Here is a 114195-nt window from a genome sequence, read left to right on the forward strand (position 1 = left end):
CCACGCTGCGCCCTGGCCCCCCGCCCCCCCCGCGCGCCCCGCCCCCCCCCCCGGGCCCGCCCCTCCTTCCCTCCGGCCCAGGCGGGCTGGTCAGCCGGTCTGGCCGCGCACCCGCAACCAGACCACGCCGTCGGCGACGTTGGTGATCACCGCACGATCGCCGGTGTGGAGGTCGAGCATCTCCACCGCGTGCGGCGGGGGACCCTGGTAGTGCACCAGCACCGCCCCCTCGGTGAACGCCGCGACGAGCACCCGGAACCTGCCTCCGGTCGGGCCGGTCTCGTGGCCGTCGACCGCCCGGGTGGGCCGGACGTCTGTGCGATCCACGGGCAGCCGGAGCCGGGCCCGGACCGAGCCGTCGGTCAGATCGACGCGGACCAGGTCTCCCGGTAGTGCGAGCCTGTCCCGCCACCGCATCACCTGGAACAACACGGTGGTGCCGTCGGCGGTGAGCGCCGAGACATCCGACAGCTCCATGTCCGGCCCGAGCAGGTCGGATGTGTCGATCCGGACGGTATGGGTGGCGCCAGTGGCATCGATGATCCGCAAGTCGTACGGGTCGTCGTCCGCCCGCGCACTGGTGGGCCCGAACACCGCTGCGCCGTCCCTGGTGACTCCCGCCAGCCGTCGCTGCTCATCGGCTGGCAGCGTCACCGGCACCTCCCTCGCGTCCGCCGGCGACAGGAGCGCGGTGACGTCCTCGCCGCTGGCGTCGGCGAGGGCCGCCCAGCGGCTGTCCGCCGACCAGCCGACCACCCGCCGGGCTCCCGTCGGCACCGTCCGGACGTCCGTGAGGTCACGCAGGACGTACCGGCCCTCGGCGTCGGGGTAGGACAGCCAGCGCCCGTCCGGCGACAGAGTCGGCACCCGGGGTGCCGCCGGCGGCATCGTCTCCGGCCCGGGAAGCTCGTACTCCCGGCTGTCCTCGGTGACGAGCCGGGGGGCGCAGGGCAGGTTGCACCGCGCGTACAGGACCGAGCCGGCGCCAACGGCCCGGTCGGCGGGCAGCGGCGTGGCCTTCCCGTCGGCCTTGCCCACGGTGGCCGGCAGCCACGGCAGGGAAGCGGCCAGCGCGGGGCGATCGGCGGCGACGATCGGCACGTCGCCACCGGACGGCGCTGTCGTCGCGACGACCCCGACCACGGCCAGCACCCCCGCCAGGGCCGCCACCGGCGCAACCCGCACCATCCGCCGCCGTCGGCGGGCCGCGCGCAACACCTGCCCGCCGACGTCGTAGCACGGCACCTCGGCGGCCGTCGTGTGGAGCAGCTCCTGCAGATCGTTCACGCCACAGCCTCCAGTTCGGCGAGTTCGGGCGCGATGGCCCGCAGGCGGGCCAACGCGTGGTGGGTCTGACTCTTGACGGTGCCGACCGAGCAGCCGAGCAGGTCAGCGGTCTCCTGCACCGAACGGTCCTCGTAGAAGCGCAGCACCAGCAGCGCCCGCTGGCGGTCGGTCAGCCGGCCCAACGCCTCCCACAGCACCACTCGGCCGACGGCGTGGGCGGCGTCATCCGGCCGGGTCCGCTCCGGCACACCCCCGACCGGGTCGATCCTCAGCCGGCGCCACCGACGCCACCGACTGGTGGCCTCGTTGACCATCACCCGACGGACGTAGGCCACCGGATCGTCGTAGCCGGAGACCCGGCGCCAGCGCACCGCGGTCTTTGTCAACGCGGACTGCACCAAGTCCTGGGCGTCAGCGTGGTTGCCGGCCAGCAGATAGGCCAGCCGCGACAGCGTCGCCGTGTTGCTCGCGACGAACTCCGACAAGCCTTCGAAGGCATCCATCAGCGCCTCCTTTCGGACCTACACACGATCCACGACCCCATCCGGTTGGTGGGGCGCGCCCGCTTTCTGCCGGACCTGGCCCGCCGGACCGGGGCCGCTGGCCGTAGGCTCTGGTTCCGTGACCGGTCTCCTCGGCCCGGCGGAGATCCGGGAACTCGCCGCGCGTCTCGGCGTGACGCCGACCAAGAAGCTCGGCCAGAACTTCGTGCACGACCCGAACACGGTCCGCCGGATCGTCACCGCCGCCGGCCTCACCCCGGACGACGTGGCGCTGGAGGTCGGCCCCGGGCTCGGCTCGCTCACCCTGGCCCTGCTGCCGGTCGCCGCGCACGTGCACGCCGTGGAACTCGACCCGAAGCTGGCCGCCGCGCTGCCGGAGACCGCCGCCCGGTTCGCCGGCCCGAACGCCGACCGGCTCACCGTGCACCCGGCCGACGCGCTGCGGGTCACCGCCGCCGACCTGGCCAACCCCGCCCCCACCGCGCTGGTGGCGAACCTTCCCTACAACGTGGCCGTGCCGGTGGTGCTGCACCTCCTCGCCGAGCTACCCACCCTGCGCCACGGCCTGGTGATGGTGCAGAAGGAGGTCGCCGACCGGCTCGTCGCCGGTCCCGGCTCGAAGGTGTACGGCATCCCCTCGGTCAAGCTCGCCTGGTACGCCCGGGCCCGGGCCGCCGGTAAGGTGCCGCCGAACGTGTTCTGGCCGGTGCCGAACGTCGACTCGGGGCTGGTCGCGTTCACCCGCTGCGAGCCGCCCCGCGCCGACGTGCCGCGGCAGGCCGTCTTCGCGGTGATCGACGCGGCGTTCGCGCAGCGCCGCAAGACCCTCCGTGCGGCCCTGGCCGGCTGGGCCGGCGGTGCCGATCGGGCTGCGGCGGCGCTCACCGCCGCCGGCGTCGATCCGGGCGCTCGCGGTGAGTCGCTGACCGTTGAGCAGTTCGCCGCCGTCGCCGCGTCGGCCCCGACCGCGCCCGCCGCCGCCCGATAGGCTGGGCGCCGTGCCCGCCGAGGAGGTGTACGAGTGACCGCGCAGCCGATCGACCCCGCCGCGTACGGCATGTGGACTCCCGACCCGGTCCGCCAGCGCCTGGCCAACTACACCATCGAGGACGTGCTGGCCCTGCCCGACGACGCGCCCCGCGTCGAGCTGCGCGACGGAGTCCTGGTTGTGATTCCTTCCCCCACCTACGGTCACCAGACGATCAGCAACCTGCTGTGGATGTGGTTCCGGCGCAACGCGCCGCTCGACCTGTCGACGGTGACCGCGGTCGGCGTGGTGATCAGTCACCGCAACACGCTCGAACCCGACGTTCTGTTGCTCAGGCGCCCCGTGGTGGCCGAGAGCCACTACTTCGACGCGGCGCAGGTGGTGCTTGCCGTGGAGGTGGTGTCCCCCGGTACTCGGCGGCGGGACCGGCTGGAGAAGCCGGCGGACTACGCCGACGCCGGCATCCCGCACTACTGGCGCATCGAGCAGAATCCGCTGCACGTGTACGCGTACGACCTGGTCGACGGCCGCTACGAGCTGGCCGCCGACGCCGCCGAGGAGCTGATCGTGGAAAAGCCGTTCGACATCCGGCTGCGGGTCCGGGACATCGCCCCGTGACCGAGGCCTGGCGACCGGAGGACGAGGACGAGCAGCGGCGCGGGGCCAGCGGACCGGTCAAGGTCCGGGTGCCCGCCAAGGTCAACCTGCACCTCGGGGTGGGGCCGCTGCGCCGCGACGGCTACCACGAGCTCAACACCATCTACCACGCGATCTCCATCTACGACGAGCTGACCGCCCGCCGCGGCGACACCCTCACCCTCACCATGGAGGGTGAGGGCACCGGCGCGCTGGCCCTCGACGACACCAACCTGGTGATCCGGGCCGCCCGCGCCCTCGCCGGGTACGCCGGAGTCCTGCCCCACGCCCGCCTGCACCTGCGCAAGCAGATCCCCCTGGCGGGCGGGCTGGCCGGCGGCAGCGCCGACGCCGCCGCCGCGCTGGTCGCCTGCGACGCGCTCTGGGGCGCCGGCCTGTCCCGCGACGAACTGGCCGGCATCGCCGCCGGCCTCGGCTCCGACGTGCCGTTCCTGATCCACGGCGGCACCGCACTGGGCACCGGCCGAGGCGAGGCGGTCAGCCCGGTGCTGGCCCGCCCCAACTCCTGGCACTGGGTGGTGGCGATGGCCGACGGTGGCCTCTCCACCCCAGCCGCCTACCGGGAGCTGGACCGGCTGCGCGATGCCGGCACGGCCGGCGTGCCGCTCGGCAGCACCGACGGGCTACTCGCCGCGCTGCGCCAGCGCGACCCGAGGGTGCTCGCCGCCGCCCTCGGCAACGACCTGCAGGACGCCGCGCTGGCCATGCGCCCGTCACTGGCCGACACCCTCAAGGCGGGAGAGGCGGCCGGCGCGCTTGCCGGCCTCGTCTCCGGCTCCGGCCCGACCTGCGTCTTCCTCGCCACCGACGAGGCGGACGCCGGGCGGATCGCCGCCGAGCTGGCGGCCGCCGGGGTGTGCCGGGAGGCCCGCGTCGCCCACGGCCCGGTCCCCGGAGCCCGCATCGTCTGAGCGGGTCGTGCCGCCGCCGGCACCCCCGTGGAACAACCGGACAACGCGTGCCGTTGAGCCTCACCGGGGCCGACGTCCGTCGGGCGGACCCGCGTACCCTGAGCGCCAGGCGTCCCCAGGTGCCCACCGGCACCCCGGGACGCCCTAATCATGAGAGGTGGGGGAGTGGCCAACATCGTCAACCTGGACCGGGTGTCCAAGGGGTACGGCGCCGCCGGGCCGCTGCTCACCGACGTCTCGCTCGGCCTCGACGACGCCGACCGGGTCGGCGTCGTCGGCCTCAACGGCGCCGGCAAGTCCACCCTGCTGCGGCTGCTCACCCGCATCGAGGAACCCGACGACGGCCGCGTCACCCACCGCCGCGACCTGCGCGTGTCCTGGCTGCCGCAGACCCTGAGTCTCGCCCCCGACGCCACCGTCCGCGACGTCGTCCTCGGCACCGCCTGGCTCGGCGAGAGCATGGGCGCCGAGCACGAGTGGGCCGGCGACGCCGGCGTCCGCGCCATCCTCGACGGCCTCGGCATGCCCCACCTCGGCCTCGACGCGCCCGTCGGCCCGATGTCCGGCGGCGAGCGCCGCCGCGTCGCCCTCGCCGCGCTGCTGGTCCGCGACGCCGACCTGCTCATCCTCGACGAGCCCACCAACCACCTCGATGTCGGCGGCGTCGACTGGCTGGCCCGGCACCTGGTCACCCGCAAGGGCGCGCTCGTCGTGGTCACCCACGACCGGTGGTTCCTCGACGCGGTCTGCACCACCACCTGGGAGGTCGCCGACCAGACCGTCCGGGCGTACGAGGGCGGCTACGCCGCCTGGACCCTCGCCCGCGTCGAGCGGGAGCGGATCGCCGCCGCCACCGAGGCCCGCCGGCAGAACCTGCTCCGCAAGGAGATCGCCTGGCTGCGCCGGGGCCCGCCCGCGCGTACCTCCAAGCCGAAGTTCCGCATCGACGCGGCCAACGCGCTCATCGCCGACGTTCCGCCGCCGCGCGACACCATGTCGCTGCAACGGCTCGCCACCGCCCGGCTCGGCAAGCAGGTGTACGACCTGGACCAGGTCACCCTGCACGCCGGCCCGAAGGAGATCCTGCACGACGTCACCTGGCAGGTCGGGCCCGGCGACCGGGTCGCCATCCTCGGCCGCAACGGCGCCGGCAAGACCACCCTGCTGCGGATGCTCGCCGGGATCACCCGCCCCGACGGCGGGCAGCTGGCCACCGGGCAGACCGTGCGACCGGCATTCCTCTCCCAGGAACTCGCCGAACTTCCCGGTCACCTGCGCGTCCTGGAGGCCGTCGAGGAGGTGGCCCGGCGGGTCCAGTTCGGCGACCGGGAGATCAGCGCCGCTCAGCTCGCCGAGATCTTCGGCTTCGACGACCGGCGGCTCTGGACCCCGGTCAGCGACCTCTCCGGCGGCGAACGCCGCCGGCTGCAGCTGCTCCGGCTGCTCGCCGGCGAGCCCAACGTGCTCCTCTTCGACGAGCCCACCAACGACCTGGACACCGACACCCTCGCCGCGCTCGAGGACCTGCTCGACTCGTGGCCCGGCACCATCGTCGTGGCCAGCCACGACCGGTACCTGATCGAACGGGTCACCGACGTGGCGTACGGGATGTTCGGCGACGGGCGGCTGGTGCACCTGCCCGGCGGGGTCGACGAGTACCTGGCCCGCGCCGCCGCCGGCCACGGCCCGGCGCCCGCCGACCTCACCCCGGCCGCGACCGGGCCGGCCCGCGAGGGAATGTCCGCCGCCGAGGTACGCACCGCGAAGAAGGAACTCGGCAAGTTGGAACGGCAGGTCGCCAAGCTAGAACAGAAGGAGGCGGACCTGCTCGACCGGCTCGCCGCGCACGCCACCGACTACGCCAGAGTTGCCGAGTTGGACGCTCAGCTGAAGGAGGTGCGGGCCGAGCGGGAACGCACCGAAGAGGCCTGGCTGGCCCTCGCCGAGGAACTGCCGGCCGGCTGACGCCGACCCCCCGGGTGGGGGGTGTGCGGCGTCACAACCCGTCGTACGGGACAATCGCTGGCGACCCCTTTTCCGTTCGGTCTTGGAGACGCAGAGATGGCCCACACCCCCGTCAACCACCCCGCGCGGCCGGTCTACCGGGCGATCGGCGGGCTCGTTGGTCTGTACTTCGTCGTCTTCGGCGTGATCGGCATGATCACGACCGCCGGCAACGGGGCATTCGCCCAGGACCAGGCCCTCAAGGTCCTCGGCCAGGGCGCCAACCTCGGATTCTCGTTGCTCGCGATCGTGCTCGGGGCCGCGATCCTCGCCGGCGTCGCGATCGGCCGCAACCTCGACGTCGCCATCAACCAGTGGCTCTCGTACGCGCTGATGCTCCTCGGCCTGGCCCAGCTGGCCTTCCTGCACACCGACGCCAACATCTTCAACTTCTCGATCATGACCGTGATCGTGGTGCTGACCCTCGCCATGGTGCTCCTGATGGCCGGGATGTACAGCAAGGTCGGCACCGAGGAGGAGAAGGAAGCCTGGCAGAAGGCCCGGCTCGTGCTCTGACCTCCGTTCCACCCCGAAGGCCCGGCTCCTGCCGGGCCTTCGGCGTTTCCGAAGACGGACACCGCCGCCGCGGGTGACAATCTCCACCAAATGCTCACATCGGCTGGAGGGTCCCATGGCGCATATCCCGGTGAACCACCCCGCACGGCCGTTCTACCGGGTCCTCGCCGGCCTCATCGGGGTCTACATCCTGGCGTTCGGTGTCTACGGGGTCGTCCTCACCTGGAACAAGGGCCTCTTCGGCCGGGGCAGTGACTGGTCACTCGGCCTCCGGACCAACCTGGCCTTCAGCATCGTCTCCGTCATCTTCGGCGCGTTCCTGCTGATCGGAGCGTCCCGCCGCAGCAACCTCGGCCACTACATGAACCTGACCGCCGGGGCAGTCTTCCTGTTCACCGGCCTGCTCATGATGGCCCTGCTCCAGACGGCGAACTTCCTCAACTTCTCGATGTCCACCGTCATCGTGTCGCTGCTGTTCGGGCTGGTCCTGCTCGGCACCGGCCTGTACGACAAGGTCGGCCCTCCCGAGCACGCCGCAGCGGAACGCGAACGCAGCCGCCATCCGGTCGCCGAGCGCCATCGGTGACTGCCGGCCGCTCAGCCCGACCCCGCTGGCCTCAGCCCGGCTTACGCGACGTGATCAGGCCCGGCCTCGCCTCCAGGTGCGACAGGCCGTTCCAGGCCAGGTTCACCAGGTGCGCCGCCACCGTCTCCTTTCGCGGCCGGCGCACCTCCAGCCACCAGCGCCCGGTCAACGCCACCATGCCCACCAGCGCCTGCGAGTACAACTCGGCCAGCTTCGGGTCGTAACCGCGGCTGGAGAACTCCGCGCCCAGGATGTGCTCCACCTGGTGCGCCACGTCGTTCATCACGCTGCTGAAGTTGCCCGCCGCCGACATCAGCGGCGACTCCCGAACCAGCACCCGGAACCCGCTGGTCTCCTCCTCGATGTACGTCAGCAGCGTCAACGCGGCCTGCTCCAGCAGCTCCCGTGGGTGGCCTGCGGTCAGGGCGGTGGTGATCCGGTCCAGCAGCGACCGGACCTCCCGGTCCACCACCACCGCGTACAGCCCCTCCTTGCCGCCGAAGTGCTCGTACACCACCGGCTTGGAAACCTTGGCCCGGGCGGCCACCTCCTCGATCGAGGTGGCGTCGAACCCGCGCTCGGCGAAGGTCTGCCGGGCGACCGAGATCAGCTGCTCGCGGCGCTGCGCTGCGGACATCCGTACCCGGGAAGAGGGCTTCGCCGCCGGGCCGACCCGCTCGACGGCCCGGCGGCGCTGATGCTCGGTCACCCGGCCATCCTGCCAGCCCGCGCCGTTCTCGGCCGACAGGTCACCGCCGGCCGGTCACCGCTTTGGCTCGGTCGCGCCGGTCCGCTCCGATGCCGTCAGCTTCGCGGTGAGGCGCTCCGGTTTCGGCCACCGGACCGCCCACGCCGCGCCGGTCTTCTCCAGCAGCCAGATCACCCGCGCCGACGGGTCGAGCTGGCCGCGCAGCACCCCGTGCCGTGCGCTGGTCGGCTCGGCGTGGTGCAGGTTGTGCCAGCTCTCCCCGAACGACAGCAGCGCCAGCGGCCAGAAGTTCGCGGCCCGATCCCCCTGGCGCATCGCGAACGGGCGCTCCCCGTAGACGTGGCAGACCGAGTTGATCGCCCAGGTGACGTGGTGCAGCAGCGCCACCCGGACCAGGCCGCCCCAGAAGAACGCGGTCAGCGCGCCCTGCCACGACCAGGTGAACAGGCCGCCCATCACCGCCGGCCCGGCCATCGAGATCGCCACCAGCGGCGGGAAGAGCCGGTCAACCCGGCGGGTGGCCGGATCGGCGAGCAGGTCCGGGGCGAACCGCTCGCGGTTGGACAGTTCCCGGTTGAACAGCCAGCCGATGTGCGCGTGGAACAGCCCACGGGTGAGCCCGCGAACGCTCTCCCCGAACCGCCACGGCGAGTGCGGGTCACCCTCCAGGTCGGAGAAGGCGTGGTGCCGGCGGTGGTCGGCCACCCACTGGATGACCTCTCCCTGCACCGCGAACGAACCCGCCACGGCGAGCGCGGTCCGCAGCCACGGCTTCGCCTTGAACGAGCCGTGGGTGAAGTACCGGTGGTAGCCGACCGTGACGCCGAAGCCGGAGAGCAGGTACCAGAAGGTGGCCACGATGAGGTCGCGCCAGCCCAGCCAGCCGCCCCAGGCCACCGGGACGGCGGCGAGCAGGGCGACGAACGGGATGACCACGAAGGCCCACAGGGCGATCAGGATGCCCCGGGACTGGTGGCCCTCGGTCAGCGGCTTGGGCCCGGTGTCCGGGCCGGTCAGGGCGGTCGACATGGCACCTCCCGGAAAAATGGGTTACGCCTACGTCACCGTAACCAGCGACCGGCCGGGCCGTATCGGACAGTTGCCATCGCGAATGGCCGAGAGGGCTTTGTCGTACGCGTGCCATCAGTGGTTCCCTGTGGGTGGTGGGATCCGTGGCTGGACCGTTACCGAGTTCCTGAGCTCGTCGGAATCGTTGTCCGGATCAAGAGTTCAAGGGAGCCACTAACGGTGGCAGGCGTGGTGAGCATGGCGAGATGATGATCCAACTGTTCGATCACCGGCATGCCAGCCTGCCGTGCCGCCTGCGCATCCTGCTGGTAGCCCTCGCTCAGCAGCAGGTACCCAGCCCGGCCTTGCCAGTCGTCAAGCGACGTCGGCTCGGTGAAGTAGGTGAAAGGCAGCCGTGGGAGTTCCTGGATGAACTCAGCCCGTAGCTGCGGGTCGGGCAGGACCTCAGCGAGGCCCTCGGGCGGGAACCACTCGTGCCAGGGCGGGAGTTCACCGTTGCTGACGAGGCTGCGAAGGTGGTCGACCAGCGGTTGCGGCGCGTTCGCTATCCAGCTTTCCCCTGGATAGGGCAGGAGGGAGTCCACGTAGAGCAACGCGGACACCTGGTGGGAGACGGTCCGGGCTATGCGAGGCAGCAGGGGACCGGCGCCGCTGTGCCCGACGAGGACGACGGAAGCGTCAGCGTCGAGGCAGGTCAAGCTGGCGGCAACCGTTTCCGCGACAGCTTGGTGGTGGGAACGTGCGCCGGTGACCGCAATGGTCAGGTCTGGTGCCACGACGTCGAACCCGGCCCCTGCCAGATGCGCCGCGACGCTACGCCAGGTAACTGGTCCGACGAGCGGACTGTGCAGGAAGACGAGAGCGACCTGGGTCACCGGTCGATCGTGCCACCTCATTACCCGCGATCGGGCGTACGCGCTGCTGCGTGGCGTTCCGCCGCCCGAGTGGAGCCGCCGCCCGAACGCCAAGGATGCGCTGCGGGCCGAGGCGGTGCGGCTGCGCGCCGACGGGCGATCGGTCAACGAGATCGCGGAGCAGCTCGGTGTGGCGAAGTCGACCTCGTACCAGTGGGTGAAGCACCTGCCGCTGAATCCGGACGACGCGGCGGCGGAGCGCCGGCGGGCTCACTCGAAGCTCATGACCGACGCGCGGTGGTCGGCGCATCGGGAGGCGCGGGACACGGCGCAGGCGGCCGAGCAGGCGCGCGGAGCGGCGGTCGTCGGTGCGCTGGATCAGCGCGACCGGCTGCTCCTTGGTGCGGTGCTCTACTGGTGCGAGGGGGCGAAGTCCAAGCCGTGGCGACCGCAGGACCGGCTGGTATTCGTCAACACCGACCCCGGGTTGCTCGCGTTGTATCTGGATTTCCTTGCCGAGTGTGGGATCGGGCGGGACGTGCCGGGCTACCGAGTGCTGATCCACGAGTCGGCCGATGCCGACGCGGCGGTCCGCTGGTGGGCGGAGCGGCTGAGGCTTCCGATTGAGCGGTTCGGGCGCTCGAGCCTCAAGCGGCACAACCCGACGACGGTCCGCCGGAACACCGGCGACGACTATCACGGCTGTCTGGTGATCACCGTGCCGCGTAGCCGCGCGCTCTATTGGCGGATCGAGGGTATGATCGCCGAGCTGTTCCGAACCGCGGACGACAAACGGGCCTGAATCGATAGGTCGCAGGTCGTGCTGCGGCGATGGGGTGTGGGGTAACGGCAACCCGCAGACCTTTGGAGTCTTGAGCTCCTGGTTCGAATCCAGGCACCCCAGCTCAGCCGTGCCTAGTGCACATGACGGCGGCATTTGTGCCGCCAGATGCGAATTGCCGCGAGCCGCGTGGTTAGCATGGCCGCGAGAGTGTCGTCGTCCCGACGGGAGCCACGTCGTGCCCCAGAACCGCCTCCGCACCGTCGTCGTGCTTGCCGCCGGTGAGGGCAAGCGGATGAAATCGTCCCTGCCCAAGGTGCTGCATCCGCTGCTCGGTCGTACCCTCCTCGGGCATGTGCTGGCCGCGGCGGCGCCGCTGGCCGCGGACCGCACGGTGGTCGTGGTCGGCCACGGCGCCGACCAGGTCCGGGCGCACCTGAGCGAGATCGCCTCGGAGGCCGCCCCGGTGCTCCAGGAACGGCAGCTCGGCACCGGGCACGCGGTCCGGATCGCGCTGGACGCGGTGCCGGACGTCCTCGGCACGGTGGTGGTGCTCAACGGAGATGTGCCGCTGCTGCGGCCGGAGACCGTGGCGGCGCTGGTCGAGGCGCACGAGGGCGCGGGCGCCGCGGCGACCGTCCTCGCCGCCCAGGTGCCCGACCCGACCGGCCTGGGCCGAATCGTGCGCGATGCCGAGGGCCGGCTGGAGCAGATCGTCGAGGAGCGCGACGCCACCCCGGAGCAGCGCGCGCTGCGGGAGATCAACGCGGGCATCTACGCGTTCGATGTGGCGCGGTTGCGGGACGCGTTGGGCAAGCTCTCCACCGACAACGACCAGGGCGAGGAGTATCTGACCGACGTCTTCGGCCTGCTGCGGGACGCCGGTGAGCCGGTGGCGGTGCACTGCGCTCCCGACCACGTGGAGACGCTGGGCTGCAACGACCGGGTCGAGCTGGCCGGGCTGCGTCGGCTGCTGCGGGACCGGGTGAACGAGGGCTGGATGCGGACCGGGGTGAGCATTCTCGACCCGCACACGACCTGGATCGACGTGACGGTGACCGTCGAGCGGGACGCGGTGATCGACCAGAACACCCAGCTCCAGGGCGCGACGGTGGTCGGCGAGGGTGCGTTGGTCGGCCCGGACACCACGTTGATCGACACCACGATCGGTGCGGGTGCCCGCGTGCTCCGCAGCCACGCCGTGGGCGCCCAGGTTGGTGCGCAGGCCAGTGTCGGTCCGTTCGCCTACCTGCGGCCGGCCGCTCGGCTTGCCGAGAAGGCCAAGGTGGGCACGTTCGTCGAGGTGAAGAACTCCGAGGTGGGGGCGGGTGCCAAGGTGCCGCACCTGTCGTACGTGGGTGACGCGACGATCGGGGCGAAGGCGAACATCGGCGCGGCGACGATCTTCGTGAACTACGACGGCGTGAACAAGCACCACACCACGGTTGGGGAGGGCGCCTTCATCGGCTGCGATACGAGCCTGATCGCGCCGGTCGAGGTGGGTGCCGGGGCGTACGTGGCGGCGGGCAGCGCGATCAGTCAGGACGTGCCGCCGGGGGCGCTGGGGGTGACCCGGGCGCCGCAGCGCAGCATCGACGGCTGGGTGGCCCGCAAGCGGCCCGGCACGGTCTCGGCCGAGGCTTCGGAGCGCGCCCAGCGGGCCGGTGAGGATGCGTCGGGTGGGGCCGGAGCCGCAAGGGAAGGTGACTGACTCCACGAGGGTGTCGAGTCGGTGAGCCGGCCGGTGAACCCGGGGGATACTGCAACCGAACAGCCCCCGGCCGACGCCGCCGGGAACCGCCGACAAACGGGAGCAGACGGGCCCATGGGCAGCATCGTCGCCGAAAACCGCAAGAGCCTGATGCTTTTTTCCGGACGTGCCTTTCCGGAGTTGGCCGAGGAGATCGGTGAGGTGCTCGGCGTGGCGCCGACGCCGGCCGACGCGTACGAGTTCGCCAACGGCGAGATCTTCGTCCGGTACAAGGACTCGGTGCGCGGTTCGGACGCCTTCGTGGTGCAGTCCGTGACGCACGGGGTCAACACCTGGGTCATGGAGACCCTGATCATGGTGGACGCGCTGAAGCGCGGCTCGGCGAAGCGGATCACCGTGGTCCTCCCGTTCTACCCGTACGCGCGGCAGGACAAGAAGCACCGGGGCCGGGAGCCGATCTCGGCGCGGCTGGTGGCCGATCTGCTGAAGACCGCGGGGGCGAACCGGATCCTGACGGTGGATCTGCACACCGCGCAGATCCAGGGCTTCTTCGACGGCCCGGTGGATCACCTCTTCGCGATGGACGTGCTGGCCGAGTACGTGGAGCACAAGTACGCGGGCCGGCCGATGACGGTGGTGGCGCCGGATTCGGGCCGGGTGCGGGTGGCGGAGCGCTGGACGGACCGGCTGGGCGGCTGCCCGCTCGCCTTCATCCACAAGACGCGGGACCCGTTGAAGCCGAACCAGGTGGTGGCGAACCGGGTGGTCGGTGAGGTCGAGGGTCGGGTCTGCCTGATCGTCGACGACATGATCGACACTGGTGGCACGATCGCCAAGGCCGCCGACATCCTGAAGAGTTCCGGTGCGGCGGAGATCGTGGTGGCGTCCACCCACGCGTTGCTGTCGGACCCGGCGACCGAGCGGCTGAAGAACAGCCCGATCAGCGAGGTCGTGGTGACCAACACGCTGCCGCTGCCGCCGGAGAAGCAGCTTGACAAGCTCACCGTCCTGTCGATCGCGCCGCTGCTGGCCCGGGCGATCCGGGAGGTCTTCGACGACGGTTCGGTGACGACGCTGTTCGGTGGTTTGAGCTGAGGTGCCGCTTTCCCACCGGCTGTCCTGGAAGGGCAGCCGGTGGTCGGCGGGTCGGCCCGGACGGTGATATGGGGACTGCCGGCGGGCCCGGAAATCGTTCGGGTAGACTAGTGCGGTTGCCACGGCGAGGGTGCCCTGCGGGCCGCTGAAGAAGCGCCGCACGGAGGTGCCGTCATCGACGCGGTGCTCCGGGCAGTCGATCATGACGCATGAGCCCCCAGCGAGCCCCTCGCCCAGCACCGCCAGACGACAAGCCGCCAGCAGCGAAGCATCAGGAGTTTCCCCGTGTCCGAGGTAAAGATCAGCGCCGAGCCCCGTACCGAGTTCGGCAAGGGTGGTGCCCGTCGTACCCGCCGGGCCGGCAAGGTGCCCGCCGTGCTGTACGGCCACGGCGAGAAGCCCAAGCACATCGCGCTTCCGGCGCGTGAGTTCGCCGCCGCGATCCGTAAGGGCGGGGCGAACCAGCTCTTCGCGATCGAGGTCAGTGACGGCACCCAGGTGCTGGCGCTGCCGAAGGCGATCCAGCGTGACCCGATCCGGGACACCTTCGAGCACGTCGACCTGCTGCTGGTCCGCCGTGGCGAGAAGGTCACCGTCGAGGTTCCGGTGGAGCTGACCGGTGAGGCCGCGAAGGACACCCTGATCGTGCACGACCACGACACCCTTTCGGTGACCGCCGACGCCACCAAGGTGCCGGACCACCTGGAGGCCTCGATCGAGGGCGCCGAGCCGGGCGTCCAGGTCACCGCCGCTGACGTCGAGCTGCCGGCCGGTGTCGAGCTGGTCGCCGACCCGGAGCTGCCGGTCGCCACGGTGACCGCCGCGCCGACCGCCGAGCAGCTCGAGGCCACCCTCCCCGAGGTCGAGGTGGCCACCGAGGAGGCCGAGGCCGAGGTCGGCGAGGAGACCGCCGAGGCCCCCGAGGGCGCGCCGTCCGCCGAGGGCGAGGAGGCTGCGGCCGAGGAGAAGACCGAGGCCTGATCGGCTTGCTGGCTGTGCGACAGGCGTCCCCGGTTCCCGGGGGCGCCTGTCGGCGTGTCGGGGAGGTCGCCGGGTGGCGGTGCGCGTGACGGAAGGGGCGTGGCGTGACGGACGAGGCGGGGCCGTGGCTGGTGGTCGGCTTGGGCAACCCCGGCCGGGAGTACGCGGGTAATCGGCACAACGTCGGCTTCATGGTGGCCGACCTGCTGGCCGGCCGGTTGGGGGCCAGATTCGGGCGGCACCGGCGCGTGGTGGCGGAGGGCGCCGAGGGGCGGCTCGGGTTCGGCGGTCCGAAGTTGGTGCTGGTGAAGCCGCTGACGTACATGAACCTCTCTGGCGGCCCGGTGGCCGGGCTGGCGCAGTTTCACAAGATCCCGCCGGGGCGGGTGATCGCCGTGCACGACGAGTTGGACATCCCGTACGGGCAGGTGCGGGTGAAGTGCGGCGGTGGCGAGGGCGGCCACAACGGCCTGCGCTCGATGTCGAAGTCGCTGGGCACGAAGGACTACGTGCGGGTGCGGTTTGGCATCGGCCGGCCGCCGGGCCGGCAGGATCCGGCGGATTTCGTGTTGTCGGACTTCTCCTCGGTGGAGCGTAAGGAGTTGGAGTTCCTGGTCGACCGGGCGGCGGACGTGGTGGAGTCGGTGGTCACCCGTGGGGTGGAGCCGACGCAGAACCTTTACCACGGCGGGTGAGTTCCGGGCGGGGTGTGCCTGGTGTGGCTGGCCCGGGCCGGTAGTCTGCGCCTTTCTGGCGTGGCGGTGCCGGCGACGGCGGGCGAGGGGAGCGGAGACCCATGGGCAGTCCTCCGATGATCGACGGCGCGTTCGCGCGGTGGCTGGCGGCCCGGGCCGGGCAGGCGCTGATGAGCCTGCGCACGGAGTTGGGCTTCGGGGATCCCGGCGCGTTGCGGTCGGCCGGGGACAAGGTCTCGCACGACCTGATTCGCACCGAGCTGGCGAGGTGGCGGCCCGCGGACGCGGTGCTGTCGGAGGAGGACGAGGGCTCCCGGCTGGCCTGGACGGCCGAGGTGAGCCCCGAGCCGGTGTCCCGGCTGACCGCCGACCGGGTGTGGATCATCGACCCGCTGGACGGCACCCGGGAGTACGCCGAGGAGGGCCGGTCGGACTGGGCGGTGCACGTGGCGCTCTGGGCGCGGAACGCGCCGACGCCGCACGGCTTGGTCGCGGGCGCGGTGGGGCTGCCGGCGCAGCATCGGGTGCTGGGCACGGACTATCCGCCGGCCTACCCGCCGCTGGTTGTGGAGGCGGCGGGCGCGGGTGGTGGGCGGGCCATCCGGTTGGCGGCCAGTCGTAGCCGTCCGCCGGTCTTCCTGACCGATCTGGCGGAGGACGTGGGCGCTCATCTGGTGCCGATGGGCTCGGCGGGCGCGAAGATTGCCGCTGTGGTCACCGGCGAGGTCGACGCGTACATTCACGCTGGCGGTCAGTACGAGTGGGATTCGGCTGCTCCGGTCGCGGTGGCGACGGCTACCGGGTTGCACGCTTCCCGGATTGATGGTTCTGCGCTGAAATATAACGATGCCGACCCTCGCCTGCCGGACCTGCTGGTCTGCCGGAAGGATCTCGCCGATCGGTTGCTTGCGGCGCTGCAGCGCCATTGCGGGTAACCTGAGGTTCTTCTTGACGAGTCCGACCGGAAAGGTCTGGAATCCCTGATGTGCGGATCCGAGCGAATCGAGTTCGTGTCATGACGTCTCCCGCCGCGTACCAGGTCTCCCACCTCGACGCGCTGGAGGCGGAGAGCATCTTCGTGATGCGCGAGGTGGTCGCCGAGATGGAGCGCCCGGTGCTGCTCTTCTCTGGCGGCAAGGACTCGATCGTGATGCTCCGGTTGGCCCAGAAGGCGTTCGCCCCGGCCAACATCCCGTTCCCGGTGATGCACGTGGACACCGGGCACAACTTCCCCGAGGTCCTGGAATATCGGGATCGGCGCGTCGCCGAGCTGGGCCTGCAGCTCATCGTGGCCAGCGTGCCGGAGGCCCTGACCAAGGGCCTCGTCCGCGAGTCGGCGGACGGGATGCGCAATCGGATCCAGACGCCGGTGCTGCTCGACGCGGTGGAGAAGCACCGCTTCGACGCGCTCTTCGGTGGCGCGCGCCGGGACGAGGAGAAGGCCCGGGCCAAGGAGCGGGTGTTCAGCTTCCGGGACGAGTTCGGGCAGTGGGACCCGAAGAACCAGCGCCCGGAGCTGTGGGCGCTCTACAACGGCCGGCACCACCCCGGCGAGTCGATCCGGGTCTTCCCGCTCTCCAACTGGACCGAGCTGGACGTCTGGCACTACATCGCCCGGGAGCGGATCCCGTTGCCGTCGATCTACTACGCGCACGAGCGCGAGGTGATCGAGCGCGACGGCATGCTGTACGCGGTAAACGAGTTCTTCCGGGCGCGCGCCGGTGAGCAGCCGTTCAAGGCCCAGGTGCGGTACCGGACCGTGGGCGACGCCTCCTGCACCGCGGCGGTCCGCTCCGAGGCCGACACGGTGGAGAAGGTGATCGAGGAGGTGGCCGCCACTCGGATCACCGAGCGGGGCGCGACCCGCGGCGACGACCGGGTCAGCGAGGCCGCCATGGAGGACCGCAAGCGGGAGGGCTACTTCTGATGAGCGTCGACACCACGGCCCCGGCCGCTGATTCCCTGCTGCCCGAGGGGCGGCAGATGGACCTGCTGCGGTTCGCCACCGCCGGCAGCGTCGACGACGGCAAGTCGACCCTGATCGGCCGACTGCTGTATGACACGAAGTCGCTCTTCACCGATCAGCTCGCCGCGGTGGAGGCGGTCAGCGCGGCCCGGGGCGACGAATACACCAACCTGGCGCTGCTCACCGACGGCCTGCGCGCCGAGCGGGAGCAGGGCATCACCATCGACGTGGCGTACCGGTACTTCGCCACGCCGCGGCGGAAGTTCATCATCGCCGACACCCCCGGGCACCTCCAATACACCCGGAACATGGTCACCGGCGCGTCGACCGCCGATCTGGCGCTGATCCTGGTGGACGCGCGCAAGGGGCTGGTGGAGCAATCCCGGCGGCACGCGTTCCTCTGCTCGCTGCTGCGGGTGCCGCACCTGGTTCTCTGTGTCAACAAGATGGACCTGGTCGACTGGTCGCAGGAGGTGTTCGAGCGGATCGCCGACGAGTTCACCGCGTTCGCCGCGAAGCTCGACGTGCCGGACCTGACCGTGGTGCCGATCTCCGCGCTTCAGGGCGACAACATTGTCGCCCGCTCGGAGCGCATGCCCTGGTACGACGGCCCGTCGCTGCTGCACCACTTGGAGCGGGTGCACATTGCCTCCGACCGCAACCTGGTCGACGTGCGCTTCCCGGTGCAGTATGTGATCCGGCCGCAGTCCACCACCGTCACCGACTACCGCGGCTACGCCGGCCAGGTGGCCTCGGGCGTGCTTAAGCCGGGTGACGAGGTGATGGTGCTGCCGTCGGGCTTCACCAGCCGGATCGCGTCGGTGGAAACGGCCGACGGCCCGGTGAGCGAGGCGTTCCCGCCGATGTCGGTGACGGTCCGGCTGACCGACGAGATCGACATCTCGCGCGGTGATCTGATCTGCCGGCCGAACAACGCCCCGGCGGTCGCGCAGGACATCGAGGCGATGGTCTGTTGGCTGGACGAGACCCGCCCGTTGCAGCTCGGCGGCAAGTACGCCATCAAGCACACCACCCGTTCGGCGCGGGCGATCGTGCGCGGCCTGCACTACCGGCTGGACATCAATTCGCTGCACCGCGACGAGACGGCCGGCGAGCTGCGGCTCAACGAGATCGGTCGGGTCCGGCTGCGTACGACGGTCCCGCTGCTCGCCGACGAATATCGGCGCAACCGCACCACCGGCGGCTTCATCATCATCGACGAGGCGACCAACCGCACCGTCGGCGCCGGGATGATCGTCGAGGCCGGCTGACCGCTGCCTCGCTGGCGCCCGCGCCATTCCCATTCCCATGCCCAGATTCCTCGCCGTTTCGAGTAATTCGTCGACCGGCAGCGACATCTGTATAAGAGACGGTCCACGGGGGACCGTCTCAGGAACGGGAAGGCGCATGCAAGCCAGCAGAAGCACGAGTGCGGTACTGGCCGGGGGAATCGTCGTCGGTTGCTGACGGGCGCGCCCGGTCCTGCGGTTGCCAGGCCGGCGGCCGCGCCGCAGGCGGTCAAGCCGGCGGCCGTCACCGGCGAAGCCCGGACGGTGTCGCTGATCACCGGTGACCGGGTGACGGTGTTCGGCGACGGCCGCTTCGGCATCGCGCCGCGTAAGGGCGTTACGTTCCACAGTTACCGGGCCGGGAAGCATCAGTATGTGATCCCGTCGGATGCGGTGCCGTTGCTGCGGGCGGACCGGCTCGATCAGCGGCTGTTCGACGTGACCGAGTTGCTGGCGGTGCAGGCCGTGCGTCCGTCGTCGATGCCGCTGGTCGTCTCCGGCGCCACCGCCGCGCCGGGTCTGACCGTGGCGCGGCGGCTGCCCGCGGTGCGGGGCTTCGCCGCCGAGACGCCCACTCAGTCGCTGGCCGCCCGCTGGCCGGCGACTCGCAGCAAGCTGAGCGCGGGCAAGATCTGGCTCGACGCGGTACGTGAGCCGGCGCTGGACCAGAGCGTGCCGCTGATCGGCGCGCCCACGGCCTGGTCGGCCGGTTTCGACGGCACGGGCGTGCGGGTCGCAGTGCTCGATACGGGCGTCGATGCCACGCACCCCGACCTGGTTGGGAAGGTTTCGGCGCGGCGGAACTTCACCGAGGGTGAGGAGGACGACCGTGACCTGGTCGGCCACGGCACCCACGTCGCGTCGACCATCGCGGGCAGCGGCGCCGGTTCCGGCGGGAAGTACAAGGGTGTCGCGCCGGGCGCGTCGCTGCTCGACGGGAAGGTCTGCGTCCAGCGCGGCTGTGCGGAGTCGTGGATCCTGGCGGGTATGCAGTGGGCCGCCGAGTCCGGGGCGAACGTGGTCAACCTGAGCCTCGGCGGGCCGAACGGCCCCGAGGTCGACCCGCTCGAGGAGGCGGTCAACAGCCTGACCGCGCAGCACGGCACGTTGTTCGTCATCGCGGCGGGCAACGACGGGGACGACGAGAGCGTGAGTTCCCCGGCGACGGCGGAGGCGGCGCTGGCGGTTGCGGCGTTCACGAAGTCCGATGAGCTTGCCGACTTTTCCAGCCGAGGCCCCAGCGCTGACGGCTGGGCGGTGAAGCCGGAGATCGCCGCGCCGGGCGTCGATATCGTGGCGGCGCGTAGCAAGGACGGGTTCCTGGGTGCGCCAGGTCAGCTGTACATGCCGTTGAATGGCACGTCGATGGCGACTCCGCATGTGGCGGGCGCGGCGGCGTTGCTGCGTCAGGCGCACCCGGGGTGGGCTGCGGGGCAGTTGAAGGCGTCGCTGATGGCCTCGGCGAAGCCGGCCAGCGGGGTCGGGGTGTTCGCGCAGGGTGCGGGTCGGGTGGACGTGGCCCGGGCGATCAGCCAGCAGGTCACGACGACGCCGACGTCGGTGACGTTCGGGTTGCAGGAGTGGCCGCACGACAACGACGAGGTGCGCAGCAGCACTGTCACCTACCACAACGGTGGCAGCGCTCCGGTGACCCTGAGCCTCGGGCTGACCACGGACGCGCCGGCTGGGATTTTCTCGCTCAACGCTGACACGGTGACCGTGCCGGCGGGCGGGCAGGCCTCGGTGACGCTGACCGCCGACACCCGCCAGGGCGGTGACGTGACCGGCGGCCTCGGCGGCCAGGTCACCGCGACCGCGGCGGGCGTCTCGGTGCAGATCCCCTTCGGCGTGGTACGCGAGGAGCTCAAGTACCCGGTGAAGGTCACCGCGACCGAACGCGGCGGCGCCCCGGCCGACAACGCGATGACGGTGCTGCTGCGCAAGGACCTGAGCTGGAGTGACGTGGTCTTCGGAGCGAGCAACGATCTGCGCCTGTCTCCAGGTGAGTACTTCGCGTTCAGCTGGGTCGACGAGGAGGACGGGGGCCGCCTCAGCACCTCGCAGCTGATGTATCCGCAACTGACCGTCAGCGGGCCGACGACGGTGTCGATGGACGCCCGCGGCGCGAAGGGCTTCGACGTCACCGTGCCGGACACGAACGCGGTGACGATGCTGGCGGCGTTCAACGCGACCTACACCGTGGGCGCGGATTCCAGCCTCTACATTGGAGTCAGCAAGGACGACTTCGCCTCGATCTTCAGCAAGCTGATCGGGCCCAAGCCGGCGAAGGGCCTGAGCTCGCAGGTCAGCGGCACACTGGTCACGGCGGATGAGCAGGGCGGCCGGTCCGGCACCCCGCACGTCTACAACGTGGGCTGGCACAGCGAGAACGACCTGCTCAGCGGGCTGGTCAAACACCTGAAGCCGAAGGACTTCGCCACGGTGCGGTCCTCGCACGCGGTGGCGGTGCCGGGCAGCGCCGGCGTGAAGCTGTTCGCCTTCGCACCACCGGGCGGCGACAGCGGCTGGGCCTTCGCCTGGGAGACTCCGCTTCCGTCCACCCACACCGAGTTCTACGCGAGTGACGCGCCATGGCAGAACCTGTTGGCCGTGGAGGGGCCGGCCGAGGGCGACGAGTGGCCGGAGACCTTGTCCGTCCACGCCGCCCTGGCCACCTACCGTGCCGGGCGCACCTACCAGGAGCAGTGGAACAGGGGTGTGTTCGGGCCGAGCGTGGCGCCGTTGTTCTCCGACGACGTGCCGGCGCTGCGTGAGGGCGACCTCATGGAGATCTCGCCCGCGCTGCTCGGCGACAGTCAGGGCCGGGCCGGATTCGGGCAGATCACCTCCGGGCACGGGGCGCTCTACCGCAACGGCAAGCTCATCGCCGAGTCCGATCAGGGTCCGGGCGTGTCCGCCGGGAACGTGGCCCCGGGCGCGGCGACGTTCCGCTTCGACGGCAGCCTGGAACGCGACGCACGCCTGACCACCAAGCTGTCGGTGAGCTGGACGTTCCGCTCGGCGCACACCGACAAGCCCCAGGCGCTGCCGCTGACCGCGGTCAGCTTCGCACCGCCGCTCGACGACCACAACGTCGGCAAGGCCGGCAGGGTGGCCGTCTACCCGGTGACGATCACCCAGACCGAGGGCTCGGCGAAGGTGACCAAGCTGACCGTGCGGGTGTCCTACGACGATGGGAAAACCTGGAAGAACGTGCCGGTGCTGCACCACGGCGGGTCGTGGCAGGTGCAGGTGACCCACCCGAAGGCGGCCGGTTTCGTGTCGCTCAAGGCCTCGGGCACGGACGCGAAGGGCAACACCTTCGACCAGACCGTCATCCGGGCGTACGAGCTGCGCTGATCATGGGATGAGGGGCCCCGGCGACCGTGCCGGGGCCCCGGCTCCACGGAGCACGGCCCGCACCCGCGTCGGCCGTCCGGGTAGGGCCGGTCAGTCGACGCGGGTGACGCCGCCGGCCGGGACGACGGTGACGGCACCGGGGGCGGCGAAGCCGCGCTCGGCGTACGCGCCGGCCACGGCGGCCGCCACGGCGTCGGCGGCGGACGCCTCGACCAGGGCGAGCACGCAGCCGCCGAAGCCACCGCCGGTCATCCGGGCACCGTACGCCCCAGCGGCGATAGCCGCCTCGACCGCGATGTCGACCTCCGGCACGGTGATCTCGAAGTCGTCCCGCATCGAGGCGTGCGAGGCGGTCAGCAGCGGGCCGACGTCGCGTATCCGGCCGGCGCGCAGCAGCGCGACCGTGTCGAGCACCCGCTGGTTCTCGGTGACCACGTGCCGGACCCGGCGGCGGGTCTCGTCGTCGGGCAGTTCCGCCAGTGCCGCGTCGAGATCGGCGACGGCCACGTCGCGCAGGGCGGGCACCCCGAGGGTGCGCGCGGCCCGTTCGCAGGACCGGCGGCGGGCGGCGTACTCCCCATCGGCGTGCCGGTGCGGGGCGCGGCTGTCGATCACCAGCAGGGCCAGCCCGGCGGAGTCCAGGTCGAACGGGATCTGCTCGATCTTCTCACTGCGGCAGTCGAGGAAGAGGGCGTGCCCCGACCGGCCCCGGATCACCGCGGACTGGTCCATGATCCCGGTGGGCGCGCCGACGTAGTCGTTCTCGGCGCGCTGGGCGAGCCGGGGCCACCGCGGGGCGGGCAGGTCCAGCCCGCCCACGTCGACCAGGGCGGCGAGCACCGCCGATTCGAGGGCCGCCGAGGAGGATAGCCCGGCGCCGACCGGCACGTCGGAGGCGACGGCCAGCCGCGCGCCGGGAACGGCGTGCCCGGCGGCGCGCAGCGACCAGACGACCCCGGCCACGTACGCGGCCCAGCCGGTGACCCGGCCGGGCTCGTCGACGTCGGCTGGGCCGAACTCGACCGGGTCGGCGTCCAGCTCCGACCAGACCGTCCAGCGGGCGTCGGTCCGGGGCGTCGCGGCGACCACGGTACGCAGCGGCAGCGCGAAGGGGAGCACGAAACCGTCGTTGTAGTCGGTGTGCTCGCCGATCAGGTTGACCCGGCCGGGAGCCGCCCAGCGGCCTGCCGGCTCACCGCCGTACCGCTGCCGGTAGCCGGCGGTGGCGCGGGCTGCGACGTCGCCCGACGGTGCGGCGGTCACCGCCGCCCCAGCACGTGCTCCCGGTAGAAGGCCCAGGCATCGCCGACCATGTCGTGCAGGGTCGGCTTCTCCGGCACCCAGCCCAGTTCCTCGCGGGCCAGCGCGGACGAGGCGACCAGCTCGGCCGGGTCGCCCTCGCGGCGGGGGGCCACCTCGATCGGCACGGGATGGCCGGTGACCTCGCGGACCACCTCGATCACCTGGCGGTTGGTGAAACCGTTGCCGTTGCCCAGGTTGTAGATCCGGTGCCGGCCGGGCGCGGCGGCGTCGAGCGCCAGCAGGTGCGCGCGGGCCAGGTCCGCGACGTGGATGTAGTCGCGGATGCAGGTGCCGTCGACGGTGGGGTAGTCGTCGCCGAAGAGTTGCAGCTTCTCGCGCCGCCCGCCGGCCACGTCGAGGGCGAGCGGGATGAGGTGGGTCTCCGGGTCGTGCCGTTCGCCGAGGGCCCGCCCGTCGTGCAGGTACGCCCCGGCGACGTTGAAGTAGCGCAGCGAGACGGCGGCCAGGTCGTGCGCGATCGCCTCGGAGGTGAGCGCCATGTCGACGGCCAGCTTGGTCGCCCCGTACGTGTTGGTGGGGGCCTTGACGGCGGTCTCCGGGATGGGCAGTTCCGTGGGGTTGCCGTAGACGGCGGCGGTGGAGGAGAAGACCAGCCGGGGCACCCGGGCGGCGCGTACCGCGTCGATCAGGGCGAGCGAGCCGACGGTGTTGTTCTGCCAGTAGAGCTCCGGCCGGAGCATCGACTCGCCGGCGGCGATGAGCGCGGCGAAGTGCAGCACGCCGTCGAAGCCGGCGTCGGGGGTGAGCACCCGGGCGGCCTCGTGCACCGGCAGGTCGATGTGGGTCGCCTCGGGTGCGAGGGCCTCCCGGTGGCCGGTGCGCAGGTCGTCCAGGACGGTCACGTCGTGGCCGTGGTCCAGCAGCATCCGAGCCACCACGCTGCCGACGTATCCGGCGCCGCCGGTGACGAGCAGTTTCACCTAGATCCTCCTGCCTGGCCGCGCCCCGGCGACCGTCCACGATCACCCTACGGCCGTCGCGTCCGCTGTCTACCATGCTCTCTATGCGGGAGGCAGGCGGCCGCGGGCTCCGGCGACGATCGCCGGGGCGGCCGCGACGCGAACCGGGTCCGGTCGCCCGGACCGTCGCCCGGCTCCTGGTCCGCACCGCCGACGGCGCCACCCGCCTGGTCACCGATCTGCTCGGGGCCAGCCCGACGGCCGGCCGGGAGCGGATCAGCGAAGCCGATCTGCGCGACCTGGTCGCCGCGAACACGGTGCTCGACCCCGACGAGCGGCGGATCATCGACGAGGTGCTGGTGGCCGGGGCGCGCATGGTACGCGAGGTGATGGTGCCGCGTACCGAGGTGGTGTTCCTCTCCGTCGGGCTCACCGTCGCCGAGGCGGAGCGGCTGGTTCGGGCCGAGCCGCACACCCGTTATCCGGTGGTCGACGGCACCCACGACGACGTGGTCGGCTTCGTGCACCTGCGGGACGTGCTGCTGCGGCCCGAGCACGGCAGCGGCGCCGGCATCGGCATCGGCATCGGTGAGCTGACCCGCGAGGTGAAGCGACTGCCCGGCAGCAAGCGGGTGTTGGCCGCGCTCACCGAGATGCGCCGGGAGGGGCACCACCTGGCCGTGGTGGTGGACGAGTACGGCGGCACGGCCGGCATCGTCACCTGCGAGGACCTGATCGAGGAGTTGGTCGGCGAGATCCACGACGAGGACGACGGGCCGTCCGAACCGGCGGTCGCCGGTCTGCCCGCCGTCGTCGACGGCCGGCTCAACCTGGCCGACTTCGTCGAACGCACCGGGGTGCCGCTGCCCGCCGGGCCGTACGAGACGGTTGGCGGCTTCGTGATGGCCGCCCTGGGCCGGCTCCCGGTCGCCGGGGACGAGGTGCCCGTGGTTCCCGCCCTGGATGGCCCAGGCGGACCCGACCCGGACGACCCGCCGGGCGGTTGGCTGTTGCGGGTGCTCGGGCTGGAGGGGCGGCGGGTGTCCCGGCTGGCGGTCTCCGCCGCGCGCCTGCCGGAGCAGCGACGCGAGGTCACGGCCCGGGTGACGCCCGCCCAGAGCCGATCCGCCGGCCCGTCATGACGCGTCCCGGGTGGTGCTGACAGAATTGCCGGCATGTCCGACGTACCCGCCCGCCCCCGCGTCTTCTCCGGCATCCAGCCGACGGCCGACTCGTTCCACCTTGGCAACTATCTGGGCGCGGTACGGCACTGGGTGGCCCTGCAGGAGAGCCACGACGCCTTCTACTGCGTGGTCGATCTGCACGCGATCACCGCCGGCCATGACCCGAAGGTGCTCAAGCAGCGTTCCCGGGTCGCCGCCGCGCAGCTCCTGGCCGTCGGCATCGACCCGGACCGCAGCACCCTCTTCGTCCAGTCCCAGGTTGCCGAGCACTCTCAGCTGGCCTGGGTGCTCGGCTGCATCACCGGTTTCGGCGAGGCCAGCCGGATGACCCAGTTCAAGGACAAGGCGCAGAAGCAGGGCAGCGAGCGGGCCAGCGTCGGCCTTTTCACCTACCCGGTCCTCATGGCCGCCGACATCCTGCTCTATCAGGCCAACGCGGTGCCGGTCGGCGAGGACCAGCGCCAGCACCTGGAGCTTTCCCGCGACCTGGCCCAGCGGTTCAACACGCTGTTCGGGCCGACCTTCACGGTGCCCGCGCCGCACATCGTGAAGGACACCGCGAAGATCACCGACCTGCAGGACCCGACCGCCAAGATGTCGAAGTCGTCCTCCTCGCCGGCCGGCATCATCGACCTGCTGGACGACCCGGCCCGCTCGGCCAAGAAGATCCGCTCCGCGGTCACCGACACCGGCCGCGAGATCGTCTTCGACGCGGTGGGTAAGCCCGGCATCGCCAACCTGCTGAGCATCTACTCCGCGCTCTCCGGCCGTGGCATCGACGACCTGGTCGCCGCCTACGACGGCAGGGGCTACGGCGATCTGAAGAAGGATCTCGGCGAGGTGGTTCGGGAGGCGCTCACCCCGATCCAGGAGCGCACCCGCACCTACCTGGACGATCTGGCCCAGCTTGACAAGCTGCTCGCGCAGGGCGCGGAGAAGGCTCGGGTGGTCGCCGCGGAGACAATGCGCACCACGTACGACCGGATCGGCTTCTTCCCTCCGCTGCAGTCCCAGTAACGGCCCGGGCACGTCGAAAAGGTACGGAGGGTGGCGGGGAGCGTGGACAGCAGGGACGGGGTGCCGGGCACCGGCGACACCATCGAGATCGGGATCGCGGTGGACATCCCCGAGCCGTGGGGCGGGATGCTCACCCGCCGCCGGGTCGAGGCCGGCGATCCGCAGGTCGTTCCGGCGCACGTCACCCTGCTCGGGCCCACCGAGATTCCGGCGCGGGCGCTGCCCACCGTCGAGGAGCACCTGGCTCGGGTGGCCGCCGCGCATCTGCCGTTCACCCTGCACCTGCGGGGCACCGGCACGTTCCGTCCGGTCACCCAGGTCGTCTTCGTGGCCGTGGCGGCCGGGATCAGCGAGTGTGAGCTGCTCGCCGCCGCGATCAACTCGGCCCCCGAGCTGCACCGGGAGGCCCGCTTCCCGTACCACCCGCATGTCACGGTGGCCCAGGACGTCCCGCCCGAGGCGCTCGACAAGGCGTACGACGACCTGGCCGGCTTCTCGGCGCTGTTCGAGGTGGACGCGTTCACGCTCTTCTCGCACAGCGGTGCGACCCGGTGGCAGCCGCGCCGCGACTTTCGGCTGGGCGGTTGAGCCACGTGCTCGGCCGGGTCGGGGCCGCGTTCGGTCGCCGGATCGACGCGGCGCGCGATCGGCTGCCGGCCTTCGACCACCTGTTCCGGGCCGGGACGCTCTACGCCGACGTGCTCGCCGGCCGGCTCGCCGCGGCGATCGCCTACTACGGCTTCTTCGCGGTCTTCGCGCTCGCCCTGGTCGGGTACGCGGTTTTCGGCGCGATCCTGAAGGACAGCGACGAGGTCAGCCGGGCGGCGGCCAACTTCCTCGGCAAGAACCTGCCCTTCCTCGATCCGCAGCAGATCGCGCAGAGCAGCAAGACCGTCGGGGTGGTCGGCCTGGTCATCCTGGTCTTCACCGGGATCGGCTGGGTGGAGGCGATCCGCTCTTCGCAGCGGCTGATGTACGGCCTCAACCAGCAGCCCGGCAATCTGGTGGTGCGCCGCCTGGTCGACCTCGGGGTGCTGGTCGCGGTCTTCGTGCTGCTCGGCATCTCGGTCGCCGCCGTCGACGCGCTGGAGTCGGGGCTGCGCTTCCTGCTGCGTAGCACCGGGTCGATCGGCCTGACCACGCTCAGCGCCGTGCTCAGCGTGCTGGTCAACATGGTGCTGGCCGGGGCGCTGCTGGTGGCGGTGCCCCGGCTGCGGATGAGCCGCCGCCGGCTGCGCCCGGTGGTGCTCGTGGTCGCGGTCGGCATCACCCTGCTCAACACGGTCGGGCGCTACTACGTGATGCGCACCGAGCGCAACCCGGCGTACACGGTGGTCACCACCGCGGTGGGGCTGCTGCTCTATCTCTACCTGCTCAACCAGCTGGTGCTGTTCGGGGCGGCGCTGGCCGCGACCAGCCGGTACGGCCGGGTGGTGGACCTGGCCGAGGGCCGCCCGGCCCGGGAGGTGGACGTGGAGGCCGACGAGGTGACCGAACCAGGCACCCCCGGAGGGGCGGGATGACCACGCGGATCCGGATCGACCAGGGCTCGGCGGTGCCCCCGTACGAGCAGGTGCGGGGGCAGCTCGCCAGCATGATCGGGGACGGCCGGCTGCCGGTCGGCACCCGGCTGCCCGCGGTTCGGCAGCTCGCCGCCGAGCTGGGGCTGGCGGTCAACACCGTGGCCCGGGCGTACCGGGAGCTGGAGGGGGCCGGCCTGGTGGAGACCCGGGGCCGGCACGGCACCGTGGTGGCGCCGGGCCGCGACGACGCGACCGACCGCCTGCACCGCGCCGCGACCGAGTACGCCGTGCAGGCCCGGCGGCTTGGCGTCCCCTCGGACCGCGCCCTCGCCCTGGTCCGTGCCGCCCTCGACACCGCCAGACAGGACTGAGCGAAGGCGGGGCAAGCGGCCCCGGCTGAACGAGTAGCGGCCCCTCAGCTCGGATCGGTGTCAGTTGCGGCGAATGCCGCCCGCATTCCCGGCGGGAGCGACCATGATTGGCGCGTGGGGGCGCTCGTGACACTGGACCTGCCGGACGACTCGCCGATGCTCGGCCTGCCGTGGATCATCACCTTCGGGCCGCTCGGCGACGAGGACGAGTGGGAACCGGTGGTCTGCGGTCCGTACGAGCGGCCGCACGCGCTCGCCCTGGCCGAGGCGGTGGTCGCCGAGGCTCAGTTGATGGCGGTGGTCGAGCCGCTGCTGCCGGCGTTGACGCCGGAGGAGATTCGGGGCGAGATCGCCGCGGCGCAGCTCGCCGCCGAGGACGAGGCGACCCAGGTCGACCAGGCGGACCTCTACGGCGACTTCGAGGACACCATCGACGAGGAGCTGGAGCTGGCCGCCGAGCGGGAGCCGGTGCCGACGCCCGTGCCGAGCGGGGACGAGGTACGGGCCGGCTTCGCCCGGATCGCCGAGCTGCTCACCGGCAAGGAGGGCTGAGCGGCCGTCCCAGCTTGGACACCGGCGCCTCGGGGAGCAGACTCCCCGAGGCGCCGGCGCCACCTCACCCCCCACCACAAGGGGTCGGTTGCCCAGCCGCCCGTCGGCGCGGAGCACAACGGACGACCAGGTCAATGGCGGGTTACCCGGCTCAGCGCCGTTCGAACCACGCAGCTGCGTCCACCGGGAGGACGTGCCCGTCGCCCTGCTCGGTGAGGTCGGTGCTGGCGACGATCGGCAGGCCGTAGCCGGTGATCGTGACCGCGGCGCCGCTGAGGTTGACCACACAGGTGAACTCGACGCCCCCGCCGGTGCGGCGGAACGCGAGCACTCCGGGCTCGGCCTCCAGCCAGGCGATGCCGTCGAGGCCGGCCAGCGCCGGGTGCTCGCGCCGGGTCCGCAGGGCGGTCCGGTAGAGCTCCAGGGTCGAGCCGGGCACGCCGGTCTGGGCGGCCACCGAGAGGGTGTGCCAGGTGGCCGGGGCCGGCAGCCAGCTCAGCTCGCTGCCGGCTGGCCCGAAGCCGTACGGGGCCAGCTCGCCGTTCCACGGGATCGGCACCCGGCAGCCGTCCCGGCTCTCGCCGGTGCGCAGGAACGCCGGGTCCTGGCGCAGCTCGTCGGGCAGGTCCAGCACCTCCGGCAGGCCCAGCTCCTCGCCCTGGTAGATGTACGCGCAGCCGGGCAGCGAGAGCATCAGCAGGGCGGCGGCCCGGGCGCGGCGCAGGCCGACCTCACCGTCGCCGTACCGGGTGACATGCCGCTGTCGGTCGTGGTTGGAGAGCACCCAGGTGGTCGGGGCGCCGACGATTGTCGATTCGGCGAGCGCAGTGTCGATCACCTTGCGGAACGAGTCGGCCGACCAGGTGGCGTCGAGGAAGTCGAAGCTGAACGCCTGGTGCAGCTCGTCCGGGCCGACGTAGCGGGCGAGCCGCTGCGGGGTCTCCGCCCACGCCTCGGCCACCGCCATCCGCCCGCCGGGGTAGCTGTCCAGGATCGGCCGCCAGGCCCGGTAGATGTCGTGCACCTCGTCCTGGTCGAAGTACGGCAGCCGGCCCTTGCCCAGCAGCTCGGACTGGCGCTGGCCGGTGGTCATCGAGTTGAAGCCGACGTCCGGCAGCCCCTCGGCCTTGATCATTCCGTGCGCCACGTCGATTCGGAAGCCGTCCACGCCCCGGTCGAGCCAGAACCGCAGGATGTCCTCGAACTCCGCGCGTACCTCCGGGTGGCGCCAGTTCAGGTCGGGCTGGGCCGGGTCGAACAGGTGCAGGTACCACTGGCCGTCGGCGACCCGGGTCCAGGCGGGGCCGCCGAAGATGCTCTCCCAGTCGTTCGGCGGCAGCTCGCCGGTCTCGCCCTTGCCGTCGGCGAACAGGTACCGCTCGCGTTCGCGGGAGCCGGGACCGGCGGCGAGCGCCGCCTCGAACCAGGGGTGCCGGCTGGAGGTGTGGTTGGGCACCAGGTCGACGATGATGCGCAGGCCCAGGGCGTGCGCATCGGTGATCATGGCGTCGAAGTCGGCGAGGTCGCCGAAGAGCGGGTCGACGTTGCGGTAGTCGGCCACGTCATAGCCGGCGTCGATCTGGGGCGAGGTGTAGAAGGGGGTCAGCCAGAGGGCGTCCACGCCGAGGTCGCGCAGGTGGGGCAGGCGCTCCCGGATGCCCTGGAGGTCACCGATGCCGTCGCCGTTGGCGTCGGCGAAGCTGCGGACGTACACCTGGTAGACGACCGCGGATCGCCACCAGTCGTTGTCGGAGATCAGCGGCGTGGGATGGGTGGCGGCGGTCATGGTTGACGGACCCCGTTCTCTGGCGCGGTACGACGGCAAGCCCCTCGTCGGCGTGGCTGACGGGTAAGGGGCATCTGAGTAGGATGCCGCCGGAGTGCTGCAAGAGTCAAGCAAATCTTGCGCAAGAACTGCTGTGACTTAGGCCGGGACGACGAGCGAGGAGGGGGCCGGGCGTTGCGGCTTGGCGCCGGCGCCGGCCTGGCGGACCACCGCGGTGGAGCCGCGAACCACCAACTCCGGCCGGAACAGATACTCGGAGTGCGGGGAGGGATGGCCGTTGATCTCGTCGACCAGAGCCCGTACCGCGGCCACCGCCATGGCGGCGACCGGCTGGCGCACGGTGGTCAGCGGCGGGTCGGTGAAGGCCATCAGCGAGGAGTCGTCGTACCCGACCACGGAGATGTCGCCGGGGACCGACAGGTCGCGCTGGCGGGCGGCCCGGATCGCGCCGAGCGCCATCAGGTCGGAGCCGCAGACCAGGCCGGTCACCCCGCGCTCGATCAGCCGGCCGGCGGCCGCCTCGCCCCCCTCGACACCGAAGAGGGAGAGCTCGGTCAGCTCGGCCAGCTCGTGGTCGGACACGTCGGTGAGGCGCTGCATCGTCGAGGTGTAGCCACCGACCCTGCGCTGCACCGGCACGAACCGGTCCGGGCCGGTGATCAGGCCGATCCGGCGGTGGCCCAGGGCGACCAGGTGGGCCACGGCGAGGTCGGCGGCCTCCCGGTCGTCGCAGGAGACGAAGGGCGCCGGGATGTTCGGCGTGTAGCCGTTGATCATGACGATCGGCAGCGGCCGGGCGATGAGCGCCCGGTACCGGTCGTGGTTGGCGGTGGTGTCGGCGTGCAGACCGGAGACGAAGACGATGCCGGAGACCTGCCGGTCCAGCAGCAGCTCGACGTACTCGTCCTCGCGGACCCCGCCCGGGGTCTGGGTGCACAGCACGGGGGTGAAGCCGCTCTGCGCCAGCGAGGACTCGATCACCTGGGCGAAGGCCGGGAAGATCGGGTTCTCCAGCTCCGGCACCACCAGCCCGACCAGCCCGGCACTGCGCTTGCGCAGCCGGGCGGGGCGCTCGTAGCCGAGCACGTCGAGGGCGGTCAGGACGGCCTGCCGGGTCTCGGGAGCCACTCCGGGGCGGTCGTTGAGCACCCGCGACACCGTGGCCTCGCTGACTTCGGCCTGTTGGGCGATGTCGGACAGACGAGCGCGCATGGCGGCACTTTAGCTTACGGGCAAGTTCTTGCGTACACTGTTGCAAGCCCTTCCATTCTCTGAAACGTCTTGCTAACGTCCCCGCAACATGCGAGAGCGGCGGCGCGGCCCACCAGCGCCGGTCAGCAAGAACTTACAGAGGTTTCCACTGGCGGGTCGTCCTTCCCCCGGCGGGCCGCCATGACGACAGGAGTACCGATGCGCATCCGTACCACGGGTGTGGTCGCTGTCCTCGGCCTGGCGCTCGCCGCCTCCGGCTGCGGTAGCAGCGGCAGCGACAAGCCGGCCGCCAAGGAGTCCGGCAAGGCGACCGGCGGCAAGCTGGTCATCTGGGCCGACGACAAGCGGACCGCGGCCCTCAAGCCGTTCGCCGAGGCGTTCGGCCAGGAGAACGGCGTCACCGTCGAGGTCCAGGCCGTCTCCAAGGACCTGCAGACCAACTTCGTCACCGCCTCTCAGCAGGGCAGCGGCCCGGACGTCGTGGTCGGCGCGCACGACTGGATCGGCAACCTGGTGCAGAACGGCGCCATCGACCCGGTGCAGCTCTCGGCCGAGCAGAAGAGCGGGTTCAGCGAGGTCGCCGTGAAGGCGGTCACCTTCAACGGCCAGGTCTACGGCGTGCCGTACGCCACCGAGAACATCGCGCTGATCCGCAACACCGAGCTGGCCCCCGAGGCGCCGAAGACGATCGAGGAGCTGGTCGAGACCGGCAAGAAGCTCCAGGCTGAGAAGAAGGCCAGCGAGATCCTCTGCCTGCAGTCCGGCCAGAACGGCGACGCGTACCACATCTACCCGCTGTACACCTCCGGCGGTGGCTACCTCTTCGGCACCGACGCCAACGGCGACTACGACCCGGCCGACCTGGGCGTGGGCAAGCCGGAGTCGATCGCGGCCTTCCAGAAGATCGCGAAGCTCGGTGAGAAGGGCGACGGCGCGTTGAAGCGCTCCATCACCGGTGAGAACTCCATCGCCACCTTCACCGGCAAGAAGTGCGCCTTCCTGGTCTCCGGCCCGTGGGCCATCGGCGACGCCAAGAAGGCCAACATCTCCTACGACATCTCCCCGGTTCCCGGCTTCGCCGGTGGCGCGGAGGCCCAGCCGTTCGTGGGCGTCCAGGCGTTCTACGTCGCGGCCAAGGGCAAGAACAAGGCCCTGGCCCAGGAGTTCGTCACCAACTACGTGACCAAGCCCGAGCTGGCCGTCGCGCTGTACCACGCCGAGCCGCGCCCGCCGGCGCTGACCGCCGCCTTCGACCAGGTCAAGGGTGAGGACCCGGACCTGGCCAAGTTCGCCGAGGCCGGTAAGAACGGTCACGTGCTCCCGGCGATCCCGGCCATGGCCGCGATCTGGGACCCGTTCGGCAAGGCGGAGGCCGCCATCATCGGTGGCGCCGACCCGGCCAGCACCATGACTGCCGCCGGCAAGACCATCGCCGGCCAGATCAAGTAATGAACACGCCGCTGTCCGGCCCGGGGTCTGCCACGCAGACCCCGGGCCGGGAGCCCGTTCGCCGGGGGCTCCCGCGTACGTCCCGCACCGCGCGGAACCACGCGCCGATCACCGCGACCGGTCTCGTCGTCAAGGTGGTCCTGCTCGGCCTGGTGGCCGGGATCGCTATCTGGGCGGCGTTCCCGCTGATCGAGGCCGCGCACTGGATCGGGCTGGCCATCCTGGCGGCCACCACCGCCGGCCTGTTCTACCTCTACCTCACCCGCCGGCACATCCCGGCCAAGTACCTGGTCCCCGGCACGCTCTTCCTGATTGCCTTCCAGGTCTTCCCGGTGCTCTACACGGCGAGCACCGCGTTCACGAACTTCGGCGACGGCCACCGCGGCAGCAAGGACGACGCGATCGTCGCCATCCAGACCTCCTCGGTGCACCAGGTCCCCGGCTCGCCCGAGTACGCGCTCTCCATCGCCACCACGGGCGACCCGGCCACCGGCCCGCTGGTCTTCCTGCTGGCCGACCCGAAGACCCACGAGGTCTCCGCCGGTGACGCGGGCGGGCTGCGCAAGCTCGACGCCGGCCAGGTCACCGTCAGCCCGACCGGCAAGGTCACCGCCGCCGACGGCTACACGGTGCTGAACTTCGGCCAGGCCAGCGTCCGCAGCCAGGAGATCACCGACCTGATCGTGCCGACCTCCGGCGGCGCCATCCGGTCCACCGGCCTGTCGCGCGCGTACGAGGGCACGGCCGTGCGGGCGTACGACGCGGGCTGTGACTGCATCAAGGACAGCGAGACCGGCAAGACCTGGACCGCCGACGCGGCGAGCGGCTCCTTCGTCGCCGCCGACGGGGAGCGGCTCGCCCAGGGCTGGAAGGTCAACGTCGGGCTGAAGAACTTTAGCCGGGTGCTCACCGACCCGAACATCTCCGGCCCGTTCTTCGGCACGCTGCTCTGGAACTTCGCCTTCGCGATCGGCTCGACCGGGCTGACGTTCCTGCTCGGCATGGGCATCGCGCTCGCCCTGCACTCCCCCCGGATGCGGGGCACCAACCTTTACCGGGTGCTGCTGATCCTGCCGTACGCCATGCCGTCGTTCGCGATGCTGCTGGTCTGGCGGGACATGTTCAACACCGACTTCGGCCTGGTCAACAACCTCTTCGGGCTCGGCGTCGACTGGTTCGGCGGGGCCTGGACGGCCCGCGCCGCAGTGCTGCTGGTGCAGCTGTGGTTGGGCTATCCGTACATGTTCCTGGTGACGACCGGTGCGCTCCAGGCGATCCCCCGGGAGCTGACCGAGGCCACCTCGGTCGACGGCGCCTCGCCGTGGCAGTCGTTCAAGGCGGTCACCCTGCCGTTGCTGCTGGTCGCGCTCTCGCCGCTGCTGATCGCGTCGTTCGCGTACAACTTCAACAACATCAACGCGATCTGGCTGACCACCGAGGGCGGACCGTTCGCGCCGGACAACCCGACCAACGGCGCGACCGACCTGCTCATCACCTACACCTACCGGCTGGCCTTCGGCGCCCAGGGCGCCGAGTACGGCATGGCCGCCGCAGTCTCGATCTTCATCTTCGCGATCGTGGCCACGGTGTCGACGATCAGCTTCCGGCGTACCCGCAAGCAGGAGGAGGTGTACTCGTGAGCAGCCAGATCTCCGGGCGGGCACGGAACCGCTGGTTCGCCCAGGTGGGCTGGCGGCACGTCGTCGGCATGCTGGCGGTGGTGTTCAGCCTCTTCCCGATCCTGTTCGTGCTCTCCGCGGCGCTGAACCCGCTCGGCACCCTTTCCTCGACGGAACTGCTGCCGACCGGGGCGTCGTTCGATAACTTCACCAACCTGTTCCAGAAGACCGCGTTCGGTCACTGGTTCCTCAACTCGCTGCTGATCGCCGGTACGGCCGCCTTCGTGTCGATCTTCCTGTCGTCGCTCGCGGCGTACGCGTTCTCCCGAATGCGGTTCGCCGGGCGGCGGGTCGGGCTGCTCGCGCTGCTGCTGATCCAGATGTTCCCGCAGTTCCTGGCCATCGTGGCGATCTTCCTGATCTTCACGACGGTCACCGACCTGTGGCCGGCGATCGGCTTCAACACCCCGTGGGGACTGTTCCTGCTCTACATGGGTGGCGCGCTGGGCGTGAACACCTGGCTGATGAAGGGCTTCTTCGACACCCTGCCGAAGGAACTGGACGAGTCGGCCACCATGGACGGCGCCTCGCACGCGCAGGTCTTCTTCCGGATCATGCTGCCGCTGGTGGCGCCGATCCTGGCGGTGACCGCGCTGCTGTCGTTCATCGGCACGATCAACGAATTCATGATCGCCAACGTGTTCCTCACCAACGCCGAGTCGAAGACCCTCGCGGTCGGCATGTTCGGGCTGGTGGCCGGCGAGCGCAACAACAACTTCGGGATGTTCGCGGCGGGCACCCTGCTCACCGCGATCCCCACGGTGCTGGTGTTCCAACTGCTCCAGCGCTACATCGTCTCCGGGCTCACCTCCGGAGCGGTCAAGGGATGATCATGCTGCAGCCGCACCACGACGGATCCGCCACCTACGTGCCCGAGCAGGAGCCCACGCTCGGGCAGACCGTCCCGGTCTTCGTCCGGGTGCCGGCCGGCGCCGACGTCCGCCAGGTGCACGTGCGCACCACCGGCGACGGCGAGCCGCACTTCGCCGAGGCCGCGGTCGACCGCACCGAGGGCGGTGACGTGTGGTGGCGGGCCGACGTCGAGGTCCGCAACCCGGTCAGCAACTACCGCTTCCTGCTCGAGGGTGCGAAGGGCTGTCGCTGGCTCAACGCGGCCGGCCTGGTCGACCACGACGTGCCCGACAACGGTGACTTCAAGCTGGTCAGCTACGCCCCGCCGCCGGCCTGGGCCCGGGACGCGGTGATCTACCAGATCTTCCCGGACCGGTTCGCCCGGTCCGCCGCCGCCGACGGCCGGGCGGTGCCGGACTGGGCCATCCCCTGCGACTGGGACACGCCAGTGATCGGGCGTGGGCCGGAGACGCCGTACCAGTTCTACGGCGGCGACCTGGACGGCGTCACCGAGCACCTGGACCACCTGGACCGGCTCGGCGTCAACACCGTCTACCTCACCCCGGTCTTCCCGGCCCGCTCCAACCACCGGTACGACGCGGCCAGCTTCGACACCGTCGACCCGCTGCTCGGCGGGGACGCGGCCCTGGCCCGACTGGCCGACGCGGTGCACGCCCGGGGCTGGCGGCTGCTCGGCGACATCACCAGCAACCACACCGGCGACGCCCACCGGTGGTTCACCGCCGCGGTCACCGACGTGCACGCCCCCGAGCGGGAGCTGTACTACTTCGACGAGGTGACCGGTGACTACGACTCCTGGAACGGGGTCAAGTCGCTGCCGAAGCTCAACTGGGGCAGCGCAGAGCTGCGTCACCGCTTCGCCACCGCCGAGGACTCGCTGCTGCGCCGCTGGCTGCGCCCGCCGTACGCGTTGGACGGTTGGCGGGTGGACGTGGCGAACATGACCGGCCGGCGCGGCGCTGACGCGTACACCCACGAGGTGGCCCGCCTGCTGCGCGAGGTGGTCGCCGAGACCCGCGCCGACGGGTTGCTGCTCGCCGAGCACGGCCACGACCACACCGGTGACCTGGACCGGGACGGCTGGCACGGCACCATGAACTACGTCGGCTTCACCGACCCGGTCTGGTCCTGGCTGCGCCACGGTGACGAGCCGCTGCCCAACTTCCTCGGCACCCCGGGCGGGGTGCGGCGGCGGGACGCGGGCGCGGTGCTCGCCACCATGAACACCTACCGGTCGCTGATCTCCTGGCGGTCGTACGTCCACTCGTGGCAGCTGCTCGGCTCGCACGACTCGGCCCGGATCCGGACCGTGGTCGGCGACGCGGCCCGGCAGGAGGTGGCCGCCGGGCTGCTCGCCACCATGCCGGGCACCCCGGTGATCTTCGCCGGCGACGAACTGGGGCTGACCGGCGCGAACGGCGAGGGCTCGCGTACCCCGATGCCGTGGCACCGGCCGGAGAGTTGGGACCGGCGTACGTTCGACGCGTACCGGTCGCTGCTGGCGTTGCGCCGCGGTGAGCCGGCGCTGCGGCACGGCGGCCTGCGCTGGGTGTACGCGGACGCGGACAGCCTGGTCTTCCTGCGTGAGGCGCCCACCGGGTCGCTGCTGGTGCTGGCCCGCCGCGTCCCCGGCACCCCGGTCCGCCTGACCGGCCTGCCCGCCGGCGAGAACATCTACGGCGGCGCCCCCGCCCTCCGCCCCGACGCCGACGGCGCGGTGACCCTCCCCGCCGACGGCCCCACCTTCCAGGTCTGGCGCCTCGCCTGACGCCAAGGCCATCTCCTGCCGGTCGGTGATGCGAACCGACCGGGAGGATTTTCACTATCCGGTCGACTCGTTCACCGCTTCGTCGGCCCGTCATCCGGGTGCAGGATGTGCAGCTCGCCGGCGGCGTCGTGCAGCATCCCGCCCAGGTAGACCAGCAGCGCCACCCGGTCGTCGGCGTACTCGCGCAGCAGGGTGAGCCGGGCGATCGGGCACGGCCAGGGGGCGGTGCAGGCGCGGCAGAGCCAGAGTGGCCGGATCGGGGTGTGCGGCTTGGTCACCAGCGGCCGCCGTTGGCTCGCCAGGTTTGTGCGGGGGTGAGCCAGCCGGCGCGCCCGACCTGCGGGTTCGCGACGGTGGGTTCGTTCCACCAGCGGTTGTTGGGTGGTGGTGTGCGCTGAGAGTCGGCGGCTACAGCGCCGTTCGCGGTGCCGGTACGGCCGCGCCCGAAACGACCATCAACTGCTCACATCCCACCTTCGCCACGAGATCACCGAAGTCGGGCGCGTCTCGCCGCCGGAACGTATCGCGTTGCTGGCCGCACTTGAGCCCGGCACGCAGATGCTTGTCCGTCGCCGCACTCTCTTTGATCGGGAGACCGGCAAGCCTCAGGAGTTGGGCGCGAGCTACCTGCCTCTGTCCTTTGCCGACGGCTCCTTCCTCGAAGCGCCTGAGGTTGTGCCGAAGGCGTTGTTCCTCTGCGTCGAGGATCTGAGCGGCAAGCGATACGCGCACGCTCGGGACCACTGGCAATGGAGGATGCCCAGCACGGCCGAAGCGGAGGCGTTGCAGATTTCTCCGAGTAGGGGAGTCCTGCATCTCGTGCATGTCGCGCGTGCGGCTGACCACACACTGCTTGAGGTGTCCGAGTCGGTGTGGCCCGCGGACTGCATTGAAATCATCGATGAATATGAGCTGCCCGAGGCGCAGCGAGGTGGCCGAACTGACAGGCAGGCTCCGTGATCGCCTTGTCACGCTGACCCCACCGGTAGTGGCCTTCCACCGGCCGCTTGTCCGACCTGAGGCGGTCTATCTGCCGGCCGACCCGCCCGACCCCATCAGGGCCCTGCGCGCCGTCGTACAGGGGGTTGTCGCTGAAGCGCTTGGCGAGGATCGAGTCGAGCACCTACCCCGAGATGCTGCCGAGTACCGGCCACACGTCAGCATCGCGTACTCGAACGCCCGGCAGGACGTTGAACCGGTCGCCGAAGCGCTCAACAGCGTCGAAGCCGAGCCCATCTCGGTCGTGCTTGACCATGTCGACCTGTTGCGGTTCCATCGCGATCATCGGATGTACGAGTGGACGGAAGCTGTCCCGCTTCGCATCGGCGAGGACGGGCAGGGCAGCTGCCCACCAAGCCCGAGCGGGCGCAGCTCGCGGTTCTGATCCATAAATGGCGAGATCACGGTATGGCGGCGGGTGGCAGGGCGGACTACTACGAGCCGTCGTTGATGGGGGAGGATAGGTGGCGTGGAAACTCTTCGGCTGGTACTTCTCTACGTTCATCTGATCGGGTTCGCGATGCTGCTCGGTGGCTCGATCGCCCAGTACGTCAGCGGCCGGCTGCGGATCAACGCGGCCATGCTCTGGGGCTCGGTGATCGGGCTGCTGACCGGAATCGGTCTGGCCGCGCCGCTGCGCGACGGGCACGAGCCGCCCTCGGCGAAACTTGTTACCAAGTTGGTGCTCGCGCTGCTGATCTTCGTCATGGTCTTCTTCTCCCGTAAACGGGCGTCGGTCAACCGTGGCCACTTCCTCGCCATCATCGGCTTGACCCTGGCCAACGCGGCGGTGGCGGTCTTCTGGCACTGAGGCTTTCCGTGCCACGGCACCGACGGTGATCATGTGGTCCGCTGGGCAACCACCACAGGTCCGCCCCCGGTGTCGGGCCCGAGGCGTGTGGGCATTCGACCAGTATCGATCTGCCCGCAGTGTATATGGCACTAATGTCGACGCAGGACCTCTATGAAGTTGATCTGTGGTGGGACCAGCTTCATGTTGAGGTCCTGCGTCATTCCGATGCAGCGGCGTCTCGGGCGAGTCCCGTGCGTTCCGGACAAGCCGGATTGCCGGATTGTCACCTACCGCACTCGCCTCGTTGTGCGGAATGGCTCACTGAGCGGTGCTCGTCGCGAGAATCGGCGCTGGCAGTGGGGATGAAACGTCGCGAGCAGTCTCCGGCATTTCGGAAAGCTGTGCCGGAAGGATGGCCAAGCCGAGGAGCCAATGCTGAGTAGGCGGCGGTTCACACCTGGTTCACCCCCGCCGCACCCGAGCATTGACGATCACCCCCGCTCCTGCTAGCTTGATCTTACCCATCGATCTGCATGGTCGTCTTGACTCGAAGAACGGGGAGGCAAGTAATGAGTCGGCTGCTTCGTAATGTATTGCTCTGCTCCGCCCTTGTGGCTGGAGTTCTGATGCCTGCTGGGCCTGTTCAGGCATCTAGTACGACGATCCTGACTCTCGTCTGTGACGGGCCGCCGGCCCAGGCGCACTCGATCTCCATCAAGTGTGACGGCACGAGGAGTGGTTACACCGAGTTTCGGGTCGAGGGCGAATTCTGTGATCAGCGCGGTTGCGCGTGGCGCTTTGGTGCATGGCAGAAGTACAACTCCGGTAAGTACTCTACGGCGAGCGACCCGGGCTTGTGGTACAGCGGTCTCATGGGCATCGACCACCGTTGAGCTAATAGCGATTGGGTTGAACTACTAAGCTATTGAGCCGGGCCGCAGTAGCGGTCCGGCTCAATCGTGTATTCGGAGATTCAGAACGGCTGGCGTACCTATCGGTGATAGGGGCGATGGCGGTTCCGCGAGCGAGCTAGTCCAATCGCCTTTCGACCGTCTGCGCTCTGTCGCGAACCTGTGTATCCGAGTGCTGGTCAAGCAGGCCAGGGCTGCCTGCCGGGCAGGCGACGTCACGGCGGGGTTGCGACTATGGGGGGTTTCGGCAGGTTCCGCAAAAGGATCAGTGATTTGCCCCACCCGAGGGTTGCGTAGGGGTAACGGACGTCCAACAGTCGTGCACGATTGGCGGCCGGTGGGTGGACGCGGGCGTACGCTCCCGTCCGTAACGTGGGACGCCGGCGGCAGACCGCCGGCCGGCACAAGGGCTGCCACCGCGCACGACGCGGTGTGCAATGGGAAGGAGTCGTCTTGCGCTCTGTGCGTGGGATGCGGGTCGTTGCCTCCGCTTTCGTGGCGGGTGGCCTCGTGCTGGGTGCCGCCGCGTGTGGTGAGGCCCCCAAGGACGACAACGCCGGCAGCAGCGGCGGCAAGAAATACACCGCCTGCATGGTGACCGACACCGGCGGCATCGACGACAAGTCGTTCAACGCTGGCGCCTGGGCCGGCCTCGAGGCGGCCAAGAAGGCCAACAGCAACATCGAGACCAAGTACGTCTCGTCGCACCAGGAGGCGGACTACGAGGTCAACCTCAACGGCTACGTCAACCAGAAGTGCGACTTCATCCTGGCCGTCGGTGGCCTGATGGAGAAGGCCGCCAAGAAGGCCGCGGAGGCGCACCCGGACCAGCAGTTCGGCATCGTGGATGCCAACCCGGGCCTCGACAACATCTACCCGATGCAGTTCGACACCACCCAGGCCGCCTTCCAGGCCGGTTACCTGGCCGCCGGGATGAGTAAGACCGGCAAGGTCGGCACCTACGGCGCGATTCCGATCCCGCCGGTGACCATCTTCATGGACGGTTTCGCCGACGGCGTGGCCTACTACAACCAGGCCAAGGGTAAGAACGTCCAGCTCCTCGGTTGGGACAAGGCGACCCAGAAGGGTTCCTTCTCCAACTCCTTCGACAAGCAGGACGACGGCAAGAAGGTCTCCGACGCGCTGGTCGCCCAGGGCGCGGACATCGTCATGCCGGTCGCCGGTGGCTCGGGCCTCGGCACCACCGCCGCCGCCCAGGCCTCTGGTGGCAAGTACTCGGCGATCTGGGTCGACACCGATGGCTGCGAGAGCACCCCGAACTGCCCGGCGCTGCTGACCACGGTCGTCAAGAACATCCCGGGCGCCGTCAAGGACGCCGTGCTCAAGGCCGCCAGCGGCGAGAAGCTCCAGGCCAAGCCGGGCTACGTCGGCACCCTGGCCAACGACGGCGTGTCGCTCGCTCCGTTCCACGAGTTCGACAGCAAGGTCCCGGCGGACCTGAAGGCCGAGCTCGACAAGATCAAGGCGGACATCGCCGCCGGCACCATCAAGATCACCTCGAAGTCCCAGCCGGTCACTGAGTGACCGCTCCGTCGGCCGCCGCGCTGGATCATCGGACGCGGCGGCCGGCGGGCACCAGGCACGACAGCCGGCCGCCTCGACGTACGCGGGAGAACCCCGTGGCAGCGGGGCGGCCGGTCCCCCCTTACCCGCTAGGAACCGATCCGGCTCGATGGCCGGCGCGGCAGCGGCTACGCTGCCCCATCGCTCGCACTCCCGGAGGTTGCGCTGAGACTCGAACTGCGCGGCATCACCAAGCGGTTCGGTGATCTGGTCGCGAACGACCACATCGACCTGACGGTGGAGCCTGGAGAGATCCACGCCCTGCTCGGCGAGAACGGTGCCGGCAAGTCAACCCTGATGAACGTGCTCTACGGGCTTTACCAGCCCGACGAGGGCGAGATCCTGGTCGACGGAGAGCCGCTGAAGCTGAAGGGCCCGTCGGACGCGATCGCGGCCGGGATTGGCATGGTGCACCAGCACTTCATGCTGGTGCCGGTGTTCACCGTGGCGGAGAACGTCATGCTCGGTGCCGAGCAGGTCAAGGGGGGCATCACCGGCTTTCTCGATCGCCGGCGGGCCCGTCGCGAGGTCGCCGAGGTTTCCGGGCGGTACAACCTCCGGGTCGACCCGGACGCGGTGATCGAGGACCTGCCGGTCGGCATCCAGCAGCGGGTGGAGATCGTCAAGGCGCTCACCCGCGACGTCGATCTGCTGATCCTCGACGAGCCCACCGCGGTGCTCACCCCGCAGGAGACCGAGGAACTGCTCGCGGTCATGCGGTCGCTCAAGGCCGCCGGCAAGTCGATCGTCTTCATCACCCACAAGCTGGGCGAGGTGAAGGCCATCGCCGATCGGATCACGGTGATCCGGCGCGGCAAGACGGTCGGCACCGCCGAGCCGAGCGCCAGCCGGGACGAGCTGGCCGCGCTGATGGTGGGTCGCAGCGTCCGGCTGACCGTCGACAAGCAGCCGGCCACGCCGGGCAAGCCGATCCTCGAGGTGTCCGGCCTGGTCGTCGACGACGACCGGCAGGTACGCGCGGTCGACGGCGTCGACCTGACCGTGCACGCCGGTGAGGTGCTCGGCATCGCGGGCGTGCAGGGCAACGGCCAGACCGAGCTGATCGAGACGATCATGGGTCTGCGGCCCGCGCTCGCCGGCACCATCACCCTCGACGGCGAGGCCGTGCACGGCTGGCCGACCAAGAAGGTGCTCCGCGCCGGCGTCGGCTACGTGCCGGAGGACCGCAGCGTCGACGGCGTGGTCAAGGAGTTCTCCGTCGCGGAGAACCTGGTTTTGGACATCTATGACCAGCCGCCCTTCGGCAAGGGCCTGTCGCTCAAGCCGGATGCCATCGCGAAGTCGGCGAAGGAACGGATCGAGCAGTTCGACGTCCGCACCTCCTCGGCGGAGACGCCGGTGGGCACCCTGTCCGGTGGTAACCAGCAAAAGGTGATCGTGGCCCGGGAGCTGTCCCGGCCGCTGAAGCTCTTCATCGCCGCGCAGCCCACCCGGGGCGTCGACGTAGGCTCGATCGAGTTCATCCACAGCCGGGTGATCCGCGAGCGGGACATCGGCACCGCCGTGATGGTGGTCTCCAGCGAGCTGGACGAGGTGATCGGCCTGGCCGACCGGATCGCGGTGATGTACCGCGGCCGGATCATCGGCGTGGTCGGCCCGGACACCCCGCGCGAGGAGATCGGCCTGCTGATGGCCGGCATCACCCCGGACAGCGCCACCGCGGCCGCCGATGGCCCTGGCAACGAGGACGAGGCATGAGCAATCCCAACCCGGTGTCGGGCTCTCCGGACAAGGAGTTGGCGACCGAGACCCAGGAGACACGGGCGATCCCAACCCCGCGCGCCGGCGATGGCGAGCATGCGGTGACCGCCACCGCGACCAAGGAGCCCGCCGCCGAGCCCCGCCCCTCGCTGGGCCGGCTGTTCCTGGAGAACCTCTGGGCGGCGAACACGGTCACCGTGACCGTGCTCGCCGTGCTGCTGGCGATGCTGGTCGGCGCGGTGCTGATCATCGTCTCCGCCCCGGACGTGCTGGCCACCTACGGCTACATCACCGCCCGGCCGGCGGACGCGCTCAACTCGAGCTGGGCCGTGGTCAGCGACGCGTACGCGAACCTGTTCAAGGGCGCCATCTTCGACCCGGACGCGTCCGGCTTCACCGCGGCGCTGGGCCCGATCTCGGAGACGCTCACCTACACCGCGCCGCTGGTCTTCACCGGCCTGTCGGTGGCGCTCGCCTTCCGCGGTGGCCTGTTCAACATCGGCGCTCAGGGCCAGGCGACGATCGGCGTCGTCCTCGCCGCCGCCGCCGGCTTCGCGCTGCCGCTGCCGCCGGGGGTGCACCTGCTCGTCGCCCTGCTCGCCGGCGCGGTCGGCGGCGCGATCTGGGGCTTCATCCCGGGCATTCTCAAGGCGCGTACTGGCGCTCACGAGGTGATCAACACGATCATGCTCAACTACGTGGCGGTCTACTTCCTGGCCTGGATCATTCTCCAGGAGGGGGTGCACAGCCCGGACCGCGCGGACGCGATCAGCAAGTCGGTCGACGCCTCCGCCCAGCTGCCCCGCCTGCTCGGCGCCGACCTACGCGTGCACGCCGGCATCCTGCTCGCGGTGCTGGCCACCGGGTTCGTCGCCTGGCTGCTCAACCGCTCGACGCTCGGTTTCGAGCTGCGCGCGGTCGGCGCCAACCCGGACGCCGCCCGGACCGCGGGCATCAGTGTCACGAAGTCGTACGTGCTGGTCATGGCGATCGCCGGCCTGCTGGCCGGGCTCGGCGGATCGAACATGGTGCTCGGCTCGACGGCTGACTCGCTCACTCCGCAGGTGGTCGCGCAGATCGGCTTCGACGGCATCCTGGTCGCGCTGCTCGGCCGGGTGAAGCCATGGGGTGTGCTGATGGCCGCGCTGCTCTTCGGCGCGCTCCAGGCCGGCGGCAACCGGATGCAGTCGTATTCCGGGATCTCCCTGGAGCTGGTCACCGTGCTCCAGGCGCTCATCGTCATCTTCATCGCCGCGCCGGCCCTGGTGAAGGCGATCTTCCAGCTCCGGGCAGCCCGCGCGGCCCGGCTGCAGACGAGCCTCGCGAAGGGCTGGTGACGCATGTCCACCATGACTGTCCCTGAGGTCGCCGTCACCACGGTCGACGAGGGATTCTGGACCCGTACCCGCAAGATCGGGGTGGTCCTGCTGGCGTTGGGCGTGCTCGCGGCGGGGCTCTTCGGGTCGTTCGCCACCGACCGGGAGGCCCGGTTCACGCTCAGCGAGACCGAGGGCGGCGCCGCCCTGACGATCCACGGCACGACCGGCGCGATCCTGTTCGGGATCATCGCCGCCGCGGCCGGCGTCGCGCTGCTCGCCGGGGTGCCGAAGCGCTGGTTCGGCGTGCTGCTCGGCGTCGGGCTGGTCGCCTTCGTGGTGAGCTTCCTCTGCTGGCAGGTCTCCGCCGCCCCCGAGGGCCGCAACTTCATGCCGCTGGTCAACGTTGTCCGTGGCACCTTCCTGCTGGCCCTGCCGCTGATCTTCGGCGCGCTGGCCGGCGTGCTCTGCGAGCGGTCCGGCGTGGTCAACGTGGCGATCGAGGGCCAGCTGTTGATGGGTGCCTTCTCCGGCGCGCTCTTCGGCAGCCTCTCCGGCAACGTCTGGGTGGGGCTGGTCGCCGCCGCGATCGGCGGCGCGATCATCTCGCTGCTGCTCGCCGTGTTCGCCATCCGTTACCTGGTCGACCAGGTGGTCATGGGCATCGTGCTCAACCTGCTCGCCGTCGGCGTCACGGGCTTCCTCTATGAGCGGCTGATGCAGCGGGACGCGATGAAGTACAACAGCGCCCCCCGGTTCAGCAACTGGGAGATCCCGCTGCTCAAGGACATCCCGCTGCTCGGTCCGGCGTTGTTTCGCGGCAACATCTTCCTCTACGTCGGCCTGCTGCTGGTGCTGGTGATTCACATCGGGCTGTTCCGTACCCGGTGGGGGCTGCGGACCCGCTCGGTCGGGGAGCACCCGACCGCCGCGGACACGCTGGGCGTCAAGGTGCTGCGGCTGCGCTACCGCAACGTGATCATGGCGGGACTGGTGGCCGGCGTGGGTGGTGCCTCGTACACCCTGGCGATGTACTCGTTCACCAAGAACATGATCGGCGGTAAGGGCTTCATCGCCCTGGCCGCGCTGATCTTCGGCCGGTGGAGCCCGACCGGGGCGCTGCTCGCGGCGCTCTTCTTCGGCTTCGCCGACCAGCTCGCCACGTACCTGGGTGCGGTTGGCAGCAGCATCCCCAGCCAGTTCCTGGCGATGCTGCCGTACCTGGCGACGATCCTGGCGGTGGCCGGGCTGGTCGGCAAGGTCCGGGCCCCGGCCGCCGACGGCAAGCCGTACATCAAGGGCTGACCGCAGTGACGCAGCGTGCCCGGCGGGGAGGTCCGCCGGGCACGCCCGTCTCCGGGGCGGGCTCGGCGGCCGTGACGACCGTCGGCACCCCCGTGCCAGGCCTGATCTGCGGGAATTAGGCAGAATGGGAGATGTGATGGAGATCGACTGGGAGCGGCTGCGCGCCGCCGCCACCGAGGTGATGCGGCACGCGTACGTGCCGTACTCGAAGTTCCCGGTCGGGGCGGCTGCCCTGGTCGACGACGGCCGGGTGGTGGTCGGCTGCAACGTGGAGAACGCCGCGTACGGGGTGGTCCTCTGCGCCGAGTGTGGGGTGGTCTCCTCGCTGCACGCCACCGGTGGTGGCCGGATCGTCGCCCTCTCCTGCGTCGACGCCACCGGTGAGCCGCTGATGCCCTGCGGCCGGTGCCGCCAGCTGCTGTGGGAGCAGGGCGGCCCGGAGTGCCTGATCGAGGCCAAGGGCGGCCCGCTGCGCATGGCCGAGCTGCTGCCGCACGCCTTCGGCGTCGAGGACCTGGAGGCGGTGACCGGCGAGCACCCGGTGCCCGTGGTGCCGGACCGGCTCGCCGCCTGGCGGGGTCGGGGCACCGTCTTCGTGCACCCGGACCTCTCCGCCGGGAAGCAGATCTGGACGGCGTACTGGGAGCGGTCGGCCGGCGACACCGAGGGTGCCGAGACCGGTGTGCTGGAGGAGGGACCGGCCTGGGGCGACCCGGCGGAGGCGATCACCTGGGGGCTGGCACGCACGCCCCGGGTCGTCGTGGTCGACGCGTCGGGCACGATCTTCTGGGCCGGGGAAGGCGAGCCGCCTTTGGAGATCCCGGTCCGGTGGGGCTGAGCTTGGGGGATGGGGCCGACCGTGCCCGGCTCCGGGCGGTCAGGCTTGATCCCTCCGCCGGTCACGGTCGGCCCCATCCTCGGTGGCCGCGGTACGCGGACCGGTTTCGCAACGACGAGGAAAGATCATCTGATGAGTGCTTTTACGGCGGTTGACGTCATCCGGACCAAGCGGGACGGGGGCGTGCTGAGCGACGGGCAGATCGACTGGGTCGTCGACGCGTACACCAGGGGGCTGGTGGCCGACGAGCAGATGTCGGCGCTGGCCATGGCGATCCTGCTGCGCGGCATGACCGGGGCGGAGATCGCCCGGTGGACCGCCGCGATGATCGCCAGCGGCGAGCGGTTGGACCTCTCGCCGGTGACCCGGCCGACCGTGGACAAGCACTCCACCGGCGGCGTCGGCGACAAGATCACCCTGCCGCTCACCCCGCTCGTGGCCGCCTGCGGCGCGGCGGTGCCGCAGTTGAGCGGTCGGGGTCTCGGCCACACCGGCGGCACGCTGGACAAGCTGGAGTCGATCCCCGGCTGGCGGGCCGCGCTGAGCAACGCGGAGTTCATCAACCAGCTCCGCGACGTCGGCGCGGTGATCTGCGCGGCCGGCGACGGGCTGGCCCCGGCCGACCGCAAGCTGTACGCGCTGCGCGACGTCACCGGCACGGTGGAGGCGATCCCGCTGATCGCCAGCTCGATCATGAGCAAGAAGATCGCCGAGGGGACCGGCGCGTTGGTGCTCGACGTGAAGGTGGGCTCGGGCGCGTTCATGAAGACCGCCGACGACGCCCGCGAACTGGCCCGGACCATGGTGGAGCTGGGCGGGGCGCACGGGGTGCGGACGGTCGCCCTGCTCACCGACATGTCCACCCCGCTCGGCCTGGCCATCGGCAACGCCGTCGAGGTGACCGAGTCGGTCGAGGTGCTGGCCGGCGGCGGCCCGGCCGACGTGGTGGAGCTGACCCTGGCGCTGGCCCGGGAGATGCTCGACGCGGCGGGCCTGCCGGACGCCGACCCGGCGGCGGCGCTGCGCGATGGACGGGCGATGGACGCCTGGCGGACGATGATCCGGGCGCAGGGTGGCGACCCGGACGCGCCGATGCCGACGGCCGCCGAGGTCGAGGTGGTCCGCGCCGAAGAGGACGGCTACGTCGCCGGCATCGACGCGTACGCGATGGGGGTGGCCGCCTGGCGGCTCGGCGCCGGCCGGGCCCGCAAGGAGGACCCGGTCAGCATCCCGGCCGGCGTGGTGCTGCACAAGCGCCCCGGCGATCCGGTGCGCGCCGGCGATCCCCTCTACGAGCTGCGCGCCGAGCACGCGCAGCGGATCCCGGCCGCGCTCGCCGAGGCGCGGCGGGCGGTCCGGATCGCCCCGGCGGCCCCGGCCGCGACGCCGCTGGTGATCGAGCGGATCGGTTGATCGGCTCGGTCGGCTCCGGCCGTGGTGCCGGCCTCGTCGAGGGGCTATTCTGCCTGGCCAAGGGAGGACCGATCGGCGCGAGCAGACAGGGGTGAGCCGTGCGCGTACCCGCTCCCGATCCCCGGGCCGTCCGTGAGGCGAGCCTCGACGAGCTGTCCCGGCTGGGTCTTCCACTGCCGCCACCGCAGTTCCCGCTGGTCTGGGAGCCGGGGGACGAGGTCGAGCTGCGTACCACGGCCGAGATCGAGGCGCGGATCGCGGTCCTGCACCTGATCCTGGCCCGCTGCTTCGGGATGCCCGCGCAGGCGGCGATGAGCTGGCTGCTGGAGTCGCATCTGGTCGACACGGTGACCCCACCCGAGTGGCAGTTCGTCATGGGCGGCAAGGGCGACCACCGCTCGTTCGTGCTGCACCACGACGCGCTCTTCTCGCTGGCCTGGGTGCTGGGGCTGGCCAAGGAGCTGGACCCGACCGTGCCGGTGGACGCACGGCTCGTCGAGCGGATGCCGAACCTCGTCGGTGGGGAGACCTTTTCGCAGTGGCGGGCCCGGATCCTGGCCGCGCCGCAGCACCCGGCCGACGCCGCCGCCCTGCTCGACCTGCACTACTGCCTGGACTGGGCGTACCTGGAGTCGGAGCGCACCGGCCGGGCGTTGCCCGGGTTGGTGGACGCCAACGCGATCGGGCAGCGCCGGTGGGCGCTGGAGTGGGCGGTGATGCTGCGCGGGCCGTACCACGACGAGCCGCCGGGTTGGGAAGAGGTCGACCTCTCCACCTAAGCGACTGGCCGGTGCACGCCGAGCCGGACGGCGAGGGTCACCGGCACCGGCTCGGGCAGCGCGGCGATCCGCTCGGCGAGCCGGGCCGGGTCGGTGTGCCAGGCGCTGGGACCCATGCCGACCAGGGTGGCCACCTCGGTGCGGCGCAGCGTCAGCCGGGCCCGGTGCTCGGTGGCCGACTCCTCGGTGAAGTGCGTGCCGAGGCTGCCGGCCACCCGGTCCGCCTTGGCTGGGTCCACGCGCAGCAGGTCGAGCGCGTCGACCAGTTCGGCGAGGTGATCCGCGGCCGGGGTGATCACCAGCAGCGCGCCGTCCGGGTCGAGCACCCGGTGGAACTCCGGGCCGTTGCGCGGTGCGAAGACGTTCAGCAGCACGGTGGCCGAGCCGTCGGCCAGCGGGAGCCGCTGCCAGGTGTCGGCGAGCGCCGCCGCCGCGCGCGGGTGGGCCCGGGCCGCGCGGCGCAGTGCCGGCTTGGCCACGTCCAGGGCCAGGCCGACGGCGTCCGGCAGCGCCGCCAGCACCGCCGCGAGGTACCAGCCGGTCCCGGCCCCGGCGTCCACCACCAAGGGGTACGGGCGCTCGGCCGCTCGGGCGACCACCATGGCGGCGGTGGCGGCGAGCGCGGCGGCGACGGTGTCGTAGTGGCCGGCGGCGAGGAAGTCGGCGCGGGCGGCGACCATCTCGGCGCTGTCCCCGCTGTGTGGGGCGCGGCCGGCGAGCAGGTTGACGTAACCCTGGCGGGCGATGTCGAAGCTGTGCCGGCGCGGGCAGCGCAGCGCGCGGGCGGTGCCGGCGACGGCCTCGGCGAGCGGCTCGGCACAGACCGGGCAGCGCAGCCGGCCGAGGATTCGGGCGTCCATGTCAGACCTCGGACGGGCTGGGGCGCTGCCCGCCGGCGAGGTGGTTGACCACCCGGTGGGTCAGGGCGCCGAGCGCCTCGACCTCCTCCGGGGTGAGCAGGTCGATCAGGTGCCGGCGGACGGCGGCGACGTGGCCGGGCGCGGCCGCCTCGATGGCCTGCCGGCCCGCCGGGGTGAGCGCGACGATCGAGCCTCGGCCGTCGGACGGGCACTCCTCCCGGGTGACCAGGCCGCGTTGCTGCATCCGGGTGAGGTGGTGGGACAGCCGGCTGCGCGACCAGAGCATCCGGTCGGCCAGTTCGCTGAGCCGTAGCCGCTGGTCGGGCGTCTCGGAGAGGTCGGAGAGGACGTCGTAGTCCGGCTCGGAGAGGCCAGCGTCCTGCATCAGGTCCCGGGCCAGTTCGAGGTCGAGCAGGCGGCGCATCCGGCGGTAGCCGCGCCAGGCCCGGTTCTCCCGCTCGTCGAGCCAGCGTGGTTCGTCCATGCCGCGATCCTAACCCAGTTGTTGACATGTCACCTAGACGGTCCTAATGTCGGTGACATGTCAACTAGTTTGCCGGCACGTATGGTCCGGCTTCTACTTGGGCTGGCCCTCTTCGGCGCCAGTGTGGCGCTGATGGTCCGGGCAGATCTCGGGCTCTCCTCGTGGGACGTGCTGCACCAGGGCCTGGCCGGGCCCGCGCGACGGGCTGATGACGGGCCTGGCCGCCCGCGACCTGCCGGTCGGTCGCGCCCGCACCCTGATCGAGCTGGGCGTGCTCGCCACGGGCTGGCTGCTCGGCGGCACCGTCGGCGTCGGCACAGTGATCTACGCGCTGAGCATCGGCCCGCTCGCCCAGTTCCTCATCCCCCGACTCGCCGTGTCGGCGAAGGGTGACCTTAACCACACCTGCGGTGGCAGCGGGCGACGCCACCGCCGACGAGCTGGTCGAGGTCTACCGGCGGATCCGGGGCGAGCACCCGGACTGGGCGGACTACCGGGCGGCGATGGTGACCGACGGTCGCCTGGTGCTCCGCCTCGCCGTCGAGCGGGTGTACGGCTGGCGTCCGTGAGCCGGGGCCCGGTCCCGTGTCGAGGTCGGCCCGCCGGTGGATAGTGTCTGAGCATGGTCGCAATCCGGTACGAGGACATCGTCAAGGTCCCGAAGGCGCTGTTGCACGATCACCTCGACGGCGGTCTGCGGCCCGCGACGATCGTCGAGCTGGCCGCCGAGATCGGCCACGAGCTGCCCACCACCGATGCGGCGGCGCTCGGTCGCTGGTTCGTCGAGTCGGCCGACTCCGGCTCGCTGGAGCGCTATCTGGAGACGTTCGCGCACACCGTGGCAGTCATGCAGACCGCGCCCGCGCTGCGTCGTGTTGCCCGTGAGTGCGCGCTCGACCTGGCCGCCGACGGCGTGGTGTATGCGGAGGTCCGGTTCGCCCCCGAGCAGCATCTGGAGCAGAACCTGACCCTCGACGAGGTGGTCGAGGCCGTGGTGGCCGGTTTCGCGGAGGGCAGTGCCCTGGCCGCCGAGGCGGGCACGCCGATCCGGGTCGGCACCCTGCTCACCGCGATGCGGCACGCCGCTCGCTCACAGGAGATCGCCGAGCTGGCCGTCCGGCACCGCGACGCCGGGGTAATCGGTTTCGACATCGCTGGCGCCGAGGCGGGTTTCCCGCCCACCCGGCACCTGGACGCCTTCGAATACCTTCAGCGGGAAAACTTCCACTTCACCATCCACGCCGGCGAGGCGTTCGGGCTGCCGTCGATCTGGCAGGCGATCCAGTGGTGCGGCGCGGACCGGCTCGGCCATGGCGTCCGGATCATCGACGACATCACCCCGGGGCCGCCGCCGGTGCTGGGCCGACTGGCCGCGTACGTCCGGGACAAGCGGATTCCGCTGGAGCTCTGTCCCTCGTCGAACGTGCAGACCGGGGCGGCGCCGTCGATCGCCGAGCACCCCATCGGGCTGCTGCGCGACCTGCGCTTCCGGGTGACCGTCAACACCGACAACCGGCTGATGAGCGGCACCTCGATGTCCCGGGAGATGGCGCTGCTGGTGGAGGCCTTCGGCTACGGCTGGAAGGAGCTCCAATGGTTCACGATCAACGCGATGAAGAGCGCGTTCATTCCGTTCGACCAACGACTGAAGATCATTGACGAGGTGATCAAGCCGGCGTACGGCAAGCTGATCGGCTGATCACGGCTGCGTGTGCGGGTGCCCGGCGAGCAGGGCGGCCACCCGGCGCAGCACCTCCCGGGCTCGCGCCGCCTCGGCGCCCAGCCCGGTCTGCCGGCGCAGCACGGCCGGCTCGGCACGCAGCAGGGTGATCCCGCGCCGGATCAGCACCCGGGGCGTCTTGCGCTGCTCGGACAGGTCGCGGGCGAGCCGGCGGACGAAGGTCGCCCCGCGCGGTCGGCGCAGCGCGTACGCCCCGGCGAGCAGGCCGCGGCGGCGGCACTCCTCGACGATCTCGGCGGCGAAGATCCCTTCGGCGACGAAAAGTGGCGAGCCAGCGACGTCGAACGGCCGAGTGGCCACCTTTCGGTCCGCGTCGATCGCATAAACCGGCACTTCGGCCTTGCCGTCCCGAGCCAGTCGGGCAATTGTTTCCACCGCTGCGTCCGCATCCCAGGACAACGGCGACTCCCAGTCCACATGTCCGTTTCGGCGTGGCAACGTAGGGTCGTCGCCGTCCTTGTAGAAGTCATCCAGGCAGAGCACCGGAAGCCCGGTTCGTTGCGCGATGTACGACTTTCCGGAGCCGGAGGGGCCAGCAAGGAGGACGACGCGGTGAGGGTATTCCATTACTTTCAGTAACTCCGGCCAGACGGATTGCTATCAAATTGCATCAACATCTCATCACACCTTCGGTGAGGGACAACCTGGGCTTTCTCTTTGTGGAGCGGCGTGATGGAATCTCGGAGGTCCGACCCGCCGGGTCGGTCGCTCGACGTTGCCCTTGGGTGACGTTCGGACGCGGTAATGCGAGGGCGGTGACGTGAGCAAACGACCAAAGACGGCGGGCTCCTTCCTGTCGCGTCTACGTCAGCCGGCCGGCCGGCTCCGCGACATGCCGATCTGGTCCAAGCTCGGGCTGATCATGATCGTGCCGACCATCGCCACGGTTCTGGTGGGCACCAACAGTTTGGTTAACCACCTGGGTACGCTCAATGCTGCCAACCGGGCAGGTGACCTGGCCAACCTGATCAGCTACTCCGGTGACCTGGTCGACACTCTGCAGGACGAGCGGGTCTCCGCGGTGCTGTGGCTCGGCGCGGAGCGCCCCGGCCAGAGTAAGGCCGAGCGGGTCCAGTCCAACGCCCAGTACCAGGAGGCCTACAGCCGGGCCACCTCCCGGGTCGACCAGAACAAGGGGCCCTACTCCCGGCAGCGGGCCGCCGTCGGCGATCTGCCGAAGAAGTTCGAGGCCCGGCTCGCCGACATCGACAAGGGTCTCGCCGACCTTCCAGGCACCCGTAGCCAGGTCTACAACGGCAAACTGAGCATCAACGAGGCTGAGAAGTCGTACGAAGTCCTGATCAACAACCTGCTCGCGATCCGGGACTCGGCCACTCAGTTGGCCGGCGACAACGACCTGAGTGACCAGATGCGCGCCGCCGCCTCGATTGCCCGGCAGCGGGAGTACCTGTCCCAACGTCGGGTGGTCGTCCACCAGGCGCTGGTGGGCAAGAACCTCACCCCGATGCTGCGGGAGCAGTTCATCGCCAGCCAGACCGGCCAGGCGCAGGCGTTGGAGACCTTCAGGGCGGTCGCCACCCAGGCCGACGCCGAGTACTTCGACCAGACCGTCGCCGAGTCCGACCTGCGTGAGGCGAAGAAGTACAGCTCCCAGGTCACCCAGAGCATCGACGGCAACCTGGCTGATGTGTCGTTCGGGCCGGACCAGTGGGACGCGGCCATGGTGGCCTATGCCCGGCAGATCCGGACGGTCGAGTCGAAGCTCGACGCCAATGTGGTCCAGCAGGCCGAGCGGCTCCGCTCGGACACGCAGCGCCAGGTGTTCCTGGAGACCGGCTTGCTGCTCAGCATGCTGCTCCTGGCCATCCTCTTCGCGTACCTGATCGCCCGCTCGATGGCGCGATCGCTGCGCGAGCTGCGGCAGGGTGCCCTCTCGGTGGCCCAGTACGGCCTTCCGCAGGCCGTGGCCCGCCTCCGGGATCCGCAGGTCACCGGTCAGCTCTCCCCGGTCCAGCTGGCCAACCAGATCGCCGAGCCGCTGCCGATCCGCAGTAAGGACGAGTTCGGCCAGGTGACCGAGGCGTTCAACGCCGTCCACCTGGAGGCCGTCCGCACCGCCGCCGAGCAGGCCGCCCTCCGGGCGTCCGTCGCGACGATGTTCGTCAACCTGGCCCGCCGGTCGCAGATCCTGGTCGACCGGTTGATCGGTCACCTCGACCGGCTGGAGCGCGGCGAGGAGGACCCGGACCGGCTGGCCGAGCTGTTCCAGCTCGACCACCTGGCCACCCGGATGCGCCGTAACGACGAGAACCTGCTGGTCCTGGCCGGGGCGGACTCCACCCGCGTGCAGCGCGAGCCGGCCGCCCTCATCGACGTGCTGCGGGCCGCCCAGTCCGAGGTCGAGCACTACACGCGGATCGAGTTCGGCGTGATCGACCGGGACATCGAGGTCGCCGCGCACGCGGTCAACGACATGGTGCACCTGGTCGCCGAGCTGTTCGACAACGCCACCGCCTTCTCCCCGCCGGACTCGCACGTCATGGTGGAGGCCCGGCGGATGGGCGACCGTGCCTCGCTCTACGTCGAGGACCGGGGTATCGGCATCGGCCCGGAGCAGCTGCACGAGCTGAACGAGCGGCTCGCCACTCCACCGCAGGTGGACGTCGCGGTCTCCCGGATGATGGGTCTGGTCGTGGTCGCGCGACTGGCATCCCGGCACGGAGTCAAGGTCGAGCTGCGACCCGGTGCCGACCGGGGCACGGTGGCCGATGTCACCCTGCCCACGTCGGTGCTGGTGCCGCGTGCCCTCGCCGGCCGGGGCCAGCCGATGCCCGCCCTGCCGGCCGCTGCGGCCGCTCCCCAGCAGAGCGGTCCGGCCCCCGCGTTCGGTGCCCTGGCCGCCTTCGGTAGCGGCCCGAACACCCTGCCGCCGCTCTCCGGCGCGTCCGGTAACCAGGTGACGCTCGGCGGGGGCGCCTTCGATCCGGCGCCGCGCAGCGGCGCCGGCATCCCGGCCACGGCTGGCGGGACGCGGTCGATGCCGGCCTGGTCGGACCTCACCGGCGCTACCGGACACTCCGACGGCGACGCTTTCGCCCCGCGGACGCCCAACGGCCGGCCGATCGATCCGCTGCCGCAGCGGCGCAACCCGGCCGAAGGTGACCCGGCCGGCGCCGGCCAGCAGTCGGCTGTCCCGCAGCAGTTGCCGAGCACCTCCGAGACGTGGCCATACGGCCCGCCGCCGGTCTCGGCGCCGCCGCTGCCGCCGGTCTCTGCCCCGCCGCTGCCGCCGGTTTCTGCCCCGCCGCTGCCGCCGGTCTCCGGCGTGCCCGTCTCCGCCTCGCCGGTATCCGGCCAGCCGGTGTCGGCCGCGCCCGCCCCGTTCTCGCCGTTCTCCCCGCCGGTCGGTCAGGTACCGCCGCGCCCGGTTCCGCCGACCCCCGCGCCGACCGTCGGCGCACCGCCGGCCTGGCCGCCGGTCGCCGCGCCCGACCCGGCCGCCGCCCCGCCGGTGCCGGAGCGCCTCGCCGCCGGTCTCGACATGACCACCGAGCTGCCCCGGGTGCCCCGTCCGGAGACGCCGCCGGCCGTCAGCCGGCCGGTGCCCGCACCGGCGCCGCAGCAGGCGACCAACCAGCAGCGGTACGCGGACGAGACGATGGAGCTGCCGATCTTCCGCGAGCTCGAGTCTGCCTGGTTCCGTACCCGGCGGCCTGGGCCGGAGGAGCCGGCCACGGCGACGAGTGGCGTCCCGACCCAGCAGTTCGCCAAGGTCGACGTCGCCGGTCGGGCCGTCCAGCAACCAACACCCGGGACGACAGGTAACACGCCGATGGCACACACTCCGATGGCCGGCGGAGCCCCGCGCGACAACGGATCGGCGAACGGGGGCCTTCGTCCCGGTTCCACTGAGGCAGCGCCGAACCGGCGGGCGTCGCAGCAGACCACCGGCTGGCAGACCGCGGCCGACGACGGTTGGCGGGCTGCCTCGGCGGCCACCGAGGTGCCGGTTACCGAGACCACCCAGAAGGGCCTGCCCAAGCGGGTGCCGATGGCGCAGCTCGTGCCGGGTGGCGTCGAGAAGCCGAGCGCGTCGGTGCAGCGCCGGACGCCGGAGGCCGTACGGGGTCTGCTCTCGGCCTACCATCGGGGCGTGCAGCGGGGGCGTAACCACCCGTCCGACAGCAACCCTGCCGGCTCGGAGGCGACTCCGGGCGGGCAGCAGTCCTCGCAGTCTGGCTCAGGCCCGGTGGCCGGGAGCGGGCAGAAGGAGCAACAAGGATGACTACTACGCAGGATCTCGGATGGCTGCTAGCCAACTTCGCCGACCGGGTACCCGGTGTGGCGCACGCGGTCGCGGTCTCCGCCGACGGCCTGCTCCTCGCCGCGTCCCGTGACCTTCCGCGGGACCGCGCCGACCAGCTCGCGGCGATCTCGTCCGGGCTGGTCAGCCTGACTCAGGGCGCGGCCCGCTGCTTCGAGGGCGGAGCGGTGCTGCAGACCGTCGTCGAGATGGACAATGGCTTCCTGTTCCTCATGTCCATTTCGGACGGGTCGTCGTTCGCGGTCCTCGCCGCGCGCAGCTCCGACGTCGGCCAGGTCGGCTACGAAATGGCTCTGCTCGTCGACCGGGTGGGCGACGCACTGACCCCGCAGCCACGTACGGCTGTCGGGATGATGGGCTGACCGACGCGCTGACCAATGGGTCAGGAGCGGCAACAACTACGACAACGACGGGTTCCACCGGGACGAGCCGGCAACGGGTACGAAGGAGGTGAGCGGCGACATGGCCGATCGTGACGAGCCAACCGGCGCGTTGGTCCGTCCATACGCCGTGACCCGCGGCCGTACCCGGCCCCGGCTCGAGATCGCCTTGGAGGCGCTCGTCGAGACGACGGTGCGCGGCCGGGCCGTTGCCACTGGCAACGGCAGTCAGAGCCGAGAGCACCAGTACATCGCCACGCTGTGTGACGGACGCGTGCAGTCACTTGCCGAGATCGCGGCGCGGATGCAGCTTCCGCTCGGTGTGGCACGGGTGCTCATCGCCGACATGGCGACGGACGGCCTGGTCGCGGTCCACGAGCCGACCATCCTGGACGACTCCGACGACGCGGTGGGCACTGAACTGCTGGAGAGGGTGCTGAGTGGACTTCGCAGGCTCTGACATGTCGCACCGGCCGCCGGTCCCGAACGGGCGTGTGACGTCGGCGAAGATTGTTATCGCCGGTGGTTTCGGCGTCGGTAAGACGACGCTGGTCGGCTCGGTCTCGGAGATCACGCCGCTGACCACCGAGGCGATCATGACCTCCGCCGGGGTGGGCGTTGACGACAACCGGCAGGTGCCGGGCAAGACGACGACCACGGTGGCGATGGACTTCGGTCGTATCTCGATCGACCGTGATCTGATCCTGTACCTGTTCGGTACGCCGGGTCAGACCCGGTTCTGGTTCATGTGGGACGAACTGGTCCGCGGCGCGATCGGTGCCGTGGTGCTGGTCGACACCCGTCGACTGGCCGACTGCTTCGCCGCGATCGACTTCTTCGAGCACCGGCGGCTGCCGTACCTGGTGGCCATCAACTGCTTCGACGGCATGCAGTACCACGACCCGCAGGACGTTCGGGACGCGTTGGCGATCTCCAGCCACGTGCCGGTGGTGGCATGCGACGCCCGGAACCGGGAGTCGACCAAGCACGTGCTGATCTCGCTCGTCGAGTACGTGCTCACCATGCGGCGTTCGCGGGCGGTCGCGCCCGCCTGACCGGCTTCCGCAAGCGCCCGGTGACCAAGGACACCGGGCGCTTGGTACTGCCTCGGGCAGCCCGGCCGGCGGCGCCATGCGGCACCGGAACCGGCCGGTCAGGAGTACCGGTTCCAGGTGCCCAGGCTGACCACGTAGACGCCGAGTGAATCCCGGTCCATGCCACCGTGCCGGATCGGGGCGAAGGCGTAGGCACCGGCGATGCCCTCGGCCACCTGGGTCTGCAGGTATGCCCGCAGCCGGCCACGGTCGGTGCTGCTCGCCGCGCGGGCCGCCTTGGCGAGCAGCTGAATCGCGTCCGAGCCGTACGGGGCGAAGCCGCTGAAGGTGCCGTGCCGCTGGATGTAGCGGAAGGTGAAATCCCGTCGGGCGAGTTCCGCGGTGGTGGTCGTGGTCAGCGTGCTCGCGGCGAGACAGGCCGGGTGGACGGCGTACGCCCCCTCTACGGCGGCGGCGTTCGCGCCGGAGAGCGTGTCCTCGGCGACCGCGCCCGGGTCGAAGAAGAGCGGACCCCGGTAACCGGCCCGCCGCAGCTCCCGCGCCGCGGTGCCGGAATCTGGGGCGGTGCCCCAGACGATGACCCCGTCCAACTCCCCGGTCACCGCCCGTCGCGCGGCAGCGCCGAAGCTCTGCCCGGTGGCGGGCAGCCGTACGGTCCGGATCAGGTCCACGCCGCCGTCCCGCAGGGCTCGGCGCGCCGCCTGCACACCGGAGTCGCCGTGCAGCCCGTCGGCGGCCAGCAGGGCGACCCGCCGGACCTGGAGTGAGTTGAGCAGGCGGGCCATGCGGCGGGCCACGTCACCGGCGTCGGGGGTGAGCTTGTAGATGTAGGTGCGCCGGGCGAGCGGCAGCACGATGTCGTCCCCGGCGGCCAGCGACAGGAATGGCACCTGGTGCTCCTGGGCCACGTCGACGATGGCCATGGAGGTCTCGGTTGAGGTGCCGCCGACCAGGGCGTGCACCTCGTCCCGCTGGGTCAGCTCGGTGGCCTGCCGGGCCGCCTCCCGAGGATCACTGTGGTTGTCCCGGATTTCCAGGCGCACCGTACGCCGCAGGTTGCCCACCGGGATGCCGCTGAGGTTCAGCGACTCCACGGTGATCTCCATGGCCCGCTGCTGGAGCACGCCGAGGGCGGCTCCCCGGCCGCTCAGCTCCAGGCTGACGCCGATCACCAGCTCGTGGCCGCGGGGCGTTGCGGTGCCGCCCGGCTGGCTTTCCTCCGGCTGCTGATCCTGCCGTCCGCACGCGGTGAGCAGCAGGGTGCCGGCCGCCGCTGCGAAGACACCCCGTCGGGTCAGCACGGAGGAGTCGAATGCCGCTGTCGCCATTGGAGTCGCCTTCCCACGCCCGGCGACGTCTGCCGCCAGCTGTCCCCCGGGTATGGTCCCGGCCGACCCGACCCGGCGTCAAACCAACCGGGTGTGGGCATAAACACGCAGGTGGGAGGGGTATTGACGCCGATCAGGACCGGTAGCCGGCGGAGCGGTACTCGTATTCGCGCTCGTCGTCGCGGTCGCCGGTGTCCCGGGTGAAGTCCCAGCCGCCGGCCGCTTCCCGCCCCGGGCGGCCGCCGACGGCGAAACCGCCGATCTCCTGGCCGCGCCGCCAACCGCGGAAGTAGCCCGTGGTGTTCTCGGCGAGGCTGGCCGCGTTTCGCACGATTCGCAGTGGACGCTCCTCGCGCAGCGGCGAGCCCGGCACCAGGTTGGCCTGCGGTACGCGCTTCGGCAGACCGGCCTTGGTCTCCGCGCCAACCGTCGGGCGGGCCGCCTGCTCGGCGGCCTGCCAGCCGGTGTCGGCGGTGCTCGACCACTCCAGATCGGAGTCAGCCTCCTGCCCGACGAACCAGGCGGACTTCGCCTGGGCGAAGATCAGCAGGTCGCCGTCGCCTTCGTCGGAGACCGGTGGGGGCCGGTGTTCCTTGGGCGCGGGCGACTGCTCCAGGTCGTGACGCGACGTCAGACGGGCTGAGCTGGAGTGGTCGGCGCGTTCCGGCGAATCGGGCAGCTCGGTGCGGGACGCCGGCCGGCCGGCCCCGTCGGCCTTCTGCCGGTCGACCAGCCGCAGCGACCGAGCGTCCAGGCCCGGGTCGGTCGGCGGGTCCAGCTCGCCGCGCAGCGCCCGATCGGCCAGCGGCGGCGGCTCCACCAGCCGCAGCATCGGCGGCTCCTGAGGCAGGTCGTCGGCGAGCCACGGCGGGGTGACCCGGCTGGTGCCGGGGTCGCTCGGCGCGTCCACGCCCCGGCCGCCGTACGGGTAGCCGGCAGCGGGCTCCGCCGCGCGGTCGTCCTGGTCGCCGTTGTTGACCAGCGGCCAGTTTGCGCGGGAACCCGGGGGAGCGGCCTCCTGCCCAGTGCGCGGCGTCGGCACCGGGACGTTCAGGTCGGTGGCACTGAAACCGCCGGTCGGCAGCTCCTGGGTGATCTTCGGGCGCGGCGGGATGACCGTGCGCTGGCGCTCGGCACGAGCCTTGTTGATCGCCGCGGTGGTCAGCGTCGGACGGAACGGCTCGCCGGCCTCTGCCGGCGGCACCTTGCCCCGCTGGGCCGGGGGGATCGGGGTGATCCCGGGGGGCGGCGGAGGCGGTGCGGAGACCGGCCGGTTGGTGGGGTCCTCCACCCGCCGCGGCGTCGGCGCGCCAGCCGGCTCCGTACGTGACGGGGATGCCGAGGTCGGCCGGCCGACCGAGGCGGCCGGGGTGACCGGTGCCGGGGCGACGGGCGGCGGCGTAACCGGTGGTGGGGCGACCGGTGGCGGGCCGAGCGGCTGGGGCGACGCCGGCGCGGCCGGTCCGGAGATCGGCTCGGGCCGGCTGCGCCGACCCACCGGCTCGGGTTCTCCGGGTCGGAGCGCACGCAGGCCGGTAGCGGCGTCGGTGAGTTCGGGCCGGTCGTCGACCGAGTCGCCGCGTCGCGCCAGGGCCGGGCGGGCGGATGCCCGTGTGGGCGTGGTTACCCGGGCGCTGAGGGCGGCCACCAGCGCCGCGCAGCCGGCGTCGCAGGCCCGGACGGAGGAGACCGCGTGGCGCACCGTTTGGGCGACGGCGGCGGTGAGCGCCCGGTTGACGGTGGCTCGCCGGGGCGTCTCTGCGATGGCGACCCGCAGCGCGGTCACCGCGTCGTTGATGGTCTCGGCATCGGCGACACCCTCGGCCGCCAGGTGCGCGGCGACGGCGTCCGCGGCGACCGCCACCTCACGCCCCCGGGCTGCCGTGCCGCTGAGCATGCCGGGCTCCGGCAGCGCGTCGAGCACGGCCAGGGAGATGGGCTCGGCCGGGTCCGGGTAGGCCCGGAGGGCGGCCGGGTAGAGCTCGCGGAGCACCTCGCGCAGCGCCACCGCGGCGGAGTGCCGCCCGCTGGCCAGCGCGGCGTGCGCCGCGAGCACCTGCTTGTAGCCGGCGAGATCGCGGGGGGCCGGCAGGGTGACCGCGGAGAGGGCACCGGCCTGCAGGGCCCGGGCCAGGCCGACCGCTCGGCGCTCCGCCGGTGGCGACTGCATCTCCTCCAGGGAGTCGTCGTCGGCGAAGCGTTCGGCGAAGTCGTCGACCGAGTCGTCGTCCGCGATCGCCAACGGTCGACCGGCCGCGCTGAGCAGCGAGGTGATCGTGTGGTCGTCACTGTCAGCGGCGATGGCCGCACCACTCGGCCCGCCCGACCGCTCCACGAGCAGCGCGACCAGCTGGGCGTAGCCAGCGGGGTCGTCGCCGATTTCGCAGACATGCAGCAGACGGCCTGCGTCGTCGACCACAGCGGACGTCAGCGCCGAACCGGCCGAGGCCAGCCGGTCGGCCGGATCCGCCGAGGCCAGACCGCAGTACACGCGCACGAGCGCCACGGCGTCGTCCTCCTCCCGGACACAGGTCTTGCTCTGCCAGAGACTGATGCTCCCCGCTCCGGGTCAGTCGCGCCAGTCCACAACGGCAGAGATCTTGCCGACAATGGTGCGCCAACCCAAACTTGCGGTTTGTGCCCCGATTTTCTTCAGCCGGCGTCGACCCAGGAAACCGCCGATCCCGCCGTTGACGGTCGCCCGCAGCGCCTCGTCCAGGTCATCCAGGCTGGAGCCGGCGGAGAGCATGTCCAGCACGGCCGGAAGCCGGAGGCCGTACGCCACGTCACGGGCAACCTCGCCGGCCTCGATCAGGAGCGTGGGGTCCCACGCGTCGTGGCCGCCGCGGAGGTTCTCCACCACGAGGTCGAGCTCGTAGGTGTCCTCGTCGAGCGGGGCGATGTCGGCCGGTTCCACCCGCTCGGCCAGCTCGTGCCAGCTGTCGAGTTGGGTCAGATCGTGGGGCGCGCCGGACCGGATGAAGCTGACCAGCGACTCTGGGGTCTTGAACAGCAGCAGCTTGCCGCGGTGGCTGAGGAAGATCGGGACCTCCTCGTCGCCGGCGTCGTCCGCCTCGTCCTCGTCCTCGTCGGCGCCTTCATCGGCCGTCTCCTCCGCCGCCGCGGTCCCGCGGCGCCGGCGCTTGCCCGGCCGCTCGTCCTCGGCTTCCTCGTCCTCGTCGGCCGAGAGAGCGGCGAACTCCTCGTCGAGGATCACCACCTCCTCGTCGTCCTCGGTCTCGATGACCTGGCGACGGGCCAGGAAGGGATCCTCCTGGTCGCGTTCGGTGACGTCGGTTGGGGTCAGCTCACGCGCCGGCCGGTAGGCCCGCAGGGTGAAGCCCGTGCCGGCGGGTAGGGCGATCTCCACCGGATCGATCCGTAGCTCCTCCCAGAGCGCGCGATCGGCGGCGGGGCGGTCGACCTCGACCTCGTCCTCGGCGGCCGACGCGGTGGTGGCGTCGAGCTCGGGCTCGTCCGCGTCGGGCCGTTGGGGCGACTGGCTGGCCACGCTGACCTCCGTGTGCTTCGGGTTGCCCACCCGGCGACACCATCCGCCGCCGAGTGACTCTGCGCACATACCCTAGTGGGCGACCCGGCACGGCCGGGAGTCCACCCCGGTGGCGTCCCGGGAACCGTGCTCAGGGCGCCAGGGCCAGGTAGCCGCGCTCCGCCGCCGCCTGCAGCAGCCACTGCTCGCGGTACCAGCCCGGCTGGGCCACCAGCTCGTCGTGTCGGCCGCGCTGCACCACCCGGCCGGCGCCGAGAACCACGATCTCGTCGAGCCCGGCCAGCCCGCTGAGCCGGTGGCTGATCAGCAGGACGGAGTGGTCGGCCGGGGTGGCCGCCAGCGCCGAGGCGAGCACGGCGTCCGCGGCGGCCGGGTCGAGACCCTCGGTCGGCTCGTCCAGCACCAGCACGGCCGGGGCGGCCAGCAGCGCCCGAGCCAGCGCGAGGCGCTGCCGCTGACCGCCGGAAAGCTGCCCGCCCTGCTCGCCGACCACGGTGTCCCAGCCGTCGGGCTGGGTGCGTACCCAGTCCAGCAGGCCGGCCGCCCGGGTGGCGGCGGTCAGCTCCTCCTCGTCGGCCCAGGGCCGGCCGAGCAGCAGGTTGTCCCGTACCGAGGCGTGGAAGACGTACGCCTCGGCGAGCAGGCCACCGACCAGCCGGGGCAATTCGTCGACCGGGTACGCGGACACGTCCTTCCCGGCCAGGGTGATCCGACCGGCGTCGGGGCGCACCGCACCGGTGAGCACGGCGGCCAGGGTGCTCTTGCCAGCGCCGCTGGGCCCCACCACGGCCACCCGGCGACCCGCCGGCAGGTCCAGGTCGACCCCGGCGAGGGCGGGTGCCGCCCCCTCCCGATACCGCACGGTCACCCCGGCGAACCGCACGTCCGGCCCGGCCGCCGACGGCTCGCGGCCGGGTGCGGCGGAAGCAGGGCCGGGTGCGGCAGGGGCGGGGCCGCGCCTCGGCTCGGGGCCGGGCGCTGGGGCGGGAGCGTTGAGCAGGGCGGCCACCCGGGACAGGCCAGCGCCGAGCTGGGTGCGCTGCCGGGCGGCCCCGACCAGGGCGAGGGCGATCTCGACGGCGGCCAGGGTGCCGACGGCCAGCACACCGACCAGCACCCCGCCGACCCCCGCGCGCAGCGCCACCAGGACCACCGCGGCGGCGGTGAGCCCGCCGACCAGCACCCCGGCCGCGTCGACCGCGAAGCCGGTCGCGGCGAGCCGGCGTTCCAGCCGGGCGAGCCGCTGGGCTCGCCCGTCGGCGGCGGCCAGTGCCGTGCCGGTGGCGCCGAAGGCAGCCAGGTCGGCGGCGCCGTGAGTCAGGTCGACCGCGTCCACGGCGAGCGCCCCGCGTAGCGGAGCCACCTCGTCGGCGGCGCGCCGGGTGAGCGCGGTGGCCAGCGCGGGCAGCCCCACCCCGGCCACCAGCAGACCGCCGGCGAGCGCCCCGGCCGCCGGCGGTGAGATCAGGGCGGCGCCCCCGACCGCCAGCAGGCTCACCAGGGCGGCGGCCGACCCCGGCACGAGCACCCGGAGCAGCAGATCCTGCACCGCCTCGACGTCGGAGACGAGCCGGCTCAACGCGTCCCCGGTCCGCTGAGCGGCGGTGTCCCGCCGGGCGGCGAGGGTGGCGAAGACCCGAGCCCGGACGTCGGTGATCATGCGGAGCACCGCGTCGTGCCCGGCGAGCCGTTCGGTGTAGCGGAACACGCCCCGGCCGACGGCGAGGGCTCGGACCGCGACGATGGCCACGGTCAGCCGGTCCAGCGTGGGCCGGCCGGCGGCGGTCATCAGCAGCCAGGTGGCCGTCGCCATCAGGGCCAGCCCGGCGAACTCGGTGGCCGCGGCGAGCAGCCCGGCACCCAGCAGCCGGCCCAGGTACGGTCGCGCCAGCCGCAGCACCGCCCGCTCGGCGCGCGCCCGACGGTCGCGGGCAACGGTCATCACGCCGCCCTCCCCGCCGGCACCGGGCTCAGCTCGGTGACCCGGCCGTCCTCGACCCGCAGGATCCGGTCAGCGTCCTGCAGCAGCGCGGGCCGATGCGCGACCAGCAGCGCGGTACGCCCGGCGACCAGTCGCCGGGTGGCGGCCAGCACGACCGCCTCGCTGGCGGTGTCCAGCCGGGCGGTCGGCTCGTCGAGGAGCACCAGCGGGGCGTCCCGGAGGAACGCCCGGGCCAGGGCCACCCGCTGCCGCTGCCCGCTGGACAGGCCGTGCCCGCGCTCGCCGAGCGTGGTGGCCAGCCCGTCGGGCAGGGCGGCGACCACCTCGTCCAGCGCCGCGTCGGTGACCGCGCCGGCGAGCACGGCGTCCGGGGTGTCGGGCGCGCCGAGGCGGATGTTGTCGGCCAGTGAGCCGGCGAAGAGGTGGGCCCGTTGCGGCACCCAGGCCACCTGGCGCCGCCAGGCGTCGAGGTCGACGTCGGCGAGATCCACCCCGTCGACGGTGACCCGGCCGGTGGTCGGGCTGACGAACCCGAGCAGCAGGCCGAGCAGGGTGCTCTTGCCGGCGCCGCTGGGCCCGATGACGGCGACCCGCTCGCCGGGGCGGATGGTGAGGGTGACGTCCCGCAGCGCGGTGGTCCGCTCGTACTCGACGGTGACGCCCTCGAAGCGGATCTCGCCGGGCCCGGTCGGGGCCAGCCGCCGCCCGCCGGCCGGCGCGGTGGTCTCGGGCGCGGTCCCCGGGGCGTCGGCCGCCGGGGTGGCGGAGACGGTGAGCGCCTCGTCGAGCGCGGTCAGCCCCTCCATGCTGGCGTGGAACCGGCTGCCCGCCGCCCGCAGTGGCAGGTAGGCCTCCGGGGTGAGCAGCAACACCAGCAGCGCGGTGGAGAGGGTGATCCCGCCGCCGAGCAGCCGGATGCCCACCGGCACCGCGACCAGCGCCACCGAGAGAGTGGCGACCAGTTCGAGGACGAGCGCGGAGAGGAACGCGATCCGCAGCGTCTTCATGGTGGCCTGGCGGTGCCCGTCGGCCATCCGGCGTACCACGTCGACCTGGGCCCGGGCCCGGCCGAACGCGCGCAGCGTGGGCAGCCCGGCCACCATGTCGAGGAAGTGCCCACCGAGCAGCGACAGCCGACGCCACTGTCGTTCGGTGGCGGCCTGCGCCTGCCAACCGAGCAGCGCGCCGAAGACCGGGATGAGCGGGAGGGTCAGCGCGATGATCACCGCTGAGCTCCAGTCGGCGAGGACGATCCGGGCCAGCACGGCCAGCGGCACGGTCACGCTCAGCACGAGCTGCGGCAGGTAACCGGTGAAGTAGGGGTCGAGCGCGTCCAGCCCGCGCCCGGCCAGGGTGGCGAGCTGCCCGGCCCGTTGGCCGGCCACCCAGGTGGGGCCGTGCCGGGCGACCGCGCCGAGCAGGTCGGCGCGGAGCGCCGCCTTCACCGTCGCCGCCGCCCGGGCCGCCACCGTGCCCTGCGCCCAACTCACCAACGCCCGGGCGGCGACCGCCGCCACGAAGCCGGCCAGCGCCGGCCGGTGCAGCCGCCCGTCGACCGCCGTCGCCAGCAGCGTGGCCAGCGCGGTGGCCTGGGCGACCACCAGCAGCGCGGTCAGCCCACCCAGCACCGTGAGCATGGCGAGGTCGCGCCGGGCCGCGGGGACCCGGCGCAGCAGCCTCGGGTCGAACGGGCGGCGGTTCACCAGTACACCGGTGCTCTGCCGTCGGTCCGTCCCCGGAACACCCACCAGCACATCGCCTGAAAGCCTAATAGGGCCGGGAGCAGCGGCAACGCGAGCCAACCGAGCAGGGACAGCGTGGGCCCGCTCGCCGCGGCGTCGGCGACGGTCAGCGAGGCACCGGGGTCGACCGTGGAGACCAGTACCCGGGGCCAGAGGGCCGCCCCGATCAGCGCCACCGGCAGCGCCAGCGCCGCGCTGGTCGCGGTGAAGGCCACCCCGGGCCGACCCCGGCCGAGCGCCGCACGGGCCACCAGCAGCGCCGCGACCAGCGCCAACGGCAGGAGTACGGCGACTGTCGGCCGCGCCACGGCGGCGCGTACCCGATCGGAGAGCAGGCCCAGCACGGTGGCCGTGGCGAGCGCGGCGAGCGCCGCCGGCACCAGGCCGCGAGCCAGCCGGGCGACCGGCGGGACGTCGGCGGCCGGCAGTCGGAGAGTGAGGAAGGTCGCACCCTGCAGGGCGACCAGCGCCAGCATCGCCAGCGCGGTGGCGGCCACGAACGGGGTGAAGAGGTGGCTCACCCCAGCGACGTGCCCGTCGGCCCGCAGCGGTACGCCCTGCAGCAGCCCGCCGAGCAGGGCGCCCCAGCCGAGGGCGGCGAGCCCGCTGCCAACGACCACCACCCGGTCCCAGGCGGTACGGGCCGATTCGGCGCGCGGCCGGCTGCGCAGCTGCACCCCGGCGGTCACCAGCACCACCCCGGTGACCGCGCCGAGCACGGCCGGGTAGAACCCGGCGAGGAGTTCCCCTTCCAGCGGCGGGAACGCGCCGAACAGGATGCCGACGGCGGCCACCAGCCAGACCTCGTTGCCGAGGAAGAACGGGCCGACGGCGTTGAGCGCGGCGCGGCGGCCTCGCGGGTCGCCGGGGCGGGCGAGCAGCAGCCCGACGCCGTAGTCGTAGCCGCCGAGCACCAGGTAGGTGGCGAAGAAGAGCCCGAGCAGGGCGTACCAGACGGCTTCCATGGGGACTCCCTTCAGGCGAACAACGACTCGGGGCGGGTGTCGGACCGGTCGGCGTCCCCGCCGGGTGGCCGCCCGATGGCCGGGTCGGCGGCGCCCCGGGCGGCGTGCCGGGCGAACAACATCCAGTTGGCCACGGCGAGGGCGCCGAGTAGGAGGCTGAAGCCCAGGAAGGAGGCGAGCATCACGCCGCCGTCGACCGGGGAGACCGCGTCGCGCGTCTGGAGCAGCCCGTACGCGGCCCAGGGCTGGCGGCCCACCTCGCGGGTCAGCCAGCCGCAGATCGCGGCGATGAACGGCAGCGGTACGGCGAACAGCAGCAGATGGAGCGGGAACCGGAGCCGGATGATCCAGTCCCGGTAGAGCAGGGGGAGCAGCAGGATCGCGCACCAGATGGTGAAGCCGATCATGATCATGATTTCCATCGTGGTGCCGGCCAGGGCCGGCGGCAGGTAGTCGCCGGGGCCGAAGCGGGCGGTGAAGTCGGCGACCGCCGCCGCCTTGGCCTGCTCGTCACCGAGCTTGGTCGGCTGCGCCAGCGCGACCCCGTCCTCCTGCGCGAAACCGAACCAGAGGGCGAGGGTGGCCGACACCACCGCGGTGGGCAGGCCGATCCGCAGCGAGGTGCGGAACAACTGGTGATCCGCGGTGCGCCGGAGCAGGTGCCCGGCGCTGACCGCGGCCATGAGTACGCCGCCGGTGGTCAGCGCGGCGAAGATCACGTGCCAGATGGCCATGGTGAAGGTCGGGTTGCTCAGCAGCGCGGAGAAGTCGGTGAGGTGGGCGACCCCGTCGCGCAGCTCGTAGCCGACCGGGTTCTGCAGCCAGGAGTTCGCCACCATGATCCAGAAGACGGAGGCGTACGCGGTGATCGCGACGCCGTAGAGCAGCGCGAGGTGCACACCCCGGCGCAGCCGGTGCCAGCCGAAGATCCACATCCCGAGGAAGGTGGATTCCAGGAAGAAGGCGACCAGTGTCTCCATGGCGAGCGGGGCACCGAAGACGTTGCCGACGTACCGCGACAGCCCGCTCCAGTTCAACCCGAACTGGAACTCCATCACGATGCCGGTCGCGATGCCGAGCACATAGTTGATCACGTACAGGGTGCCCCAGAAACGGGTCAACCGCTGGTACGTCTCCTTGCCGGTGATCACCCAGGCCGTCTGAAGGCCGACCAGCAGGGTCACCAGCCCGAGGGTGACCAGGACGAAGAGAAAGTGGATCGTCGTGGTGGTGGCGAACTGCAGGCGGGCGATGAACAGGGGGTCCATTGGATCATCATGGTGGACGAGCGCCCGCCGCAGCGACGATCAGTTCAGGAAGAGGGAGATCGGCAGGGCGACCAGAGTGGCCGCGACGGTCAGCGCGGTGGCGCCGAGCAGCCGGGGCGGCCGGTCCGGCAGCAGCAGCCGCTGCACGCGTACGTCGAGGTCGCGGTCGCCGAGGCCGAGCGTGCCGGCCGGCGTGATCCGGTGCCCGGCGGCGGCGAACCGGCGTAGCGCCCCGGCCAGCGGCGCCTCGGCGTGCAGCTCGCGGGCCTTGTCATCGGCGCGCATCTCGACCAGCAGCGCCACCCGGTCGTGCGCCTCGCGGACCCGGCTGAGCCAGGGCAGCGCCCGGCGGAGCGCGGTGAACGGCAGCAGCACCAGATCGTGCCGCTCCTCGGCGTGCGCCCGCTCGTGGGCGAGCACCGCCGCCAGCTCGGCGCGGTCCAGCAGGCTGAGCGTGCCGGCGCTGACCACCACCCGGGGCTTCACCCCCGGCAGGCAGTACGCCGCCGCGCTCGGGTGGTCGAGCACCAGCGCGCCGGGCACGGTCGGGTCCCGGCGGGCGACCAGGCTGAGCAGCTCCCGGTGCCGGCGCTGAGCGCGGATCGTGCCGTGGACGCTGCGGATCGTGGTGGTGAGCAGCACCGCGCCGATGCCGAAGCCGACCCCGACCAGGCCGAGGCCCACCACCCCGACCTGGGCCGGCAGGATGCCGTGGGCCAGGTCGTCGGCGAGGGCGAGCAGCGCGCTCCCGGTCGGCCGGTCGTACGCGATCAGGCCGAGCGCCATCGGCAGGCCCATCGCGGAGAGGCCGAGCGCCAGCCCGACCGCCTGCCAGCAGATGATCGCCACCCGCGGGGCCTGCCAGGTCCACCTCGAAGCGGCGAGGACCTGCGCGGTCAGCCAGCAGGCCAGAATGCTCGCGGCGAAGTGCACGGCGTACGCCACGGCTGCCGCCCTACCGGTCCGTCGCCTCGGCGCTCAGCGCCGCGCGCAGTACCTCCGCCTCGGTGCCGGTGACCGAGCGGGCGAAACGCACCAGCGCGGCGTCCCGGCTGCCGCCGAGGTCGAGGGCGTCGAGCATGAGCTGGGCGATGTGCGCCTCACGGCTGGCGGCGGCCCGGTATCGCCAGGCCCGCCCCTCCCGCCGACGCTGGACCATGCCCTTGCCGGCGAGCCGGTCCAGCACCGTCATCACCGTGGTGTACGCCAGATCCCGCCCGTCCAGGGCGTCGGCCACCTCGCGCACGGTCACCCCGTCCGACGTGCCCGGGTCCAGGTCCCACAGCACGTCCATCACCGCACGCTCAAGATCACCCAGCCGAGTCACACCGCTATCCTACTCCCCGTAGTAGACCCGCTCTGGGTGCCAGTCGCGGCCACGGCCGACGAGATCGCCGCCGGGGCCCGCGCAACCCTGGCACCACACGGCATCCCACAACCAACCGGACATTCGAGGACTACTCCGGGGCCCTGCGGGAAGGGGCCGTTCGTGAAGGTGCTCATTGCAGGCGGGGCAGGTTTCATCGGTAGCACGATCGCTTCACAGCTGATCGACTCTGGCCACCAGCCGATCATCCTGGACAACCTGGTGACCGGTCGGCGCGAATTCTGCGCAGGCCGCGAGTTCTATGAAGGCGACATCGCCGACATGGGCCTGGTCGACCGGATCTTCCGGGAGCATCGGGACATTGGAGCGGTCGTGCACTGCGCCGCGCTGATCGTCGTTCCGGATTCGGTGAAGCGACCGATCCACTACTACCGCGAGAACGTCTCGAAAACCCTGGAATTCGTCGACCAGTTGATCGCCAACGGCGTTGAGCGGTTCATCTTCAGTTCGTCGGCGGCCATCTACAAGGCAGCTGACGACTTCACCGTCGACGAGGACTCCCCCATCAACGCCCCCAGCCCGTACGGCCAGACGAAGGCCGTGGTCGAGCGGATGCTGGCGGACATCAGCGCCAGCAGCCCGCTGAAGGTGCTGTCGCTGCGCTACTTCAACCCGATCGGTGCCGATCCCAAGATGCGCACCGGCCTTCAACTAGCCGCGCCGAGCCATGCCCTCGGGAAGCTGATCGAGGCCTACCGTGCCAACGTTCCTTTCAAGGTCACCGGCGTCGATTACCCCACCCGGGACGGTTCAGGCATCCGCGACTACGTGCACGTGTGGGATCTGGCCGAGGCGCACCTGCGCGCCGTGGAGCGGTTTGACGACCTGTTCGCGACCAACCCGGCGCACCACATGATGCTCAATCTCGGCACTGGCTCCGGCACCACCGTTTTGGAATTGGTGGCCGCCTTCAACAGGGTGGTGGATCGGCCCGTCGAGGTGGAGTACGCACCGCGGCGACCCGGGGACTCGGTCGGCGCGTACACCCGAAGCAGCCGAGCCGAGGAGCTTCTGGGCTGGTGGGCGGAGAGGAGCCTGACCGAGGGCGTCGCTGATTCCCTGGCCTGGTTCGATTACCGAAGCAGGCTGCTGCCGGACCTCGCCGAGTCGCCCGAGACGTACGGCACCTGACCAGGTCGCGTCGAGCAGGTGCGGCCCGCACGTGTCCTGGACGACCGTGCAGTGATGATCGCTGGTCCCGCCCCGGGGAGCGGGACCAGCGTGCCTCACACCCCCTTTGGGTGCCAGACGGTTTTGGTCTCCAGCAGGGCGGTCATCCGGGTCAGGCCGGGGTCGGCGTACCAGTCGTGGTCGGCCGGGGCCGGTCGGAGCACCCGCTTGAGGTTCTGCGCCGCCTTGATCTCCAGGTCCGCCGCCAGTTCGGCGTCGGTCACCCCGGTCAGGTCGATCGCGTTGACGTCCATGTGCGCGGCCAGCGTCGGCACCGTCTCGGTGATCCGGCCGGTGAGGAGGTTGACCACCCCGCCCGGCAGGTCGGAGGTGGCCAGCACCTCGGCCAGGGTCACCGCCGCCAGCGGCGTCGACGGGGAGGCAGCCACCACCACCGTGTTACCGGTGACGACCGCCGGGGCGATCACGCTGACCAGGCCGAGCAGCGCCGGTGCCTCGGGGGCCACCACGGCCACCACGCCGGTCGGCTCGGGTGCCGACAGATTGAAGTACGGCCCGGCGACCGGGTTCGCGCCGCCGTACACCTGGGGAAGCTTGTCGGACCAGCCGGCGTACCAGACCCAGCGGTCGATCGCCGCGTACACCTCGTCGGCCGGCACGCCGAGCGCGACGAACTGCTCGCGGCGGCCCTCCAGCATCTCGGCGACCCGGTAGAGGATCTGACCCCGGTTGTACGCGGTCGCCCCGGCCCAGCCCTTCACGGCGGCCCGGGCGGCGACGACCGCGTCCCGCGCGTCCTTGCGGGAGGCCAGTGCGACGTTGGAGTCCTGCACGATGTACGACCGTCCCGACTCGCTGCGCGGGAACTTCCCGCCGATGAAGAGCTTGTACGTCTTGCGTACCGCGACCCGCTCAGACATTGAGGTACGCCTCCAGCCCGTGCCGGCCGCCCTCGCGGCCGTAGCCCGACTCCTTGTAGCCACCGAACGGCGAGGTGGGGTCGAACTTGTTGAACGTGTTGGCCCAGACCACGCCGGCGCGCAGCCGGTCGGCCATCCACAGGATCCGGGAACCCTTGTCGGTCCAGATCCCGGCCGACAGCCCGTACGGCGTGTTGTTCGCCTTCTCCACCGCCTCGGCCGGGGTGCGGAACGTCAGCACGGACAGCACCGGGCCGAAGATCTCCTCGCGGGCGATCCGGTGCGCCTGGGTGACCCCGGTGAAGATCGTCGGGGCGAACCAGAAGCCGCGCTCGGGCAGCTCGCACGGCGGCGACCAGCGCTGCGCGCCCTCGGCCGCGCCGGCCTCGGAGAGCTCCCGGATCCGCGCCAGCTGGGCGGCCGAGTTGATCGCGCCGATGTCGGTGTTCTTGTCCAGCGGGTCACCGACCCGCAGCTGGGCCATCCGGCGCTTGAGCGACTCCAGCACCCGGTCGGCGACCGACTCCTGGACCAGCAGCCGGGAGCCGGCGCAGCAGACGTGCCCCTGGTTGAAGAAGATGCCGTTGACGATCCCCTCGACCGCCTGGTCGATGGGGGCGTCGTCGAAGACGATGTTGGCGGCCTTGCCGCCCAGCTCCAGGGTGAGCTTCTTGCGGGTGCCGGCGACCGCCCGGGCGATGGCCCGGCCGACGTCGGTGGAGCCGGTGAAGGCGACCTTGTCCACGCCCGGGTGCTCGACCAGCGCCCGGCCGGTGTCGCCGGCGCCGGTGACGATGTTGACCACGCCCGCCGGCAGGTCGGCCTGCTGGCAGATCTCGGCGAACAGCAGCGCGGTCAGCGGGGTGGTCTCGGCCGGCTTCAGCACCACCGTGTTGCCCGCCGCCAGGGCCGGGGCGATCTTCCAGGCGAGCATGAGCAGCGGGAAGTTCCACGGAATGACCTGCGCGGCGACCCCGAGCGGCTGCGGGTTCGCCCCGAAGCCGGCGTGCGGGAGCTTGTCCGCCCAGCCGGCGTAGTAGAAGAAGTGCGCGGCGACCAGCGGGACGTCGACGTCCCGGGACTCCTTGATCGGCTTGCCGTTGTCCAGCGACTCCAGCACGGCCAGCTCGCGGGAGCGCTCCTGGATGATCCGGGCGATCCGGAACAGGTACTTGGCCCGGTCGCGCCCCGGCATCGGGCCCCAGACCTGCTCGTACGCCGTCCGGGCCGCGCGAACCGCGCGGTCCACGTCCTGGGCGCCGGCCTCGGCGACCTCGGCGAGCACCTCCTCGGAGGCCGGGTTGATCGACTTGAAGCTGCCGCCGTCGGTCGGGTCGACGAACTCCCCGTTGACGAAGAGCCCGTACGAGGGCTTGACGTCCACCACCGAGCGCGACTCGGGGGCGGGTGCGTATTCGAACATCGCGCTCAGTCCAGGGTGAAGTAGTCGGGACCGGAGTAGACGCCGGTCGTCAGCTTGGTGCGCTGCATGAGCAGGTCGTTCAGCAGGCTGGACGCGCCGAACCGGAACCAGTCCGGGTCCAGCCAGTCCGGGCCCACGGTCTCGTTGACCATGACCAGGTACTTGATCGCGTCCTTGGTGGTCTTGATGCCGCCGGCCGGCTTCACGCCGACCTGCCGCCCGGTGGCGGCGCGGAAGTCGCGGACCGCCTCCAGCATCACCAGGGTCACCGGCATGGTGGCCGCGACCGGCACCTTGCCGGTAGAGGTCTTGATGAAGTCGCCGCCGGCCAGCATGGCCAGCCACGAGGCCCGCCGCACGTTGTCGTACGCGGTCAGCTCGCCGGTCTCCAGGATCACCTTGAGGTGCGCGTCGCCGCAGGCCTCCTTGGTGGCCACGATCTCGTCGTAGACCTCCTGGTAGCGGCCGGCCAGGAACGCACCCCGGTTGATCACCATGTCGATCTCGTCGGCACCGGCCTCGACGGCGGCCCGGGTGTCGGCGAGCTTGATCTCCAGCGGCGCCTGGCCCGACGGGAACGCGGTCGCCACGCTGGCCAGGTGCACGCCGGAGCCGCGCAGCACCTCGGCCACGTACGGGACCATCGAGGGATAGACGCAGACCGCGCCGACGTGCGGGCAGGACGGGTCCGCCGGGTCGGGACGCAGCGCCTTGGTGGCCAGCGCCCGCACCTTGCCGGGGGTGTCGGCCCCTTCCAGGGTGGTCAGGTCGACCATCCGGATCGCCAGGTCGATCGCCTGAGCCTTGGCGGTGGTCTTGATGGATCGGGTGCCGAGTTGTGCCGCCCGCTGCTCCGCGCCCACCTGGTCCACGCCCGGTAGGCCGTGGAGAAAGGTCCGCAGAGCGGTCTCGGATCGTCCCAGCTCGGAGAGGTCCGACCGGGCCGACGTCGGTGTCGCCGTCATGTCGTGAATAGTACGCATATCAGCTGGACGTGATCTTGGTCACGGCACCCGGTCGTGGCTGCCACACGTGAGCGGGGTCGCTGGACAACCGGCACGTGCGGTGCGCGGCCTGCCCGCCCGGTAGGTTGAGCGTTCGTGGACGTAACCGTCATTGACCACCCGCTCGCCCAGTCGCGGCTGACCGCCATGCGGGACGCCCGGACCGACTCGGCGTCGTTCCGGGCCGCGCTGCGCGAACTCACCACCATGCTGGTGTACGAGGCCGCGCGCTCCTTCCCCGTCGAGAAGTACCCGGTGCAGACCCCGGTCACCGCCACCGAGGGCACGCGGCTGGCGAACCCGCCGCTGCTGGTGCCGGTGCTGCGGGCCGGTCTCGGCATGGCCGACGCCGCGCTCGGCCTGCTGCCCGAGTCGTCGATGGGCTTCGTCGGCCTGGCGCGCGACGAGGAGACGTACGAGCCCCGCGCGTACATGGAGTCGCTGCCCCGCGACCTGAGCGGCCTGCCGGTGCTGGTGCTCGACCCGATGCTGGCCACCGGCGGTTCGCTGGAGCACTGCTGCCGGCTGCTCGCCGACCGCGGCTGCACCGACATCACGGTGCTCTGCGTCCTCGCCGCGCCGGCCGGCGTCGAGCGGCTGGAGCGCTCCGGCCTGCCCCTGCGCCTGGTCACCGCCTCGATAGACGAGGGCCTCAACGACCAGAAGTTCATCGTCCCCGGCCTCGGCGACGCCGGCGACCGCCAGTTCGGCGGCATGCCCCGCTTCTAAGCCCCACCCCCGGCGTCGATCACCCCCGGCGTCGATCATGGACTTGTGGCGGCGGACGAGAGCCATGAAAGGGCAGGAAACCGGCACCACAAGTCCATGATCGTCGCGCCGCTAACCTCATGATCATCGTGGGTGGCCGGGTCAGAGGCCGAGGGCGGTGGCGATTTCGGTGCGGAGGGCGGCGATGGCGGCCTGCGCGCGGGTGCGGGCGGCGGGGACGTCGGCGTCCGCGACCGGCTCCACCACCTCCAGGTACGCCTTCAGCTTCGGCTCGGTGCCGGACGGGCGGATCACCACCCGGGCCGTGTCGGTGCGCAGGATCACCACATCGGCCCCGGGCAGCAGGTCGGACGCCTCGGTGACCGGGTGACCGAGTAGGGCCTGCGGGGTGGCGGCCCGGATCCGGGCCATCATCCCGGCGATCTCCCGCAGGTCGTCGACCCGCACCGAGAGCTGGTCGGTGTGATGCACACCGAACTCGGCGGCCAGCTCGTCCAGCCGGTCGGTGAGCGTACGGCCCTCGGCCTTCAGGCCGGCCGCCAACTCGGCGACGGTCAGCGCGGCGGTGATGCCGTCCTTGTCGCGTACGTGCTCGGGTGCGACGCAGTAGCCGAGCGCCTCCTCGTAGCCGAAGACCAGCGGCCGGGTCCCGCCCCCGCCCCGGACGATCCACTTGAACCCGGTCAGCGTCTCGTCGTACGGCAGGCCCCGCGCCGTGCACATGGCTCGCAGCAGGGACGACGACACGATGGTGGTGGCGTACAGGCCGGTGACCCCGCGGCGCATCAGGTGGTCGGCGAGCAGCGCGCCCACCTCGTCCCCGCGCAGCATCCGCCAGGTGGCGCCGTCCGGGACGGCCACCGCGCAGCGGTCCGCGTCCGGGTCGTTAGCGATGGCGATGTCCGCGCCCGTCGAGCCGGCCAGCGCGACCAGCTTGTCGACCGCGCCCGGCTCCTCGGGGTTGGGAAAGTTGACCGTCGGGAAGGCCGGGTCCGGCTCGGCCTGGTCGGGCACCACGCCGGGGGTCGGGAAGCCGGCGCGGGCGAAGGCGGCGGTCAGCACCGCGGCTCCCACCCCGTGCAGCGGGGTGTACGCCACCTTCAGGTCGCGCGGGCCCGCCGGGTCGATGACCGCGGCGGCCCGCTCCACGTACGCGGCGACCAGGTTGTCGCCGAGCACCTCGCCGGCCGGGCCGAGCGGCACCTCCATGAGCGGGCCGACCGAGCGGATGGCGGCCTCGATGCCGGCGTCGGCCGGTGGCACGATCTGCGCGCCCGCGCCGAGTTCCCCGCCGAGCTGGGCGCCGAGGTAGACCTTGTAGCCGTTGTCCTGCGGCGGGTTGTGGCTGGCGGTGACCATCACGCCGGCCACCCCGCCCAGGTGCCGCACCGCGTACGCCAGCACCGGGGTGGGCAGCGGGCGGGGCAGCAGCAGGGCCGGGCGACCCGCGCCGGTGGCGACCTGCGCGGTGCGCTCCGCGAAGGCCCGCGAGCCGTGCCGGGCGTCGTACCCGATGACCAGCGGGCCTGTGCCGCCCTGGTCGGCGAGCCAGGCGACCAGCCCGGCGGCGGCCTGGGTGACCACCGCGAGGTTCATCCCGTTCGGGCCGGCGCGCAGCGGGCCGCGCAGCCCGGCGGTGCCGAAGGTCAGCGGCCCGGCGAACCGGTCGGCCAGCTCCGGCGCGCTGCCCGGCAGCCCGTCCAGGACCGCGCGCAGCTCGTCCCGGCTGGCCGGGTCGGGGTCGTCGTCGAGCCACCGCAGGGCCAGCTTGCGAAGTTCGTCAAGATCAGTGGTATCCGCCGCCATTGCCCCTTGATAGCACGACGGCGGATCGCCACTGCCCGGCGGCCTCGGCTCAGTTGCTCCCGGGAAGCTGGAACGACTGGACCATCGCGTCGAAGATCGACTTGCTCTCGGCGAACCTGGCGTCGGTGCAGGTGAGGTAGAACGAGTAGACCTTGCCGTCCTTCACCACCCCACGCCACACCCCGTGCCGCATGCTGTCGCCCTCACCGCAGGTGTATTCCAGCTCACCCGCCGGCTCGCCGGCCAGCTCCTGCTCGGACACCGACACCTCGGCGTACGGCTTTGGGCAGTTCTTGCTCTCGGCGGCCTTCTTCTTGAGGTTCCGCGAGGCGAACTCCGCCCAGCTGATCGAAGTGCCGCTCCAGGGCTCGGCGAGCACGCGGACCTTGCGCCCGCCGTCCTCCGGGTCGATGAAGTCGACGTACAGGCCGCCGGTCTGCCGCTCCCAGCCCTTGGGCACCTGGACCTTGATGCCCTTGCCCGAGAAATCCTGCATCTCGACCGACGGGGCCTCGGCGGTGGCGGTGGGCGTCGTGCCCGCGGTCTGCGGAGGGGTCTCGTCGCCGCCGCTGACGAGGGCGATCACGCTGATCAGCAGCAGCACGGCCACCCCGCCGGCCACCGCGAGCTGCATCTTGCGCGGCCAGCCCTTGACGGTGCCGACGAGCTGGTTGCCGACGCTGCGGGCCTTGCCGAGCGCGCCGCCGTCGGCCGGTGCCGGGGTGGCCCACGGCTGACCGGTGCCGGGCACCGACCACTGGTTGCCGGCGTAGACCGGCTGGGTCGCGTCGACCACGGCACCGGCGTAGACCGGTTGGGTCGTGTCGGCGCCGCGGCCGGCGTGGACCGGCTGGGTCGCGTCGACCACGGCACCGGCGTAGACCGGCTGGGTCGTGTCGGTGCCGCGGCCGTAGACCGGTTGGGTGGCGTCGGCGCTGCGGCCGTAGACCGCTTGGGTGGCGTCGGGGTGGCCGGCGCCGAGGCGCTGGGTGGCGTCGGGCGAGATCCGCTGCGTCGCCTCCGGGGCGGTCACCGGAGCGGGCATCGCGCCGGTGGGCGTGTGCAGCGGACCGGCCAGCGCGTCCGCGCTGGTGTCGTCGAGCGCCGCGGCGGCCTGGGCCGGAGTGGGCCCGGGGCGCTCACCCCGGCGCAGGGCGGCGAGCCGGTCGGTCAGCGACTCGCCGGGGCCGATCATCGCCCGGCCGCCGATCTGGCCGGTCGGCTTCGGCTCGGCCGCGATCGCCGGCGGCGTGGACGGCCGCTGCACCGGCACCACCGCGTACGGGTCGGTGACCGAGTGGACCGCGGTGGCGTTACTGGTCAGCGGGCCGCCGAGGAGCTGGCGCAGCATTCCTCGGGCGGTGTGCACGTCCAGCCGCCCGGCGGGGTCCTTCTCCAGCAGGCCCATCAGCACGCCGGTCAGCGGGCCGCTGCGCTGTGGGGTGGCCGGCGGATCCTCGACCACCGCGTGCATGGTCTCGATCGGGTCGCCCCGGTCGAACGGGGGACGCCCCTCCACTGCCGTGTAGAGCGTGACGCCGAGCGAGAACAGGTCGCTCGGCGGCCCGAAATCCTGCCCCATCGCCCGCTCGGGGGAGATGAAGTGCGGCGATCCGAGCACCATGCCGGGCGTGGTGAGCTGCACGTCGGTGGGCATCCGGGCGACACCGAAATCGGTCAGCACGCAGCGGCCGTCGGAGCAGATGAGAACGTTTGCCGGCTTGACGTCGCGGTGCAGCACGCCGATCGCGTGCGCCACCTCCAGCGCGCCGAGCAGCGCAATGCCGATCTTGGCGACCGCGCGGGGCGCGACCGGCCCGTCCTCGATCACCATGTCGGCCAGGCTGCGCGCGTCCAGCAGCTCCATCACGATCCACGGGCGGCCACTCTCGGTGACCACGTCGTACACCTGGACCACGGCGGGGTGCTGGATCGCGGCGGCGGCGCGGGCCTCCCGGAGGGTCCGCTCGTACATCGCGTCACGGTCGCTGGGAGCGAGCCCCGGCGGCAGGACGACCTCCTTCACCGCCACGTCGCGGCGGAGCAGGGTGTCTGTGGCGCGCCACACCGTGCCCATTCCGCCGTTGCCCACCGGAGACCGCAGAGAGTAGCGATCGCCGATGATCGTGCCAGGTGCCGCGCGTCCAGTGGGGGGACTGACCGGTCCGCCGCTCCACGTCGGGATCTGAGTCACAGAAAAGCCACCGGGGGGATATCGAGGGGGCTGGGACACAACCTCCCTATCTTGCTGGTTCCGACGCCCGATGCGAAACCCGACGCGGCAGACGTTTACCTACTTGACGGTATGCGGTCAACCGTTCACCGCTGGTCGGCGCCCGCCGGACCCCGGGTGTGCGCCATCCCTCACCCATCGACGGCCCGTCAAGTCCTACCATCCGGTGATGAGCGAACGGCGGTCGAGCGAGTCCGGTTTCCCGATCAAGGGCGTCTACACGGCGGACGACGTCCCCGGGGGCCTGGCGGAGCGGCTGGGCGCCCCGGGCGAATACCCGTACACCCGTGGGGTTTACCCGACGATGTACACCTCCCGCCCCTGGACCATGCGGCAGTACGCCGGTTTCGGCACCGCCACCGAGTCCAATGCGCGCTACCACCAGCTCCTGCGAGCCGGCACCATGGGCCTGTCGGTCGCCTTCGACCTGCCCACCCAGATGGGGTACGACTCCGACGAGTCGATCGCGCACGGCGAGGTGGGCAAGGTCGGTGTCGCCATCGACTCCATCGAGGACATGCGGCTGCTCTTCCACGGCATTCCGCTGGACAAGGTCTCCACCTCGATGACCATCAACGCGCCCGGCTCGGTGCTGCTCCTGCTCTATCAACTCGTGGCCGAGGAGTCCGGGGTGCCGGGCACCGCCCTCAACGGCACCATCCAGAACGACATCCTGAAGGAGTACATCGCCCGCGGGACGTACATCTTCCCGCCGAAGCCGTCGCTGCGGCTGGTGGCTGACACCTTCGCGTACTGCCGGGCCGAGGTGCCGAAGTGGAACACCATCTCCATCTCCGGCTACCACATGGCCGAGGCGGGCGCGACGCCCGTGCAGGAGATCGCGTTCACGCTGGCCAACGGCGTGGAGTACGTGCGCGCCGCGCTCGCCGCCGGGCTGGCCGTGGACGACTTCGCGCCCCGGCTGTCGTTCTTCTTCGTCGCCCGCACCACGCTGCTGGAGGAGGTCGCCAAGTTCCGGGCGGCCCGGCGGATCTGGGCGAGGCTGATGCGCGACGAGTTCGGGGCGAAGAACCCGAAGTCGCTGATGCTGCGGTTCCACACCCAGACCGCGGGCGTGCAGCTCACCGCCCAGCAGCCGGAGGTGAACCTGGTCCGGGTGGCGATCCAGGGCCTCGGTGCGGTGCTCGGCGGCACCCAGTCGCTGCACACCAACAGCTTCGACGAGGCGATCGCCCTGCCCACCGAGAAGGCGGCCCGGCTGGCGTTGCGTACCCAGCAGGTGCTGGCGTACGAGACGGACCTGACCGCGACCGTGGACCCGTTCGCCGGGTCGTACGTGGTGGAGGCGATGACCGCCGAGATCGAGGCGGCCGCGGACGAGCTGATGCGGCGGGTCTTCGACCACGGTTCGGCGGTGGACGCGATCGAGACGGGCTTCCAGAAGCGGGAAATCGAGCAGTCCGCGTACCGGATCGCCCAGGAGATCGACTCCGGCGAGCGGGTGGTGGTCGGGCTCAACCGGTTCCAGATCGAGGAGGAGGAGCCGTACGAGCCGCTGCGGGTGGACCCGGCGATCGAGGTCGCGCAGGCGGAGCGGCTGGCGAAGCTGCGCGCCGAGCGGGACTCCGGTGCGGTCGAGCGGGCCCTGGCCGAGCTGCGCGCCGCCGCCGAGGGCACGGGGAACGTGCTCTACCCGATGAAGGAGGCGCTGCGCGCCAGGGCCACCGTCGGCGAGGTCTGCGGGACGCTGCGCGCGGTGTGGGGGACGTACCGGCCGAGCGACCGGTTCTGAGCTGATCCGACGGCGGCCCGCCGCGGGTAACCCGATCGGGTGAATGGGACGGACAGCCTGTGCGGGCGGGCTGCGGCCTGATCTGTCACCCTCGGGAGTCGTTCGACAGCTGACTGTTGTCCAGCAGTTGTCGGAGTGGCAGTTAATTGCCGCGACTAATGCGACAATTCGGGCTATTGGCCCGTGATTTGGCGACCGCCAAAACGGTTACGCGTTGTAGGAGGTGTGGGGCAGATGACGGCGTTCGATCCCGATCTACCTGCTGTCCCGCAGGCACTTGAGCCCTCCCACCAGGGCATTCGTGACGCTGCGCGGTCCGACCGCTACGCGAAAGAGGTTGCCCAGCGTCACCGTCGGAGGTCTAGGCTGTCTGCTGTTCTGCCCGAAGATCCATCCACTTCTAGTGATCGAGAATTCGACGTGACGAGTGCGTTGACGCTGCCTTCCGCTGGCAGCCCGCTGGCGTCGTCCTGGCCGGAGGCGCCATCCGGATCCCAGCCCCTGCCTTTCGAGCTCGACCATCTGCTGGCCCTCCGGGTACCCGGCCTGATCGACATCCGCCGTCACCTCCACTCTCATCCGGAACTGTCCGGCGAGGAGTTCGAGACGGCCGCCCTGATTCACCGGGAGCTCTCCCGCGCCGGGCTGAAGCCGCGGCTGCTGCCCAAGGGCAACGGCGTCATCTGCGACATCGACGGACGTCCGGACGGCCCGGTGATCGCCCTCCGCGCAGACATCGACGCTCTTCCGCTGGCCGACCCCAAGGACGTGCCCTACCGGTCCACCGTGGACGGCGTGTGCCATGCCTGCGGGCACGACGTGCACACCACCGTGATGCTCGGCGTGGGCATGCTGCTCGCCCAGCTCGCCGGCCTCGGCCAGCTCGACGGCCGGGTCCGGCTCATCTTCCAGCCGGCCGAGGAGATCCTGCCCTGCGGCTCTCTGGAGGTCATCGAGGCTGGCGGCCTGGACGACGTGGTGCAGATCTTCGCCGTGCACTGCGACCCGAACCTGCCGGTCGGCCGGGTCGGCCTGCGGGTCGGCCCGATCACCGCCGCCGCCGACAACGTCACCGTCCGACTCAGCGGACCGGGCGGGCACACCGCGCGCCCGCACCTCACCGTCGACCTGGTCGACGCGCTCGGCCGGCTGGTCACCGAGGTGCCCACCCTGGTCAGCCGCCGGGTGCCGGCCAACAGCGGACTGCTGCTGGTGTTCGGCCACGCCTCGGCCGGCAGCCGTTACAACGTCATCCCCACCGAGGCCTACGCCGCCGGCACCCTGCGAGTGATGGACCGCGAGACCTGGGAGCAGGTCCCGAAGATCGTGGCCCAGGTGGTCCGGGACGTCATCGCTCCCACCGGTGCCACCATCGACCTGGAATACCTGCGCGGCCGGCCGCCGGTCACCAACGACGCCCGGGCCATCGGCGTGCTCACCACCGCCACCGCCGCGGCCCTCGGCCCCGAGGGGGTCGCGGAGACCCCGCAGAGCATGGGCGGCGAGGACTTCTCCTGGTATCTGGAGCACGTGCCGGGCGCGCTCGCCCGCCTCGGGGTCGGCCGGAACGGGCCCAACGTGGACCTGCACCGGGCCTCGTTCGACGTGGACGAGCGCGCCATCCCGGTCGGCGTACGCCTCATGGTCCAGACCGCGCTGCGGGCACTGGCGGCGGCGCGCTAGGCGTCGGACCATCCACCGGCCCGGCCGGTCCCGGCACCGTCGGCGTCGGCCCGGCCGGTGGCGTCCGCCGCGCCCGCCGCCGTCGGGCCAACCCGACCACCACCGCCACCGGTACGCCAATCACCAGCGCGAACGGCAGCACCGCGCCCAGCACGGTGAGGGTCACGGTCAGCGCGCTCCGGAACGCCGACCAGCCGCCCCGCAGCCCCACCAGGAAGCCCAGGTCGTGCTTCTGCCGGGCGGGCGGGGGCGTGGGCGCGGCGTGGGGGCCGACGAAGGTCACGGTGATCGTGGAGAGGGCGGTCAGGTCGGCCAGCTTGCGCTTCTTCGCCTCCAGCGACGCGAGGTCGGCCTCCCGCCGGCCCACCTCGTTCTCCAACGTGACCAGGTCGTTGATCGAGCTGGCCCGGGCGAGCAGCTTCCGGGCGCTGTCCACCCGGGCCCGCTGGGTGGCGATCCGGGCGTCCAGGTCGACGGTCTCCTCGGTGACGTCCTCGGTGTGGATCTCGCGCTGTTCCTGCTCGCCGAGCTTGGCGAGCCCGTCGATGACCGTGATGAACCGGTTGGCCGGCACCCGCAGGGTCAGCTCGGCCCGGGCGTCCGCCGACCCGCTGGTCCGCTGGTCGCCACCGATGAAACCGCCCGCCTCGCGGGCCCGGGTGGTTGCCTCGCGGGCCGCCCCGTCCACGTCGTCCACCCGGACCTGCATCGTTCCCGTGTAGATGATCGACCGCTGGTCCACCCGCAGGTCAGCCGCGCCCGACCCGCCCGCCGTAGCCTGGTCGGTGTCGGCACCCGACTTCGCGGCCTCGCCCGCGTCGGCGGCCTCGCCCACGGCGGGCGCCGACAAGTCACTGGCCTGCCGCTCGCTGCCCGCGCTGCAGGCCCCCGCGACCAGCACCGCCACCAGTCCCACCGTCGTCAGCGCCACGGCTCGACGACGTCCTCCTCGTACTCTCATCTTTCGCTCCGATCCTTGAGCGGCCCCGCCCTGGGGGTCGATACGTCGGACGCGGCGCGCCATCGCGCCGGTTCCGGCAGACTGCGCTCAGGACGTCACGATTCGATAATCGAGGAGTCACGATGCAGCTCACCAAGTACGGCCACTCCTGCGTCCGGCTGGAGCACGACGGGGGAGTGCTCGTGGTGGACCCCGGGGTCTTCAGCGAACCGGAGGCACTGGACGGGGCGGACGCGGTGCTGATCACCCACGAACACCCGGACCACGTGAACGTCGAGGCGCTGAACCGGGCGCTGGAGCGCCGCCCGTTCACCGTCAACGGGCCGGCCTCGCTGGCCGGCGTCCTCGGTGCCGCCGCCGAAGCGCTGGTCGTGGTCGCGCCCGGCGAGTCGTTCACCGCCGCGGGCGTCCCGGTCCGCGCGTACGGCGGGCAGCACGCCGTCATCCACCCCGACATCCCGGTGATCCAGAACCTGGGCTACCTGTTCAACGACGTCGTCTACCACCCGGGCGACTCCCTGGTCGTCCCCGACGACGTCCAGGTGGACACCCTCTTCGCGCCGATCCACGCGCCCTGGTCCAAATTCTCCGAGGTGGTCGACTTCATCCGGGCGGTGGCCCCGCGCCGCGCCTTCGCGCTGCACGACGGGCTGCTCAACGGCAACGGCTTCGGCATCTACGACCGGCAGTACACCGCGCTGTCGAAGACCGAATACCGCCGCCTCGAGCCGGGCACCCGGATCGACGCCTGACCGGCGATGGCCGGTCCGTCTCCGGAACTGGTCCAGCGGCTCTACGCGACGCCGCCGGACCGCTTCGTCGCGGCCCGGGACGCCGCGGTCGCCGAGGCCCGCCGGGCCGGCGACCCGACGGTGGCCCGGGAGATCGGCCGGCTGCGCCGGCCCACCGTCGCCGCCTGGCTGGTCAACCTGCTGGCCATCCGCCGGCCCGAGCTGGTGGCCGACCTGGCGCAGCTCGCCGAGTCGCTGCGCACCGCCCAACGTGAGCTGCGCGGCGGCAAGCTGCGCGAGCTCTCCGCGCAGCGCCGGGCCGTGGTCGGCGGGTTGGTCAGCGAGGTACGCAAGCTGGCCGCCGGCGAGCCGGACGCCCCGCCGGCCGGGAAGCTGCCGCTGGCCGAGGTGGAGGCGACGCTCAACGCCGCCCTGTCCGACATCGAGGTGGCCGAGCAGGTCCGGTCCGGCCGGCTGCTCCGGGCCACCCACTACGCCGGCTTCGGCGAGGTGCCGCGCCCGCAGTTGCGGCTGGTCACCGGGGGCACCGAGGAGCCGCCCGCAGCCGAGCGGGCCGAGACCCGGCGTACGCGCGACGAGCGGGCGGCCCGGGCCGAACGAGCGAACCGCCGCCGCGCGCTGCACCGCGAGTTGGGGAAGGCCCGCAGCGACCAGGACCGGGCCGAGCAGGAGCTGGCCGAGGCCGTCCGCTCCGAACGGGACGGCAGCTCGACGCTGGACCGGATCGAGACCGAGCTGGCCGAGCTGGAACGCCGCCGGGCCGTCGCCGAGCAGGAACTTAGCCGCGCAAAGCTGGCCCGGCGGGGCGCCGAGCGGTCCGTCACCGCCGCTCGTCGGCGCACCGGCGAGGTGGAGGCGGCGCTGGAGGCGCTGGCCGCCGAAGAGGGGGGTGCCGAGGCGGGCGACGACCGGGCAGACTAGCCGGGATGAATGACCACAGTGGTCGGACGGGGGCGATCCACCGATGACTCCGGAGCAGGTCGCCGCCGCCAGCAGGCCGCTGGTGCTGGAGCTCGGGGAGATCTTTTCCCGCCATCCGGCGACGCTGCGCCGGGCTCGGCTGCTCGGCATCTCCGGCTGGGCGTTCTACATCACCGGCCGGGCCGGGGCGCTCGGTGACGTCCGTGCCGAGACGGCCGCCGCCGCGCTCGGCTTCATCGCCCCGGAGGCGGTCGCCGACGGCTGGGACGCCGCCGCCCGTACGGTCCGGCCGCTGGACGTGGCCGGCGCGAACCTGGCCGAGTGCTGCCGATGGGGCGCCGAGCAGCTGGGCGACACGCCGCAGGTGTCTCACCTGTCCGGCCTGCTGGAACGGGCGGTCGACGCGGCGGACGCCAGCGGGATGCCGCTCTTCGCCGCCTGGCGCTCCATGCCCGTCCCGGAGCGTTCGCCGGGCGCGCGGGCGGCCGTCGCGTTGCTGCTGCTCCGTGAGCACTTCGCCGGGGCCTATCTGCTGGCGGTCCGGGCCGCCGGGATGACCCCGCTGGAGGCGGTGCTGGCCGGACCGGAGGGGGAGGCGGGCGCCGCTGCCTGCGGCTGGTCGCCCCCGTACCCGCCGCCGGGGCCGCTGGTGCGGCGGCGGCTCTGGGCCGAGGCGGTGACCGACCGGCTGACCGCGACCGCGTTCCGGGCGTTCGCCCCCGGCGAGGGGCCGGAGCTGCTCAACCTGCTCACCGCCGCTCGGCTGCACCTCAGCGGCGGGCAAAAATGAGGCGCGCGGGTGCCGGACGGGCTGCCAGGATCGGCGGCATGAGGCTCCCCGCCGGCTGGATCGCCCGCCGCCCCACCCTCGACGACGTCCCGGCGATCCTGAAGGTGGTGCACGCCGCCGACACCTTCGCCGTGGGCTACCCGGACTTCGACGCCGAGGACGTCGAGGCCGCGCTGACCGCCCCCTTCGTCGACATGGCCCGCGACTCGTGGCTGGTCACCGACCCGGACGGCGTCGCGGTCGGCTGGACGGTTCTCGCCAACCCGACCGGGGTGGGTCGGGATTTCGTCGAGGTCTACGTCGACCCCGAGCGGGGGGCCGACCTGCGCGCCCCGCTGCTGGCCCGGCTGCTGGACCGGGTCGCCGAGCGGGCCGCCGAGCGTGGTCTGCCCGCCCTGACCGTCCGCACCGCGGTCTTCGCCCCGGAGACGCGCTGGGCGGCCGAACTGGTCGAGGCCGGCTTCACCCGGGTCAAGCGGTACATCCGGATGGCCCGCTCGCTGGCCGACCTGCCCGCCGAGCCGGCACCGCCGGCCGGGGTGGCCGTCCGTCCGCTGCGCGCCGGCGACGAGACTGACCTGCGCCTGTTCCACCGGATCTTCGACACCGCGTTCCGGGACACCCCGGACTACGAGCCGCTCGGCTTCGCAGGGTGGCGGGAGCGGATCCCGTCGTACGGCAAGGTCTGGGACGAGTGGTTCGTCGCCGAGGTCGACGGGGAGCCGGCCGGTGCCCTCCAGTCCTCCGACCAGGCCCTGGAGCACGACATGGGCTGGGTGAGCACACTGTCGGTGCTGCCGGCGTACCGGCGGCGCGGGGTGGGCGCGGCGCTGCTGCGCCGGGCCTTCGCGGTCTACGCGACGAAGGGGCGGGCCGCCGCCGGGCTCGGCGTGGACCTGGCCAACCCGACCACCCCGGTGACTCTCTACCGTTCCGTCGGGCTGCGCGAGGCGCGCTGGACCGACATGTACGAGCGGACGGTCAACGCCACGGATGTGTGACAGGCGACCCGGCCCGGGGTCGCCCGCCCGCTGGGAGAACCGGCCGGGGAGACTGGAGGCGTGCGATACGCGCTACGCCGACGCGGTGCCGGTGGGGCGGGACCGCAGCTCGGTGACGTAGTCGTCCGGCGCGCCCGCCTTCTCGGCGGCGTTCGCGATCTCCGACAGGTACCACGACGTCGGCAGGCCGCCCTCGTACCCGTCGAAGACGTAGACCCACGCGGTCACGTCCCCGTCCAGCGTCGAGACGCGGACGGTGAGCTTCCGGTACGTCCCGGCGGACACGCCCTCGATCTCGTCGAGCTGCGCGGCGTCGCCCGGGTGGATGTCGTAGAGCGCCACGAAAACCCGGTCGCCCGGGGACTCGACCACGGTGCTGACCGAGCCCTCCCAGCCGATGACACCCTCACCGGCGAAGGTGAGCCGCCACCCCTCCAGCCAGCCGACGCCCACCATCGGCGAGTGCGGGCAGTAGGCGCGCATGCGGGCGGGGTCCAGGTTTGAGCCATAAGCGGCGTACAGACGCACGGCGATGACGATAGCCCGGCCGGCGGGTGGGGGAGAATACGACGGTGCGTGTCGAACGCGACGGGGAGAAGAAAGTCACTGTGAGCACTGACGAGGGGCGAGCGCTGTGAGCCAGATCGTGATCATCGGCGGGGGGCCGGCCGGGTACGAGGCGGCGCTGGTCGCCGCCCAGCTGGACGCTGATGTCACCGTGGTCGAGGCGGAGGGGGCCGGCGGTGCCTGCGTGCTGTCCGACTGCGTCCCGTCGAAGACCTTCATCGCCAGCTCAGAGGTGGTCACCGGCTACCGGGACACCGAAGAGTTCGGGGTGCACTCGGACGGGCTGGAGGCGGTCACCGTCGACGCCCGGGCGGTGCACGAGCGGGTGAAGCGGCTCGCCGTGGCCCAGTCCACCGACATTCACGCCAAGCTGGTCAAGTCCGGGGTGGAGTTCGTGGCCGGCAGCGCCCGGCTCGGCGAGGACACGCTCGGTCACACCCACCGGGTGGTCGTCACCCCGGACGGTGGTGGCGCTGACTATGCGATCGACGCGTCGACCGTCCTGATCGCCACCGGCGCCACCCCCCGCCAGCTCCCCACCGCGCTGCCCGACGGCGAGCGCATTCTCACCTGGCGTCAGGTGTACGACCTGCCGGAGCTGCCGGAGCACCTGATCGTGGTCGGCTCCGGCGTGACCGGCGCCGAGTTCGCCAGCGCGTACCTGGCGATGGGCGTCGAGGTCACGCTGGTCTCCAGCCGCGACCGGGTGATGCCGCACGAGGACGCCGACGCCGCGATGGCGATCGAGCGGGTGTTCCGCAACCGGGGCATGACCATCCTCAACAATTCCCGCGCGGAGGCGGTCCGCCGGATCGGCGACGGCGTCGAGGTGGTGCTCGCCGACGGCCGGGTGGTGGTCGGTTCGCATGCGCTGATCGCGGTCGGCTCGATCCCCAACACCGCGAACCTGGGCCTCGCCGAGTACGGCGTCGAGCTGGCCCGGGGCGGCTACGTCACCGTCGACCGGGTGTCCCGGACCAATGTCCCCGGCATCTACGCGGCCGGTGACTGCACCGGGGTGCTGCCGCTGGCCAGCGTCGCCGCCATGCAGGGCCGGATCGCGATGTGGCACGCGCTCGGCGAGGCGGTCCGGCCGCTGCGGCTGCGTACCGTCGCGGCGAATGTCTTCACCGACCCGGAACTGGCCACGGTCGGCGTCTCACAGAACGAGGTGGACGCCGGCAAGACCCCGGCCCGCCAGGTGATGCTGCCGCTGGCCGGCAACGCCCGGGCCAAGATGGCCGACCTGGCCGACGGCTTCGTCAAGCTCTTCTGCCGCCCGGCCAGTGGCCAGGTGATCGGCGGCGTGGTGGTGGCGCCGAAGGCCAGCGAGCTGATCCTGCCGATCACCATGGCGGTGGAGAACAACCTCACCGTCAACGAGCTGGCCCAGACCATCACCATCTATCCCTCGCTGTCGGGCTCGATCACCGAGGCGGCCCGCCAGCTCATGCTTCACGAACTGGAGTGACCCGTCGGCGCCGCCGGGCCGCCCGCACGGCGGCCGGCCCGGCGGCACCCACCGTCAGCGGAAGGCGGCGACGTGGTCAGCGGCCCACTCGGCGTACGTCCGGGCGGGATGGCCGGTCAGCCGCCGTACCGTGTCGGTGACCTGCTCCGGGCGGTCGACGAAGGCGGCCCAGCCGGCCAGCGCGGCGTCGGCGAAGGCCGGGTCGCCGAAGGCTGCGGAGAGCATCTGCCGGGCCTCGTCGACCGGCATCTCCGACCAGCGCAGCTCTCGGCCGATCGCCCGACCGAGGGCGCGTACCTGGTCCTGCTGGGTCAGCGTCTCCGGGCCGCTGAGCAGGTAGCGGGCACCGGCGTGGCCGTCCGAGGTCAGCGCCGCAACGGCCACCTCGGCGAGATCCCGCTCGTGGATCAGTGACCGGGCCGCGCCCCCGTACGGCCAGCGCACCACGTCGCCGGCCCGGATCTGGTCGGCCCACATGAGCGTGTTGGCGGCGAAGCCGACCGGCCGCAGGAAGGTCCACTCCGCGCCGGACGCCTCGACCGCCCGCTCGACCTCGGCCCAGAACGACGCCGGCTGGTCGGCGGCACCCGGCGCGGAGAGATAGACGACCCGGGCGCTCTGCTTGGCGATGAGCTGGGCGACCTCGGGGGCGGCCCGGCGGGCCACGGCCGGGTCGGTGAACGGCCAGATCAGGAAGACTGCGTCAACGCCGGTCAGGTGGGGCGCGAGCGAGGCGGAATCGCCGAGATCGGCGGCCACCACCTCGACCCCATCCGGCAGCTGCGCCCGGGACGGGTCGCGGCTCACCGCCCGGACCTGCTCGCCCCGCGCCAGCAGCAGCGACACCACCTCTCGGCCGACCGTGCCGGTCGCCCCCGTCACCAGGATCATCTCCGCCTCCTCGTCCGACCGGCCGCCGTCGACCCGCCAGCTGGACGCTAAGAGCTGAAGTGGCCTTGAGGTCAAGGGGTGTCAGGCGACGTGGAGGCGGATGTTCCCGATCCGAGCGACGACATCAAGGTGCCCACCGGGCAGTAGTTCCTGGTCAGTCGGCCCCGACCCGAACCTTGGCCTCGACCGGGGCTTCCGTGCGGGTATGGCGGTTGGTGAGGGCGCTCACCGCCCAGCCGGCCGCCGCGAACCCGGCCGCCGCCACCCCGCCGATGAGCGCGAGCCGCCACGCCGAATGGGTCAGCGCGGTGCCGCCCAGGTGCCCGACCAGAGTTCCGTACGCCGCCCAGCAGGTCGCCGCCGTGGCCTCGTAGAGGAGGAAGAGGCGGTACGGGTAGCGGCTGCGTCCGGCCGCGAAGCAGGCCGCCATCCGCCCGCCGGGTACGAATCGACAGAGCATGATCACCAGTGGCCCCGGCTCGCGCAGTCCTCGGGTGACCCGGGCGGCGGCCCGGCGGGCCCGGCCGGGCACGCGCCGCGACTGCCGGCGGTTCGGGGCGCTGCGGCCCAGCAGATAGCAGGCGAGGTCGCCGGCGAAAACGCCGACCGCGCCGACCACGATGGTGAGTGGCAGGCTCAGGCCGCCGTAGACGGTGAGCGCGCCGCTGGTGATCATGACGACCTGGGTCGGTACGACCGGCACGAAGGCGTCGGCGGCCAGCAGCCCCAGCAGCACAAGGTATGCCCACGCCGGCGACGCGACGTCAGCGATGAGTTCGGGCACGACTGCCACCTCGCCGGATCTCCCCGTTCGACCGCACCGAGCCTGACGGCATGTCTCGCCTCACTGGGGGCTGCCCCGTCCGGTCGTGACCAATGACACCAGCGGGCCAACCGTTGCCGACGGGGCGGTCGGGCTGTTGTGCCGACCGCTCGGCGTGTCGGCGCCCACTGAGGCGGGCGGCGTAGCGTCGATTCCAGGCGTACCGTTGTCGGCGCGCGGCTCCGCCGCCGTCGGATCCCCCGTTGCCGACGATCGGGCCGCCGCGGGTCGCCGGCAGGTCCCGTGCCGGCGACCCGCCCCGCAGCTTCTTCCCTCCGAAGGAACGTCCCGTCTGGGCTGGGCCGCCGGTTATAGTCCCCGGTGCAACCGGCAATCCCATTACTGACAATCCCATTCGGGAGGCTCCTCGATGAAATCCAGGCTGGTGCGGGGCGCGCTCGCCCTGACCTTGGCGCTCGGCGGCAGCACCTTCGTCGCCGTCGGCCCGGCCGAGGCGGCGGCCAAGAAATACAAGAACTGCACCGCGCTGAACAAGGTCTACAAGCACGGCGTGGGCAAGAAGGGCGCGAAGGACAAGGTCCGCGGCAAGACCAAGCCGGTCACCAACTTCAAGGTGTCCAACACCATCTACGCCAAGAACCGTCACCTCGACCGGGACCACGACGGCATCGCCTGCGAGAAGCGCTGACCTCGCATAGGCGGAGCCGGCCGGAAAACCGGTCGCTCCGGCTGCCGTGCCGGTCGTACGGTCGTCGTATGCGCAGCGCGGTGGTGACCACGACGCCGGGAATCCCCGGCGCGCCGCACTGACATTTCCGTCGACGAGGCCCCGGGGCGAACCGCCCCGGGGCCTCGTGGCGTTCCGGGCCAGATCGCCTCCGGGTCGTACCCGATCAAGGAGAGCGACATGATCGACCACCGCAGGCTCGGCCGGGAGTTGGAGCTGTTCGTCTCGGACCCGCTCGCGGGCGCCGGCCTGCCCATCTGGCTGCCGGCCGGCGCCGCCGCCCGGCACGCCGTCGAGGAGTACGTGCGGGACCTGGAGCGCCGGGCCGGGTACCGGCACGTCTACTCGCCGCCGCTGGGCAAACGGGAGCTGTTCGAGATCTCCGGCCACCTCGGCTACTTCGCGGACGACATGTTCCCGCCGATGCGGCTGTCCCCCGACGACGAGTTCGTGCTCCGACCGGCACTCTGCCCACACCACGCCCTGGTCTTCCGGGCCCGCGGACGTTCCTACCGGGAGCTGCCGCTGCGCGTCGCCGAGATCGGGGGAATGTACCGGGCGGAGCGCTCCGGGGTGCTCGGCGGACTCGCCCGGGTACGCGCCATCTCGCTCAACGACGCGCACAACTTCTGCGCGCTGGAGCAGGTCGGCGGCGAGGTACGCGAGATCCTCCGGCTGATCCGCGAGGCGCACGCCGCGCTCGGCGTCCGGCCGGCCGGGTTCCGGCTGTCGGTGCGCGGGCCGGGGGAGAAGTACGTCGGGGACGACGCCTCGTGGGCGCGGGCCGAGGAGCTGCTGCGCGCCGCGCTCGACGGGGTCGACTTCACCGAGGCGCCGGGCGAGGCCGCCTTCTACGGCCCGAAGATTGACATCCAGATCGTCGACGCGGCCGGCCGGGAGTCGACCATCTCCACCATCCAGCTCGACTTCGACAAGCCGGAGAAGTTCGACCTGTCGTACACCGCCGCGGACGGGAGCCGGAAACGGCCGGTCATGGTGCACCGGAGCCTGGTCGGCAGCATGGAACGGCTGTTCGCCTACCTGATCGAGGTGCACGCCGGCGCCTTTCCGGCCTGGTACGCCCCGGTGCAGCTGGCGCTGTTCCCGGTCGACGACGGTCAGGCGGACGCGGCCGTGGAACTGTGCCGCCGGGCCGAGGCGGCGGGGCTGCGGGCCGAGGTCGACGTGACCGGCTCGTTGGGTGCCCGGATCCGCGACGCGGCCCGCCGGAAGGTCCCGTACGTCGGGGTGATCGGCCCCCGGGAGGCGGCCGACGGGTCGGTTTCCCTGCGCATGCGCGACGGCCGTGGGCTCGACCCGATGCCGGTGGCCGCCGCGTTGGGCTTGATCGGGCGGGTGGTCGCCGACCGCTCGGCCGGCCTGCTCCCGGCCGCCTGACGTCCGCCGGCCGGCGAGGCCTGACGTCCGCCGGCCGGCGCCGTCACCGGCTGCGCAGGTGCCGGCCGGCGCCGGCTTTCCGCCATCGCGACGGGAAGCCGGCGCCAGGCCGGTCGTACGCCGCACCTCAGTTCTTGGCCGGTACGACCGCCGGAAGCGTCCCGGCCGGTGTGCCTCCTGGGGTCGGCGCGGGAACCTCGTCCGTGATCACCGCACCGGAGAACTGCGACCGGTACAGCCGGGCGTACGCCCCGTCGGCGGCGAGGAGCTGGTCGTGGGTGCCGTGCTCAACGATCTGGCCGTGCTCCATCATCAGGATCAGGTCGGCGTCGCGGATGGTGGAGAGCCGGTGGGCGATGACGAAACTGGTCCGGTCCGACCGCAGCGCCGCCATCGCCCGTTGGAGCAGCACCTCGGTCCGGGTGTCCACCGAGCTGGTCGCCTCGTCGAGGATCAGCAGCGACGGCTCGGCGAGGAACGCCCGGGCGATGGTGATCAGCTGCTTCTCGCCGGCGCTGACGTTGTTGCCCTCCTCGTCGATGACGGTGTCGTAGCCGTCGGGAAGGCTGCGGACGAAGCGGTCCACGAAGGTGGCCCGGGCCGCCGCCAGGATCTCCTCCTCGGTCGCGTCCGGCCGCCCGTACGCGATGTTGTCCCGGATGGTGCCGCCGAAGAGCCAGGTGTCCTGGAGCACCATGCCGATCCGGCCGCGCAGCTCGTCCCGGCGCATCGTGGTGATGTCCACCCCGTCCAGGGTGATCCGGCCGGAGTCCAGCTCGTAGAACCGCATGACCAGGTTGACCAGCGTGGTCTTGCCAGCACCGGTCGGGCCGACGATCGCCACCGTGTGCCCGGGCTCGGCGACCAGGGACAGGTCGTCGATCAGCGGCTTTTCCGGGTCGTACCGGAAGGAGGCGTGCTCGAACTCGACGCGACCGTGCGGATCGGCGATCCGGGCCGGCTGCGCGGGCTCGGGGCTCTGTTCCTCGGCGTCGAGGACCGCGAAGACCCGCTCGGCCGAGGCCACCCCGGACTGGAGCAGGTTGGCCATCGAGGCGACCTGGGTGAGCGGCTGGGTGAACTGCCGCGAGTACTGGATGAACGCCTGCACATCGCCGAGGCTCATCGTGCCCGAGGCGACCCGCAGGCCGCCGACCACGGCGATCGCCACGTAGCTGAGGTTCCCGATGAAGAACATCGCCGGCATGATGATCCCGGAGACGAACTGCGCGCCGAAGCTCGCCTGGAACAGCTGCTCGTTCTTGGCGTGGAAGGCGGCCTCCACCTCCTTCTGCCGGCCGAAGACCTTGACCAGCTCGTGACCGGTGTACGCCTCCTCGATCTGCCCGTTCAGCTCGCCGGTGTGCGTCCACTGAGCGATGAACTTGCGCTGCGAGCGCTTGGCGATCTGAGCGGTGACCACCACCGACAGCGGCACCGCCACCAGGGCCACCACCGCCAGCAGCGGCGAGATCCAGACCATCATGGCCAGTACGCCGACCACGGTGAGCAGCGAGGTGACCAGCTGGCTCAGCGTCTGCTGAAGGGTCTGCGAGATGTTGTCGATGTCGTTGGTGACCCGACTCAGCAGCTCGCCGCGCGGCTGCCGGTCGAAGTAGGGCAGCGGCAGCCGGTTGAGTTTCTCCTCCACCTCGGCGCGCAGCCGCAGGATCGTCCGCTGCACCACGCCGTTGAGCAGCCAGCCCTGCGCCCACATCAGCACGGCGGCCCCGACGTAGAGCGCCAGGGCCAGGGCCAGCACCCGGCCCAGCGCGTTGAAGTCGATGCCGACGCCGGGCACCACGTGCATCTTGGCCAGCATGTCGGCGAAGTTGCCGTTGCCGGATGCCCGGGCTGCGGCCGCCGCCTGCTCGGCGGTGGTGCCGGCGGGCAGCTTCCGACCGATCACCCCATTGAAGATCAGGTCGGTGGCGTGACCGAGCACCTTCGGCCCGATGACGCTGAGCCCGACGCTCGCGACGGCCAGCGCCAGCACGGCGGTCAGCTGCGACCGGTGCGGCCGAAGCCGCCCGAGCAGCCGCCGCGCGGACGGCCCGAAGTTCATCGCTTTCTCGGCGGGCATGCCCATGCTCATGTGCGGCGGGCCGCCGGCGCGCTGCCCGGCCGGTGGCAGCCGCTTCGGCGTCGCCTTCTCCTGCACCGCGCTCACGCCGCCACCTCCGCGGTCTGCTGGGACGCCACGATCTCGGCGTACGTCGGGCAGGTCTGGAGCAGGTCCCCGTGCCGTCCCATTCCGACGACGCCTCCGTCCTCGAGCACGATGATCTGATCAGCGTCAATGATCGTGGAGACCCGCTGGGCGACGATCACCACGGCCGCCTCCGCGGTGACCGGCTTCAGCGCCGCCCGCAGCCGGGCGTCCGTGCCGAGGTCGAGCGCGGAGAACGAGTCGTCGAACAGGTAGATCTCCGGTTTGCGGACCAGCGCGCGGGCGATCGCCAGCCGCTGCCGCTGGCCGCCGGAGACGTTCGTGCCGCCCTGCGCGATCGGCGCGTCCAGGCCGCCCGGCATCTCGGCGACGAACTCCCGAGCCTGGGCGATCTCCAGCGCCGCCCAGAGCTCGGCGTCGGTGGCGTCCGGGTTGCCGTACCGCAGGTTGCTGGCGACCGTGCCGCTGAACAGGTAGGGCCGCTGTGGCACCAGCCCGATCCGCCGCCACAGCTCATCCGGGGCCAGCTCGCGTACGTCCACCCCGTCCACGAGGACCGCCCCGGTGGTCGGGTCGACCAGCCGCGGGATCAGGGTGAGCAGGGTCGTCTTGCCGGCGCCGGTGGAGCCGATGATCGCCGTCGTCCGCCCGGGTTCGGCGCGGAACGTGATGTCGTGCAGCACCGGAGCCGTCGCCCCCGGGTACTGGAAGCCGACGTCGCGGAGCTCAAGCTCGCCCCGGCCGGACACCTCGGTGACCGGTCGCGCCGCCGGCACCACCGAGGACTCGGTGTCCAGCACCTCGACGATGCGCTCGGCGCAGACCGCCGCCCGGGGCACCATCATCAGCATGAAGGTGGCCATCATGACCGCCATCAGGATCTGCATCAGGTATTGCAGGAACGCGGTCAGCGCGCCGATCTCGATCTGACCGGAGTCGATCCGGCCGGCGCCGAACCAGAGCACCGCGACGCCGGAGATGTTGAGCACCAGCATCACGAGCGGGAAGATCAGCGCCTGGAGCCGGCCGATCCGCAGCGCGGTGGCGGTCAGGTCGGCGTTCGCGACCCCGAAGCGCTTCGTCTCGTACGGCTCGCGGACGAAGGCGCGGACCACCCGGATGCCGGTGATCTGCTCGCGCAGCACGCGGTTGACCGTGTCGATCCGGGTCTGCATGAGCCGGAAGGTCGGCACCATCTTTCGGATGATCAGGCCCAGCGCGATCGCCAGGACGGGCACGCACACCAGCATCAGCCAGGAGAGCCCGACGTCCTCGCGCAGCGCCATCACCACACCGCCGACGCTCATGATGGGCGCGGCCACCAGCATCGTGCAGCTGAGCAGGACGAGCATCTGCACCTGCTGCACGTCGTTGGTGTTTCGGGTGATCAGCGAGGGTGCCCCGAAGCGGGCCACCTCGCGGGCGGAGAAGCGGTTGACGTGGCTGAAGATGGCGGCCCGGACGTCCCGGCCGAACCCCATCGCGGTCTTCGCGCCGAGATAGACGGCGACGATCGAGCAGGTGATCTGGAGCAGGCTGACGAGCAGCATCCAGCCGCCCGTACGCAGGATCTGGCCGGTGTCGCCGACGGCCACGCCACGGTCGATGATTCTGGCGTTGAGGCTCGGCAGGTAGAGCGAGGCGATCGTGCCGACGAACTGGAACGCCACCACGGCGGCCAGTAATCGCCGGTACGGGCGTAGAGAATTTCGGAGTAGGCGGATCAGCACGGACGGGCCCCCCGGGTCGTCAGGTCGGTGGATTCCTTGTCTGGGTTCAACCGGCCGATGTCCCCGTCGGCCATCGTGGTGATGAGTTCGGTGAGGAACTCACGGATCACCGCCCGCTTCGCCGGGTCGGCGTCGACGGAGGTGATCGGCCGGTCGCTGTGGATCACTTCGATGAGGGCCTGGGCGTGCTCGCGGCCCTTGTCGGTGAGTGTGAGCTGGACGCTGCGTCGGTCGGTGGTGTCCCGGCGGCGTTCGACGAACCCGTCGCGTTCCAGGGTGTCGACGATGCCGGTCAGGGTCGCCGGGCGGACGAAGCACCGCTCGGCGACCTCCCGGTGGGTGCTGTCGCCGACGCGGGACAGGATGAACAGCACCCGCATCCCGGCCGAGGTGAGCCCGTGGTGCTCGGCAAGGTAGCGCCCCCAGTGCTGGTCGACCAGGTGCCCGGCGATCGAGACCAGCCGGCCGATGGGCGCGTGGTGCAGCGCGTCGGGGAAGTGGACGAGCGGCTCCATCTTCACGCGCACCAGGTTAGCCCCCCGACTATCAGGGGCCAAACTAGTTTTTCGAAAGGGTCACCAGCTCGTCGGCAGCGGCATCCCCTCGGTGTAGCCCGCAGCGCTCTGCACGCCGATCAACGCCTGCTCGTGGAACTGCTCCAGGTTGCGGGCGCCCGCGTAGGTGAAGGCGCTGCGTACGCCGGAGATGATCTCGTCGATCAGGTCCTCCACGCCCGGCCGGGTCGGGTCCAGATACATCCGGGCCGAGGAGATGCCCTCCTCGAAGATCGCCTTTCGGGCCCGGTCGTACGTGCTGTCCACCGCCGTACGCGCGCTGACCGCGCGGGACGACGCCATGCCGAAGCTCTCCTTGTAACGCCGGCCGTCCGGATCGGTGTACAGATCGCCGGGGGACTCGTAGGTGCCGGCGAACCATGATCCGATCATCACGTTCGAGGCGCCCGCAGCCAGGGCCAACGCCACGTCCCGGGGGTGGCGTACGCCGCCGTCGGCCCAGACGTGCCGGCCCAGCGCCCGGGCCGCCGCGGCGCAGTCGAGCACCGCCGAGAACTGCGGCCGGCCCACGCCGGTCATCATCCGGGTGGTGCACATCGCACCCGGCCCGATGCCGACCTTGACGATGTCGGCGCCCGCCTCGACCAGGTCGCGTACGCCGTCGGCGGTGACCACGTTGCCGGCCGCGATCGGGACGGCCGGGTCGAGCCCGCGGACCGACCGCAGCGCGGAGATCATCCGCTCTTGGTGGCCGTGCGCAGTGTCCACGACCAGCGTGTCCACCCCGGCGTCGAGCAGCGCGGCGGCCTTGCCGGTCACGTCGCCGTTGATGCCCACCGCGGCGGCGATGCGCAGCCGACCCCGGTCGTCCACCGCCGGCTTGTAGAGCGTGGCGCGCAGCGCGCCCTGCCGGGTCAGCACCCCGACCAGCCGCCCGTCGGCGTCCACCACCGGGGCGAGCCGTCGCCGTCCGGCGGAGAGCCGGTCGAATCCGGTACGCGGATCCGCGTCCGCCGGCACGGTGTGCAGTTCGGTCGACATGACGTGCCGGAGCTGGGCGAACCGGTCCACGCCCACGGTGTCCGCCTCGGTGACCACACCGACCGGGCGACCGGCCTCGTCCACCACGATCACCGCGCCGTGCGCACGCTTCGGCAGCAGGTGGATCGCGTCACCGACGGTGTCCGTGGGGCCGAGGGTGATCGCCGTGTCGTGCACCAGGTGCCGCTGCTTGACCCAGGTGACCACGTTGGCCACCACCTCGATCGGGATGTCCTGGGGGATCACCGCGATGGCGCCCCGGCGGGCCACGGTCTCGGCCATCCGCCGGCCGCTCACCGCCGTCATGTTCGACACCACCAGCGGGACGGTCGTGCCGGTGCCGTCGCCGGTGGCCAGGTCGACGTCGAGCCGGGAACCCACCTCGGAGCGGTTGGGCGCCATGAAGACGTCGTTGTAGGTCAGGTCGTGCGCCGGAAGCGCGTCATGAAGGAACCGCACCGGAACATCATTCCCGGCGGCCCCCGTTCGTGCCGGCGATGGTCACGGAAAACACCTCGCAGGGGTCTCAGCCGAGCAGCAGCGCCGCGCTGGTTGCGGTCATCACGACGGCGACCGCGCCGTCCAGCACACGCCAGGCGGCGGTACGGGCGAGCAGCGGCGCCAGTCGGTGCGCCCCACCGCCGAGCGCGGTGAACCAGGCGGCGCTGGCCAGGGTGGCCCCGGCGCCGAACGCCCAGCGCTGTTCATACTGCTGGGCCACGCCGCCGAGCAGCAGCACGGTGTCGAGGTAGACGTGCGGGTTGAGGTAGGTGAAGGCCAGGCAGGCCAGCACGGTCGCGCGGAGGGTGGCCGGTGGCCGCTCGGTGGGGGTGAGGGCGCCTGGGCGCAGGGCCCGGCGGGCGGCGAGCACGGCGTACCCGAGCAGGAACGCGGCCCCGGACCAGCGGATGGTGGTGAGCAGCCCCGGGCGGTCCGCCACGGCGGTGCCGAGACCGGCGATGCCGGCCGCGATGAGCAGGGCGTCCGAGGCGGCGCAGGCGACCACGACGGCTAGCACGTGCTCACGGCGGAGCCCCTGGCGGAGCACGAAGGCGTTCTGCGCGCCGATGGCGACGATCAGCGCGAGCGAGACGCCGAACCCGGCGAGGGCCGAGGGAAGCAGATGTGGCACGGGTCGGACGCTATGGTCCGGCGCAGGATGCAGTCCAACTAATCTTTCTGAAGCTTCGTAAGCTGTGCTGATGGAAGGACTCGACGCCACCCAGCTGCGCACCCTGGCCGCCGTGATCGGCGAGGGCAGCTTCGAGGGCGCGGCGCGCGTCCTGCACGTCACCCCGTCGGCGGTGAGTCAGCGGATCCGTGCGCTGGAGGAGGTCGTCGGGCAGGTGCTGGTCCGCCGCAACCGCCCCTGTCAGGCGACCGACGCGGGGCAGCCCCTGCTGCGCCTGGCCGTCCAGTTGACGCTGCTCGAACGGGAGGCGCTCGCCGAGGCGCGCGGGGCGGCGGACGGGGCCGCCGGGCGGACCCGAGTGCCCGTGGTGGTCAACGCCGACTCGTTGGCCACCTGGTTCGTGCCCGCGCTGGCCCGCGTCCCGGCCGAGCTGGCCGTCTGTTTCGACGTACGCCAGGACGACCAGGACCACACCGCCGAGCTGCTGCGCGACGGCGCGGTGCTGGCGGCGGTGACCGCTCAGCGGGAGCCGGTGCAGGGCTGCCGGGTGCGCCCGCTCGGCACGATGCGCTATCGGGCGCTCGCCGCTCCGGCGCTGGTCGCCCGCTGGTTTCCCGACGGGCTGACGGCCGAGGCGTTGGCCGACGCGCCGATGCTCGTCTTCGACCGGAAGGATCGGGTCCAGCACCGATTCGTACGGGCGGTGACCGGCCGGGACCTCGACCCGCCGGTGCACCACGTGCCGTCCGTGCCGGCGTTCAGCGAGGCGATTCGGTGCGGTCTCGCCTGGGGGCTGGTGCCGGAGCGGCTGGCCGAGCCGGACCTGGCCGTCGGCGTCTGTGTCGACCTCGACCCGGGGCGGCACGTCGACGCGCCTCTCTACTGGCAGCACTGGCGCCTGGAATCCCGGCTCCTCGCCGCCCTCACCGACGCCGTCCGCGCCGAGGCGGCACTCGCCCTCCGCTGACCCCACCCTGTTAATAAGGGGCCCTTCCTCTACCGGAGGCGTTAAGAAGGGGCCCCTCCTTACGCGATGGTGCAGATGGGGGCGCCGGCGGTGATGACCGCACCGACCTCGGCGGCGAGGCCGCTCACGGTGCCCGCCTTGTGGGCGTGCAGCGGCTGCTCCATCTTCATCGCCTCCAGGACGACGACCAGGTCACCCTCGGCGACGGTGTCCCCGTCGGCGACGGCGATCTTGACGATGGTGCCCTGCATGGGGGAGGCGAGGGTGTCGCCGCTGACCGCCGCGCCGGCCTTCGCACCGCCACCCCGGCGGGCCGGCTTCCGGGTGGCGGGCGCGGCGGCGGCCGTACCCGAGCCGAGTCCGGCGGGCAGGACCACCTCCAGCCGCTTGCCACCCACCTCGACCACGACGGTCTCGCGCTCGGCCGGGCCCTCGACGGCGCCGGCCGGGGCGGTGAACGCCGGGACGGTGTTGTCGAACTCGGTCTCGATCCACCGGGTGTGCACGGTGAACGGCTCGGCGGTGAACGCCTCGTCCCGGACCACCAGGCGGTGGAACGGCAGCGCGGTAGCCATGCCCTCGACGATCATCTCGTCCAGCGCCCGGCGGGCCCGCTCCAGCGCCTCGGTACGCGTCTCACCGGTGATGATCACCTTGGCCAGCAGCGAGTCGAAGTTGCCGCCGATCACGTCGCCGGCCGAGATGCCGGTGTCGACCCGGACGCCTGGCCCGCTGGGCAGCCGCAGCGCGGTGATGGTGCCCGGGGCGGGCAGGAAGTTGCGGCCCGGGTCCTCGCCGTTGATCCGGAACTCGATGGCGTGCCCGCGCGGGGTCGGGTCCTCGGTGAAGCGCAGCTTCTCGCCGTCGGCGATGCGGAACTGCTCACGGACCAGGTCGATGCCGGCGGTCTCCTCGGTGACCGGGTGCTCGACCTGAAGCCGGGTGTTGACCTCCAGGAAGGAGATGGTGCCGTCGGCACCGACCAGGTATTCGACCGTGCCGGCGCCGTGGTAGCCGGCTTCCCGGCAGATCGCCTTGGCGCTGCTGTGGATCTGGGCGCGCTGCGCGTCGGTGAGGAACGGCGCGGGTGCCTCCTCGACCAGTTTCTGGTGCCGGCGCTGGAGCGAGCAGTCCCGGGTGCCCACCACGATCACGTTGCCGTGCTGGTCGGCGAGGATCTGCGCCTCGACGTGTCGGGGCTGGTCCAGGTAGCGCTCGACGAAGCACTCGCCCCGGCCGAACGCGGCGACCGCCTCGCGGGTGGCCGACTCGAACAGGTGTGGGATCTCCTCCATGGTGCGGGCCACCTTGAGGCCGCGCCCGCCGCCGCCGAAGGCCGCCTTGATGGCGACCGGCAGGCCGTGGTCGACGGCGAAGGCCATCACCTCGTCGGCGTTGCCGACCGGGTCCGGGGTGCCGGGGACCAGGGGCGCGCCGGCGCGCTGGGCGATGTGCCGGGCGGTCACCTTGTCGCCGAGGTCACGGATCGCCTGCGGGGTCGGGCCGATCCAGGTCAACCCGGCGTCGATGACCGCCTGCGCGAAGTCGGCGTTCTCGGAGAGGAAGCCGTAGCCGGGGTGCACCGCGTCGGCGCCCGACCGGGCGGCGATGTCGATCAGCTTGTCGATCCGCAGGTAGCTCTCGGCGGCGGTGTCGCCGCCCAGGGCGTACGCCTCGTCGGCGAGGGTGGCGTGCAGGGCGTCCCGGTCCGAGTCCGCATAGACGGCGACGCTGGCCAAGCCGGCGTCGCGGCAGGCGCGGATGACGCGGACGGCGATCTCGCCGCGGTTGGCGATGAGTACCTTGCGCACCTTGGTGGCTCCTCCCCGGAGGTCGATTCCGGGAGTTTATCGGCCGGAATCCGCGACCCTAACGATCGCTCAGTGTGGGATGCGGCACGGCACCGGCGCGCTTTAGTCAAATTTGGCTATTACGCTTGCCTGGTGTCGGCAACACGGATGATGATTCTCGGCCTGGTCAGGTGGATGCAACCGGTGCACGGCTACGACGTACGCCGTGAGCTGCTGAGCTGGAGTGCGGACAAGTGGGCCAACGTGCAACCGGGATCGATCTACCACGCGCTGCGCAAGCTCACCGACGAGGGCCTGCTCCGGGCGGTGTCCACGGAGCAGGTGGGGGCCCGCCCCGCCCGTACCAGCTATGAGGTGACCCCGAAGGGGGAGGACGAGTTCGAGACGCTGCTGCGGGCGCAGTGGTGGCAGCTCCACGAGTCGCCCGACCCGTTCGTGGCCGCGTTCTCCTTCCTGCCCGCGATGCCGCGCGACGAGGCGGCGGCGGCCCTGCGCAATCGGGCCAACCTGCTGCGGGCCGGCATCGAGTCGATGCGCGCGTCGCTGGACTCGGACTGGGTGCGCCACCGGAAGCCGGTGCACGTCGGGTGGATGTTCGAGCTCTGGCTGGCCCGGGCCGAGGCGGAGATGGCCTGGTGCGGGCGGATCGCCGAGCGGATCGAGTCGGGAGTGTCGTACCTGCCCGTTGAGATGGAGCGGGCCGAGGGCTGGTCCGGGTGGACGGACGGGACCGCCCGTCGGAGCGACAACGCGGAATAATCAACGTTGACCAAAAGAGCTATATCGCGTTAGTGTCGGCGCGAACCGAGGAGGCCCCGCGTGCCCTCCTCGCGGACGATCGGCGGCCGGTCACGTCCGGCCCGGACGACCAGGAGTAGAAATGATCGAGACCAGAGGGCTGCGGAAGTCGTTCCGCTCCCGCGCCGGTCGCGAGACGAAGACCGTGGACGCGGTCCGGGGCGTCAACCTCGACGTCGCCGAGGGCGAGATCTTCGGCTTCCTCGGCCCCAACGGCGCCGGCAAGACCACCACCCTGCGGATGCTCGCCACCCTCATCGAGCCCGACGGCGGGCACGCCACCATCGCCGGAGCCGACCTGCGCAAGAATCCGGCCGAGGTGCGCCGCCGGATCGGCTACGTGGCCCAGGGCGGCAGCACCTGGGACGAGTCCACCGCCCGCGAGGAGCTGGTGCTCCATGCCCGGCTCTACGGCATCGGCAAGGCCGAGGCGCAACGCCGCGCCGCCCGCGCCCTGGACGCCTTCCAGCTCACCGAGTACGCCGACCGTAAGTGCAAGACCTACTCCGGCGGCCAGCGGCGGCGGGTCGAGATCGCGCTCGGCATCATCCACGAGCCGAAGATCGTCTTCCTGGACGAGCCGACCACCGGCCTCGACCCGCAGAGCCGGGCGCACATGTGGGACGAGATCCGCCGGCTGCGCGCCGAGGGGATGACGGTGTTCATCACCACGCACTACCTGGACGAGGCGGACGCGCTCTGCGACCGGATCGCGATCATGGACCACGGCGAGCTGGTCGCCGAGGGCACCCCGGCCGAGCTGAAGCGGGAGATTTCCGGCGAGGTGGTGCAGGTCGGCCTCGACGCCGCCAACACCCCGCGCGCCGCCGAGCTGCTCGACACCGAGGCGTACGTCAACAAGCTGGAGACCGTCGAGCAGGGTGGCCTGCGCCTCTTCGTCGACGACGGGGCCACCGCCATCCCGCAGGTGCTGCGCCGCCTCGACGGCGCCGGGCTGCACCTGCGCTCCATCGAGCTGCACCGTCCCAGCCTCGACGACGTCTTCCTCACCAAGACCGGCCGCTCGCTGCGCGAGTCCTGACCAACCGGAGATTTGTCATGAAACTCGCCCGCGACACCTGGCTGATCTTCCAGCGCCAGATCCAGCTCCTGCTGCGCAACCCGGTCTGGGTCTTCGTCGGCGTCTTCCAGCCGGTGATGTACCTGCTGCTGTTCGCCCCGCTGCTCACAAAGGCGCTGCACGTGCCGACCCAGGCCGAGGCGTACAAGATCTTCGTGCCCGGCCTGCTGGTGCTGCTGGCCATCTTCGGCGGTCTGTTCCAGGGCTTCGGCCTGATCGCCGAGCTGCGCGCCGGAGTCATCGAACGGTCCCGGGTCACCCCGATCAGCCGGCTCGCCCTGCTGCTCGGCCGTGCGCTGCGGGACGTGGTCTCGCTGATCGTGCAGGCGATCATCATCACCCTGCTGGCGCTCCTGTTCGACCTGCGCGTCTTCATCGGCTACCTGCTCCTGGCGTACCTGATGCTGGCCCTGATCTCCCTGATGACCGCGGCCGTCTCGTACGGCGTCGCGCTGAAGGTCAAGAGCGAGGACGCCCTCGCCCCGGTGATGAACACCGTCGCCCAGCCGGTGCTCCTGCTCTCCGGCATCCTGCTGCCGCTCTATCTGGCCCCCGGCTGGCTGCAGGGGATCGCCAACTACAACCCGTTCTCCTGGGCGGTCGAGGGCACCCGGGCGCTCTTCGCCGGTGACCTCAGCAACGACAAGGTCTGGCAGGGGTTGACGATCATCGCGGTGCTCGCCGTCGCCGGCGTGGTCTGGGCCGCCCGGCAGTTCGCCCGCAGCGTCCGCTGAGCCGACGAGAGTTGCCTCTCACCAAGGGCGGGACACCGATCCTGCGCGCGTAGCGTGGGTCGGTGCCCCGCCTCATCCACGACAAGACGACCTGGTTCACCTATGCCCAGCTCGGGCTGTGGGGCTTCTTCCTCTACGGGTTCGGCCCCGTCGTACCGCTGCTCCGCGACGAACAGGGCACCAGCGCCGCCGTCGCCGGCCTGCACAGCACGGGCATCGCGGTCGGCGCGCTGCTCGGCGGGGCGCTCTTCGCGCCGGTCGCCCGCCGCCTCGGCCGCGGCCCGACCATCTGGCTCGGTCTGGCCGGCGTGGCCGCCGGCGTCGCCGCCCTCGGGCTGCTCCGCCCGCTGCCCGCCACCCTCGCCGCCGTCGCGGTGATCGCCACTTTCGGCATGCTGGTGGTCAGCGGGGTCAACGTGGTGCTCACCACCCATCACGGGCCTGCCGCGCCCGCCGCGCTCACCGAGGCCAACGCCGCCTGCGCCGGCATGGGCATCCTCGCCCCGCTGGTCATCGGCGCCGCCGTGAACTCCGGCCACGGCTGGCGGCCGGTGATGGCCGTCGAGGTTGGGCTGATCGCGCTGGTCGCCGTCGCCGCCCTGGCCTTCCGGGTACGCCTGCCGAAGACCTTCCCCGCTGCCGCGGCTGCCGGCGGCCCCGCTGCCGGCGCTCCCGCTGAGGTGACCGCCGCCGCGTCGGCCGCCACCCGCGCGGCGCACCGGCTGCCCCGCGCGTACTGGATCGCCTGGGTGCTCATGTCGGCCACCGGCTCGATCGAGGTGTGCCTGTCCCTCTGGACCGCCGACGTGCTGCGCAGCCACGCCGGGCTGGGCGCGGGCAGCGCCTCGGCGGCGGTCGCCGCGATCGTCGGCGGCATGTTCGTGGGACGACTGGCCGGCGGCCGGTTCGCGCTGCGCTGGCCGCCGGTGCCGCTGCTGCTCGGCGCGCTGACCGTTTCCCTGGCCGGGTTCGCGCTCTTCTGGACCGCCCCGATCGGCTGGCTGGCCGTCACCGGTCTGGTCGTGCTCGGGCTGGGCAACGCCCTGCACTACCCGCTGGCCATCTCCATCGCGCTCACCGTCGCCGGGCCGGCCGCCGACAAGGCGGCCGGCTGGTCGTCGTACTCGATGGGGGTGGGTTTCGGGATCGCGCCGGTCCTGCTCGGCTGGGTGGCCGACGGCGTCGGACCGCACCTGGCCTTCCTGCTGCTGCCCGGCTTCCTCGCCGCCTCCGCACTCCTCACCCTGCGCCTATCCCGCGCCCTGCGCGCGGCGCGCCCCACCACCCCTGCCGGCGGCCCGGTCCTCAGCGCACCCGGGCGAGGGTGACGCCGTCGGCGATGGGGAGCATGATCACGTCCACCCGTACGTCGGACATGATCTCGTCGTTGAACGCGGCGATGGCCCGGTCGTCGGCGTTCTGCGGGGCGATCACCCGGCCGCCGCGCAGCGTGTTGTCGACCGCGATGACCGCGCCCGGTCGCATCCGGGGCACCAACTCGTCCCAGTAGGCCGGGTAGCCGACCTTGTCGGCGTCGATGAACGCGAGGTCCAGGTACCGCTCGCTCGGCAGCTCCCGCAGCCGGTCGGCGGCCGGGCCGATGCGCAGGTCGATGCGGTCCTGTACGCCGGCGCGGGTCCAGTAGCGGCGGGCGACGCTGGTGTACTCCTCGGAGATGTCGAAGCAGGTCAGCTGGCCGCCGTCGGCGAGGCCCCGGGCGATCGCCAGCGCGGAGAGCCCGGTGAAGGTGCCCACCTCCACCGCCTGCCGCACCCCGAGCAGCCGGGTGAGAAAGGTCAGGAACGCGGCCTGCTCCGGCGCGACCTGCATGTCCGCCTGCTCGGGAAGGGAGGCCAGCGTCTCCTCCGCCAGCTCACGGACGATCTCATCGGGGGCGGAACCGTGCGCCACGAGATAGGCGTGCAGTTCCGGGGTCAGCGGCAAGGGTTTCGTGCTCATGATCGGCACGTTAGCCGATATTTCCGACCGTCGACGTCGACCCGTTGCTGGCTGGCGTGTCGGCGCCCCGGACCGCCGACTACCCGAGCGGCTCGATTTCCTGGCCTCCGGGAGCGACCTTCGTCCACAGGCCCGTGATGCCCAGCCCCAGCTCGCCGAGGAGGCTGCGCAGCAGCGGCAGGCTCAACCCCACCACCGTGCCCGGGTCACCCTCGATGCCGGTCAGAAACGCCCCGCCCAGCCCGTCGATGGTGAACGCCCCGGCCACCGCCAGCGGCTCACCCGTCGCCACGTACGCCCCGATTTCTTCGTCGCTGATGTCCGCGAAGTGCACGGTCGTCGAGGCCACCGCCTCCGCCCGTGACTCGTGGGCCACGTCGATCAGGCAGTGCCCGGTGTGCAACACCCCGCTACGCCCGCGCATCCGCTGCCACCGCCGGGTGGCGTCCGCCGCGTCCGCCGGCTTGCCCAGAATCTCCCCGTCGAACGCCAGCACCGAGTCGCAGCCGAGCACCAGCGTCCGCTCGTCCGGCGCAGGCCGTAGCCGGCCCAGCACCGCCTGCGCCTTCAGCCGGGCCAACTCCAGGCACAGTTCCTCCGCCCGGTCGCTGACCACCTGCGACTCGTCAACGCCGCTGACCAGCACGTCGGGTTCGATCCCGGCGGCCTGGAGCAGCTTGCGGCGGGCGGGACTCTGCGAGGCGAGCACAAGGCGCAGCGGTACGGAAGTCGACACGTGCGCGACGTTACCGGCTGATCCGTCGTAGCGGGTCAGCGGCTCGGCGGCGTAGGGCGTTTAGTCCGTACGCCGCTCTCGGACGAACACACCGACGCCGGACACGGATTCGACCAGGCCCCGGTCGCGCAGGATCGTGACGGCGGTCCTGACCGTCATGTGCGAGGTTTTGTACTGCTCTTGCAGCTCCCGTGACGACGGAAGCTTGCTCCCGGGCGACAGGTCACCGGACTCGATACGAGCCACGACGTCGTCAACGATGCGCTGGTAGGTGTGTTTGTAATTCATGGCGACCGTTCTACTCGGCCACGTAGACGCCGGCACCCGCACGGCCGACGGTCAGCCCGCGTTCCCGGGTGAGCTCCAGTGCGCGCTGAATGGTGGACACGCTGACCGAGTACAGGTCGAGAGCTCCCGCAGCGTCGGGAGCTTCTTCCGGGGGCGTATTCCCCGTTACGGATGCGGGCGGTCGGATCGTCGGTGACCTGCCGCGACGACATGGGTATAGGCATGGGAACGACTCCGGGTATGCCGCAGAGGTGCGGACGTCTGGAGCTGGTCAGGTCTCCCGGACAAACACTCCGACGCCGGCCAGCGTCTCCGTGAGCCCGTCGCGCCGGAGCAACATCATGGCCTTCTCGACGACGCTCGCCGACACGCCGTACATCTCGCATAGTTGCGCGCGGGACGGTAGCTGACTGCCGGCCGGGTACTGTCCGGCGCGGATCTTGGCGGTCAGATCGTCTGCGAGCTGCTCATATCTCTGCTGTCTGGGCATGGCTGACACTCCCCGGTTGGCGCCCCGAGTAGATCACGGCACCGCCCGCGCTATCAAGGACTACCGCGCGTAACCCTTGACCTCCAATGGGTACCCATTTTACGTTGAGTGGGACGACCCTCCGGTTGGCGCTGTGGGTTCGTTGCAGCAGGGGCGGGCCTCCACTGTGGCCCGTCCCGGTCCACCCGTACTCCTGGTCAGAGGAGCCCCGCATGGTCGAGCGGCACAACGACCTGTCCCAGCCCGTCAGCCTGCGTCATGGCACCGGCCGTCTCGCTGACGGGGACGCCGTGCCGGTGCCACCCCTCCCGCCCCCGCCGCCCCGCCGGCTTCGCGTAACGGTGCTGGCGTGCATGTTCGTCGTCGCTCTGGCCGTCGTGATCAGGGTGCTGCGGTGACCGCCGCCGTTGCCCCGGTGACGGTTCGGCGTTGGTGGCGCACCCTGATCACCCACCGGCCCCCAGGTGCGGGGCAGCCGTGCCCGATCTGCCGGGTGCGCTGCTGCTGGCCGTGGGCATCAGCGCGCGGCGACTTGGTGGCTCATGGCCTGTACCACCTCGGACCGCCCACCGACCTCGGGCCACCCCTCACGGCCGACCGGCCAGACCAGGCGGCCGACGGAATGAGGATCCGTGATGGCGAGATCTGAGCGTTCCACCGAGAATCCAGCGCCCGAGCCGTGGCCGGTCCCACCCGGACAGATCATTCGGTGCATGGGCTGCGTCCCGGGCATCACCGTCACCACCCACTACTGCATCGGCGGCAAGCTGCTGCAGCCGTACGGCGGGCGCTGCCAGTGCCAGGAGCCCGGCTGCGCCGGATCGATGGCCGACCCGGGGCCAGCCGCGACGCCTGCGCGGCGGCGGCGACGCGCCTGACCGGCCTGCGGCGGCACAACCGATTTGATGAGCGCTACCGGTCGGCGCGGCGACGCCGCCACACCAGATAGCCCCCGCCCGCAGCCACCAGTACGCCCAACGTCGCCAGCCCACGCGCCGTCGCGCCGTCGTCCGCGTTGCCCTCCGGCTGCGCCGCCTGGGTCGAGGCGGCTGCGGTCGCGACCGCTGACTCGAAGCCCAACGGGGGTACGTCTGCGGTGAGCGCGGCGACCAGGTCGATGACTCCGTAGCCGTACTCGTCGTCCCGGCCGGGCGGTCCCTTGTCGATGGCGGTGGCCGTCAGGCGATGCTTGACCTCCTGAGCCGGCAGGTTGGGGTACTTGGACCGGATCAGCGCAGCAGCCCCCGCAACGATCGCCGTCGCGTCTGATGTCCCCGTGCCGACCCGGTATTTGCCATTGATGCTGGTGCTGTAAATGTCGACTGCTGGCGCAACGACATCGATCTCCGGGCCCGAAATGGAAAACGCAGCATGCTTTCCATTTTTGTCAACCCCGCCGACAGCGATGACGCCCGGTTCGCTGGCGGGGTACCCCACTGTGGCCGAACGATCTGTATTTCCCGCGGCCGCTACGATGATGATATTGGCTTGGATGGCCGACCTTGTTGCCCGCTGGAGCCGCGCGCTTGCTCCTCCTGCGGCTGAAATGCTTATAACGTCCACGTGCTGCGAAATGGCATATTCTATGCTCTCGGCCAGGGCCTCCTCGGTTCCATCTCCGTGGGGTGGAGACTCATATATGGGCAGGATCTTTGCTTCGGGTGCGATGCCAAGAATCCCATTCAACGCGCCATGTCCGTGGCCGGCGATGAGTCCAGCCATGCCCGTTCCGTGTCCATCTAAGTCCTTTTGGCCCTTGCCTCTCCCGCCCGAGATGATGTCGACGCCCGATAGAAGGTTGTCGCGAAGGTCTGGATGAGGATCCACGCCGCTATCGGGCACGGCAACAACAACTCCATGGCCCTTGCTTATCGCATGTGCCCTGCTTAGGTTGAGGTATTGCAGATGCCACTGGGCGTCTCGGCTTGAGTCGGCTCTAGCGGGAGTGACCATTAGTGCCAATATTGCCGTCGTTGTAGCGGCAATATTGGCAGTTCGATGTGACTCTTTCATCGACTAAAGCCAATTGCTGGCCCAGGGTCAATCGGTCCGCCATCTTCCGGCGCGCTGACGACCGGGTCAACGCCCTTGTCGGTTTGCCATGGATCTTGTGGATCCCAAGATCGGGAATCCCCCTCTTTCTTCGCCTTCCTATCAGGATTTAGCGGGCTGAGGGAGGAGTTGGTGCTTGCAGGGCTTCCACCGATTGGGTGTATACCGCTTTGGCCGTATCGGCTGGCACCGGGACGTGAGCCTGCCGCCCCGGTGGGTGCGGTGCCAGCCGCTCCACCCCCGATAACTCCGCCGACAGGATTGACTCGGCGGGGCGGAATGCTTCCGTTCGGCTGGGTTAGTCCCATGGGCGGACCGTTTCCGATAAGGCCGCTAGGAGGCATCGAACGTGCAGCCGAGCCAGGGGGAGCAATCCTGCCCGTGCCCTGTCCGCCCGCTGGAGTTCTGTTGTAGGGCGAACCAATAGTGGGCAGGGGTTTTTGCGGACCAGCGGTTGGGGGTAGCGGTCCAGTAATACTGTGGCCAGGTTGCGCCGGAGGAGTGGGATGGCCGGGTGTAACGCCGGGACTCAAGGGCGCTGGGGTCAAGCCGGGGCTTACTCCGCCCAAGATCGGGCCGACAGTTGGAGCCTGGGATGTAGGTGTTGGCGTTAGCACGGTGGAGGGTCGGGTTCCAGAAGCGGTGGGGCTGACTGTCAGCGGTATAGCGACGATAGGCGGAATGACCGGCACTGGCCCATCAGCGCTTGGTGGGTGAACGGGCTCATCCACTTTCGGAACTGGTCTCGGCGGGGGTTGGCGGAGCATGAATTGGGCTTGTTGGAGTTCGCCGCTCAGCCCCGTCATCAGCCCCCGTGCCTGGACGTTCAGCCGTTCCAGGTCCGCGTCCGTCACCGGCGGCTGGTCGGGCAGGCGGCTGCCGGCAACCGCCTTCGGGTCGGCGAGTATCGCCTCGTACGCCCGCTTCTGCTGGAGTTTGGCCGCGTACTCGTCGTGGATCGGTTTGAGGCCGGTGCGGGTGCTGGCGATGGCGCGGGCGGCGGCGGCGAGCGCGTCGTAGTTCGCGGCGGCGGTGTCGTGGGTGCGTTGCACCTTGTCGATGAGCTGGTCCAGCTCGCCGAGGTACGCCCGCGCGGCGGCGCTGGTCTCCGGTGGCCAGGCTTCGGCGAGCCCTCGGCGGTATTCCTTGAGCCGGCTGAGGTGCGTCCGGGACAGGTCGCAGATCTTGCGCCACCCGGCGACCTGCTTCCAGTGCCCGGCGGTCTCCTGGTCCTGGAGGCACGCCCACATGCCGAGCACGCTCATGAGGTGCCAGTCGGTGAGGCTTGACGTGCGGCCGCCGCCCCGTTCGATCATGGCAGCATCACCGGCCCGTCTGCGGGCGAGGTTGGGCCGGGCAGCCTGGGCACGGGGCGTCCCCCGATCGCCTCAGAGTGGCTGAGCGCCCGCTCGACATCCACCACCCGGGCGGCAGCGAACGCGTCGGTGTGGACGTACTGGTCGGCGATCCGGCCCGCGGCGTCGGCCAGGTGGCCGGTGGCGGGGGCGAGGTCCCAGACCATGTGGACGGTGGCCTGCTGGGTCTCGTGATGTGCCTGGAGGAAGTGGACCAGCTCGACGAACGCGTCGGCAGGGTTGGGGATCGGTGTTTTCATGTCGTCGGCGATGTACGACAGATGCGCGGCGTAGTTGCGCGTGACCTCGTCCTGGAGTCTGTCGGCGAATTCGCGCATCTGTCGGATATCAGCCTCGATGCCGCCGTAGCCTCGCAGCCAGCCCGCCGGCCGGTCCTCCTCGGGGATCATCGGGCCTCCCTGTCCGTCACCGCACCGTTTCCGAGAGTGAGGCTAGCGGCTCGGCGGGGGTCCTGGCAGCCCCGCGTACCCGGGAAGGTTCAGCGGGGCAGGCCGGAGGCGCGCCACGCGCCGGGGCCGGCGACGAGCGCCGCGCCCGCTGGACGGGCGCTGCGCGCCCAGTGCGACACGGCGGCCGGCGCGGCGGCCGTGGCCGGTCGGGTCCGCGCCACGATCGCCCCGACCAGGGCGGCCACTTCCTCGGCGGTGGGCACCCCGCGGACGATCCGGAACAGCGGCTCTTCGGCAGGCATGAGGCCAGGGTACGCGCCCAGAAGTTGACCTTCGCCGCACAGTGGCGTGCCGGCGATGTGCCCGTTGGGGCAGCCGGGTACGGTTTCAGCGATGTCTAACGCGCTTCCCCAACTCGTCGCCGACCGGTACCGGCTCATCTCGCCGCTCGGCCAGGGCGGCATGGGTCGGGTGTGGAAGGCGCGCGACGAGGTGCTGCACCGGGACGTGGCCATCAAGGAGCTCGTTCCGCCGCCCGGCCTCACCCCGGATGAGCGCCGCGAGATGCGGGAACGCTCGCTGCGGGAGGCGCGGGCGATCGCCCGGCTGAACAACGTCAACGTGGTCCGCATCTTCGACGTGCTGAGCACCGACGGCGATCCGTGGATCGTCATGGAGTATGTGCCGTCCAAGTCGTTGCAGGACATCCTCGCCGAGGACGGGCCGGTGCCGCAGGCCCAGGCGATCCAGATCGGCCTCGGGGTGCTGGGCGCGCTGAAGGCCGCCCACAAGGCCGGCATCATGCACCGCGACGTGAAGCCGGGCAACGTCCTGATCGGCACCGACGGCCGGGTGGTGCTCACCGACTTCGGCCTGGCCACCATCCCCGGCGACCCGAACGTCACCCGCACCGGCCTGGTGCTCGGCTCGCCCGCGTACATCGCTCCGGAGCGGGCGCACGACGGCACGGCGGGGCCGGAGGCCGACCTCTGGTCGCTCGGCGCGACGCTCTACGCCGCTGTGGAGGGCAAGTCCCCGTACGCCCGGCCGTCGGCGATCGCCACCCTGGCCGCGCTTGCCGTCGAACCGCTTCCGCAGCCGAAGAACGCCGGTCCGCTCAAGCCGGTGCTGCAGGGCCTGCTGCGTAAGGATCCGGCCGAGCGGATCACGGCCGAGGTGGCGGAGCGCCTGCTCCGCAAGGCCGCCGGGCGGCGCGCGCGGAGCATCTCGCTGCTGGATGGCGTACGCCGGCCGGGGCCGAACGGCCCGCGCGAGCCGCGCCCGCCGGTGGTGCCGGCGCCGCGCCCGGCCGACGACCGCGCCGAGCGCCCGCCCGTCACCCCGGCTCCACGCAAACCCGACACGGGTACGGCCGCAGCCGCCGATGCCACCGCCATGCTGCCCGACGGCCCGGACGCCGCGCCGACCGCGAAGGTGGACCCGCCGGCTGCCGAACCGACCACGAAGCTCGACGCCGCCCCGAGGATTGACGCCGGCGAGACGGTGGTGGACGGCTCCGAACCCACCCTTGGCGAGACGCGGATCGACGCGTCGCCGGTCGTCGACGCCCCGCCGGCCCCGCCGGGAAAGTCCACCTCCGTTCCGGCCGCGCCGGTGAGTCCGGCGCCGTCGACCGGCCGCGCCGCGGTCATTCCGGGTACGAAGCCGGCGCGCAACCAGCGCAACCTGCTGATCGGCGCGCTGGCCCTGGTGCTGCTGCTCGGCCTCGGGGTGGGCGTACCGATGCTGCTCACCAGCGGCGACGGCAAGGGCGACGGCGGAAAGCCGACCGGGGTCGCCTCCGAGGCGCCGCCC

At 71.6% G+C, this 114195-nt stretch carries 103 protein-coding genes, 1 tRNA gene and 2 pseudogenes (1 of these 106 only partly in view); 62 read left to right on the plus strand and 44 right to left on the minus strand.

Going from position 1 to position 114195, the window contains the following annotated elements; translation table 11 throughout:
* Positions 1-90 precede the first annotated feature (90 nt).
* Positions 91-1287, minus strand: coding sequence for a hypothetical protein (locus tag ABZ671_RS09290; protein ID WP_357853856.1), 1197 nt, complete (start codon positions 1285-1287; stop codon positions 91-93).
* Positions 1284-1790, minus strand: coding sequence for a SigE family RNA polymerase sigma factor (locus ABZ671_RS09295; protein ID WP_357853859.1), 507 nt, complete (start codon positions 1788-1790; stop codon positions 1284-1286). Before ABZ671_RS09295 ends, ABZ671_RS09290 begins: the two co-directional genes overlap by 4 nt.
* Before the next feature lie 118 nt (positions 1791-1908).
* On the opposite strand from ABZ671_RS09295, the gene rsmA reads away from it, so the two are divergent.
* The 6 genes from rsmA (at position 1909) to ABZ671_RS09325 (ending at position 7452) form a co-directional block, all read left to right on the plus strand.
* Positions 1909-2778 (plus strand): 16S rRNA (adenine(1518)-N(6)/adenine(1519)-N(6))-dimethyltransferase RsmA, encoded by an 870-nt coding sequence (gene rsmA / locus ABZ671_RS09300; RefSeq protein ID WP_357853862.1) that lies wholly within the window; start codon positions 1909-1911, stop codon positions 2776-2778.
* A 33-nt stretch (positions 2779-2811) separates the two neighbouring features.
* A complete protein-coding gene (locus ABZ671_RS09305) occupies positions 2812-3396 on the plus strand; it encodes a Uma2 family endonuclease (RefSeq protein WP_357853865.1) in 585 nt (194 codons plus the stop codon).
* On the plus strand, positions 3393-4346 hold the full coding sequence (locus tag ABZ671_RS09310) for a 4-(cytidine 5'-diphospho)-2-C-methyl-D-erythritol kinase (protein ID WP_357853868.1): 954 nt from the start codon (positions 3393-3395) through the stop codon (positions 4344-4346). The genes ABZ671_RS09305 and ABZ671_RS09310 overlap by 4 nt, the downstream gene beginning before the upstream one ends.
* Before the next feature lie 165 nt (positions 4347-4511).
* The gene (locus ABZ671_RS09315) at positions 4512-6311 is read left to right on the plus strand and encodes an ABC-F family ATP-binding cassette domain-containing protein (protein ID WP_357853871.1); all 1800 of its coding nucleotides are present in this window, start codon (positions 4512-4514) and stop codon (positions 6309-6311) included.
* Between the two features lie 96 nt (positions 6312-6407).
* Complete coding sequence (locus ABZ671_RS09320; protein ID WP_357853874.1) at positions 6408-6866, plus strand: DUF4383 domain-containing protein; 459 nt, start codon at positions 6408-6410, stop codon at positions 6864-6866.
* 115 nt (positions 6867-6981) lie between these two features.
* Positions 6982-7452, plus strand: coding sequence for a DUF4383 domain-containing protein (locus ABZ671_RS09325; protein WP_357853875.1), 471 nt, complete (start codon positions 6982-6984; stop codon positions 7450-7452).
* Between the two features lie 31 nt (positions 7453-7483).
* Here ABZ671_RS09325 and ABZ671_RS09330 read toward each other — a convergent pair whose 3' ends face one another.
* The 3 genes from ABZ671_RS09330 to ABZ671_RS09340 form a co-directional block, all read right to left on the minus strand.
* Positions 7484-8161, minus strand: a complete 678-nt coding sequence (locus ABZ671_RS09330) for a TetR/AcrR family transcriptional regulator (RefSeq protein ID WP_357853878.1) — start codon at positions 8159-8161, stop codon at positions 7484-7486.
* A 54-nt stretch (positions 8162-8215) separates the two neighbouring features.
* Positions 8216-9190, minus strand: a complete 975-nt coding sequence (locus ABZ671_RS09335; RefSeq protein WP_357853881.1) for an acyl-CoA desaturase — start codon at positions 9188-9190, stop codon at positions 8216-8218.
* A 155-nt stretch (positions 9191-9345) separates the two neighbouring features.
* On the minus strand, positions 9346-10065 hold the full coding sequence (locus ABZ671_RS09340; RefSeq protein ID WP_357854365.1) for a hypothetical protein: 720 nt from the start codon (positions 10063-10065) through the stop codon (positions 9346-9348).
* Between the two features lie 46 nt (positions 10066-10111).
* On the opposite strand from ABZ671_RS09340, the gene ABZ671_RS09345 reads away from it, so the two are divergent.
* The 10 genes from ABZ671_RS09345 (at position 10112) to ABZ671_RS09390 (ending at position 21922) form a co-directional block, all read left to right on the plus strand.
* Positions 10112-10846 carry a helix-turn-helix domain-containing protein gene (locus ABZ671_RS09345; protein ID WP_357854316.1) on the plus strand — a complete coding sequence of 245 codons (735 nt, stop codon included), beginning with the start codon at positions 10112-10114 and terminating at the stop codon, positions 10844-10846.
* A gap of 30 nt (positions 10847-10876) precedes the next feature.
* Positions 10877-10948 (plus strand) — tRNA-Gln (locus ABZ671_RS09350).
* A gap of 115 nt (positions 10949-11063) precedes the next feature.
* Positions 11064-12536, plus strand: a complete 1473-nt coding sequence (glmU, locus tag ABZ671_RS09355; RefSeq protein WP_357853884.1) for a bifunctional UDP-N-acetylglucosamine diphosphorylase/glucosamine-1-phosphate N-acetyltransferase GlmU — start codon at positions 11064-11066, stop codon at positions 12534-12536.
* A 114-nt stretch (positions 12537-12650) separates the two neighbouring features.
* Positions 12651-13631, plus strand: coding sequence for a ribose-phosphate diphosphokinase (locus ABZ671_RS09360; protein ID WP_357853887.1), 981 nt, complete (start codon positions 12651-12653; stop codon positions 13629-13631).
* A 285-nt stretch (positions 13632-13916) separates the two neighbouring features.
* Complete coding sequence (locus ABZ671_RS09365) at positions 13917-14612, plus strand: 50S ribosomal protein L25/general stress protein Ctc (protein WP_357853890.1); 696 nt, start codon at positions 13917-13919, stop codon at positions 14610-14612.
* A 104-nt stretch (positions 14613-14716) separates the two neighbouring features.
* Positions 14717-15307, plus strand: coding sequence for an aminoacyl-tRNA hydrolase (pth, locus tag ABZ671_RS09370; protein WP_357853893.1), 591 nt, complete (start codon positions 14717-14719; stop codon positions 15305-15307).
* Positions 15308-15408: 101 nt separating this feature from the next.
* On the plus strand, positions 15409-16242 hold the full coding sequence (locus ABZ671_RS09375; protein ID WP_357853896.1) for an inositol monophosphatase family protein: 834 nt from the start codon (positions 15409-15411) through the stop codon (positions 16240-16242).
* Between the two features lie 80 nt (positions 16243-16322).
* Complete coding sequence (cysD, locus tag ABZ671_RS09380; RefSeq protein WP_357853900.1) at positions 16323-17234, plus strand: sulfate adenylyltransferase subunit CysD; 912 nt, start codon at positions 16323-16325, stop codon at positions 17232-17234.
* Positions 17234-18544, plus strand: a complete 1311-nt coding sequence (locus ABZ671_RS09385; protein ID WP_357853903.1) for a GTP-binding protein — start codon at positions 17234-17236, stop codon at positions 18542-18544. The genes cysD and ABZ671_RS09385 overlap by 1 nt, the downstream gene beginning before the upstream one ends.
* A gap of 189 nt (positions 18545-18733) precedes the next feature.
* The gene (locus ABZ671_RS09390; RefSeq protein WP_357853906.1) at positions 18734-21922 is read left to right on the plus strand and encodes a S8 family serine peptidase; all 3189 of its coding nucleotides are present in this window, start codon (positions 18734-18736) and stop codon (positions 21920-21922) included.
* Positions 21923-22012: 90 nt separating this feature from the next.
* On the opposite strand, the gene galK is transcribed toward ABZ671_RS09390, so the two are convergent.
* Positions 22013-23185 carry a galactokinase gene (gene galK, locus ABZ671_RS09395; RefSeq protein WP_357853909.1) on the minus strand — a complete coding sequence of 391 codons (1173 nt, stop codon included), beginning with the start codon at positions 23183-23185 and terminating at the stop codon, positions 22013-22015.
* Positions 23182-24165, minus strand: a complete 984-nt coding sequence (gene galE, locus ABZ671_RS09400) for a UDP-glucose 4-epimerase GalE (protein WP_357853911.1) — start codon at positions 24163-24165, stop codon at positions 23182-23184. The genes galK and galE (ABZ671_RS09400) overlap by 4 nt, the downstream gene beginning before the upstream one ends.
* 83 nt (positions 24166-24248) lie before the next feature.
* Between galE (ABZ671_RS09400) and ABZ671_RS09405 the strand changes: the two genes are divergently transcribed.
* The 6 genes from ABZ671_RS09405 (at position 24249) to ABZ671_RS09430 (ending at position 28791) form a co-directional block, all read left to right on the plus strand.
* Positions 24249-25286 carry a hemolysin family protein gene (locus ABZ671_RS09405; RefSeq protein ID WP_357853914.1) on the plus strand — a complete coding sequence of 346 codons (1038 nt, stop codon included), beginning with the start codon at positions 24249-24251 and terminating at the stop codon, positions 25284-25286.
* Positions 25287-25319: 33 nt separating this feature from the next.
* Positions 25320-26345 (plus strand): tryptophan--tRNA ligase, encoded by a 1026-nt coding sequence (trpS, locus tag ABZ671_RS09410; protein ID WP_357853917.1) that lies wholly within the window; start codon positions 25320-25322, stop codon positions 26343-26345.
* A 42-nt stretch (positions 26346-26387) separates the two neighbouring features.
* Positions 26388-26933: a 2'-5' RNA ligase family protein gene (locus tag ABZ671_RS09415; RefSeq protein WP_357853920.1), complete on the plus strand. Its 546-nt coding sequence runs from the start codon at positions 26388-26390 to the stop codon at positions 26931-26933.
* A complete protein-coding gene (locus ABZ671_RS09420; RefSeq protein ID WP_357853923.1) occupies positions 26930-27868 on the plus strand; it encodes a YhjD/YihY/BrkB family envelope integrity protein in 939 nt (312 codons plus the stop codon). The genes ABZ671_RS09415 and ABZ671_RS09420 overlap by 4 nt, the downstream gene beginning before the upstream one ends.
* Positions 27865-28239 (plus strand): GntR family transcriptional regulator, encoded by a 375-nt coding sequence (locus ABZ671_RS09425; RefSeq protein ID WP_357853926.1) that lies wholly within the window; start codon positions 27865-27867, stop codon positions 28237-28239. The genes ABZ671_RS09420 and ABZ671_RS09425 overlap by 4 nt, the downstream gene beginning before the upstream one ends.
* Positions 28240-28353: 114 nt before the next feature.
* Positions 28354-28791 carry a hypothetical protein gene (locus ABZ671_RS09430; protein WP_357853928.1) on the plus strand — a complete coding sequence of 146 codons (438 nt, stop codon included), beginning with the start codon at positions 28354-28356 and terminating at the stop codon, positions 28789-28791.
* 151 nt (positions 28792-28942) lie between these two features.
* Here the strand turns inward: ABZ671_RS09430 and ABZ671_RS09435 are convergent, their stop codons facing one another.
* Positions 28943-30577, minus strand: a complete 1635-nt coding sequence (locus tag ABZ671_RS09435) for a glycoside hydrolase family 13 protein (RefSeq protein WP_357853931.1) — start codon at positions 30575-30577, stop codon at positions 28943-28945.
* 138 nt (positions 30578-30715) lie between these two features.
* The gene (locus tag ABZ671_RS09440; RefSeq protein ID WP_357853934.1) at positions 30716-31789 is read right to left on the minus strand and encodes a LacI family DNA-binding transcriptional regulator; all 1074 of its coding nucleotides are present in this window, start codon (positions 31787-31789) and stop codon (positions 30716-30718) included.
* A 198-nt stretch (positions 31790-31987) separates the two neighbouring features.
* Between ABZ671_RS09440 and ABZ671_RS09445 the strand changes: the two genes are divergently transcribed.
* The 4 genes from ABZ671_RS09445 to ABZ671_RS09460 all read left to right on the plus strand — a co-directional run bounded on the left by ABZ671_RS09445 (position 31988) and on the right by ABZ671_RS09460 (position 37558).
* Entirely contained in the window at positions 31988-33238 is a 1251-nt protein-coding gene (locus ABZ671_RS09445; RefSeq protein ID WP_357853937.1) for a maltose ABC transporter substrate-binding protein, read from the plus strand.
* Positions 33238-34878, plus strand: a complete 1641-nt coding sequence (locus ABZ671_RS09450) for an ABC transporter permease subunit (RefSeq protein ID WP_357853940.1) — start codon at positions 33238-33240, stop codon at positions 34876-34878. The genes ABZ671_RS09445 and ABZ671_RS09450 overlap by 1 nt, the downstream gene beginning before the upstream one ends.
* 68 nt (positions 34879-34946) lie before the next feature.
* Positions 34947-35747 carry a sugar ABC transporter permease gene (locus tag ABZ671_RS09455; RefSeq protein WP_357854319.1) on the plus strand — a complete coding sequence of 267 codons (801 nt, stop codon included), beginning with the start codon at positions 34947-34949 and terminating at the stop codon, positions 35745-35747.
* Positions 35747-37558: a glycoside hydrolase family 13 protein gene (locus ABZ671_RS09460; RefSeq protein WP_357854322.1), complete on the plus strand. Its 1812-nt coding sequence runs from the start codon at positions 35747-35749 to the stop codon at positions 37556-37558. Before ABZ671_RS09455 ends, ABZ671_RS09460 begins: the two co-directional genes overlap by 1 nt.
* A 71-nt stretch (positions 37559-37629) precedes the next feature.
* Here ABZ671_RS09460 and ABZ671_RS09465 read toward each other — a convergent pair whose 3' ends face one another.
* Entirely contained in the window at positions 37630-37836 is a 207-nt protein-coding gene (locus ABZ671_RS09465; protein ID WP_357853943.1) for a hypothetical protein, read from the minus strand.
* 109 nt (positions 37837-37945) lie between these two features.
* On the opposite strand from ABZ671_RS09465, the gene ABZ671_RS09470 reads away from it, so the two are divergent.
* The 10 genes from ABZ671_RS09470 (at position 37946) to ABZ671_RS09515 (ending at position 49218) form a co-directional block, all read left to right on the plus strand.
* The gene (locus tag ABZ671_RS09470) at positions 37946-38518 is read left to right on the plus strand and encodes a UTRA domain-containing protein (RefSeq protein ID WP_357854325.1); all 573 of its coding nucleotides are present in this window, start codon (positions 37946-37948) and stop codon (positions 38516-38518) included.
* On the plus strand, positions 38490-38942 hold the full coding sequence (locus tag ABZ671_RS09475) for a 2'-5' RNA ligase family protein (RefSeq protein ID WP_357853946.1): 453 nt from the start codon (positions 38490-38492) through the stop codon (positions 38940-38942). Before ABZ671_RS09470 ends, ABZ671_RS09475 begins: the two co-directional genes overlap by 29 nt.
* A gap of 84 nt (positions 38943-39026) precedes the next feature.
* On the plus strand, positions 39027-39368 hold the full coding sequence (locus tag ABZ671_RS09480; protein ID WP_357853949.1) for a hypothetical protein: 342 nt from the start codon (positions 39027-39029) through the stop codon (positions 39366-39368).
* 1364 nt (positions 39369-40732) lie between these two features.
* The gene (locus tag ABZ671_RS09485; protein ID WP_357854329.1) at positions 40733-41806 is read left to right on the plus strand and encodes a BMP family ABC transporter substrate-binding protein; all 1074 of its coding nucleotides are present in this window, start codon (positions 40733-40735) and stop codon (positions 41804-41806) included.
* Positions 41807-42070: 264 nt separating this feature from the next.
* Positions 42071-43564 carry an ABC transporter ATP-binding protein gene (locus ABZ671_RS09490; protein WP_357854332.1) on the plus strand — a complete coding sequence of 498 codons (1494 nt, stop codon included), beginning with the start codon at positions 42071-42073 and terminating at the stop codon, positions 43562-43564.
* Entirely contained in the window at positions 43561-44904 is a 1344-nt protein-coding gene (locus tag ABZ671_RS09495; protein WP_357853952.1) for an ABC transporter permease, read from the plus strand. Before ABZ671_RS09490 ends, ABZ671_RS09495 begins: the two co-directional genes overlap by 4 nt.
* 3 nt (positions 44905-44907) lie before the next feature.
* Positions 44908-46188, plus strand: coding sequence for an ABC transporter permease (locus ABZ671_RS09500; RefSeq protein WP_357853955.1), 1281 nt, complete (start codon positions 44908-44910; stop codon positions 46186-46188).
* A 136-nt stretch (positions 46189-46324) separates the two neighbouring features.
* Positions 46325-47026 carry a cytidine deaminase gene (locus ABZ671_RS09505; RefSeq protein ID WP_357853958.1) on the plus strand — a complete coding sequence of 234 codons (702 nt, stop codon included), beginning with the start codon at positions 46325-46327 and terminating at the stop codon, positions 47024-47026.
* Between the two features lie 132 nt (positions 47027-47158).
* Entirely contained in the window at positions 47159-48439 is a 1281-nt protein-coding gene (locus tag ABZ671_RS09510) for a thymidine phosphorylase (RefSeq protein WP_357853961.1), read from the plus strand.
* A gap of 98 nt (positions 48440-48537) precedes the next feature.
* Positions 48538-49218 carry a DUF4272 domain-containing protein gene (locus tag ABZ671_RS09515; RefSeq protein WP_357853964.1) on the plus strand — a complete coding sequence of 227 codons (681 nt, stop codon included), beginning with the start codon at positions 48538-48540 and terminating at the stop codon, positions 49216-49218.
* On the opposite strand, the gene ABZ671_RS09520 is transcribed toward ABZ671_RS09515, so the two are convergent.
* Entirely contained in the window at positions 49215-50078 is an 864-nt protein-coding gene (locus ABZ671_RS09520; protein WP_357853967.1) for a putative RNA methyltransferase, read from the minus strand. The two genes, ABZ671_RS09515 and ABZ671_RS09520, sit on opposite strands and share 4 nt — an antisense overlap.
* A gap of 1 nt (position 50079) precedes the next feature.
* Positions 50080-50562: a MarR family transcriptional regulator gene (locus tag ABZ671_RS09525; protein WP_357853970.1), complete on the minus strand. Its 483-nt coding sequence runs from the start codon at positions 50560-50562 to the stop codon at positions 50080-50082.
* Between the two features lie 57 nt (positions 50563-50619).
* On the opposite strand from ABZ671_RS09525, the pseudogene ABZ671_RS09530 reads away from it, so the two are divergent.
* The 3 genes and pseudogenes from ABZ671_RS09530 to ABZ671_RS09540 form a co-directional block, all read left to right on the plus strand.
* A pseudogene (locus ABZ671_RS09530) lies at positions 50620-50941 on the plus strand (hypothetical protein); the annotation flags it as partial.
* 43 nt (positions 50942-50984) lie between these two features.
* Positions 50985-51131, plus strand: a pseudogene (locus ABZ671_RS09535) (PPOX class F420-dependent oxidoreductase); the annotation flags it as partial.
* Positions 51132-51184: 53 nt separating this feature from the next.
* Positions 51185-52261, plus strand: a complete 1077-nt coding sequence (locus tag ABZ671_RS09540; protein WP_357853973.1) for an adenosine deaminase — start codon at positions 51185-51187, stop codon at positions 52259-52261.
* On the opposite strand, the gene ABZ671_RS09545 is transcribed toward ABZ671_RS09540, so the two are convergent.
* Positions 52262-52786 carry an ATP-binding protein gene (locus tag ABZ671_RS09545; protein ID WP_357853975.1) on the minus strand — a complete coding sequence of 175 codons (525 nt, stop codon included), beginning with the start codon at positions 52784-52786 and terminating at the stop codon, positions 52262-52264. It lies immediately after the preceding gene.
* 277 nt (positions 52787-53063) lie between these two features.
* Between ABZ671_RS09545 and ABZ671_RS09550 the strand changes: the two genes are divergently transcribed.
* The 4 genes from ABZ671_RS09550 (at position 53064) to ABZ671_RS09565 (ending at position 58023) form a co-directional block, all read left to right on the plus strand.
* Complete coding sequence (locus ABZ671_RS09550; RefSeq protein WP_357853978.1) at positions 53064-56549, plus strand: sensor histidine kinase; 3486 nt, start codon at positions 53064-53066, stop codon at positions 56547-56549.
* Positions 56546-56950: a roadblock/LC7 domain-containing protein gene (locus ABZ671_RS09555; protein ID WP_357539472.1), complete on the plus strand. Its 405-nt coding sequence runs from the start codon at positions 56546-56548 to the stop codon at positions 56948-56950. Before ABZ671_RS09550 ends, ABZ671_RS09555 begins: the two co-directional genes overlap by 4 nt.
* 100 nt (positions 56951-57050) lie before the next feature.
* Positions 57051-57428, plus strand: a complete 378-nt coding sequence (locus tag ABZ671_RS09560) for a DUF742 domain-containing protein (protein WP_357853983.1) — start codon at positions 57051-57053, stop codon at positions 57426-57428.
* Between the two features lies 1 nt (position 57429).
* Positions 57430-58023, plus strand: coding sequence for an ATP/GTP-binding protein (locus ABZ671_RS09565; protein ID WP_357853986.1), 594 nt, complete (start codon positions 57430-57432; stop codon positions 58021-58023).
* A gap of 98 nt (positions 58024-58121) precedes the next feature.
* Here ABZ671_RS09565 and ABZ671_RS09570 read toward each other — a convergent pair whose 3' ends face one another.
* The 9 genes from ABZ671_RS09570 to ABZ671_RS09610 form a co-directional block, all read right to left on the minus strand.
* Positions 58122-59351, minus strand: coding sequence for an ABC transporter substrate-binding protein (locus ABZ671_RS09570; protein ID WP_357853989.1), 1230 nt, complete (start codon positions 59349-59351; stop codon positions 58122-58124).
* A 133-nt stretch (positions 59352-59484) separates the two neighbouring features.
* Positions 59485-61857, minus strand: a complete 2373-nt coding sequence (locus ABZ671_RS09575; protein ID WP_357853991.1) for a transposase — start codon at positions 61855-61857, stop codon at positions 59485-59487.
* Positions 61858-61920: 63 nt separating this feature from the next.
* Positions 61921-62892, minus strand: coding sequence for a DNA primase (locus ABZ671_RS09580; RefSeq protein WP_357853994.1), 972 nt, complete (start codon positions 62890-62892; stop codon positions 61921-61923).
* 100 nt (positions 62893-62992) lie between these two features.
* Positions 62993-64804: a thiol reductant ABC exporter subunit CydC gene (gene cydC / locus ABZ671_RS09585; protein ID WP_357853997.1), complete on the minus strand. Its 1812-nt coding sequence runs from the start codon at positions 64802-64804 to the stop codon at positions 62993-62995.
* Positions 64804-66507 carry a thiol reductant ABC exporter subunit CydD gene (cydD, locus tag ABZ671_RS09590; RefSeq protein ID WP_357854000.1) on the minus strand — a complete coding sequence of 568 codons (1704 nt, stop codon included), beginning with the start codon at positions 66505-66507 and terminating at the stop codon, positions 64804-64806. The genes cydC and cydD overlap by 1 nt, the downstream gene beginning before the upstream one ends.
* Entirely contained in the window at positions 66504-67511 is a 1008-nt protein-coding gene (locus ABZ671_RS09595) for a cytochrome d ubiquinol oxidase subunit II (protein WP_357854003.1), read from the minus strand. The genes cydD and ABZ671_RS09595 overlap by 4 nt, the downstream gene beginning before the upstream one ends.
* A gap of 11 nt (positions 67512-67522) precedes the next feature.
* Positions 67523-68779: a cytochrome ubiquinol oxidase subunit I gene (locus ABZ671_RS09600; RefSeq protein WP_357854006.1), complete on the minus strand. Its 1257-nt coding sequence runs from the start codon at positions 68777-68779 to the stop codon at positions 67523-67525.
* Positions 68780-68818: 39 nt separating this feature from the next.
* Complete coding sequence (locus ABZ671_RS09605) at positions 68819-69724, minus strand: M56 family metallopeptidase (RefSeq protein WP_357854009.1); 906 nt, start codon at positions 69722-69724, stop codon at positions 68819-68821.
* 10 nt (positions 69725-69734) lie between these two features.
* Positions 69735-70106, minus strand: coding sequence for a BlaI/MecI/CopY family transcriptional regulator (locus ABZ671_RS09610; RefSeq protein WP_357854012.1), 372 nt, complete (start codon positions 70104-70106; stop codon positions 69735-69737).
* Between the two features lie 162 nt (positions 70107-70268).
* Between ABZ671_RS09610 and galE (ABZ671_RS09615) the strand changes: the two genes are divergently transcribed.
* Positions 70269-71297 (plus strand): UDP-glucose 4-epimerase GalE, encoded by a 1029-nt coding sequence (galE, locus tag ABZ671_RS09615; RefSeq protein WP_357854015.1) that lies wholly within the window; start codon positions 70269-70271, stop codon positions 71295-71297.
* A 95-nt stretch (positions 71298-71392) separates the two neighbouring features.
* Here the strand turns inward: galE (ABZ671_RS09615) and ABZ671_RS09620 are convergent, their stop codons facing one another.
* Genes ABZ671_RS09620 through deoC form a run of 3 tightly spaced genes read right to left on the minus strand, consistent with a single transcriptional unit; the run spans position 71393 to position 74605 of the window.
* Positions 71393-72217: an aldehyde dehydrogenase family protein gene (locus tag ABZ671_RS09620; protein ID WP_357854018.1), complete on the minus strand. Its 825-nt coding sequence runs from the start codon at positions 72215-72217 to the stop codon at positions 71393-71395.
* Entirely contained in the window at positions 72210-73640 is a 1431-nt protein-coding gene (locus ABZ671_RS09625; protein WP_357854021.1) for an aldehyde dehydrogenase family protein, read from the minus strand. The genes ABZ671_RS09620 and ABZ671_RS09625 overlap by 8 nt, the downstream gene beginning before the upstream one ends.
* A gap of 5 nt (positions 73641-73645) precedes the next feature.
* Positions 73646-74605, minus strand: coding sequence for a deoxyribose-phosphate aldolase (gene deoC / locus ABZ671_RS09630; protein WP_357854024.1), 960 nt, complete (start codon positions 74603-74605; stop codon positions 73646-73648).
* Positions 74606-74740: 135 nt separating this feature from the next.
* Between deoC and upp the strand changes: the two genes are divergently transcribed.
* Positions 74741-75373: a uracil phosphoribosyltransferase gene (upp, locus tag ABZ671_RS09635; protein ID WP_357854027.1), complete on the plus strand. Its 633-nt coding sequence runs from the start codon at positions 74741-74743 to the stop codon at positions 75371-75373.
* A gap of 141 nt (positions 75374-75514) precedes the next feature.
* Here the strand turns inward: upp and ABZ671_RS09640 are convergent, their stop codons facing one another.
* Positions 75515-77179, minus strand: coding sequence for a phospho-sugar mutase (locus ABZ671_RS09640; protein ID WP_357854030.1), 1665 nt, complete (start codon positions 77177-77179; stop codon positions 75515-75517).
* 49 nt (positions 77180-77228) lie between these two features.
* Positions 77229-79373, minus strand: coding sequence for a protein kinase (locus ABZ671_RS09645; protein ID WP_357854033.1), 2145 nt, complete (start codon positions 79371-79373; stop codon positions 77229-77231).
* Positions 79374-79581: 208 nt separating this feature from the next.
* Between ABZ671_RS09645 and ABZ671_RS09650 the strand changes: the two genes are divergently transcribed.
* Together ABZ671_RS09650 and ABZ671_RS09655 are read left to right on the plus strand one after the other, a co-directional pair.
* Positions 79582-81165: a methylmalonyl-CoA mutase family protein gene (locus tag ABZ671_RS09650; RefSeq protein WP_357854035.1), complete on the plus strand. Its 1584-nt coding sequence runs from the start codon at positions 79582-79584 to the stop codon at positions 81163-81165.
* A 420-nt stretch (positions 81166-81585) separates the two neighbouring features.
* Positions 81586-82848, plus strand: a complete 1263-nt coding sequence (locus ABZ671_RS09655) for an amidohydrolase (protein ID WP_357854038.1) — start codon at positions 81586-81588, stop codon at positions 82846-82848.
* Here ABZ671_RS09655 and ABZ671_RS09660 read toward each other — a convergent pair.
* Positions 82805-83779 carry a DUF4349 domain-containing protein gene (locus ABZ671_RS09660; protein ID WP_357854040.1) on the minus strand — a complete coding sequence of 325 codons (975 nt, stop codon included), beginning with the start codon at positions 83777-83779 and terminating at the stop codon, positions 82805-82807. The two genes, ABZ671_RS09655 and ABZ671_RS09660, sit on opposite strands and share 44 nt — an antisense overlap.
* A gap of 152 nt (positions 83780-83931) precedes the next feature.
* Here ABZ671_RS09660 and ABZ671_RS09665 point away from each other — a divergent pair, with 152 nt between their 5' ends.
* The 4 genes from ABZ671_RS09665 to ABZ671_RS09680 are packed head-to-tail and all read left to right on the plus strand — an operon-like array spanning position 83932 to position 87273.
* The gene (locus ABZ671_RS09665) at positions 83932-84561 is read left to right on the plus strand and encodes an MBL fold metallo-hydrolase (protein ID WP_357854043.1); all 630 of its coding nucleotides are present in this window, start codon (positions 83932-83934) and stop codon (positions 84559-84561) included.
* A gap of 6 nt (positions 84562-84567) precedes the next feature.
* Entirely contained in the window at positions 84568-85482 is a 915-nt protein-coding gene (locus ABZ671_RS09670; RefSeq protein ID WP_357854046.1) for a hypothetical protein, read from the plus strand.
* A 43-nt stretch (positions 85483-85525) separates the two neighbouring features.
* Positions 85526-86272, plus strand: coding sequence for a hypothetical protein (locus ABZ671_RS09675; protein ID WP_357854049.1), 747 nt, complete (start codon positions 85526-85528; stop codon positions 86270-86272).
* A gap of 38 nt (positions 86273-86310) precedes the next feature.
* The gene (locus ABZ671_RS09680; protein WP_357854052.1) at positions 86311-87273 is read left to right on the plus strand and encodes a GNAT family N-acetyltransferase; all 963 of its coding nucleotides are present in this window, start codon (positions 86311-86313) and stop codon (positions 87271-87273) included.
* Between the two features lie 72 nt (positions 87274-87345).
* Here ABZ671_RS09680 and ABZ671_RS09685 read toward each other — a convergent pair whose 3' ends face one another.
* On the minus strand, positions 87346-87801 hold the full coding sequence (locus ABZ671_RS09685) for a gamma-glutamylcyclotransferase (RefSeq protein ID WP_357854055.1): 456 nt from the start codon (positions 87799-87801) through the stop codon (positions 87346-87348).
* A gap of 106 nt (positions 87802-87907) precedes the next feature.
* On the opposite strand from ABZ671_RS09685, the gene ABZ671_RS09690 reads away from it, so the two are divergent.
* A complete protein-coding gene (locus ABZ671_RS09690) occupies positions 87908-89311 on the plus strand; it encodes an NAD(P)H-quinone dehydrogenase (protein ID WP_357854058.1) in 1404 nt (467 codons plus the stop codon).
* Positions 89312-89365: 54 nt separating this feature from the next.
* On the opposite strand, the gene ABZ671_RS09695 is transcribed toward ABZ671_RS09690, so the two are convergent.
* Together ABZ671_RS09695 and ABZ671_RS09700 are read right to left on the minus strand one after the other, a co-directional pair.
* Positions 89366-90202, minus strand: a complete 837-nt coding sequence (locus tag ABZ671_RS09695; protein ID WP_357854061.1) for an NAD(P)H-binding protein — start codon at positions 90200-90202, stop codon at positions 89366-89368.
* 154 nt (positions 90203-90356) lie between these two features.
* Positions 90357-90986, minus strand: a complete 630-nt coding sequence (locus ABZ671_RS09700; protein WP_357854064.1) for a DedA family protein — start codon at positions 90984-90986, stop codon at positions 90357-90359.
* Between the two features lie 409 nt (positions 90987-91395).
* On the opposite strand from ABZ671_RS09700, the gene ABZ671_RS09705 reads away from it, so the two are divergent.
* Together ABZ671_RS09705 and thrS are read left to right on the plus strand one after the other, a co-directional pair.
* Positions 91396-91674 carry an excalibur calcium-binding domain-containing protein gene (locus tag ABZ671_RS09705; protein WP_357854067.1) on the plus strand — a complete coding sequence of 93 codons (279 nt, stop codon included), beginning with the start codon at positions 91396-91398 and terminating at the stop codon, positions 91672-91674.
* A gap of 219 nt (positions 91675-91893) precedes the next feature.
* Positions 91894-93111, plus strand: a complete 1218-nt coding sequence (gene thrS / locus ABZ671_RS09710; RefSeq protein ID WP_357854070.1) for a threonine--tRNA ligase — start codon at positions 91894-91896, stop codon at positions 93109-93111.
* Positions 93112-93238: 127 nt separating this feature from the next.
* Here thrS and ABZ671_RS09715 read toward each other — a convergent pair whose 3' ends face one another.
* The 5 genes from ABZ671_RS09715 to ABZ671_RS09735 all read right to left on the minus strand — a co-directional run bounded on the left by ABZ671_RS09715 (position 93239) and on the right by ABZ671_RS09735 (position 99690).
* Positions 93239-95206 carry an ABC transporter ATP-binding protein gene (locus ABZ671_RS09715; protein WP_357854335.1) on the minus strand — a complete coding sequence of 656 codons (1968 nt, stop codon included), beginning with the start codon at positions 95204-95206 and terminating at the stop codon, positions 93239-93241.
* A 71-nt stretch (positions 95207-95277) separates the two neighbouring features.
* On the minus strand, positions 95278-97011 hold the full coding sequence (locus ABZ671_RS09720; RefSeq protein ID WP_357854073.1) for an ABC transporter ATP-binding protein: 1734 nt from the start codon (positions 97009-97011) through the stop codon (positions 95278-95280).
* Positions 97005-97526: a MarR family winged helix-turn-helix transcriptional regulator gene (locus tag ABZ671_RS09725; RefSeq protein WP_357854338.1), complete on the minus strand. Its 522-nt coding sequence runs from the start codon at positions 97524-97526 to the stop codon at positions 97005-97007. Before ABZ671_RS09725 ends, ABZ671_RS09720 begins: the two co-directional genes overlap by 7 nt.
* 60 nt (positions 97527-97586) lie before the next feature.
* The gene (locus ABZ671_RS09730) at positions 97587-99026 is read right to left on the minus strand and encodes a GuaB1 family IMP dehydrogenase-related protein (protein WP_357854076.1); all 1440 of its coding nucleotides are present in this window, start codon (positions 99024-99026) and stop codon (positions 97587-97589) included.
* Positions 99027-99093: 67 nt separating this feature from the next.
* Positions 99094-99690 (minus strand): LysE/ArgO family amino acid transporter, encoded by a 597-nt coding sequence (locus ABZ671_RS09735; RefSeq protein WP_357854341.1) that lies wholly within the window; start codon positions 99688-99690, stop codon positions 99094-99096.
* Positions 99691-99769: 79 nt separating this feature from the next.
* Between ABZ671_RS09735 and ABZ671_RS09740 the strand changes: the two genes are divergently transcribed.
* A complete protein-coding gene (locus ABZ671_RS09740) occupies positions 99770-100666 on the plus strand; it encodes a LysR family transcriptional regulator ArgP (RefSeq protein WP_357854079.1) in 897 nt (298 codons plus the stop codon).
* 59 nt (positions 100667-100725) lie between these two features.
* On the opposite strand, the gene ABZ671_RS09745 is transcribed toward ABZ671_RS09740, so the two are convergent.
* Positions 100726-102477 carry a biotin carboxylase N-terminal domain-containing protein gene (locus ABZ671_RS09745; RefSeq protein ID WP_357854082.1) on the minus strand — a complete coding sequence of 584 codons (1752 nt, stop codon included), beginning with the start codon at positions 102475-102477 and terminating at the stop codon, positions 100726-100728.
* A gap of 147 nt (positions 102478-102624) precedes the next feature.
* Here ABZ671_RS09745 and ABZ671_RS09750 point away from each other — a divergent pair, with 147 nt between their 5' ends.
* The 4 genes from ABZ671_RS09750 (at position 102625) to ABZ671_RS09765 (ending at position 106418) form a co-directional block, all read left to right on the plus strand.
* On the plus strand, positions 102625-103236 hold the full coding sequence (locus tag ABZ671_RS09750; RefSeq protein WP_357854344.1) for a PadR family transcriptional regulator: 612 nt from the start codon (positions 102625-102627) through the stop codon (positions 103234-103236).
* A 121-nt stretch (positions 103237-103357) separates the two neighbouring features.
* Entirely contained in the window at positions 103358-104317 is a 960-nt protein-coding gene (locus tag ABZ671_RS09755; RefSeq protein ID WP_357854085.1) for an ATP-binding cassette domain-containing protein, read from the plus strand.
* 17 nt (positions 104318-104334) lie between these two features.
* Positions 104335-105090 carry an ABC transporter permease gene (locus ABZ671_RS09760; protein ID WP_357854088.1) on the plus strand — a complete coding sequence of 252 codons (756 nt, stop codon included), beginning with the start codon at positions 104335-104337 and terminating at the stop codon, positions 105088-105090.
* Positions 105091-105152: 62 nt separating this feature from the next.
* Positions 105153-106418 carry an MFS transporter gene (locus tag ABZ671_RS09765; RefSeq protein WP_357854091.1) on the plus strand — a complete coding sequence of 422 codons (1266 nt, stop codon included), beginning with the start codon at positions 105153-105155 and terminating at the stop codon, positions 106416-106418.
* Here the strand turns inward: ABZ671_RS09765 and ABZ671_RS09770 are convergent.
* The 4 genes from ABZ671_RS09770 to ABZ671_RS09785 all read right to left on the minus strand — a co-directional run bounded on the left by ABZ671_RS09770 (position 106396) and on the right by ABZ671_RS09785 (position 108563).
* Positions 106396-107049 carry an O-methyltransferase gene (locus ABZ671_RS09770; protein WP_357854094.1) on the minus strand — a complete coding sequence of 218 codons (654 nt, stop codon included), beginning with the start codon at positions 107047-107049 and terminating at the stop codon, positions 106396-106398. The genes ABZ671_RS09765 and ABZ671_RS09770 overlap by 23 nt on opposite strands.
* 79 nt (positions 107050-107128) lie before the next feature.
* Entirely contained in the window at positions 107129-107785 is a 657-nt protein-coding gene (locus tag ABZ671_RS09775; RefSeq protein ID WP_357854097.1) for a Maf family protein, read from the minus strand.
* Positions 107786-107845: 60 nt separating this feature from the next.
* Positions 107846-108073 (minus strand): winged helix-turn-helix domain-containing protein, encoded by a 228-nt coding sequence (locus ABZ671_RS09780; RefSeq protein WP_357854100.1) that lies wholly within the window; start codon positions 108071-108073, stop codon positions 107846-107848.
* Positions 108074-108344: 271 nt separating this feature from the next.
* Positions 108345-108563, minus strand: coding sequence for a winged helix-turn-helix domain-containing protein (locus ABZ671_RS09785; protein ID WP_357854103.1), 219 nt, complete (start codon positions 108561-108563; stop codon positions 108345-108347).
* Between the two features lie 212 nt (positions 108564-108775).
* On the opposite strand from ABZ671_RS09785, the gene ABZ671_RS09790 reads away from it, so the two are divergent.
* Together ABZ671_RS09790 and ABZ671_RS09795 are read left to right on the plus strand one after the other, a co-directional pair.
* On the plus strand, positions 108776-108961 hold the full coding sequence (locus ABZ671_RS09790) for a hypothetical protein (RefSeq protein ID WP_357854106.1): 186 nt from the start codon (positions 108776-108778) through the stop codon (positions 108959-108961).
* Positions 108962-109276: 315 nt separating this feature from the next.
* Positions 109277-109441 carry a hypothetical protein gene (locus tag ABZ671_RS09795; RefSeq protein WP_357854109.1) on the plus strand — a complete coding sequence of 55 codons (165 nt, stop codon included), beginning with the start codon at positions 109277-109279 and terminating at the stop codon, positions 109439-109441.
* Positions 109442-109475: 34 nt separating this feature from the next.
* Here the strand turns inward: ABZ671_RS09795 and mycP are convergent, their stop codons facing one another.
* The 3 genes from mycP to ABZ671_RS09810 form a co-directional block, all read right to left on the minus strand.
* Positions 109476-110576 carry a type VII secretion-associated serine protease mycosin gene (mycP, locus tag ABZ671_RS09800; protein ID WP_357854112.1) on the minus strand — a complete coding sequence of 367 codons (1101 nt, stop codon included), beginning with the start codon at positions 110574-110576 and terminating at the stop codon, positions 109476-109478.
* 1351 nt (positions 110577-111927) lie between these two features.
* Positions 111928-112380, minus strand: coding sequence for a hypothetical protein (locus tag ABZ671_RS09805; protein ID WP_357854115.1), 453 nt, complete (start codon positions 112378-112380; stop codon positions 111928-111930).
* A gap of 89 nt (positions 112381-112469) precedes the next feature.
* Positions 112470-112682: an acyl-CoA carboxylase subunit epsilon gene (locus ABZ671_RS09810; RefSeq protein WP_357854118.1), complete on the minus strand. Its 213-nt coding sequence runs from the start codon at positions 112680-112682 to the stop codon at positions 112470-112472.
* Between the two features lie 91 nt (positions 112683-112773).
* Here ABZ671_RS09810 and ABZ671_RS09815 point away from each other — a divergent pair, with 91 nt between their 5' ends.
* Positions 112774-114195: the 5' portion of a serine/threonine-protein kinase gene (locus ABZ671_RS09815; RefSeq protein ID WP_357854121.1), read on the plus strand. 564 nt of this gene lie beyond the right edge of the window; only the first 1422 of its 1986 coding nucleotides appear in the window; its start codon is at positions 112774-112776; its stop codon lies off the right edge, out of view.

The organism is Micromonospora sp. NPDC006766 (assembly GCF_040636055.1).
In the GTDB taxonomy this organism is placed as follows: Bacteria; Actinomycetota; Actinomycetes; order Mycobacteriales; family Micromonosporaceae; genus Micromonospora.

Excerpts from the sequence above, each read along its gene's own strand:
- ABZ671_RS09295 (WP_357853859.1), bottom strand. The coding sequence starts at position 1,790 with ATGGATGCCTTCGAAGGCTTGTCGGAGTTCGTCGCGAGCAACACGGCG.
- ABZ671_RS09320 (WP_357853874.1), top strand. The coding sequence starts at position 6,408 with ATGGCCCACACCCCCGTCAACCACCCCGCGCGGCCGGTCTACCGGGCG.
- ABZ671_RS09325 (WP_357853875.1), top strand. The coding sequence starts at position 6,982 with ATGGCGCATATCCCGGTGAACCACCCCGCACGGCCGTTCTACCGGGTC.
- ABZ671_RS09335 (WP_357853881.1), bottom strand. The coding sequence starts at position 9,190 with ATGTCGACCGCCCTGACCGGCCCGGACACCGGGCCCAAGCCGCTGACC.
- ABZ671_RS09360 (WP_357853887.1), top strand. The coding sequence starts at position 12,651 with ATGGGCAGCATCGTCGCCGAAAACCGCAAGAGCCTGATGCTTTTTTCC.
- ABZ671_RS09375 (WP_357853896.1), top strand. The coding sequence starts at position 15,409 with ATGGGCAGTCCTCCGATGATCGACGGCGCGTTCGCGCGGTGGCTGGCG.
- cysD (WP_357853900.1), top strand. The coding sequence starts at position 16,323 with ATGACGTCTCCCGCCGCGTACCAGGTCTCCCACCTCGACGCGCTGGAG.
- ABZ671_RS09385 (WP_357853903.1), top strand. The coding sequence starts at position 17,234 with ATGAGCGTCGACACCACGGCCCCGGCCGCTGATTCCCTGCTGCCCGAG.
- ABZ671_RS09405 (WP_357853914.1), top strand. The coding sequence starts at position 24,249 with ATGCGGGAGGCAGGCGGCCGCGGGCTCCGGCGACGATCGCCGGGGCGG.
- trpS (WP_357853917.1), top strand. The coding sequence starts at position 25,320 with ATGTCCGACGTACCCGCCCGCCCCCGCGTCTTCTCCGGCATCCAGCCG.
- ABZ671_RS09425 (WP_357853926.1), top strand. The coding sequence starts at position 27,865 with ATGACCACGCGGATCCGGATCGACCAGGGCTCGGCGGTGCCCCCGTAC.
- ABZ671_RS09435 (WP_357853931.1), bottom strand. The coding sequence starts at position 30,577 with ATGACCGCCGCCACCCATCCCACGCCGCTGATCTCCGACAACGACTGG.
- ABZ671_RS09440 (WP_357853934.1), bottom strand. The coding sequence starts at position 31,789 with ATGCGCGCTCGTCTGTCCGACATCGCCCAACAGGCCGAAGTCAGCGAG.
- ABZ671_RS09445 (WP_357853937.1), top strand. The coding sequence starts at position 31,988 with ATGCGCATCCGTACCACGGGTGTGGTCGCTGTCCTCGGCCTGGCGCTC.
- ABZ671_RS09450 (WP_357853940.1), top strand. The coding sequence starts at position 33,238 with ATGAACACGCCGCTGTCCGGCCCGGGGTCTGCCACGCAGACCCCGGGC.
- ABZ671_RS09455 (WP_357854319.1), top strand. The coding sequence starts at position 34,947 with ATGCTGGCGGTGGTGTTCAGCCTCTTCCCGATCCTGTTCGTGCTCTCC.
- ABZ671_RS09485 (WP_357854329.1), top strand. The coding sequence starts at position 40,733 with ATGCGGGTCGTTGCCTCCGCTTTCGTGGCGGGTGGCCTCGTGCTGGGT.
- ABZ671_RS09495 (WP_357853952.1), top strand. The coding sequence starts at position 43,561 with ATGAGCAATCCCAACCCGGTGTCGGGCTCTCCGGACAAGGAGTTGGCG.
- ABZ671_RS09500 (WP_357853955.1), top strand. The coding sequence starts at position 44,908 with ATGTCCACCATGACTGTCCCTGAGGTCGCCGTCACCACGGTCGACGAG.
- ABZ671_RS09505 (WP_357853958.1), top strand. The coding sequence starts at position 46,325 with ATGGAGATCGACTGGGAGCGGCTGCGCGCCGCCGCCACCGAGGTGATG.
- ABZ671_RS09510 (WP_357853961.1), top strand. The coding sequence starts at position 47,159 with ATGAGTGCTTTTACGGCGGTTGACGTCATCCGGACCAAGCGGGACGGG.
- ABZ671_RS09520 (WP_357853967.1), bottom strand. The coding sequence starts at position 50,078 with ATGGACGCCCGAATCCTCGGCCGGCTGCGCTGCCCGGTCTGTGCCGAG.
- ABZ671_RS09525 (WP_357853970.1), bottom strand. The coding sequence starts at position 50,562 with ATGGACGAACCACGCTGGCTCGACGAGCGGGAGAACCGGGCCTGGCGC.
- ABZ671_RS09540 (WP_357853973.1), top strand. The coding sequence starts at position 51,185 with ATGGTCGCAATCCGGTACGAGGACATCGTCAAGGTCCCGAAGGCGCTG.
- ABZ671_RS09555 (WP_357539472.1), top strand. The coding sequence starts at position 56,546 with ATGACTACTACGCAGGATCTCGGATGGCTGCTAGCCAACTTCGCCGAC.
- ABZ671_RS09560 (WP_357853983.1), top strand. The coding sequence starts at position 57,051 with ATGGCCGATCGTGACGAGCCAACCGGCGCGTTGGTCCGTCCATACGCC.
- ABZ671_RS09565 (WP_357853986.1), top strand. The coding sequence starts at position 57,430 with ATGTCGCACCGGCCGCCGGTCCCGAACGGGCGTGTGACGTCGGCGAAG.
- ABZ671_RS09570 (WP_357853989.1), bottom strand. The coding sequence starts at position 59,351 with ATGGCGACAGCGGCATTCGACTCCTCCGTGCTGACCCGACGGGGTGTC.
- cydC (WP_357853997.1), bottom strand. The coding sequence starts at position 64,804 with ATGACCGTTGCCCGCGACCGTCGGGCGCGCGCCGAGCGGGCGGTGCTG.
- ABZ671_RS09595 (WP_357854003.1), bottom strand. The coding sequence starts at position 67,511 with ATGGAAGCCGTCTGGTACGCCCTGCTCGGGCTCTTCTTCGCCACCTAC.
- ABZ671_RS09600 (WP_357854006.1), bottom strand. The coding sequence starts at position 68,779 with ATGGACCCCCTGTTCATCGCCCGCCTGCAGTTCGCCACCACCACGACG.
- ABZ671_RS09620 (WP_357854018.1), bottom strand. The coding sequence starts at position 72,217 with ATGTCTGAGCGGGTCGCGGTACGCAAGACGTACAAGCTCTTCATCGGC.
- ABZ671_RS09625 (WP_357854021.1), bottom strand. The coding sequence starts at position 73,640 with ATGTTCGAATACGCACCCGCCCCCGAGTCGCGCTCGGTGGTGGACGTC.
- deoC (WP_357854024.1), bottom strand. The coding sequence starts at position 74,605 with ATGACGGCGACACCGACGTCGGCCCGGTCGGACCTCTCCGAGCTGGGA.
- ABZ671_RS09640 (WP_357854030.1), bottom strand. The coding sequence starts at position 77,179 with ATGGCGGCGGATACCACTGATCTTGACGAACTTCGCAAGCTGGCCCTG.
- ABZ671_RS09650 (WP_357854035.1), top strand. The coding sequence starts at position 79,582 with ATGAGCGAACGGCGGTCGAGCGAGTCCGGTTTCCCGATCAAGGGCGTC.
- ABZ671_RS09665 (WP_357854043.1), top strand. The coding sequence starts at position 83,932 with ATGCAGCTCACCAAGTACGGCCACTCCTGCGTCCGGCTGGAGCACGAC.
- ABZ671_RS09670 (WP_357854046.1), top strand. The coding sequence starts at position 84,568 with ATGGCCGGTCCGTCTCCGGAACTGGTCCAGCGGCTCTACGCGACGCCG.
- ABZ671_RS09675 (WP_357854049.1), top strand. The coding sequence starts at position 85,526 with ATGACTCCGGAGCAGGTCGCCGCCGCCAGCAGGCCGCTGGTGCTGGAG.
- ABZ671_RS09680 (WP_357854052.1), top strand. The coding sequence starts at position 86,311 with ATGAGGCTCCCCGCCGGCTGGATCGCCCGCCGCCCCACCCTCGACGAC.
- ABZ671_RS09695 (WP_357854061.1), bottom strand. The coding sequence starts at position 90,202 with ATGATCCTGGTGACGGGGGCGACCGGCACGGTCGGCCGAGAGGTGGTG.
- ABZ671_RS09705 (WP_357854067.1), top strand. The coding sequence starts at position 91,396 with ATGAAATCCAGGCTGGTGCGGGGCGCGCTCGCCCTGACCTTGGCGCTC.
- thrS (WP_357854070.1), top strand. The coding sequence starts at position 91,894 with ATGATCGACCACCGCAGGCTCGGCCGGGAGTTGGAGCTGTTCGTCTCG.
- ABZ671_RS09715 (WP_357854335.1), bottom strand. The coding sequence starts at position 95,206 with ATGAGCATGGGCATGCCCGCCGAGAAAGCGATGAACTTCGGGCCGTCC.
- ABZ671_RS09725 (WP_357854338.1), bottom strand. The coding sequence starts at position 97,526 with ATGGAGCCGCTCGTCCACTTCCCCGACGCGCTGCACCACGCGCCCATC.
- ABZ671_RS09740 (WP_357854079.1), top strand. The coding sequence starts at position 99,770 with ATGGAAGGACTCGACGCCACCCAGCTGCGCACCCTGGCCGCCGTGATC.
- ABZ671_RS09750 (WP_357854344.1), top strand. The coding sequence starts at position 102,625 with ATGATGATTCTCGGCCTGGTCAGGTGGATGCAACCGGTGCACGGCTAC.
- ABZ671_RS09755 (WP_357854085.1), top strand. The coding sequence starts at position 103,358 with ATGATCGAGACCAGAGGGCTGCGGAAGTCGTTCCGCTCCCGCGCCGGT.
- ABZ671_RS09760 (WP_357854088.1), top strand. The coding sequence starts at position 104,335 with ATGAAACTCGCCCGCGACACCTGGCTGATCTTCCAGCGCCAGATCCAG.
- ABZ671_RS09770 (WP_357854094.1), bottom strand. The coding sequence starts at position 107,049 with ATGAGCACGAAACCCTTGCCGCTGACCCCGGAACTGCACGCCTATCTC.
- ABZ671_RS09780 (WP_357854100.1), bottom strand. The coding sequence starts at position 108,073 with ATGAATTACAAACACACCTACCAGCGCATCGTTGACGACGTCGTGGCT.
- ABZ671_RS09785 (WP_357854103.1), bottom strand. The coding sequence starts at position 108,563 with ATGCCCAGACAGCAGAGATATGAGCAGCTCGCAGACGATCTGACCGCC.
- ABZ671_RS09790 (WP_357854106.1), top strand. The coding sequence starts at position 108,776 with ATGGTCGAGCGGCACAACGACCTGTCCCAGCCCGTCAGCCTGCGTCAT.
- ABZ671_RS09795 (WP_357854109.1), top strand. The coding sequence starts at position 109,277 with ATGGGCTGCGTCCCGGGCATCACCGTCACCACCCACTACTGCATCGGC.
- mycP (WP_357854112.1), bottom strand. The coding sequence starts at position 110,576 with ATGAAAGAGTCACATCGAACTGCCAATATTGCCGCTACAACGACGGCA.
- ABZ671_RS09805 (WP_357854115.1), bottom strand. The coding sequence starts at position 112,380 with ATGATCCCCGAGGAGGACCGGCCGGCGGGCTGGCTGCGAGGCTACGGC.
- ABZ671_RS09810 (WP_357854118.1), bottom strand. The coding sequence starts at position 112,682 with ATGCCTGCCGAAGAGCCGCTGTTCCGGATCGTCCGCGGGGTGCCCACC.